Origin of the sequence: Micromonospora globbae (assembly GCF_036184225.1) — a bacterium.
GTDB classification, from domain to species: domain Bacteria; phylum Actinomycetota; class Actinomycetes; order Mycobacteriales; family Micromonosporaceae; genus Micromonospora; species Micromonospora globbae.
In genome coordinates this window covers 3,382,825-3,497,550 of the sequence record NZ_CP108084.1, presented here as the reverse complement: position 1 = coordinate 3,497,550, position 114,726 = coordinate 3,382,825, and the positions used below count along the sequence as shown (strand labels likewise).

Below are 114,726 nucleotides of genomic sequence, written 5' to 3'. Positions count from 1 at the left end.
GAACCTGCCGATCACGCCCGCGTTGCCCTCCGACGAGCACGAGTTCTACTCGCCCGGCAGCATCCTCAGCCAGCGCTTCGACACCTCGGACCCGGTGGCCTGGGGCATGCGGCCGGACACCCCGGTCTGGTTCGGCGAGAACGACCAGGCGTACACGGTCAGCGCCGGAGACGTGGTCTCGTCGTTCCCCGAGTCGGGCGAGCAGTTGCAGAGCGGCTGGCTCATCGGCGGCGAGCACCTGAACGGGAAGGCCAACGTCGTCAAGCACCGGGTCGGTGCGGGCCTCATCGTGACGTTCGGCAGCGAGCCCACGTTCCGCACCTGGTCCCGCGACCCGAGCAAGCTGCTGTTCAACGCGATCTACCACGGCCCGTCGACCAGCGTGCAGCCGTCGGCGGTGCCGGCCGCGCTGCTCGGCGGGTAGCCCTGCCGGTCACCGACGTGGGGGTCACGTCCGCCGGACGTGACCCCCGACGGTCGCCGGTGACCGCGCGCCGTACCGCGGCGAGCCGGCACGGCGCGCGGCGGCGGCGAGCGGGCCGGACGTCAGCGGGCACGGCACCCGGAGTCGCCGGTGGCGCAGCCGGGTTGATCCGCGCCGGACCGGGTAGCTGAACGGCATGCGACCACCGACCCTGGTCACGACCGCCGCGGCGGTCGCCGCGACGGCCGCTGTCGGCGCCGCGGCCACCGACGCGTCGTCACGCTGGTACCGGCGGCTGCGCAAACCGCGCTGGCAACCCCCACCCGCCGCGTTCCCCCTGGTCTGGACCCCGCTGTACGCGCTCATCGCGATGGCCGGCGCCCGCACGCTGGACGCCTCGGGCCGTGCCGAACGCGCCCCGTTCGCCCGCGCCTACGCGCTCAACCTGGCGCTCAACGCGGGCTGGACCGCCCTGTTCTTCCGCGCCCGCAGACCCGCCGCGGCGCTCGCCGACATCGCCGTGCTCAACGCGTCCAACCTCGCGCTGCTCCGCCGCGCCGGCCGGGCCGATCGTCTCGCCGGCGTCGCGCTGGCCCCGTACGTCGCGTGGACGCTGTTCGCCACCGCGCTCAACGCCACCATCGTGCGCCTCAACAGCGGCAGGTGACCTCCCGCCCCGGGCGGAGCGGACGCGAGCGCTGACCCCGGTCGAGTACCCGGCGCGTCAGGAGTCGCCCAGGTCGGTGCAGTGCGCGATGGTCGCGTCGTCCGCCGCGACCGCGTGGCGCGCCTCCGCCTGCCGGACGCGCCCGATGACGGCGGCCGGTCCGCGCTCGCCGAGGGTGGCGAGGACCTGCGGCCAGTCGGCGAGCCCGAACCGGTCCACGATGCGGCTCGCGCCGTTGCTGAGCAGGACGGCGCCGCCCAGCTCGGAGGTCGGGCAGCGGCCGCTGATCGCCTCGTCGGCCGCCCGCGGGTCGTCCTTGGCGACCCAGAAGCCGCCCGGCCGGTTCCGGTGCGCGCGGAGGTCCCGCAGGATCCGGTGGTACTCGTCGCCGCCCTCGACGACGGTGGCGAGGACGGCCTCGTACGACCGGCTGATCAGCACCTCCCGCGGGTCGGAGACGACGAGCGGGGCGTCGTCCGTCCGGCCGAGTACGAGGACCGCGTCGCCGAGCACCAGGTACTCGACGTGACCGCCGGACACGCGCAGCGCGGCCACGGCCGCCGACGGGCTGATCGGGTCGCCGACGTCGCACGTGTCCCGATGGTCGTCGGTCACCTCCGCGATCGCCTCGGCGAGCAACGCCGGAAGGCCGCGGTCCGGCGCGAGTGAGAGGAGGCCGAGGAGCCTTCCTCCCAGGCGGTGGGCGTACCAGGCCACGCCGTGCCGGCAGACGGACCCGGCACCGGCGAAGCCGCCGGCCCCGTCGACCAGGACCGCCGCCGTCGGGGTGGCGCCGGTGAAGTCCTCGTTCGCGCGGCCGGCCCGTCCCGCGGCGCTCGCCATCGTCACCCGCACGTCCCGCCGCCTCCCGTCCGAGGCGTCGACCTTACCCGGGCGCAGGTCGAGCGCGGGAGACGTAAGGAGCCGAACGCAGTCATGCATTTACATATCGATGACCTCCGACTACGGTGATCTGCACTCGAGTACCCGTTGGGTGGCGGCCCCCGCACACAGAGCAACCGCCGTGCCTGCCGGCACGGCCAACGACCGTGACTGGGAGAATTCGCCTTGGGCTCCGACGTTCCACACCACTCGACCGGCCAGCCACACGTCCCTCACCACGACGCCGCCGCTGCCCCGCCGCTGAGTCGAAGGCGCCGCCGGCGTCCGACCGCGGCCTTGGCGGTTCTGGCGGCGGGCGCCCTCGCCGTCGGCACGGCGCCGCTGTGGGGGGCGGGCGGGAAGGGTCCGCTCCACGACGCGGCCCTCTCCGCCACGCCCACCTACACCGTCGGCCTGCAGCCGCCGCAGGATCCCGGCCCGTTCCCCGGCAGCGTCACACCGACCTCGCCCACCATCACCATCGCCGGTCAGCGGGAGGGGGAGAGCACGTTCACGGTCGTCAAGTACGACCAGGTGCAGCCGAAGGTCCCCGGCCGGATGGACTTCGACCACTTCCACACGGGCATCGAGATCCAGTGGTGGCTCAAGAAGTGGGCGCACGAGCGGCCCGACATCGTCGACCTGTACATCGTCGGCGAGAGCTTCAGCGGCCAGCCGATCTACCAGTTGACCATCACGGACAAGTCCACGGGCGCCGACACCGACAAGCCGGCGGCCTACTTCGAGGGCAACCGGCACTCGGGCGAGATCTCGTCGGCGGAGAGTTCGCTGTGGTTGGCGCACCACCTCATCACGCGGGCCGGCAAGGACCGGGCCGTCGACAAGCTGCTCGACGACAAGACGGTGTACATCCGGCCGGTCAACAACCCCGACGGCCACGACATGTACCTGTACACCGCCCAGACGAACCGGTCGACGGTGCGGCCGTACGACAACGACGGCGACGGGAAGCGTGACGAGGACCCGGGTGAGGACCTCAACGGTGACGGATACCTGAGCCAGATGCGCCAGTACGTCGGCGCCGGCAAGGGCACCCACGTCGTCGACGAGCGGGACCCCTCCGGGAACGCCATGCTCAGCGTCGGCGCGGGCAAGGGCGACTACCTCATGTTCTCCGAAGGCACGGACAACGACGGCGACGGCCGCTACAACGAGGACGGCGTCGGTGGCCTCGACCTGCACCGCAACTACCCGTACAACTGGCACGTGATGGCGGAGCACGACGCGACGGGACGCAACCTGACCCAGGGCGGCGCCGGCGAGTACCCGCTGTCGGAGCCGGAGACCCGGCACGTCTACACGTGGCTGATGTCGCACACCAACATCGCCGCCGTGAACAGCATGGACACCCGGGTGCCGATGCACCTCCGGGGCCCGTCGACCTGCGACCCGGTCGAGTGCATGTACCGCAGCGACCGCAAGCTCTACGAGCACTTCGACAAGGCGGGTGTCTCGTTCACCGGCTACCGGAACGCCGGCAGCGTCTACATCGACTACGCCACCCGCAACGGAGGCGAGCCGCAGGCCCTGTTCGGGCACGGCCCGGACTTCGGCTACTTCCAGTACGGCGCGGTCTGGTACGGCGACGAGATCTGGAACGGCGGCGACTTCGTCGACTACGACAAGGACGGCCGGTACGCCGACTGGGAGCGGTCGCGGTGGTGCGCGGAGAACGGCCGCACCAACTGCTTCCTGCCCTGGACGACGGCGCAGCACCCCACGCTCGGCACGGTCGAGATCGGCGGGATCAACCCCAAGTTCTGGTCGCAGAACCCGTCGCCCGACCTGATCGGGAAGTGGGCCGCCAACCAGGCGCGGTTCAACCTGTACCTGACCGAGTCGCTGCCGCAGGTCGACCTCGGCGACGTCAAGGTCAAGAAGCTCAAGGGCACCCAGCGCGACGGGGCCACGCACGAGCTCACGGTGACCGTCCGCAACACCGGCCGCATCCCGACGGCGCTGGAACAGGCCCGGGAGATCAAGATCGTCGCACCGGACACGGTCGAGGTCACCGGCGCCCGGACCGTCGGCGCCGCTCCCGAGTTCCACCTCGACGGCGGCGACGCGGAGAAGGTCCGGCTCCGGCTGGTGAAGACCGGCGGCGACACGGTCACGGTGAAGGCGGTGAGCGTCCGGGGCGGTCTGGACTCCGCGACCGCGCGCCTGAGCTGAACGAGTTCGGTGAGCGCCGCCCGCTGGCGGGCGGCGCTCACCCCCGCCGGGGGACCGCTGGCGGTCGCGCCCTCCAAAGCCCGGCAGGTCCCCGGGTCGGAGTGCGTCTGACCGGGCCTCCCTCGTTACGATCGTTCCCGTGACCAGCGATTCCGCAGAAGCCCAGCGGCTGCGCGACCTCGCCCGGCTGCGCCGGGTGCGCGACCGGATCGACCGGGAGTACGCTCAGCCGCTCGACGTCGAGGCGCTCGCCCGCGGCGTGAATATGTCGGCCGGGCACCTCAGCCGGCAGTTCCGCCTCGCCTACGGTGAGTCACCGTACGGCTACCTCATGACCCGCCGCATCGAGCGCGCGATGGCGCTGCTGCGTCGTGGCGACCTCAGCGTCACCGAGGTCTGTTTCGCGGTGGGCTGCTCCTCGTTGGGCACCTTCAGCACCCGATTCACCGAACTGGTCGGTGTGCCGCCGAGCACCTACCGGCGTGAGGCGGCGCAGGCGACGGCCGGGATGCCGCCGTGCGTCGCGAAGAAGGTCACCAGACCGGTCAGGAATCGAGAAGCAGGGGCCGCGCAGCCGCAACTAGCGTGACCGGCATGGAGATGACCATTCACGCGAGCTTCCTCCCGCACACCGACCCGGACGCCTCCCTGGCCTTCTACCGGGACGTCCTCGGCTTCGAGATCCGTAACGACGTCGGGTACGGCGACATGCGCTGGATCACCGTCGGCCCGGCCGGGCAGCCCGACACGTCGATCGTCCTGCACCCGCCGACCGCCACCCCCGGCCTCACCGACGACGAGCGCCGCACCATCGTCGAGTTGATCGCCAAGGGCACCTACTTTGGCGTCAACCTCGCCACCCCCGACCTCGACGGCGTCTTCGCGAAGTTGGAGTCCAGCGGCGCCGAGGTGGTCCAGGAGCCGATGGAGCAGCCGTACGGCGTCCGCGACTGCGCCTTCCGCGATCCGGCCGGCAACGAGATCCGCATCCAGGAACGGCGCTGACCGTCGGACCACCCGGGTAGATTCCCGCACGCGGCGCCGGGCGCCGGCCACCCGGCGCGGAAGCTCCGACGGCCGGCTCCCGGGGCGACCCGAACCGGGCGCACGACGGCCGCCGACACGGCCTTGGCAACGGATGGAGACACGATGAGCACGGCCACGACGGCCACCCGACCGCCCGCGCCGCACGCCGCCGACAGCCACGACGTGATCCGCGTGCACGGCGCACGCGTGAACAACCTCAAGGACATCAGCGTCGAGATCCCGAAGCGCCGGCTGACGGTGTTCACCGGCGTCTCCGGGTCGGGCAAGAGCTCCCTGGTGTTCGGCACGATCGCCGCGGAGTCACAGCGGCTCATCAACGAGACCTACAGCGCCTTCGTGCAGGGCTTCATGCCGACGTTGGCGCGGCCCGAGGTCGACGTGCTCGACGGGCTGACGACCGCCATCATCGTCGACCAGCAGCGGCTCGGCGCCGACCCCCGCTCCACGGTCGGCACGGCCACCGACGCGAACGCCATGCTGCGGATCCTCTTCAGCCGGCTCGGGCAGCCGCACATCGGCTCGCCCAACGCGTTCTCGTTCAACGTCCCGTCCGTGAAGGCCAGCGGCGCTATCACCGTCGAGCGGGGCAACAAGACCAGGGCCGAGAAGGCGACGTTCACCCGTCTCGGCGGCATGTGCCCGCGCTGCGAGGGCACGGGCTCGGTCACCGACTTCGACCTGTCGGCCCTCTACGACGACAGCAAGTCGCTCAACGAGGGCGCCCTCACCATCCCCGGCTACAGCATGGACGGGTGGTACGGCCGCATCTTCCGCGGCTGCGGGTTCTTCGACCCGGACAAGCCGATCCGCCGGTACACGAAGAAGGAACTGCACGACCTGCTCTACCGGGAGCCCACCAAGATCAAGGTCGAGGGCATCAACCTCACGTACTCGGGGCTGATCCCGACGATCCAGAAGTCGTTCCTGTCCAAGGACGTCGAGGCGATGCAGCCCCACATCCGGGCGTTCGTGGAGCGGGCCGTGACGTTCGCGACCTGTCCCGAGTGCGACGGCACCCGGCTCAGCCCCGAGGCCCGGTCCTCGAAGATCGACGGCAAGAACATCGCGGACGTCTGCGCCATGCAGATCAGCGACCTGGCCGACTGGGTCCGGGGCCTCGACGAGCCGTCCGTCGCGCCGCTGCTGACAGCCCTGCAACGCACCCTCGACTCGTTCGTGGAGATCGGTCTCGGCTACCTCAGCCTCGACCGCCCGTCCGGGACGCTGTCCGGCGGCGAGGCGCAGCGCACCAAGATGATCCGGCACCTCGGCTCGTCGCTGACCGACGTCACGTACGTCTTCGACGAACCGACCGTCGGCCTGCACCCGCACGACATCGCCCGGATGAACGACCTGCTGCTGCGGCTGCGGGACAAGGGCAACACGGTGCTGGTCGTGGAGCACAAGCCGGAGGTCATCGCGATCGCCGACCACGTCGTCGACCTCGGCCCCGGCGCGGGCGTGGCCGGCGGCGAGGTGATGTTCGAGGGCACCGTCGAGGGGCTGCGGGCCAGCGCCACCGTCACCGGCCGCCACCTCGACGACCGTGCCTCCCTCAAGAAGTCCGTCCGCACGCCCACGGGCAAGCTGGAGATCCGCGGCGCGAACGCCCACAACCTGCGCGACGTCGACGTGGACGTCCCGCTCGGTGTGCTGTGCGTGGTCACCGGTGTGGCCGGCTCGGGCAAGAGTTCCCTCATCCACGGCTCGCTGGCCGGCCGGGACGGGGTCGTGTCGATCGACCAGACCCCGATCCGGGGGTCGCGACGCAGCAACCCGGCCACCTACACGGGGCTGCTCGACCCGATCCGCAAGGCGTTCGCGAAGGCCAACGGCGTGAAGCCGGCGCTGTTCAGCGCCAACTCCGAGGGCGCGTGCCCGGCCTGCAACGGCGCCGGGGTCATCTACACCGACCTGGGGATGATGGCCGGCGTCACCACCACCTGCGAGGAGTGCGAGGGGAGGCGCTTCCAGGCGTCGGTGCTCGAGTACACCCTCGGCGGGCGCGACATCAGCGAGGTGCTCGCGATGTCGGTGACCGAGGCCGAGGAGTTCTTCGGCCCCGGTGAGGCGCGTACGCCGGCCGCGCACGCCGTCCTCGAACGGCTCGCCGACGTCGGGCTGGGCTACCTGCGCCTCGGCCAGCCGCTCACCACGCTGTCCGGGGGCGAGCGGCAGCGGCTCAAGCTGGCCACCCACATGGCGGCCAAGGGTGGCGTCTACGTCCTCGACGAGCCGACCACGGGCCTGCACCTCGCCGACGTCGAGCACCTGCTCGGCCTGCTCGACCGGCTCGTGGACTCCGGGAGGTCGGTCATCGTGATCGAGCACCACCAGGCGGTCATGGCGCACGCCGACTGGATCATCGACCTCGGCCCCGGGGCCGGCCACGACGGCGGTCGGATCGTCTTCGAGGGCACCCCCGCCGACCTGGTCGCGGCCCGCTCCACGCTCACCGGCCAGCACCTGGCGGCCTACGTCGGCGCCTGAGCGCCGCGCGGGGCGCCGCGGGCGGCGGACCGGCCGGGACACCGGGCAGGTCACCCGTCCCGGCGCCCCTCAGGTCGCCCGCTCGGCGACGAACACGAACTCCCGGCCCGGACGGTCCGGCGCGTCCCGCACGTCCAGGACCCGGTAGCCGGCGGTGGCCAGGCTCGACTCGATCTCGTCGCGGCTCCGGAACCGGAGGGTCGAGTCCGACGTGACGACCGCGCCGTCGGCCAGGAACCGGTAGGTGTGCCGGAAGGAGACGAACGGGAGGCGGACGTCGCGCACCTCCAGGCACCGTTCCACCTCCCCGCTTCCCGGCACGTGGCGGGTGACCGGCTCGCCGTCGGCGGCCCACTCCTCCCAGGCGCGGCGATCCGGCCGCCGGGTCTCGAAGACGAGACGGCCGTTGGGGCGCAGCGCCCGGTGGACGGCCCGGAGGGCCCGCGCCCAGTCGTCGTCGCCGAGGAAGACCTGCGCCACGTTCCCGGTCATCGTCGCCAGGTCCGCGCCGAGGTCCGGCACCGCGCCGACGTCGCCGTGGACCCACCGGACCCGCCCGGCCGGATCCTTCGCCCTCGCCACGTCCAGTGACGCCGCGGCCGGGTCGACGCCCACGACGGTACGGCCGGTCGCCGCGAGCAGGACCGCCAGCGAACCGGTCCCGCACCCGACGTCGAGCACCACACGGGCGGCCATCTCGTCGGCGAGCGCCACGTACGCGGCGAGGTCGTCGCGCTCGCCGTCGAAGGCGTCGTAGACACGTGCGAGACGGGGGTGGGCGAACATGGCGTCCGGCCCCGGCCTCCACACGAGACTCAAATATTCCTCAATTTCCATTCGCGGGAGTCTTCCAGATCAACTGGCCGGCCTAGGTTCGGTTCACCTCGACGGAACACGGCATCCACCGCATCACGTGAGGAGCACCATGGCCCCCACTCCGCCCACCGACGCCGAGCTGAACACCCTGATCAGGGCCCGGCTTGCCGCCCTCGGCATCGATCTCGACCAGCTCCCGCCCGGAACCGCGCCGGACCCGCAGACCGGTTCGCCGGGTCGGGACGCGGTGCTCGCCTCGCTGCGCTCGTTCGTCCGCGGCACCGTGGCGACGCTGGCCGCGTACCAGTTGCCCACGCCCGGCGTCACCGACCCCGACGTCGCGAGGGCGCTGTCGCAGCAGCGCGTGCCCGTCCTCTACCCCTCGATCAGCGCGCAAGGGCGGACGTCATGACCGGGCAGCCCCTCGACCGTTCCCTCGACCGCCGGGCCTTCCTGGCCCGCGCCGCCGCCCTGGCCACCGCCACGGCGGCAGGCGCCGCCGTCGCCCTGCCCCCGGTCGCCACCGCGGCCGGCCCGACCACGGGGGGACGGCGGAAGAACCCACTGGACCACCCCGACGCCTACGTGCGGCCCCGGCCGGAGGCGCTCGCCGACCCGACCGAACTCACCATCGCGGAGGCAGGCTGGCTCATCCGGGCCGGCAGGCTCACCCCCGAGCAGCTGGTCGAGGCGTACCTGGACCGCATCGGCGCGTACGACGGTGTCTACCAGGCGTTCAACCTCGTGCTCACCGACGCCGCCCGCGCGGCGGCCCGCGACGCGGCCCGCCGGCCGCGGCGGGGCGTCCTGCACGGGATCCCGCTGGCGATCAAGGACAACTACTACACCGAGGGTGTGCGCACCACCGCGAACTCGTTCCTGTTCGCGGACTTCGTGCCGCCGCACGACGCGACCGCCGTGGCCCGGCTGAAGGCCGGCGGGGCGATCGTCCTCGGCAAGACCCAGATGGGGCCGCTGGCCACCACCCGCGCCACCACGCCGGCGGGTGTGGTCACCACGGTGAACGCCTGGGCGCCGACCAACCCCAACACCGACCCGGGCGGCTCGTCCACCGGCACCGCCACGGCCGTGGCCGGGCGGATGGCCACCTCCGGCATCGGCACCCAGACCGGCGGCTCGATCACCGCCCCGTCCAACGCCCAGAACCTGACGGGCCTCAAACCGACCATGGGCCGGGTGTCGGCGGCCGGCGTCATCCCGCTCACGTACACGCGCGACCATCCGGGCCCGCTGGCCCGTGACGCCAAGGACGCCGCCATCATGCTCACGGCGATGGCCGGCGGTGACCCCGCGGACCCGCGCAGCGAGGGCCTGCCCGACGTGCCCGACCTGATCGAGGCGGCCACCCCGGTCCGGCGGGGCGGGCGGGTGAGGCTGCGCTGGAACACCCGCGTCGGCGTGCTGCCCACCTTCGCCTCCGGCACCTCGGCGACCGCGCTGGCCCGCCAGGCGTACCTGGCCCAGCTCGCCGAGATCCCCGGCGTCACGCTGGTGGACGTGCCCCTGCCCGAGGGCTGGAGCCAGCTCACCGGCGGCACCTTCAACAACGTACGCCTCCCGGAGCGCAGCGAGCCGTTCATGCCCTACCTGCGCACCGACCTGCGCGCCTTCGGGGTGTCGGTGACGAGCTGGTTGCAGGGGGCGTTGATGGGCGGCAACGAGTTCATCACCGGCCAGCGCGCCAAGTTGCTGCTCCTGGAGCGGGTGCTGGACGAGCTGTTCGACGCGTGCGACGTCGTGGTGCAGACCGACCCGGTGCCCTTCGACATCCTCGGGCTGCCCGAGATCGCCTTCCCGATCGGCGCGACCGCCGCCGGGTTGCCGATCGGCACGATCCTGGGTGGGCTGCCGTACGCCGAGGACCGGCTGTTGTCCGTGGTGGCCGCGTACCAGGCGGTGACGGACTGGCACCTGCGCCGGCCGGCCGACCCGCCGGCCGCTCTCGCCGGTGCGCGCCGGGCGCCGTCCGAGGCGGCGCCACGGCTGACCGCCGAGCAGGTCGCCGAGCTGACGCAGTGACCGGAGGAGGGCGGGAGCGCTCCCGCCCTCCTCCACATATCGGTGTGCTCAAGATTTGCTCAATTGCCATCGCCGATGTTCCTGGAATCGATCAAGACCTGTTGAATCGAGCCCATCGATCCGGCGCGTGTGGACGGTGGGGACGCTGCCCCCCGGCCGCCGCGCCGGTAGCCAGCCCCCGACCTGAAAGGTGACCCGATGCACCTTCTGCCCACCAGACGCGCGATGTGGCGTCCGGTGCTGGCCGCTGCCGTCGCGACAGTCCTGGTCGCGTCCGGCTCCAGCGGGCCGGCCACCGCCGCACCGGGCGACCGACCGGACGGGCCCGCCCCGTTCCAGGTGCTCGATCCGCAGAACTGGCAGAACCCCGACACGATGACCTGGGACGACTACGTCCCGGTGCCCGGGAAGAACTGGGCCGACCCGACCGTGCGCGGTTCGGTCCGCAACTTCAAGATCGCGCTGGTCACCCTCGACTACCCGGACCAGCCGTTCGTGATCACCCAGCCGCCGGGCTCCACCGTCTTCGGCAACCCGCAGGCCACCGCCTCCAACGTGCCGCGGGAGCAGGTCGCCCAGTTCTACACGGACTTCCTCAACAAGCCGGGCGACCTGAACCGGGGCCACACCCTGCACGAGTACTGGATGCAGGACTCCAACGGCCGGTACGGCGTGGACCTCACCGGCTTCGGCCCGTACAAGATGCCGTCGAAGTCCTACCAGTACGGCATCGACAACGGCTTCAACCCCGGCGCCTGCCCGTCGGGGGAGTCCTGCAACCGCAACATCCGCACCGACGGGCTGGGCGCCTGGCGCGCGGCGGTCGGCGACGAGGTGGCCGACAGCTTCGAGCTGGTCTTCATCCTCTCCGCCGGGCAGGACGAGTCGTCCACCTGGCAGGAGTTCGGCCAGATGATGTTCCAGAACAAGGAGGACGTGCCGGACGCCTGGGGCCCGCCGGATCCCAACCTGCCGAACTGGGCCAGGACCCGGTACGTCGAGTGGACGTCCTGGAAGGCGGCCGCCACCATCTGGCCGAACGCCGGCGGTGGCTCCTCGACGCAGGCGGAGAGCTCGGGCATGGGCACCTACGCCCACGAGCTGAGCCACCTGCTGAGCATCGGGGACAACTACAACAACCCGTACGGGACCCCGCTGCGGCGCGCGTACACCGGCATCTGGAGCATGATGTCGCGCGGCTCCTTCAACGGTCCGGGCGGCCCGCACACCCGCTGGCAGATCCCACCGGTCAACGGCGGTGCCATGGGGTCGCTGCACATGCTGCGGGACAAGATGAAGATCGGCCTCATCGGTGAGGAGCATGTGCTGCGGCTGTCGCGGGAGGCGCTGGCCGACTCCGGCATGGTCGTCGCCGACGTCACCGCCCGCGCGGTGGACGCCGGCCCCGGTGGGCTGACCGGCATCAACATCGCCATGAACGCGGACCGCTCGCCGGCGTGCAACACCAGCACCGACCCGCTCTGCGACGGCGGCGGATTCAACAACTACACCGTCGAGGTCGTCGACCGGAAGGGCGCGGACTCGTTCACGCCGGACAGCGGCGTGCTGCTCAGCAAGACGAAGAACGCCGACCGTGCCCCGTTCGTGTGGGTCGTGGACGCGAACCCGCAGGACATCGACATGGTGGACTTCTACCGGCCGGACGGCACCCCGCAGAAGATCACGATGGGGGACTACCGGCAGCTGTCCGACGCGCTGTTCCACGCGGGCGCCAACTCCGGCAGCGAGTACGAGTACGTGGACGAGGCCAACCGGCTGCACTTCTACGTGCTCAACCTCCGCCGCGACGGTGACGACGTCCTGTCGTACACGGTGGCCGTCCGTTCGCTGGACGGCGCCGGGCCGAGCAGCCACGGCGTCAAGCTGTCGAAGGGCCACCTCGACACCCGCGGCAAGCCGACCGGCAAGGGCGCGAGCTGCACGTTCGACCTCACCAACACCGGTCGGTACGTGGCCGGCGGCCAGCACCCGGAGGACGTCAGCGCGTACCTGAAGTCCGACGTGTACCGGCTCTCGGCGTCCGTCGGTGGGAAGGGCTGGAAGGTGCAGCTGCCCAACGAGCTGGCCACGGCCGAGTTCGGTGCCACCACGTCGGTCGACGTCTCGGTGGGCGCCGCCCGCGACGCGACGGCGACGACCCTGGTGACGCTCACCGCCACCTCGGAGAGCGACCCCAGCAAGACCGTGACCAGCCAGTGCCGGGTCGAACGGCCCCGCGCGCTGCTCGGCTGACCCACGGTACGGTTCCGGGGCGGTGGACCGCGTGCCACCGCCCCGGGCCACGCCCCGATCCATGGGAGGACACATGCGGCGCGTGCTGTCGGCGCTGATGCTGCCGTCGCTGCTCACCGCTGCGCTGGCCGCGTGCGACGACGCCGAGGAGGCCCGGTCGCCGATGACCGTGCGGGTGCTCGTCCGGGACATCAACATCCGGCCGGAGGGCGTCGAGTGCGCCGGTACCGGCCCCTACACGCACTTCCACAACCGGGCGCCGTTCCAGGTGACCGACGACGCGGGCGGGGTCCTCGCCGAGGGCGCCCTGCCCCCGGGCACCTCCGTGGCGACCTTCGAGGAGGACCTGGGGGTGGAGCGCGTGCCGACCTACTGCGAGTTCGCGGTGCCCGTCACGGTGGCCGCCCGGGACACCTACCGGCTGGTGGTCGACGGCCACCCGCCGATCGCCCTCACCCCGAACGACAGCGAGGGACCGGCGCTGGTCGCGGTGGTGCCGTCGTGACCCGGGGGTACGGCGTCCGCGCGGTCGCCGCCGTGCTGGCGCTGTCGGCGGTGCTCGCCTCGACCGCCTGCACCGACGAGGGCGGCGCACCCGCGCCGGCCGCGCCGGTGGCCGGTGGGGCGGCCGCGCTGCCGGGGCCTGCGCCGGCCGGGCTGGCGCTGCGTCCCGCCCCCTCCGGCGCGCCGGCCGCGCCCGCCGTCACCGGTACGCTCACCGACGGCAGCCCGGTCACCCTCGCCGACCTGTGGGCCGACCGCCCGGTCGTGCTGGTCTTCTTCAGCTCGTGGTGCACGGCCTGCGCCCAGCGGCAGGACGCCCTGAGCGAGCTGGCGCGCACCCACCGGGACTCGGTCGTGTTCGTCGGGGTGGTCACCGAGGACGAGGAGCAGGATGTCCAGCGGTTCCTGCGGGAGCACCGGGTGGAGTACCCGGTCGTCGTCGACCCGGACGGCGCCATCTGGCGGTCGTACGCGGTCCGCGAACCTCCGGCCGTGGCGCTGGTCGCCAAGGGTGGCGCGCTGCTGCGGGGCTGGCCGGGAGGGATCGACGCGGGCGCCCTCGACCGGGCGCTGCGCGAGCTGGTGCTGGCCTAGGGGCCGGTTGCGCGAGTGGATGGGTCTGTCAGACCTGCTTGGGATGCTCCGCGCATGGAGATGACCGTGCAGCTGACGATCGACTGCTCCGATCCGCAGCGAATGGTGGCTTTCTGGGCCGAGGCCCTGGGCTACGTGCCCGAGCCCGCGCCGGCCGGGCACGCCACGTGGCGTGCCTACTGGATGGCGGCGGGCGTGCCGGAGGCGGAGTTGCCGGCCGGTGCCGGGGACATCCCGGAATCGATCGTCGATCCGGCGGGACGTGGACCGAGGGTGTGGTTCCAGCAGGTTCCGGAGCCGAAGGTCGCGAAGAACCGGTGGCACTTCGACCTGAAGGTCGGCGGGGGCCGTGACGTCCCTCTGGACGTCCGCACGCAGCGGGTCACGGCTACGGTGGAACGGCTGGTCGAAGCTGGTGCCACCGTGCTGCGGACCAAGGACGAGCCGGACACGGGGCTCTACGCCGTCGCCATGCAGGACCCCGAGGGCAACGAATTCGACGTCGTCTGAGGGCCGTCTTCGCGGCCGGCTCCGGGCGGCCGTCCCGCCGTGGCGGGAGTCAGCGCACCGTGGCGTACGCCAGCGTGAGCGGGGTCTCCTGGCCCTCCCACGAGCCGGTGAGCCGGCTTCCCGACGGGTCGACGTGGTCGTCCAGCCGCCGCACCACCGCCAGTTCGAGCGGGCCGGCGACGATGCGGGTGGGGTCGCCGTCCTCGACCCGGTCGACCGAGTCGACGTGCGGCACCTCGGCCGGCCGGGCACCGTCGACGGTGATGGCCATGCTGAGCTCCCGGTACTCGCGCCGGCCGTCCACCTCGAAGTACTCCCGCGCCTGGTCCGCGCCGGCGAGGACGGCATCCGCCAGCGCCGCCGCGTAGACCGGGTCGCCGCAGCCGTCGTAGACCCAGCGCCGGCCCAGCACGGAGTGCTCGCAGGTGCCCACGAGCCAGGCCTCGGCACCGTCCAGCGGCGCGCCCCGGTAGGTCAGCGGCACCTGGTAGACCGGCCCGGCGCCGGCCCGCACGAGGAAGGTCTCGATCCCGACCTCACCGGCCGGGTCGTCGAAGCGGTACGACGCGACGCGCGCGATGTCGGCCGCCGCGCCCTCGAACCAGGAACGACCGGGCAGCCACGCGGCGACGAGTTCGAGCTTGGAGGGACGCAGTTCCGCGCGGTGCAGCAGGGCCATACGCGGATCATAGGGGCCGCGCCACGGCCCGCCGCGGCCGGCACCGCGGCCCGCCCGGCGGGGAGGAGCCCGCAACGGACGGACCGCCCGGACCACCCCGCCGCCGGCCGGGGTGCGGTCGGCGGCGGGACGTGCGGCTACCGCCCGGTGAGCCCCAGGCTCATCGTCCTGGTCAACGTGGCGTTGTCGTCGTCCCCGTCGAGCGACCAGGCCATCGCCCCGGCCAGGCCGGCCCGCCGGATGTACAGCGTCTTCTGGAGCACCACGGCCGGGTCGTCGTACGTCCAGAACGTCGTGCCGTCGAACAGCCAGGCGTGCCCGCCGCGGAGATCGCGGTGGACGGTGAAGCCGTTGCCGGCCAGGGTCTTGAGCTTCCGGTAGTCCTCGTACCCCGGCTCGAAGGTGGCCGGCGCGGGACCGGCCGCCGGCTGGAACAGCCCGTTCCCGCCGCCGGTGACGCCGGTCCAGCCACGGCCGTAGTAGGGGATGCCGAGCACCAGCTTGTCGCGCGGCGCGCCCCGGGCGATCCAGCCGTCGATCGCCACCTCGACCGAGAAGTCGGGGTCGTCCGGTGCTCCCCTCGGCACGCGCAGCGCCGACTGCTGGTTGGTCACGGCGTCCCAGGAGCCGTGGAAGTCGTATCCCTGCACCGTGGCGAAGTCCAGGTACCGGAAGATCTTGCGACCTTCGTACCCGGCGTCCATGGCCGCCGGGTTGGCCGGCAGGAACGCGGTGAGCGCGTAGTGCCGGTGGGTCTGCCGTCCGTACGCGTCGAGCTGTCGGCGGAACTCGGCGAGCAGCTTGGTGAAGTTCTGCCGGTCCTCGGGGCGGACCACGTTGCCGGGTTCGCCCGGCCAGTTCGGCCACTCCCAGTCCAGGTCGATGCCGTCGAAGACGCCGGCGGCCGCGCCCGGGCCGCCGCTGCCGCCGTCGAGGACCGGCAGGTTGCCCTTGAGGTAGAGGTCGATGCAGGAGGCCACGAACGCCCGGCGGGACGCGTCGGTGCGGGCGGCGTTCGAGAAGTACGTGGACCAGCTCCAGCCGCCCAGCGAGATGAGCACCTTCAGGTGGGGGTGGCGGGCCTTGAGCTTGGCCAGCTGGCCGAGGTTGCCGTTGAGCGGCTCGCCCCAGGTGTCGGCCACACCGTCGACGCTCTCCTCCGCCGGCACGGGGCGCTGGTAGTCGGCCCAGGCGTCGCCCTCACCCGGCCCGCCGTCCACATAGCAGCGACCGTCCTCGCTCACGTTGCCGAACGCGTAGTTCACGTGGGTGAGGCGGCTCGCGGCGCCGGAGGTGTCGAGCTTTTTCACCGGGAAGGCCCGGTCGTAGATGCCCCACTGGGTGAAGTAGCCGACCCGGAGGTGGCCGGCACGGCGGTTCACGCTGTCACCCGCGCTCGCGGCGGTCGCCGGGACGGCGGTGACCAGCACGGTCGCCAGGGCGACGAGGGCGGTGAGGCGGCGGTGGCGGGATGGTCGCATCGGCACTCCCCGGACGGACGGGCCAAATAGTTAGGAGACCTTTCTGATTGATGAAGCTAAGCCGATCACTACCCGGGGTCAAGAGTCGACGGCGGGACCGCGGTCGCGAACGCTCATCCCTGGGCGCCCGCCCGCGAGCGGAACCGGGCCCGGTAGGCCTGGGGCGAGACGCCCAGCTCGCGGCGGAAGGTCTGCCGCAGGTTGGCGGCCGAGCCGAGGCCGGTGCGCCGGGCGATCCGTTCGACCGAGTCGTCGCCGGTCTCCAGCAGCCGCTGCGCGGCGAGCACCCGTTCCCGGGTCAGCCACCGGTGCGGGCTCATCCCGGTGAGCCGGTGGAAGCGGCGGGCCAGCGTACGCGGGCTCATGTGCGCCCGCGCCCCGAGCGCGGTCAGCGACCACGGCTGGTCCAGGTGCCGCCGCATCCAGTCCAGAAGCTCCGGCACCGGGTCACCGGGGTCCGGGTCGAGCGGCACGTCGACGAACTGCGCCTGCCCGCCGCTGCGGTGGCCGGCGAGCACGAGCCGGCGGGCCAGCGCGGCGGCGGCGTCGGCGCCGAAGTCGCCCCGGACGACGTGCAGCGCGAGGTCGATGCCCGCCGACATGCCGGCCGCCGTGAGGACGCCTCGGTCGTCGACGAAGAGCGCACGGGGATCCACGCGGGCGGCCGGGAAGAGCGAGGCCAGCAGCGGGGCCGTCGACCAGTGCGTCGTGACGCGACGGTGGTCGAGGAGACCGGCGTGGCCCAGCAGGAACGCCCCGGTGCAGACCGACATGACGCGCGCTCCCCGGTCGTGCGCGCGCCGCACCGCCGTGAGCAGCGGTCGCGGCGGGACCTCGTGCTCCTTCGTCCAGCCGGGCACGACGAGCAGGTCCGCCGCCTCGGCCGCGTCGAGGCCGTACGGCGCGTGGACGGTGACGCCGCCGTCCAGCTCGACCTGCCCTGGGACCGCCGCGCACGTCCTGGTCCGGTACCACGACCCGAACCGGGCGGAGTAGTCCACCCCGAAGATCTCGTTGACCGTGACGAAGTCGAAGCTACCCGCCCCGGGATAGGCCAGCATGGCCACGGTGGGCCCGTCGAGCGGCATCCCCGAACCTCCTGCACCGCGGCCGGGGCTCCGGGAGCGGAAGCCGGTCCGTCGGCCGCGACACACAGGGTAGAGGGGCCCGACGTGCCCGACGGCGGTGCTGTCCGGTCACGTGTCGACAGGATCCGGTCACGTCCCCGGCGGCACGGTCCGCGTACGCCTGTGGCGCTCCTACCGTGTGGCCGGGCCCGGCGGGACGCCGAGGCCGTCACGGGAGGCACGGATGGAGGCAGCGGCATGGGGGACACGGGTGGCGCGTTCGGACGAAGGGCTCTCCTGCTCGCCGCGGCGGTGGGCGTGACCGGTTCGCTGGGTGTCGGGGGGAGGGCCGGCGCCGCCCCCGCGCGGTGGGCGGCCACGTCCCGCAGGGTCGGCGCGTTCACGGTGACGCCGCTGCTGGACGCCGCGGGACCGTTCTTCCTCGACCGGCAGGCCGCGTTCCCCGCGGCGACGCCCGCCGACTGGGCCCGCGCCCGACGCCTCGACCCGGAGGCGTTCGGCCCGGGGGAGAGCTGGCAGCTCGACTTCCGCTGCTTCGTCGTACGCGGCCCGCGCGGCCGGCTGACCCTCGTCGACACCGGCGTGGGGCCGGACGGCAGTCCCGCCGCGGCGTGGGCGCCGACCCCGGGCCGGTTGCCCACCGAACTCGCGCACGCCGGGATCGACCCGGCGGACGTCGACACGGTGGTGCTGACCCACCTGCACGAGGACCACTTCGGCTGGTCCGTCGACCGGAACGGGGAGCCGATGTTCCCCAACGCCCGCTACGTGGTGCAGCGGCGGGAGACCGAGGCGCTGCCCGCCGGAGACGCGGCCCTGGCGTACGTCGTGGAGCCGTTGCGCGCGGCCGGGCAACTGCACGAGGTGGACGGCGTGACGCGGCTCGCCGCCGCGGGGCGGTCGGGGGTCCGCGTCGTGCCCACGCCCGGTCACACCCCGGGTCACCAGTCCGTCGTCGTCGAGGGCCGCCACGAGCAGGTCATCGTCACCGGGGACGTCCTGGTGCACGCGGTCCAGCTCGTCGACCCGGACGTGGCCTACCGCTTCGAGGCGGACGCCGAGGCCGCGCGCCGGACGCGGCGGCGGCTGCTCGACGAGGCCGGGGTCCGCCGCACGGTCCTGGCCACCGCGCACCTGAACCGGCCCTGGGTGGAACTCGGGTGACCCGGCCCGCGGGTGTCGACCTGACCGGCCCTGCGTGCCGGCGCGTCACCCGCGGCGGCATTGCCGAGCGGGGCCGGCCCGGACGGTGGGGGGGCCGTCCGGGCCGGCAGTCGGACGGGGGTCAGGCGCAGGTCGCCGTACGGCCGTTGGCGACGGAGCGGATCCCCGGGGTGTCGCGGACCGTGCGGAAGTTGGCCCGGAAGGCGTTGAACACCGCCGTGTCCTCGAGTTGCAGCAGGGTCTCGTCGGACTGCCGCAGCGAGTTGTAACTGAGGTTGTGGCTGCCGACCCAGGTGATGGTGCGGTCGGGGCCGCCGTAGTACTTCCCCTCGACCTGCAGGTACTTGCTGTGCGTCCAGACGCTGTCGCCGACGCAGTAGTACCTCACGATCGGCCCGCCGTAGGGGCTGCTCGTGGCGGCCAGGAGGTTCTTCATGGAGGTGACCTCGGAGTTGCTGCCCGGGTCGTACCGCTGCACGACCTCGACGTAGCAGCCCGCGTTGTCCAGCGCCCAGAGCTTCGCGGCGACGTACGTGCGGCTGAAGATGGTCTGGTTGACCCGGATGATGGTGCGGTGGGTGCCGTCCTGCGTGCCCACGACGGAGTTGCCGAAGCAGTCGACGTTGTCGAGCACCGTCATGATCGTGTCTTCGCTCGGGTCGTTGTACGGCTGGCCGTTGCTCTCCCGGCGCGGATAGAAGTGGATCTTCGCGTTGCCGGAGGTCACGGCGGGCCGCCCGGTGTCGTAGTAGTCGTTGTTGACCACGCGTGCCCGCAGGTCGTCGAAGTAGCCGCTGTAGGCGTTGTAGATGCCCGTGTTGCCGACGAGCACGAGCGCGGCGTTCCAGCCGCCCAACCCGTCCCGGCCGGTGTGCAGGTTGGCCGTCGACTGCACCACCACGTTCGAGGCGCCCTGGGTGCTGGAGAACAGCAGGAACTTGTTGTGGTTGATCGACTCGACGTCGTTCAGGGCCCGGCTGCCGATGCACCCGCGACCGGGCGGGCAGAACAGGATCCACGACGCCGCGCTCAGGTTGGTGCCCAGCGCCGCCACCAGGGACGCGTACGGCGCCGTCGTACGGTCCGCGTCGTTGAAGATCACCTGGACGTTCACGCCCCGGTTCTTCGCCGCGATCAGGGCGTTGGGCACCGTGGCGTCGGTCGCGTAGAACATCGCCATCCTGATGCGGGAGCCGGCGGGAGCCCCGTTGACCAGTTCGACGATCCGCGTCTGGATCGCCGCCTTCTCGGCGGCCGTGCCGATGGGGTTGTTGAAGACGGCGGTGGTGGTCGGTGCCGCGACGGCGGGGCGTATGCCGACGGACGATCCGGTGGCCACGAGGCACACGGACACGGCCAACAAGGCCACGGCTCTGCGTAGGGACATGGGCCCTCCCGGGACGGCGACTCGCGGCGCCTGCCGCTAGAAGTACGACGGCCATCAATATATGTCGCGGCACCGTCCCTTGTGGTCCGTCTACAGGTCCGCGCACCCCGTCTCGTCGGGCAGCAGCGGACGTGGCCGCACCTGCCACACCCGGCCCTCGCTGCGCCAGCGGGCTCCCGCGTCGGCGGTCGCCCGCCGGACCGCGTCGAGGTCGGCTCCCCGGAGGACGAGGCAGGTGGATCCGGCGGATTCCGGGAGAGGCTCGCCGGACAGGCGGGGCAACGGCCAGGGCCGGGCGGGTTCCGCCGGGTCGGCCGGCGTGGCGATGACGGCGACGGCCGCCGGCCGGTACTCGGTCGCCGACGCGTTGGCGTACGCGGCGAGGGCCGCCCGCAGCCGGGTGGCCGAGGGGTCGGACCGGGGGAGGGTGACGGTACGCCGCCCGTCGGCCGAGCCGACGACGACGCGGACCACGGGTTCGTCGGGGTTCTCCGTCGGCCGGTCGCGCAGTGCGGCGGCGTCGCCGTACAGGTCGCGTACGCCCTCGTCCGGGACCGTGCTCTCGCGCAGCCGCGGCCAGCCACCGCTGGCGCCGGTGGCGACGCTGACGAGCCGGCCGTCTCCGAACAGGGAGAAGCTCGGGGGAATCGCCGCCGTGCCGCCCGGCGGCACCATGCCGGGCAGCTCGTTCAGCCGCAGCACCAGCGCGCCACCACCGGTCGGCGGCGCCGGGGCGCCGTCGCAGGCCGCGGTCGTGCCCGCGGCGGCCAGCAGGGCCGGCACGGCGAGCAGGGCCAGCGGTCGGTGCATCGGTCGCCTCCGTGTCCTGGTCACGACGGGTCGGACGTCGCGGCGGCGCCGCCGGTTCCGCCCGGGCGGGACGGCCCGTCCCGGGAGCGCGCGGGGCGCCCCCGGGACGGGCCGTCCGGATTCCTCTGGCGGTCAGGCCCGGCTGAGCGTGTAGCTGCCGGAGCCCGCCTTGTTGACGACGACCACGCCGTACCAGGCGCTGACGGTCGGGGTGAAGGTGAGCGTCTCGGTCGCGCCGGCGCCGCCGGCCGTCGCGGAGGCCACCGCGCTCGACCGGGGACGGATCCAGGTGGCCGAGTTGGCGTCGCTGGACATGAGGAACAGTTCGGCGTCCTGGCCGGAGTTGGTGGCCGCCACCGAGATGGTGACCGGCACGCCGGCGGTCAGGTACGTGTCCCGCACCGTGACCACGTTGTTCGTCCCCATGGTGATCGTGCTGCTGCCGGCGTTCAGCACGGTGGTGCCCTGGGCGAGCTCGATGCGGTAGCCGCCACCGCCGGACCAGTTGGTCACCCGGGGGTAGTAGTCGCCCAGCGCCCGGCGGTTGGAGTCCACCGCGACGAAGTCGATGGTGGTGCCGCCCGCGGCGCTGCCACTCAGGTACGTGCCCTGCGCCCGGTCGTCGTAGAGCTGGAGGTCGAGGTCACCGGAGTTCGGCTTGAGCGCGACCACCGACCAGTAGACCGACGAGGTCGAGTAGCCGAAGTTGTGCGGCGGCGTCGGCGTCGGGCGGGTCAGCGGGGCGTAGTTGCCCAGCGGGTCGCGGAACTGGTAGTCGATCGTGTTCTGGTAGACGGAGGCGCGGGCGCCGGAGTCCGCCACGTTGAACCCGTCGGCCGTGCGGTCGGCCCAGAAGCTCGCGAACGTGGTGGAGTTGTGCCACCGGGAGGTGGTCCAGATGTTCCACGGTCCCTCGCCGTACCGGTCCCAGGTCGCCTCGTTGGTGGAGTCGGTGATGTCGATGAGCGCGGCGGCGACGCGGCCCTCGGTGGTGTCGCCCTCGCCCCAGCCGTTGCCCCAGCTCGCGTTCTCCAGGTTGACGGAGGCGCCGCTCGGCCAGCGGAAGAACGGGTCGTTGTAGACGGTCGCGGGGAACCACTCCGCCCACCCCTCCGTCCACGCGCAGCCCGCGGAGCTGGTGCCGGTGACGCTGTGCGGGTTGCAGTTCGGCGCCGAGGGGAAGTTGTCGTTGTAGAGGTCGTCCATCACGGCGTGGCCGATCTCGTGCACCACGGTGATGGGGGAGTTCGGGTCGTCGGCGGCCAGGTGGACCTGGTTGCTGCCCAGGTTGTAGTACGTGCCGTCGGTCGAGTCCGGCGCCCAGTTGACGACGACCTGCCGGCAGCTCGCGTCGTCCTGGTCCCAGCAGAGGTTGTTCGGCTTCGGGATCCACAGCCACGCGTCGTTCGCGGAGTCGAACGCGTGCAGGCCGCGCTGCAGCGCGCCGTCGGCGGCCGTGAGGGAGCCGAGGTTGAGCACGCTGCCGGTGGCCACGTCGTTGGTCGTCCCGGTCTGGAACGACAACGGGTTGCCGCCGCGCTGCACGCGCCAGAGCGAGTTCGAGGTGATGAAGCGGACGTAGATGTCGGCGGTGCCGCTGTCCGGGAAGCCCTCGACCTGGGAGTCGAAGCAGATGTTGTAGTTGCCGGCGCCGTCGGTCACCCCGGTGGCGAGCAGCGAGTCGCCGAAGACGTCGTCGTCCCAGACCTGCACCTGGATGTTCATCTGGTTGTGCCAGTTGCCGTTCTGGTCCTGGAAGCTCCAGTTGCCGACCACCCGGGTGTCGCACGGCGCCTGGGGGCTGATCACGGTCAGGCCCTTGGCCTTCGCCTCGGCCCGTGCCTCGCCGGCGACGCTCGGCACGCCGACGCTCTGCGGCTTCTGTCCGGCGGGCCGCGGCGCGCGGTCGGTGGTGGGTATGGACCTCGTGGCGTTGTCGCCGGCGGGAGCTGCGTGCCCGAGCCGGGACAGCCCCGGCTTCTCGCCGATGGTGAGGAAGACGTCGTCCTGCCCGGCCTGCACGTCCCCGCCGTACGGCGCGGTGGCGCGCGCCTGGATCTGCACGCGGCCGGCCCCGACCGCGCGGACCACGCCGCTGAACGCCGCGCTGTCGCCGGCGCGCAGGGCACGGGTCGTCCGCGCCACGGACACCTCGCCGGCCCGCTCCGGCGCGACGCTCCGGCGCTCCTGGACACCCAGCCCGGCCGGCGCCTCGACCCACTCCAGCTCCGGCGGGAGGGTGACGCTGATGTCGCTCGGCCCGATCTTCCCCGCGGCGCGCACGGTGACCTTCAGGGTCGCCGTCTCGCCCACCGCGGGCGTCCGGTCCAGCTTCGCCTCGACGCCCAGGCAGCTCAGCATCTCGTCCTTGGTGCTCTTGCCGGCCGACGGGCGCAGCCCGCAGGTGTCGCCGGTCGCCGGCTGGTAGGCCGGTGTGGTGCGGGCCTTCGCGCCCTCACCCGGATCCGCGGCGTGCGCCGGCGCGGCGACGCTCGCGACCGCCACCATGACGCCCGGCACGAGCACGGCGAGCGCCGTTCTCGCGGGCCTGGTGGCCTTCGTACCGAACATTGACGTTCCTCCCCACGGAAGATCGGGTCGTCGTCGATCCCGAATCGGTCGGGCCGCTCTCCGGCCCCGGAGTGAGCATCCGTATTCCGCGGCGTTCGACAAAGCCTTTGACCGGTTGGCGACATGCCGATGAACCGTCCCGGTGAGTCGCCGTCGGCGTGGATTTCGCCGGCCCGTTCGTGCCCGGGCCGCCTCGGAAGGGACAGTGCCCTAACCTGCTGCGGGGCGCCGGTGTGTCGATTCCTGGACAGGCCCGCGTCGCCTTTCCGGCTTTCCTGACCGTGCCACCGGATCGTCCGATGTCGAAGGTGGCCGCATGGCCGGTGCGGGTCGGTTTCCCAGCGACGGGAAATGCGGCCGGCATTCGCATTCGACGGTCCGCTCCTCGTGAATACCGCGCTAATTCCCGACACACGGAAATGGATGCTCCGCCGGCTCGGGTCTCGGTGTGGGGTCGTGGGTCCGCGCGGGGCGGAGCCCGGGTCATAAGCGCGCGATACGACCCAGAGGGTATGGGTCGACATCTATTGATCTCAATATGATGACGACATCGTCAACCAGGTGCGCGCGAGGCGTGCCGGTCTTCGAAGCGGAGGAACGCATGGTTCGCTGGCGCACCCTCACCGGCCTGTTGGCCGCCGCGTTGGCCGCGGTGACCGCGGCCAGCGTCACCGTCGCGGCGCCGGCCGCCGCGGACGGCGGCACGATGACCCCGTACGTCGTCGGCGGCACCCGCGCCGCCCAGGGCGAGTTCCCCTTCATGGTGCGGCTCTCCATGGGCTGCGGCGGGGCGCTGTACAGCCCGCGGCTGGTGCTCACCGCCGCGCACTGCGTGGGCGCCACCGGCGCGAACACCAGCATCACGGCCACGCTCGGTGTGGTCGACCTCCAGTCGTCGAGCCGGATCACCGTCCGCTCGAACTACGTCTACCGGGCTCCCGGCTACAACGGCAACGGCAAGGACTGGGCGCTGATCCGGCTGGCCACGCCGGTCACCGGGCTGAGCACGCTGAAGATCGCGAACACGACCGCGTACGACAACGGCACGTTCACGGTCGCGGGATGGGGCGCCGCACGGGAGGGCGGCCCGCAGCAGCGGTACCTGCTCAAGGCGACCGTTCCCTTCGTGGACGACACCACCTGCAACTCCTACTACCGGGGCCAGATCATCCCGGCCGAGGAGATCTGCGCCGGCTACGCCAGCGGTGGGGTGGACACCTGCCAGGGCGACTCGGGCGGACCGATGTTCCGCCGCGACGCCACCAACGCCTGGATCCAGGTCGGCATCGTGAGCTGGGGCAACGGCTGCGCCCGACCCAACTACCCGGGCGTCTACACCCAGGTGAGCTACTTCGCCTCGGCGATCGCGTCGGCCGCCGCGAGTCTCGGCGGCTGACCGTACGGGCGATCGGGCGGCCCGGCCGGCGAACGGCCGGGCCGCCCCGTGCCGTTCATGAAGAGTTCCGACGCATTGCATTGACGCACTGAAATATTCCGACGACGATGCCTGTCCATGACCACGACTCGTGCGCGTGCCGCCGTCCGCCGTACCCTGGTCTGCCTCCTCGCCGCGCTCTGCGCGGTGACGGCGCCGGTCGCGGTGGTGCCCGCCGCGGCGGCCCCCGTCTCCGCCGCGTCGGCCACCCTCGCCGGCCACCCGGTGTGGGCACACTTCACCAACCCGACCGCCGGCCGCGACTACACCATCCTCACCGAGCTGCAACGGCTGATCGACGCGGCGCCCGCCGGTTCCACGGTGCGCGGCGCCATCCACTCCATCAGCGTGGACTCCGTCGCCGACGCCCTGGTGCGCGCCCAGAACCGTGGCGTCACCGTGCGGGTCCTGCTCGACGGGAAGAACGCCACCTCGGCCGACCCCGCGATCGCCACCATCCGGCAGCTCAGCGACCACCAGTTCTGCACGAACAGCAACGGGGGCCGCGGCTGCATCAGCACGAGCGCCGACGGTGACATGCACACCAAGCTGTTCACGTTCACCAGCACCACCGACCCGAACGGCGTGGCCCGCAGCAACGTGGTCTGGTTCGGGTCGAGCAACCTCACGTACGCCACGGGCCCGGACGCGTTCAACAACGCGATCACCGTGTACGGGGACGCGGCGCTCGCCGCCGGGCTCAACGCCAACTTCACCGACATGTGGAACCGCCGGCACTACAGCGGCAACGACTACTACGACTCCGCCTCCGGACGCGGCTACTACCAGGCGGCCGCGGCCGACGCGTACGCCTCACCGGAGGCGGCGGGGCAGACGGACACCATCGTGACCCGCCTCAACGACCTCACTCCCGACGCCGACTGCCGCCTCCGCGTCGGCATGGCGGCGGTGACCACGGGACGGCCGCGGATCGTCGACCTCGTCACGCGCTTCCGCGCCGCCGGCTGCAAGGTGTGGATGGCGGTCGGCACGAACGCCGACGGCGGCATCGCGATGAGCCAGTCCGTCTACGACGAACTGCTCGCCGCCGGCGTGGCCATCCGCCGCAAGGACAAGGTGCACGACAAGTTCTTCCTCGCGTACGGCCGGTACGGCACCGCGTACCAGTACCGCGTCTACACGGGCTCGCAGAACTGGACGCAGGACGCGCTCAGCGAGAACGACGAGATCTTCGTGAAGATGGCGCCGGAGACGGGCGCCACGCACCCGCTCTACGACGCGTACTACGCGCACTTCAACGAGGCGTACAACACCGGGGTCACCTGCACGCGGAGCACGTACCCCTGCCGGTCCTGACGAGGCTCACCCCTCGACGCCCCCGTCGTCGGCCAGGCGGCGGAGCGTCGCGGCGGTCGCCCGGTCGGCGGGGAGGAACGCCTCGACGGCGAGGCCGGCCACGGTCACGTCGAGGGGAGTGCCGAACACGGTGGTGGTGCCCAGGAAGGCCAGGTCCTGGTCGCCGTACCGGTAGCGCAGCGGCACGGCGACCGTCCCCGCCGGGTCGTCGGCCGCCGGCCGGTCCTCCCCGCCGGGGTAGCCGCGCAGCTCGTCGTAGAGGTCCGCGAGCCCGGCGTCGGCGGTGGCCGCCACCTGCTCCCGCAGCCGGTGCAGCAGGTGCGCCCGCCACTGGCCGAGGTTGCGGATGCGGGGAGCCATGCCGTCCGGATGCAGGCTGAGCCGCAACACGTTGACCGGCTCCACCAGCAGGTGCGCGGCGGATCCCGCCGTGAACAGGGCCACGGCCGCGTTGGCCTCCACGAGGTGCCAGTGCTGGTCGACGAGGACGGCGGGGAACGGACCGTGCGCGTGCAGGACCTGCCGGACCGCCTCGCGGACCGGAGCCAGCTCGGGGCCGTCGAGACCGTGCGCGGAGTGCGCCGGGGCGTAGCCACCGGCGAGCAGGAGCGCGTTGCGGTCGGCGAGGGGCACGTCGAGGTGCTCGGCCAGCCGGAGGATCAGATCGGGGCTCGGCCGGGACCGGCCGGTCTCCACGAAGCTGAGGTGCCGGGTCGAGACGCCCGTGCCGACCGACAGGTCGAGCTGGCTGAGACGACGGCGCCGACGCCAGTCGCGGAGAAGCTCACCTACCGGTGCTCTCGGTATCGCCACCTGGGTCACGGTCCCCGACCCTAACGGCCGTGCCCGCCCACCGACCATTACCTCCGACGTAATCGACGCGCCCCCGTCCGAGCCGCGACGATCTCATCTCGAGACGCCGTACGTCGGCGTCGCGAGCAAACGGGAGGCAGATCATGGCGACGAACTTCGACGAGTTGGCCGGACGCTACATCGCGGTGTGGAACGAGACCGATCCGCAGCGGCGCCGGCGGGCCATCGACGACCTGTGGGCGGCCGACGCCCGGTACGTCGACCCCCTCGGTGTGGCCGAGGGTCGGGAGGCGATCGACCGCATGGTCGCCGCGGTGCAGCAGCAGTTCGCCGGGATGCGGTTCCGGGTGGCGGGGCCGGTCGACGGCCACCACGACCAGTTCCGGTTCACCTGGGAACTCGGCCCGGAAGGGAGCGAGGCGCCCGTCGTCGGCTTCGACGTGGCGGTGACCGACGGCGACGGCCGGCTGCGCGAGGTGTACGGCTTCCTCGACCGGGTCCCGACGGCCTGATCCGGCGCGGCCGACCGGGACGGGGTGCGGGCCCGACCCGCACCCCGTCCGGTCAGCTGATGCGCAGGCTCGCGATCCTGCCGTCCCGCAGGTGGAAGGTCATCGGGCCGGTGCCGTTGAAGCCGTTGCCGGACACCTTCAGGGTCACCACGTAGCTGTCCGGCTCGGAGCCGGGCTCGATGCCGAGGAACTCGAAGTGCGACTGCACGCCGATGTTGTCGGTGCGGTCCCAGCTGCGTACGCCGTCGTGGCCGTGGAACTCGCGGCCCCAGTCGTTGAGGTACGCGTCGTCGGTGAACGCGGCGACGAAGGCGTCGGAGTCGCCGCGGTTGGTGGCGTCGATGAACTCGCGGATCGCGGCGGGTACGTCGGTCGTGGTCATGTGCGGTATCTCCACGTCGTGCGCGGCGCGGACGGCGCGCGGGGACAGGCGAATGCGGACGAACGGAACGCCAGACTAACGACTCGCGCCCGTCGACGTTCCCGGCCGGTGGGCCATGACGGTGAGGCTCACCACGTGCGGGCCCGGGGCTGGTCGGTGACCGACCAGGAGCTGGCCGCCGGCATCCGCTCGGAGGTCAACCGGCGACGTTGGCGAGGAAGCCCAGCAGGTTGTTCCGGGTCCGCTCGACCTTCTCGGCCAGGGTCAGCGACTCCTCGATGCGACGCCCGGCGTCCTTGCGCCCCCGCAGGTAGAGCGAGCAGGCGAGGTCGGTGCAGATGTACGCGCCCACCGAGTTGCCCTGCCGCCCCGACGGGCCGGCCTTGCGGGCGGTCATGAGCGAGACCCCGTCGCCGGTGTGCGTCGTGAGACACAGCGAGCACATGCTGCGCCGCGCGTGCCCGGTGTGCGGGGCGACCCGCAGCGCCACGCCCACGAGCCCGGAGGCCGACTCGGCGACGAGGTACGCCCGCTGCGCCGCGGCGGGGTCGTGCCACCCGAAGAAGTCCAGGTCAGTCCAGGGCTGCGCGTCCAGGTCCCGGGGCACGGCCAGGCGCTTGGCCTCGCCCTTGCTGCAGTTGACGAAGGATGCCCGGATGGCGGATTCGGTGAGGGGAACCATAGGCGCTAGCCTAGTGCTACTAGGCAACCGATTAATTCTTCTAGCCGTGGAGGGCGCGTGACGCGTGCGGGGGTGACCGTCGACCGCCTCACCCGGGCAGCCGCCGAGCTGGCCGACGAGGTGGGCTACGAGAACGTGACCGTCTCGGCCCTCGCGCGCCGCTTCGGCGTCCGCGACGCGAGCCTCTACTCGCACATCAGGAGCGCCCACGATCTCCGGGTCCGGGTGGCGGCGCTGGCCCTCACCGAACTCGCCGACCGGGCCGCCGCCGCGCTCGCCGGCCGGGCCGGGAAGGACGCGCTGGTGGCCTTCGCGAACGCCTACCGGGACTACGCGAACCAGCATCCGGGCCGGTACGCGGCCATGCAGATGGACCTCGACGCGGACAGCGTGGCGGCGCCCGCGGCACGCCGGCACGCCGAGATGACGCGGGCGATCCTGCGGGGCTACCGGTTGGCGGAGCCCGACCAGACGGACGCCGTGCGGATGCTGCACAGCACGTTCCACGGATTCGTGAGCCTGGAGCGGACGGGCGGCTTCCGCCACCACCCGCGCGGGTCCGACGCCTCCTGGGCGCGGGCCCTCGACGCGCTCGACGCCCTCCTGCGCGCCTGGCCGCAGTGAGTCCGCCCTGACCGGGTGCCCGTGGCGGTGGCGCGACGGTCGCCGCCGGACGTGTCCGCGCCCGCCGCCTTGCCGGCGTCTGCCATGCTTCTGGCCGATGACCACCGGCCAACCACCCCGCCGCCATGCCCACCGACGTCCGCCGAGGCGGGCCACCCGCCTCGTCCTCGCGCTGGCCGCCGCCGCGGTGGTCGTGGCCGTCGCCGTGGTGGTCGTCCCGCTGCTGCGCCCGCCGGGGCCGCGCCCGCTCTTCCAGCTCCCCGTCGCCTGCGGCGAGACGTGGCAGCTCGGCACCTACCCGGGGCACGACGACTTCGACGTCGACCTGTTCCCCATCGAGGGCGAGGCGTGGGGAAGACCGGTGCTCGCCTCCGCCGCCGGGACGGTCACCGTGGCGGGGATCAACGGCTCCCTGGGCGGGCGTACGCCGGAGAACCCCGACGGGCCGCGCGGACGCGGCGGCGGCTACTGGGTGAAGATCGACCACGGGGGTCGCTGGGAGACCCAGTACCTGCACCTGCTCGAACCGCCGCTGGTGCGGGAGGGGCAGCGGGTCGAGCAGGGCGAGCAGATCGGAAAGGTCGGCAGCACCGGCAACTCCGGGGCCCCGCACCTGCACTACGAGCAGCGCCGCGGCTGGGAGAAGGTCGAGACCTGGTTCGACGGCGAACCGTCGGGCATCACCCACGACGACCGCGAGTACACGGTGCGGCGTACGAGCAACAACTGCGGCGCCTGAGGCGGACACCCCGCGTGGGGGGTCACGCCGCCTCGGCCACCAGCACGTCGACCAGGTCCCGGGGCAGGCCGTAGGTGTCGTGCAACCGGCGGTAGTCCTCGTCGCGCAGCGGCCCCCGCGACAGGTACCGGGAGACGATCGGCCGGCCACGCCGCAGCAGGCCCCGGAAGCGTCGCTCCTCGTCGACGAGCAGGGTACGCACCTCGTCGACCGGCAGGCTCTGCCGGAACCGGTCGAGGGTGTCCCCGATCGGCCCGTCCGGCAGGTCCGCGAGGCTCCGCGACGGGTCGTCCCGCCACAGCGCGGTGAGCGTCCGGCGGATCAGCCGGCGCAGCACGTACCCGCGACCGGTGTTCGAGGGACGGACCCCGTCGCCGAGGACGACCACGGCGGACCGGAGGTGGTCGCCGACCCGGCGCAGCGTCTCCTCGTCGGGGCGCCACAGGCCGGTGACGGTACGGACCCAGGGACGGAACGCCTCGCCCGCGAAGACCGACGAGTTGCCGTTCAGCACCATCTCCAGGCGCTCCAGACCCATCCCGGTGTCGACGTTCCGCTGCCGCAGCGGCACCAACCGGCCGTCGTCCCGCCGGTGGTAGCGCATCTGCACGTGGTTCCAGACCTCCATCCACCGCCCGTCGGTCCCCGGAGTGCCGACCGGCGGGGTGTCGCCGGTCCACAGGAAGATCTCCGAGTCGGGGCCGCACGGACCGGTCGGCCCGTTGGACCACCAGTTCTCCTGGCCGGTCAGCTCCACCGGTACGCCGAGCTCGCGCCACGTCTCCAACGAGGCGGTGTCCGGCTCCACGTGGTCGTCGCCGCCGAACACCGTCGCGTGCAGCCGGTCGTGGTCGATGCCGAAACCGTCGCGGAGCAGTTCGTAGCCCCACCGCAGGCTCCGTGGGCCGTCGTAGTCGCCGAGGGACCACGACCCGAGCATCTGGAAGACGGTGAGGTGGGTGGAGTCGCCGACCTCGTCCAGGTCGGTCGTGCGCAGGCAACGCTGGACGTTCACGAGGCGACGGCCGAGCGGGTGCGGGCGCCCCTCCAGGTAGGGCGTGAGCGGGTGCATCCCGGAGGTCGTGAAGAGCACCGGATCGTCCGGCGGCCGGACCAGCGAACTCTCGGGCAGCAGCAGGTGACCGCGCTCGCGGTAGAAGCCGACGAAGGTGTCGATGATGTCCTGCGGTGTCACGGCGGAACCTTTCGGGTCGGAGCGACCGGAAGGGATCCACGGGCACGGGACGGGCGTCCGGAGACGAGAAGGCCGGCGGACCGATTCCGGTCGCCGGCGGGAAGTCAGGAGGTCAGGCTGCGGCGACCGTCGAGCGGGTAGCTCGCGCGGCCGCGGCGGCGGAAAGCCTGACGATCTCCATGCCCCGCAGTCTATCTCGCCACCGACCCGACGCCCACCGGAAACGGCGCCCGCGCCGTATACCGGGCGGCCGGGGGACGCCCGGTGCCCGGCGCGGGCGGGTGGCACCGGCGCGTCCCGGTGCCGCGCCGGTGCCAGGTCTCCCAGGGGCGCCCCGGCACCCGCCTCAGAGCGCCGAGGCGGGGAACCTGGCGGATCGGTGCCGGTCGAAGCCGGCCCATCGGCTGGTGAGGGACGGTGGCCACCCGTACGGCGACCGGCCGTTTCTTGTCGGACGGCGGGTCTACCGTGGGCGGCACCGGATCTCCCGAGAAGCACCAGGAGCTGCAATGACCACCCTGCCCGACCGTCCGCACACCGCACTGCTCGTGATCGACGTCCAGAACGGGGTGGTCGCCGGCGCCCACAACCGTGACGGCGTCATCGCCAACATCAGGTCGCTCGTCGACCGGGCACGGGCCGAGGACGTGCCGGTCGTCTGGGTGCAGCACTCCGACGACGGGCTCGAGCGCGGCAGCGAGAGCTGGCAGTACGTGCCGGAGCTGGTCCGCGCCGAGGGGGAGCCGCTCGTCCACAAGCACTACGGGGACTCGTTCGAGGGCACCGAGCTGGAGGCGGTGCTCGCCGAGCGCGGCGTGGGGCGGCTCGTCGTGACGGGCGCCCAGACGGACGCCTGCATCCGTTCGACCATGCACGGCGCCTTCGTCCGGGGCTACGACGTGACGTTGGTGGGCGACGCCCACACGACGGAGGACCTGAGCGCCTACGGCGCGCCGCCGCCGGCCCAGGTGATCGCGCACACCAACCTCTACTGGCAGTGGCAGAGCGCACCCGGTCGCCAGGGCGGGACGGTCGACGCGGCGGACGTGACGTTCGCGCCGATTCCGGTGGGCTGAGCGCTTTCCATCCGACCGCCGGCAGCGCGTCGTCGACACGGCGCCACCACGGTGGCGCGACCGTGGCGATCGCCACCGTGGCCAGGGTGCTTGTTCCCGCAAGCAAATTGATGGAGGATCGCAGAGGCGTCCATCGATACCCTGGGAGGTTCCTGTGCGACGAACCGGAGCGAGGATCGGCGCGGCCCTGGCCGCGTCCGCGATGCTGGCCGGCGGACTCGGCGTCGCCGCGTCACCCGCGTCGGCCCAGCCGACGGGGCTCAGCTTCTACACCGCCAACTTCGGCGCCGAGGTGGCGCACGTCGACGCGCCGACCGGCGAGTGCACGCCGCTGCCGGCGACCGCGGCCGGTCACATCGGCTGGAGCGGCTTCACCGACGTCGTCCTCTACCGGACGACGGACTGCACCGGGTACGCGACCCACACCGGCACCCTGCGCACCTACGAGGCGGGGAAGTACCTGAGCTACCGCGCGTACTGAGCCGACGCGCCGCCGGCGGGCGGGACACCTCGCCCGCCGGCGGCCGGCTCGACCACCGCGCGCCGCTGCCGGACGCCCGCCCGCCCCTGTTCACCGGCTGCCCGCGCCGCGTACAGCGGCGATTCATCGCGCTTCCCGATGCTCTCCGTCGACACAGCAACTGCTGAATCGAGGAGCACGTCGTCTTGACGGACAAGGATCTGGAGCAGGTCGAGCAGTCCCGGCTCTCCCGGCGGCAACTGGTCAAGTACGCCGGCGTCGGCGCCACCCTGGCCGCCGCCGGCTCGGTGGTGGCGGCCACCCCCGCCTTCGCCGACGAGGAGGACGAGCGTGGCCGGAAGCCGGGCGACTCGCGCGGGCGGGTGTGGCGGGCCGGCGACCACCACGTCCACTCCGAGTACAGCGGCGAGTTCGACACCTCGTCGAACCCGCCCACCTTCCACAAGGGCGCCGACGCGGTCTACCCGATCGTGACCAACGCCATCATGGCCAAGAACTTCGGCCTGACCTGGGCCATGTGCACCGACCACGGTGGACCGACCCACTCGAAGGTCAACCTCGAGCAGGCGTACCCGGACCTCCTGCTGTCGCGCAAGCTGGTGCCCGAGGTGCTCCAGTTCTGGGGCATGGAGTTCGACGCGCCGTCGCTCGACCACCACACCCTCATGATCCCGCGGCACGCCGACGAGGCGAAGCAGCTGTTCGAGCTGGAGAGCCGGTTCGCCAAGTACGACGCGTTCCCCACCGACCCGGGCCGCGACACCGAGGCCAAGATGATCGAGTTCCTCAAGGTCGCGCGGGACATGCCGCTCAAGCCGCTGGTGATCGCGCACCACGCGTCCCGGTCCGCGCCGGGCCTCGGCGTGTACGGCCAGGACACCCCGCGGGAGTTCCGCAACGGCAACAACGTGGCGCCGGACGTGTACGTCGGTTTCGAGGGCGCGCCGGGGCACCAGGCGGGACCGCTCAACGGCGGCAAGCGCGGCGGCTACGGCAACTACCCGACCCACGGCGGCTTCGACCAGATGACGGCCCGCGTCGGTGGGCTGTGGGACTCCCTGCTCGGTGAGGGCCGGCGCTGGTGGATCACCGCCACCTCCGACTCGCACGTGCACTGGACGCGCGGCGGTTCCGACTTCTGGCCCGGCGAGTACAGCAAGACGTACGTGCTGGCCCGGCAGGACTACGCCGACATCATGGACGGCCTGCGCAACGGGCGCATCTGGGTCACCACCGGTGACCTGATCCGCAGTCTCGACCTCACGGCGACGTGCCAGGGCCGCACGGCCGAGATGGGCGAGACCATCAGCGTGAGCCGCCGCAACCGCACCGACGTGGAGATCGAGATCCGGTTCCGCCCGCTGGACGGCCGGAACGCCAACGGCGACCGTCCCGAGGTCCGGCGCGTCGACCTGATCGTCGGCAACATCACCGGCCCGAGCGCCGACGTCAACGCCGACACGAACCCGACGACCAGGGTGGTCGCCCGGTTCGGCCCGCGCGACTGGAAGCGGCAGGGCGCCGACCTCGTCATCCGGCACACGCTGCGCGACGTGGAGCAGGACATGTACGCCCGCGTCCGGGGCACCAGCACCGACGAGATGGAGCCGCTCGCCGACGGGCTCGAGAGCCCGTGGGACGACCTGTGGTTCTACTCGAACCCGGTCTTCGTCCGCGTGCGCTGACCGCACCGGCGGCGTCGTCGGCCCCGCGCCGGATCCCTCCGGCCGCGGGGCCGCCGGCCCGCCACCTGGGCGCGGAACCCGTCTGTCGGACCCCCCGTCCACAATCGCCGCATGGCCATGGAGCACACGCACACCGACGCCTTCCGCGGTGCCCGTTTCCACGTCGTCGACCTCAGTGGGGCGACGTTCCGCGAGTGTGACCTCTCCGGCGTCCGCGTCGTCGGTTCGCTCGTCACCGACCTGCGGGTCTCCCGGCACGCCGACGACGCCCGGGTCCTCGTCGACGACGTGGACGTCACGGCGTACGTCTCGGCCGAGCTCGACCGGCGGTATCCGGAGCGGGTGCAGGTCCGCGCCGTGCGCACCGCCGACGACCACCGCGCGATGTGGGAGACCGTCGAGCGTCTCTGGTCGGAGACGATCGCCCGGGCCGAGCGGCTGCCCGAGCCGCTGCGCCACGAGCGGGTCGACGACGAGTGGTCGTTCGTCGAGACGCTGCGGCACCTGACCTTCGCCATCGACCTCTGGGTCGGGCGGATGATCCTCGACGAGCCGGCGCCCTGCCACCGGCTCGGGCTGCCGCCGACCGACATCACCGGGCAGGACGCCGCCGACCTGGGCGTCGAGGTGAGTGCCCGCCCGTCGTACGCCGAGGTCCTGGCCGTGTACGACGGCCGCCGCGCGACGATGCGACGGGTCGTGGCGGGCGTGACCGACGCGCAGCTGGAGGAGATCCGCACGGCCGCGCTGACCGCCGCCTGGGGCGTGGAGTCGCACTCGGTGGACGACTGTCTGCGGGTCGTGCTGGACGAGCACATCGCGCACCGCCGGTACGCGCTGCGCGACCTCGCGCTGCTGGAGGCGCGCTGAGCGGCCGGCCCGGAGGCGCGCTGAGCGGTCGGCCCGGAGGCGTGCTGAGCGGTCGCCTCCGTCGGTGCGGCCGCATCACACGTCGACGGCCAGGCGTACCGTCACCGTGGCACCCACGTCGAGCCCCTCGGCCGTGCGGACGGACGTCCGCACCGGCACCACGTAGCCCCCGTCCTTGGGGAACAGGGAGGTCGTCCAGCTCGTCCCGCCGATCCGGGCGGTGACCGGGATCATCCCCCAGCCGTAGCTCACGAGGGAGGCGGCCGACTCCAGCTCGCGGCACCCCTCGGCCGGCACGGTCACGAAGTGCCACGGCGCCGGCCCTCGCCAGAACCACAGCTCGCCGCTGAACTCCAGCTCCACCGGCCCAGCATAGGAGCGGACACGGCGTCGCAGGGGTCCCCCGAGGCGTGGGCGGTGCCCGGGCCACCGGCGACGCCGGTGACCCGGGGTGCGGCTCCTAGACCACGTCGACCTGGACGCCGGGCCGGCCGCTCTCCACCACGAAGCTCGCGCGGGTGGACACCGGGGCGCCCGGCTCCGTGACGTACGGCACGACCCGGTAGTCGGTACGCCACTGCCGGTGGTCGAGTTCGCAGCGGACGTAACCGCGCCGCGCGTTGTAGAACCGCATGTGCGGGTTGCTGGCGAGCCACTCCCGGCCGCGTCCGTCGAGGTCCGCCCCGTCTCCGCCGGAGGTGACGGACGTGCCGAGGAACTCGACGCCGACGGTGCGCGACGCCTGGTCGTCGAAGTTCTGCTTGAGGTCGGCGACCATGCTGCAGTGGGCGTCGCCGGTGACCACCACCATGTTCTCGACGCCGCGCTCGACCACGCCGTCGAAGAGGCGCTGCCGCGCCGCCGGGTAGCCGTTCCAGTTGTCGTTGGGCAGCTCCTTGCCGGGGCCGGGATCCCGGTCGGCCTGCGCGATGACCGTCTGGTTGCCGAGCACGTTCCACCGCGCCGTCGACGCGGCCAGGCCGTCGAGCAGCCACATCTCCTGCGCGGAGCCGAGCATGGTCCGGGACGGGTCGTCCATCCCGGTGGGAACCTGGTCGGACCGGTACTGCCGCCCGTCGAGGATGTTGAACTCGGCCAGGTCGCCGTACCGCAGGCGGCGGTAGAGCCGCATGTCGGGGCCGTGCGGGATGCTGATCCGGCGCAGCGGCATGTGCTCGTAGTACGCCTGGTAGGCCATCGCCCGCCGGGCGCGGAACTCCTCCGGCGACTGCGCCGCGTCCTCGGACGTCCCGTCGGCGTAGTTGTTCTCGACCTCGTGGTCGTCCCAGGTGACCGCCCAGGGGAACCGGGCGTGTGCCAGTTGCAGGTCCGGGTCCGTCTTGTACTGCGCGTGCCGGATCCGGTAGTCGGTGAGCGAGAAGATCTCGGCGGCGGGCAGGTGCGGCCGGCCGATCGTGCCGGCGGCGGCGCCCTCGTAGATGTAGTCGCCGAGGTGCAGCACCAGGTCGAGGTCCTCCTCGGCCAGGTGCCGGTAGGCGGTGAAGTGGCCGGCCGGGAGGTTCTGGCAGGACACGAAGCCGAAGGCGAGCCGCCGCCGGTCCGCGCCGCGCGCGGGCGCCGTGCGGGTACGCCCGACCGGGCTGAGCTGGTTGCCGACGCGGAACCGGTAGTAGTACTCCCGGTCGGGGCGGAGCCCGCCGACCTCGGCGTGCACGGAGTGGCCGAGTTCCGGAACGGCCCGTTCCGCGCCCGCGCGGACGACCCGGCGGAAGCGGTCGTCCTCGGCGACCTGCCAGGAGACGGGGACGACCCGTCGCGGCATCCCGCCGAGGCCGTCGACGGCGAGGGGGTCCGGCGCGAGGCGGGTCCACAGGACGACGCCGTCGGGGAGCGGGTCACCGGAGGCGACCCCCAGCGTGAACGGGTTGTCGGCGAACGCGGGATCGGCCCAGGCCGGCGCCGACGAGAAGCCGGCGATGGCGGCCGCCACGCCGGCGCCGGCCGCGCCCGTCAGCCCGAGGAATGCGCGTCGATGGAGATGGGGCATGCGACGGTCCCTTCAGGATGGTTGAAGATCACCATCGATTCTTGGGGCGGAGATTGCCGCCGGGTGGCCGTACGGGGACCGGGGGCGTACGGGTCCGCGCACATCAGATCCCCGGTCCGGTGGCGGCGAGCGCCCGACCCGGGGCGGGCCTACGAAGCGAGTTAACGATTTCCCGTACATGGCCGGTCGCCGATGGCTCCGCGTCCCCGCCGTTCACCAGCACGAACGCTGCCCTGCCGGCGTCGGCGTGACCGGTGGTTGACGAGAGACGTTCGCGGATCGGTCTTGATTCGGAAATCGATTGCTGGAACAGTGGCGCCATGAGGGTTGCGGCCGTCCTGGGCGTCGACATCGGCACGTCGAGCAGCAAGGGCGTCCTCGTGGACGCCGACGGCCGGGTCCTCCGGTCGGCCACCCGGTCGCACGAGGTGAGCCGCCCCCGGCCCGGCTGGGTGGAGATGGACGCCGACGTCTGGTGGCGGGAGTTCGTCTCGCTGAGCCGCGAACTGCTGGCGGCCGAGGACGCCGAGGTCGTCGCCGTGGGAGTGAGCGGCATGGGGCCGTGCGTGCTGCTCACCGACGCCGCGAACCAGCCGCTGCGACCGGCCATCCTGTACGGCGTCGACGCGCGGTCGACCGCCCAGATCGCCCGCCTCACCGAGCGGTTCGGCGAGGAGGAGATCCTGCGCCGGTGCGGTTCGGCGCTGTCCAGCCAGGCGGCGGGCGCCAAGGTGGCCTGGGTGGCCGACAACGAGCCGGAGCTGTTCCGGCGGGCGCGGCGGCTGTTCATGCCCAGCTCGTGGCTCGTCGTCAACCTCACCGACCGGTACGTGCTCGACCACCACTCGGCGAGCCAGTGCACGCCGCTCTACGACACCGAACGCCAGGACTGGTACGCGCCGTGGGCCAAGGAGATCGCCCCCGACCTCGACCTGCCCCCACTGCGCTGGCCGGGGCAGGTGGCGGGGGAGGTCACCGCGCCGGCGGCGGCCGAGGCCGGCCTCCCGGCCGGCGTCCCGGTCGTCACCGGCACCATCGACGCCTGGTCGGAGGCGATCAGCGTCGGCGCCCAGGGCGTCGGCGACCTGATGCTCATGTACGGCACCACGATGTTCCTCGTCCACACCGTCGCCGGCCGGCTCACGAACCCGTCGCTGTGGGGGACGGTCGGCGCCCTGCCCGGCACCCGCAACCTCGCCGGTGGACTCGCGACGTCCGGAGCGGTCACGGCGTGGCTGCGCGACCTGTTCGGCTCGCCGGACTATCCGGAACTGCTCCGGTTGGCCGAGGCCTCCGGGCCCGGCGCGCGCGGGCTGCTCATGCTCCCGTACTTCGCCGGCGAGCGGACCCCCATCCTCGATCCGGAGGCGCGCGGCGTCCTCGCCGGCCTCACCCTCTCGCACACCCGCGGCGACCTCTACCGCGCCGCGCTCGAGGCCACCGGACTGGGCGTCCGCCACAACATCGAGACCATCGAGGCCAGCGGCGGTGACATCCGGCGCGTCGTCGCCGTCGGTGGCGGCACCCAGGGCGGCCTCTGGACCCAGATCGTCTCGGACATCACCGGACGCGCCCAGGTGATCCCCACGCAGACCATCGGCGCGAGCTACGGCGCCGCGTTCCTCGCCGCGCAGACGGGATGGACCGTCTCGATCGAGACGTGGAATCCCGTCCGCGAGGTCCGGCAGCCCCGCCCCGCGCTCGCCGCCGACTACGACGAGCTCTACGGGCTCTACCGCGAGCTGTACACGAGTTCCAAGCGGGTCGCGCACGCGCTCGCTGCACGTCAGGTCCGTCTGCTGGCCGGCCCGCCGGCCGCCAGCGACAACCGAGGCACCGAAGGAGCCGCCCCATGACCAGTTACCAGCTGCCCGTGTTGGCCGATCCACCCTCGGCGGCACCCGGCACCGTCTACACGGTGGCCAGCGGCGACCTCCGGCTGAGCGCGAACGTCACCTGCTGGCCCACCCAGCAGCAGCTGGAGGCCGACCTCACCGCGGCGGTCAACGCGCTGGGCTGGAAGGTCGAGCGCGGCCACGCGTTCGACCCGGACAAGGGCCACGGCTTCATCGACAGCCAACGGGCCGGCATCGAGGTCTTCAAGCGGATCCCGGTCGACGCGCCGCTGATCGTCGTCGAGGCGGTCTGGCAGTACAGCCACCACGTGCTGGCCGGGTTGCGCAGCCACCGCGGGCCCATCCTCGTCGTGGCCAACTGGAGCGGCGAGTTCCCGGGGCTGGTCGGCCTGCTGAACCTCACGGCGAGCCTCACGAAGGCGGGCGTGCGGCACTCGGCGTTGTGGAGCCAGGACTTCACCGACGACTGGGCGGTCGACGGGCTGCGCACCTGGCTGGAGACGGGGGAGCTGCACCACGACACCAGCCACGTACGCGACCTGCCCGCCCTGCCCGACGACGCCGAGGTCCAGCTCGGCCGCGCCCTGGCCACCCAGCTCGCGCGGGAGAAGGCGATCATCGGCGTCTTCGACGAGGGCTGCATGGGCATGTACAACGCCATCTTCGACGACGAGCTGATCAACCCGCTCGGCATCTACAAGGAGCGGCTGTCGCAGAGCGCGCTGGTCGCCGAGATGGCACGGGTGACGGACGAGGAGGCCCACGCGGTCCGCCGTTGGCTGGACGAGGCGGGAATGACCTTCCACACCGGGACCGACGAGGCCACCGAGCTGACCGACGCCCAGCTGCTGAGCCAGTTCAAGATGTACATCGCCGCCCTGCGCATCGCCGACGACTTCGGCCTGGACGCCGTCGGCATCCAGTACCAGCAGGGCCTCAAGGACGTCGTACCGGCCAGCGACCTCGCCGAGGGTCTGCTGAACAACGTCGAGCGGCCACCGGTGCTCAGCCGCGACGGCACGCGCGAGCTCTACGCGGGGGCGCCGCTGCCGCACTTCAACGAGGTGGACGAGGGGGTGGCCGTCGACTCGCTGGTCACCAACCGGATCTGGACGGCCATGGGCCTCGACCCGGCGACGACGCTGCACGACGTCCGGTGGGGCGAGCGGTACGGCGACGACTTCGTCTGGGTCTTCGAGATCTCGGGCTCGGTGCCCGCGTCCCACAACGGCGGGTACGACAAGTCGTACAGCATGCGCCAGCCGCCGATGTTCTTCCCGCTGGGCGGTGGCACGCTGAGCGGTGTCTCGAAGCCGGGGGAGATCGTCTGGTCGCGGGTGTTCATCATGGACGGCGCGCTGCACGTCGACATCGGCCGGGGGACGGTTGTGGAGCTTCCCCCGGAGGAGACCCGGCGCCGCCTGGAGGCCACGAACCCGCAGTGGCCGATCATGCACGCCGTGCTGCACGGTGTCGGCCGTGACCAGCTGATGGCGCGCCACAAGGCGAACCACGTGAACGTCGCCTACGCGCCGGACCGGGAGACCGCGGACCGGGCGCTGCGGGTCAAGGCCGCCATGTTCGCCGAACTCGGCGTCCAGGTGCACCTCTGCGGTGACGTGAACATCTAGGGCCGGCGGCCCGGCCCTCGCGGGGAGGCGGGGCCGGGCCGCACGGGACCACCGCCATGGGGGACGGTGGGGACGGGCGGGGAGCCTGACGCGAACTGGGGGCAGGCTCCCCGCCCCCGTGCGGTCCGGGTCAGCTCGGGCGGGTGGAGCTCTCGCGTACCTGGAGGACCGTGCTGAGCGTGACGGTCGACGGCGGCCGCGCCGGGTTGGCGATGCGCTCGGTGAGCAGCACGGCGGCCGCCCGACCGAGGTCGTACGTCGGTTGGGAGACGGTGCTCAGCGAGGGCCGGACGAGGTGGGCCCAGGGGATGTCGTCGAAGCCCACCACCCCGAACTCCGCGGGCACCCGCACACCCCGGTCGACGAGGCACTCGACGGCGCCGACGGTCATCAGGTTGTTGGTCGCGAAGACGCTGTCCGGCGGGTCGTCGCTGTCGAGCAGGGACGCCATGGCCCGGTAGCCGCCCTCCTCGCGGAAGTCCGCGTGCCGCACGAGGCTGTCGCTCGCCTCGTGCCCGCGCGACCGCAGCGCGCGCTGGTACCCGCGCAGCCGCTGCGCCGCGGTGGAGATGCGGCGGGGACCGGTGATGCAGGCGACCCGCCGGTAGCCGTTGTCGAGCAGATGGGTGGTGGCCAGCTCCGCGCCCTGCACGTTGTCGACGAGCACCGTGTCGATGGTGACGCCGCGCAGCTGACGGTCGATCGCGACGACGGGGATGCGTGCCTCGACCAACCGGTTGATCACCGTGGACCGGCCGGACGTCGAGATGATGACCCCGGCCATCCGCTCGGCCAGGGCCGCGGCGATGTACCGGGACTCCTTCTCCGGGTCCTCGTCGCTGTTGCACAGCACCACCGAGTAGCCGGCGCCCTGCGCGACGTCCTCGACCCCGCGCACCATCGAGGTGAAGAACGGGTTCCCGATGTCGGAAATGATGACCGCCCAGAGGCTGGTCTGGCTGAGGCGCAGGTTGCGGGCGACCGCGTTGGGGCGGTAGTCGAGGTCCCGCATCGCCTGGTGCACGCGCGCAGCCATGGCTGGATCGACGGTGGTACGGCCGTTCAGCACCCGTGACACCGTCGCGGGCGACACCTGGGCCTGTCGTGCCACGTCATAGATCGTCGCCATTCGCCTCCATCCGGTCGACTCCTACGATGACGAGCCCGTGAACGGGCGCCGGACCCCGCACCCTCGTCGGTGCGGAGAACCCGGCATCCTACGGGCGGTAAACGACGGATTTGTCATGGGCCTTCCGAGGTCGGCGACCCGTCACGGAGAGCGTGTGGCTCGCCGGGCGCCGTCAGCCGTTGACGGTGACCCGGAGGGCCTCACCCCGACCGACCACGACCTCGGCGGCCAAGGTAACGAGAATACGCCCGTCCCGGTACGACCAGTCACGGACCGGCCGCGTGCGGTTGCCGAGGCGTACCGTTACGTTTCGGGGGCGCCGCGCCGAGGCCAGTGCGACGCTGGCCACCCGCAGGCGGCCGTACCGGACGTCGAGCGTGGCGGCGAGGTGCCCGCCGTGCCGCTCCTGCCGGTACAGGCCCCACCCCTCGGCGGCGGTGAACGCCGCCGCGAACCGGTCCGGGCTGATGCGCGGCGCGAAGCCGATGTGGCCGCGCGGACCGTGGTACTCGAAACCGCACGCCGCGAGGTACACCCCGTGACTGGCCATGGCCCGGGCGTAGTGGTCGCCGCACTCGATCTCGTTGTACGGGTTGCGCCGGCCGGCGGCGTACCGCTCGTGCACGGCCCGGGTGAGCGTCAGCCCGGGCTCGACCAGCCCCTCCTGGAGCATGTGCGCGGCGACCTGGTACTCCTGCCCGGTCCACACCTCGTTGAAGTACATGGCGGCCCAGCTCGCCGGGTTTCCGGCCGCGGTGTCGCCGCCGCCGTGCGGCCAGGTGGTCATGAGCATGCCGTACTCGTGGTCCATGGCGAACCACCGGCCGCCGGCGATGGCGCTGCCCTCCCGGTACGCGGCGTGGTCGGGGGTGAAGTTGTACCGGTAGAGGCTTTCGAGGGCGCTGACCGCCTGCTCCGCCGGTACGACGCGCGGCAGCCCGAGCTGGCCGGCGAGGCTCTGCCCGAAGAGCTGGTCGATGTGGCAGCCCCGGTTGCTGTTGATCACGTCGGCGTGCGCCGGGTCGACCTTCTGGATGAAGTACTCGCCGTTGTACAGCTCGGTCGACAGGTACCGGCTGCCCGACTCGGCCAGGGCGCGGCACCGGTCGGCGAACTCGGACTGGCCCATCTCGTCGGCCATCTCCGCGCCGGCCCGCAGCGCCGCCACGTACATGCCGGTGATCCAGGCGATCTCGCCGTACCAGACGGTGTCCAGCGTGTTCGGCTGGGCGCCGTCCAGCGTGCCGTTCGGGCCCGCGTCGTGGTCCATGACCCACTCCAGCGCGCGCCGCAGGCGGGACCAGTTCGCCCGCAGGTAGGTGTCGTCGGGCGCCGTCAGGTGCTCCCGGTAGCAGCGCAGGATCGTGCCGCACTGCCCGTCGGTCGCCCAGGCCATGTCGGCCTCCGCGCGGTTGCCGATCTGGCCCGTGTCCGGGTGGAACCCGATGCCGAGGTCCACCCTGCTGCGTGTGTCGCGTTCCAGCTGGGGGAAGAGCCGGGCGATCGACTGGGCGTAGTTCCACACGTGCTCGCAGGTGCCGGGGCAGCAGTAGACGCCCTCCCACCCGTAGAACCGGCCGTCGTCGAAGAGGTAGCAGGTGTTGGTGGCGAGCGTCGACGCGGGCGCCAGCGTGCGCTCCAGGAACCAGTGCGGCAGGGTGGCGTCGGTGTACCAGGTCTTCACCCAGGCGCGGGTGTCGGCCTCCAGCCGGTCGAGGTCGCCGGCCACGTGCTCCACGACGGCCCGGGCGTCGGCGAACCGGCCGCCGTACTGCCGGCGCAGGGTGTCCGACCCGCGCAGGAACCCGAGCGAGACCCGGTCGGGCACGGGGAAGTGCCAGCCGAGCACGAACCGTACGGTCCGGCTCTGGCCGGGCGCCAGCCGGACCGGAACGGCCACCGACCCGGCCTGCCCGGCCAGCGAGCCGTCCACCTCGGTGGGGCCGTCCTCGGCGGCGAAGACCTCGTCCGGGCCGTCCCAGCGGGCGACCGACGGCCGCGCGACGGCCCGGCCGTCCAGCGCGGCGAGCGCGAGCGTGCCGTGGTCGGGGACCTGCTCCAGCGGCCGGGTGTCCGTCGGTACGTCGCTGAAGACGATGCGGTCGACGTTGACGTGACCCCACCCGCCGGTGTCCGCGTCCACGATCTCGATGACCGCCGTGCGGCCCTGGTAGGCGGAGACGTTCATGGTCGCCACGCTCACCGGCTCCGCGTCGCGGCCGGCCACGCTGGCCACCAGCACCCCGTCGACCAGGAGGTTCACGCAGGTGGTGCCGCGGTGGCTGCCGCCGCCCACGGCCACGTTGACGTAGCGGCGCGCGACGGTGAACGGCCGGCTGGTGAGCTTGCCGGTGGCGGCGTCGGCCCGACCCGCGTCGCCGCCGGCGCCACGGAAGTCGTGCGAGGTCACGAACCGCTGGCCGGACGCCCCGAGGTCGCCGAAGCGCTTCATGTAGTCCGGGATCTCGGAGACCGGCACCGGGCCGGCGCCGAACGCCGTGCCCTCGACGGTCCAGCCATCGTACGTGTCCCGTTCCCAGTCCTCGAACACGATCTCGGGGCGGGGGGCGACGTCGGTGAACACGATCCGGTCGCAGTTGACGTGCCCCCAGGCGCCCGTGTGGTCGTCGACGATCTCGATGACCGCGGACTTCCCCTCGTGCGCCGCCACGTCGAGGAAGACGGTGTGCATCACCTCGGTGTCCCGGCCGGTCGCCGTGGCCACGACCGCACCGTCGACCACCACGTTGACGCAGGTCTGCCCGGGGTGGTTGCCGCCGCCGAGGGACAGCCGGACCGACCTGCGGGTGATGGTGAACGGCCTGCTGGTGAGCCGGCCGGTCGGCGCGTCGGCCCGCCCGATGTCGCCGCCGGCGCCGCGGAAGTCGTGGGACGTGACCAGACGCTGCCCGGTGGCGTTGAGGGGGCCGCTGCGCTTCATGTAGTCCGGGATCTCCGAGACCGGCACCGGGCCGGCGCCGAACGCCGTGCCCTCGACGGTCCAGCCCTCGTACGTGTCGCGCTCCCAGTCCTCGAAGACGATGTCGGGGCGGTCGGCCGTCTCCGTCTGCTCGGCGGCGGAGAACGCGATCCCGCGCAGCGACCGGCCGCCGAACGCGGACGACCGCAGCGTCACGCCCCGTTGCGTCCGCGTGTCGAGGCAGACGGGGTTCTCCACGTACCCGAGGAGGGTGGCGTCGACGGTCCGTCCCGAGGTGTTGCGCAGCGTGTAGGCCAGGACGGTCGCCGGGAGGGTCGAGTCCGCCACCGACAGCGGAACGAACGGCGAGAACGCCTCCAGCGTGACCTCGACGGGGGCGTCGGCGGCGCGGTACCGCACGCGGCCGAGGGGGTACTGCCCGGTGAAGCGCACCTGGTCGAAGCCGGTGGCGTCGAGGGCCCGGGTCTGGACGCGGCCGGCGGACCGGGTTCGCAGCGCGAAACCGTGCCGGATCGGGGAGGAGGGCTGTCGCGGGTTCGCGTAGCCGGCGTCGGTGGTGCCGGCTGCCGGCCGGTTGAAGATGTCCCAGTTCCAGAGCCGCCCGTCGCCGCCGAGGTACAGCTGGCCGGCGGCGCCGCCGCCGATCGGCATCCCGATCCAGCGCAGGTCGGCTCCCTCGTAGCTGGTGGGCTCGCCCCGGCGGTACAGCTCCGCGGACCAGTCGGGGGGCAGCGCCTTGTCGACCGGCACCGCGATCAGCCGGTCCTCGGGTACGCCCAGCGCGGCGGCGGCCTCGGCCCGGGAGCCGGCGAGCACCGTGCCGGCGGCGGCCCCGAGGGTGATGGTGAGGAACTGGCGACGGTTGGGGCTGCAGGCGTTGCCGGGGCAGCACTCGTCGTACGACTGGTCGGCCATTCGTGGCTCCTGACGGGTCATGCCGGTGCGGCGGGAAGGCGGTGCACGGGCCGGGGATAGGACGGGGCGAAGGCGCGCGCCGGGCCGGGCCGGGCGGTGGCGCCGACGGCCAGGTCGGCCGTGTACGCGGCCGCCCGGACCAGCGATTCGAGGTCGGCCGGTGGGCAGGTGGCGCGGACGTTGACGAGCACGGTGGCGCTCGCCACCGGTGGTTCCTCGGGTCCGGCGGGTTCGTGCGTCGGCGGGTCACCGGCGGCCACGACGCTCATGCGGACCAGCCCGGCGGGTGACTGGACGGCGAGTTTGGCGTGACCGATGACGTCACCGCGCCGCGCGCAGGCGGCGGAGAGCGAGTCGAGCGCGACGTGCGCCCAGCGCCGCGCCGGGAACCCGCCGTCGGCCGTGACCTGCCAGACCTGGTTCAGCCAGCTGAGCTGCGCCTCGGCCGCGGCGTACCGGTCGTAGTCGACCTCCAGGTCGACGTCCCGCCGGCGTCCGGCGCCGGTCCATCGCGACACGAGGTCGTCGAGGTTCTCGCCCCGGCCCGCGCTGTACCCGAGCACGTCGGCGTCGGGGTGGGCGCGGCGCATCCGGTGCAGGAGCGCGTCCAGCCCGGCCCGGGGGAGGGTGTCCGACTTGTTGACCGCGATGAGGTCCGCCTCCGCGAGCTGGCGGTCGAAGAGGTAGCCGAGGTCGCCGTCGAGGGCGCCGACGCGTGCCGGGTCGACGACGGTGGTGAGCGGAGCCAGGGCGAGGCGGTCCCCGTAGTGGGCGCGTAGCGGTCGGACGACGGTCGCCTGCAGGTCGGTGCAGCTGCCGACGGCCTCGGCCAGGACGGTGTCCACCCGTCCGGCGTCGACCAGGTCGGTCACGAGGTCGGCGAGTTCGTCGAACCGGCAGCAGAAGCATCCGCCGGTGACCTCGGCGACGTCGGGTACCGCCTCCCGGGCCAGCCGGGTGTCGACGAGGTCGCTGCCCTGGTCGTTCGTGATGACGGCGACCCGGTCGCCGAGCCGGGTGAGCAGCCGCCCGGCGGCCAGCATCGTGGTGGTCTTGCCCGCGCCGAGGAATCCGGTGAGGACGACGAGTCGGGGCACGGGCGCCTCCCAGCCCGCCGCAGCGGTCGCGGCGTCTCTTCGCAAACGGAGAAATCGTTTGCTCGGTTCTGATCGAGGACCATAAGAGTGGCCTGCGAGGCTGTCAACGCCGGGATGTCCGCGACCTCGTAATCGACAGTCGAGGATTGACCGCCGCGCGGCGTCTGCCTACCCTGACGCTACTGCAGCGAGAAATCGATTCCTTGCCCTGCCGCACCTGACCCGCCCCACCCACCGATGTGGAAGGCGATTCATGACACCCACCACCCGCGCACCACGTACCCCCGGCCGCCGGCTGCTCGCCGCCGCGGCCACGGCGACGCTCGTCGCCGGCGGCGCCCTGGTCGGTCTCCCCGGACCAGCCGCGGCCGCCACCGGCTCGACCACGAACGGTCCCGTCGGCTGGGACGTCTACCGCCGGCTCGACCGGCTCCCGGAACTCACCGACGGCTCCCGGGCCTACCAGTTCTCCAGCTTCGACCGCACCGGCGGCAACGACGACGGCTTCTCCGGCCGGTACTCCTGCCTGCGCACCACCGCGGAGGGGTGCGTCCTCGCCGAGGCCACCGGCGCCGGCGAGATCGACTCCATCTGGTTCACCCGCGACGAGGGCAACGTCTCGGCCACCGGCACCATCAAGGTCGTCCTCGACGGCCGGACCGTGCTCGACGCCCGGCTCCAGGACGTCGTGGACGGCAAGCTCGGCGCCCCGTTCGTCTACCCGGTCGTCGCCAACGCGGCCCAGAGCTCCGGCGGCGTCTACATCAAGGCGCCCATGACGTACCGCGGCTCCATGCGGGTCGTGACGGAGAAGAACCCGGTCTTCTACCACGTCACCTACCGGAAGTTCACCAGCGCCGAGGGCGTGCGCACCTTCGACCCGTCGGACAAGGCCCTCGACGTCGTCGAGCGGCTGAAGGCCGCCGGCACCCGGGATCCCAAGCCCGCGCAGCCGGGCGCGACCACCGTCGAACGCCCCTTCTCCGTACCGGCCGGCGGCCGCACGACCCTCGCCAGCGGCGTGGGCCCCGGCGCCATCACGGCCCTCACGCTGCGCATGCCGCAGCTCGTCGGCGCACCCCAGCCGATCGCCGACGACGGGCGCGCCTTCGGCCCCGGCGGCAGCAGCCGGTTCACCGTGACGGTCGACCCGGCCAACACCGGCGTCCGGCTCACCCGCCGGCTCGACCCGCACATCGGTCACCAGCGGGCGCGGATCCTCGTGGACGGCGTACCGGTCGCCGAGTGGCCGGCCAACGACCCGGTGCCGTTCGGCACCTGGCTGGACCAGACCGTCGAACTGCCGGCCAGCGCCACGGCCGGCAAGTCCACGCTGACCGTCACCAACGAGTTCGTCTCCTCCGACCTGGACTTCAACGAGTTCACCTACTGGGTCGACAGCATCGTCTCCGGCACGGCCAGGCGCACCGACACCGTCGACGTCGGCCCCGCGCACGCCGACGCCGAGGCCGCACACGCCTACCGGATCACCGCCCAGAACTGGCAGGGCAGCAACACCCTGTCCTACCCGGCGGACGCCGAGCGCAAGGCGGCCGTCGCCGCGTCCGACGCGGTGCTGCGGCAGACCCGCCTGCGCATCACGTTCGACGGACGGACCACCGTGGACGCCCCGCTCGGCGAGTTCTTCGGCACCGGCCTCGGGCTGCACCCGGTGCGGTCGCTGATGTTCGGCGTCGACCCGGCGACCAGCACGCTGTCGTCCTGGTGGCCGATGCCCTACCGGTCCCGCTGGACGGTCGAGCTGCGCAACGGCTCCGACGTCCCCATCGCGCCGTCGGTGGCCACCGTGACGACCGCCCGGTCCGCCCGCTGGGCTCCGGCGTTGCGCCCCACCGGTGACGCCGGCTACTTCCGCGCCACGGCGACCAGCGCGGACACCGTGCCCGGCGCCGACCACCTCTTCCTCGACGTGGCCGGGCGCGGCAAGTTCGTGGGGGTCACCCACACCATGGAGGGGCACATCCCCTCCGGCAACCAGCGCAACTACCTGGAGGGCGACGAGCGGGTCTACGTCGACGGCGCGCAGAGCCCGAGCATCCACGGCACCGGGACCGAGGACTTCTACGAGAGCGGCTGGTACTTCAACCACGGCACCTTCTCGGCACCCACCAACGGCAACCCGGCCCACGAGGTCGCCGACTACGGCTGCCGGTACGACTGCACGGGCGCGTACCGGCTCATGCTCGCCGACTCGGTGGCGTTCGGCACGGCCCTGCGGTTCGGCATCGAGCACGGCCCGGGCGACCAGGACCCGGCCCGGTACGGCTCCACCGCGTACTGGTACGGGCAGGACACCGTCGCGCAGCGCTGGACGGACACGGTCGACGTGGGCGACGCCGCCAGCGAGGCCGCGCACGCGTACGCCTCCGGCGGCGAGCGGCAGGTGCTCACGGCGACCTTCGAGGGCGACGACGGCGCCCCCCGGCCCGTCACCGACGACACCCGGGCCTCCACCACCCCGATCCGGTTCCGGGTCGCCCTCGACGCGGACAACCACGGTGCGGTCCTGCGCCGGATCGGCGACCAGTCGGCCGGGTACCAGTCGGTGGCCGTCCGGGTCGACGGGCGTGACGCCGGCACCTGGACCCAGCCCCTGGCCAACGGCACCCACCGGTGGCTGGAGGACGAGTACCGGCTCCCGGCCGCGCTCACCGCGGGCCGGTCGGCGGTGACCGTCACCCTGACGCCCACCGACGGCGCGCCGGCCTGGTCCGCCGCCCGGTACGCGGCGCTCAGCCTGGTCACCCCGTTCACCGACCACACCCGACCGAGCCCGGTCACCGGTCTCACCGCCACCAGCGGAACCACCAACGCCGTGACGCTGTCCTGGGAGCCGGCGAGCGACGACGTGTACGCCCCGCACTACGAGGTGTACGCCTCCCGGCAGGCCGGCTTCACGCCGGGCCCGGGCAACCGTGTGGGCACCACGACCCGGACCAGCTTCACGCACTCCGGGCTGGGCCTGCGCGAGACCTGGTACTACCGGGTCCGCGCCGTGGACGCGGCGGGCAACGCCGGCGCGTACTCGGCGGTCGCCTCCGCGAGGACCGGCACCACGCTGCGGATCGAGGCCGAGTCGCTCCTGCCCGCCGTCAGCGCCGACGCGCCGGCCGAGGTGCAGGGGGACTGCTGCGGCATCCACTGGTCCCAGGGCGCGCAACTGTGGTTCCGGCCCGACGCGCCGGGCCGCAGCGTCACGGTGTCGTTCACGGTCCCCACGACCGGCACCTACCGGTTGCGCCTGGTGCAGACGCTCGCCCGGGACTACGGCGTCAACACGGTGGCGATCGACGGCACCCCGATCGGTGACCCCTTCGACGCGTACCACTCGCCGGAGGTGGTCGTCAGCGAGCCGCTGGACTACGGCCAGCGGGACCTGACGGCGGGCGCGCACACGCTCACCCTCACGGTGACCGGCAAGGCCCCGGCGTCCGTCGGGTACCTGGCCGGCCTCGACTACGTCGAGGCGCAGCTCACCTCGTGACCGGCACGGTGTCGCCGGGCCCGCCCCCGGGCCCGGCGACACCGCCCCCGACCGCAGCAGATCCCGCACGAGCCCCACGAGGTGCCGCATGACGAAAGGCCCGCTGGTCCGGATGACCGGCATCGGGAAACGGTTCGGCGGTGTGCACGCCTGCCGCGACATCGACCTCACCGTCACCGCCGGTGAGGTGCACGCGCTGCTCGGCGAGAACGGCGCCGGCAAGTCGACGCTGATCAACATCCTGTCCGGGGTGATCACCGAGTACGACGGCACGATCGAGGTCGACGGGCGGACGGTCGCCTTCGGTGGGCCCGCGGACGCCCAGCGCGCCGGGATCGCCACGATCCACCAGGAGCTGGACCTCGTCGCGGGCCTGTCCATCGCGGAGAACATGTTCCTCGGACGCGAGCCGCGCACCCGCCTGGGCACCGTCGACACGAGGCGGATGCGCCGGCAGGCGGCCGAGCACCTGCGGACGCTCGGCGCCGACCTCGACCCGCGCCGCCTCGTGGGTTCGCTGCGCGTCGGCGAACAGCAACTGGTCGAGATCGGCCGGGCGCTGTCGCTGGACGCGCGGGTGCTCATCATGGACGAACCGACCGCCGCGCTCGCGGACGCCGAGGTGGACCGGCTCTTCGCGACGATCGCCGAACTGCGCCGCGCCGGCGTCGGCATCGTCTACATCTCCCACCGGATGGCCGAGATCGAGGTCGTCGCGGACCGGGTCACCGTGCTGCGCAACGGCGGTGTCGCGGGCACCGTCGACCCGAGGACCGCCTCCCGCGACGAGATCATCCAGCTGATGGTGGGGCGGTCCGTCGACGCCCTGTACGGCGAGGGCCGCAACGAGCCTGGGGACGTGCTGCTCGACGTACGCGGGCTCGCCGTGACCCCCCGGCGGCCGACACCGGGGCGGACCGAGCCCGCCGGGGTGGACCTCACGGTGCGCTCCGGCGAGATCGTGGGGCTCGCCGGTCTGATGGGCGCCGGCCGCACCGAACTCCTCGAGACGCTGTTCGGGGCGGGCGGCGCCGGACGGCGCAGCGGCGCCGTCACGATCGACGGCCGCCCGTACCGGCCCCGGGGACCCCGGTCGGCGCTGGCGCGCGGTGTGGCGTTCGTGCCCGAGGACCGGCGCGGCGCCGGGCTGATGCTGGAGCACTCCGTGGCCGACAACGTGGTGCTCTCCGCGCTGTCGTCACTGACCGCGCTCGGCGTGGTCCGCCGGACCGCGGTGAGGCGTACGGTGGCCGAGCAGCTGCGCGCCCTCGCCGTGAAGGCCGCCTCGCCGGCGGTCGCCGCCGCCACGCTCTCCGGCGGCAACCAGCAGAAGATCGTCTTCGCCAAGCAACTGCTCACGCGGCCGCGCCTGCTCCTGCTCGACGAGCCGACCAGAGGCGTCGACATCGGGGCCAAGGCGGAGATCTACCGGCTGCTGCACCGGCTCGCCGACACCGGCATGGCGATCCTGCTCGCCTCGTCCGAACTGCCGGAGCTGCTCAGCCTCTGCGACCGGGTCGTCGTCCTGCACCGCGGTCGCACCGTGGCCACGCTGCCCCGGGCGTCCGCCACCCAGCAAGCGATCCTCGCCGCGGCCAACGGCGACGATGCCAAGGAGGCCCGATGAACCCGCCCAACCCCACCGCCGTCGCCGAGGCGCCGCCGGAGACGCCACCCCGGCGCCCGCTCCGGCTGCCCCGGGACCGGCACGCGATCGTCGACAGCTTCTTCCGGTTCCAGAGCCTGTTCGGCCTGGTGGCCGTGTTCCTGATCGCCATCGCGGTGTCGCCCGTCCGCAACGGCGAGAACGTCTTCCTCAGCTCCGGCAACCTCGCGAACATCGTCCGCGCGGTCTCGGAGATCGGCATCATCGCGGTCGGCATGACGTTCGTCATCCTGATCGGGGGGATCGACCTCTCGGTCGGCGCGGTGCTCGGGCTGGCCGCCGTGGGGTCGGCCACGCTGATGGTGAACAGCGGCCTGGGCATCCTGCCGACGGTGCTCATCGTGCTGTTCATCGGCACCGCCTTCGGCGCCACCCAGGGGGCGATCGTCGCCCGGCTCGGCATCCAGTCGTTCATCGTGACCCTCGCCGGCCTCCAGGCGGCACGCGGCATCGCCCGGATGTGGTCCGGCGGGCTCGGCATCCCCATCGCGTACGGCGACGGGCCGCAGGAGGCCCCCGAGGCGTTCTCGCTGCTGAGCGGGTCGATCAACGGGGTGCTGCCGGTGCCGGCCGTCCTGTTCCTCGCCATCGGGGTCGGTGCCCTCCTCGTGCTGCGCAGCACGGCCTTCGCCCGGCACGTGTACGCCATCGGCGGCAACGAGAAGGCCGCCCGGCTCTCCGGCGTGCCGGTCCGCCGGGTCCGGATCACCGTCTTCGCCATCTCCGGCCTGCTCGCCGCGCTGGCCGGGATCATCCACGCCGGGCAGCTCAACCAGGGCAGCCCGAACGACGGCGCCGGCTACGAGCTGGACGCGATCGCGGCCGTGGTCATCGGCGGGACGAGCCTCGCCGGCGGCAGCGGGTCGATGGGCGGCACCATCGCCGGCGCGCTGCTGCTCGGGATCCTCAACAACATCCTCGCCCTCAACAACATCGACGCGAACGTGCAGCTGGTCGTCAAGGGACTGGTCATCGTCGCTGCCGCCGCGTTGCAGAAGCTCCGCCCCCGCATCGCCTGACCCCCACCACCAACCGGAGGACACCATGCGTTACGCCCGGAGAGCGGTCGCCATCCTGGCGCTCACCGTGCTCGCCACCACCTCGGCGTGCAGCATCGAGAAGGACGAACCCGGCAGCGGCACCGACGCCTCGGCGAAGTGCGGCAGCGGCAAGGACTTCCTCATCGGCATGTCGCAGGCCAACAACGCCGAACCGTACCGGCAGGTCATGAACGACGACGTCACCAACGCGGCGAAGGACGTGCCCGGGTTCAAGGTGGTCGTCTCGGACGCGGCCCAGGACAACAGCAAGCAGGTCGCCGACGTGGAGAACTTCCTCTCCCAGGGCATCGACCTGCTGATCATCTCGCCGAACGAGGCGAAGCCGCTCACCGCGGTCGTCAAGAAGGCGTACGACCAGGGGATCCCGGTCATCGTGCTGGACCGCAAGGTGGAGGGCGACGCGTACACCGCCTTCATCGGCGGCGACAACGTCGCCATCGGGCGCGCGGCGGGCGAGTACTACGCGAAGACGCTGCTGCCGCAGGGCGGCAAGGTCGTCGAGATCTCCGGCCTGCCCGGCTCCACCCCGGCGGCCGAGCGCGCCCAGGGCTTCCGGGAGGGCATCGCGAGCAACCCGAAGATCGAGATCGTGGCCAGCCAGACCGCCGAGTGGCTGCGGGAGAAGGGCCAGAGCGTCATGGACGCGATGCTCAAGGCGCAGCCCGACATCGACGCCGTGTACGCCCACAACGACCCGATGGCCGAGGGCGCGTACCTCGCGGCGAAGGCCGCCGGCAAGGAGAGCACCATCAAGTTCACCGGCATCGACGCCCTGCCCGTGCCGTCCGGCGGCATCAAGGCCGTCGAGCAGGGGCGGCTCCAGGCGACGTTCCAGTACCCGACGGGCGGGCGTGAGGCCATCGACATGGCCAAGAAGATCCTCGTCGACTGCGCCACCGACGTCCCGAAGACCACCACGCTCGGCACCATGCAGATCACCAAGGAGAACGCGGCCGAGGCGTACACCACGCTCGGCGGAAAGCAGTAGGGCGGGCGGGCCGTGCCCGGCGGGCGCGGCCCCACCCGCACGCCCGGCCCCGGTGCGGGGTCCGCCGCCGGAGGCAGGCGGCGGAACCCGCACCGGCCCACGACCCCCGTCGAGCACTGGAGGAACCCATGCCGCGCCCACCGTCGCGAGCCGGCCGCCTCGGCGCGCTGCTCGCCCTCACCCTCGGGCTGGTCGCCGTGCCGGCGCCGGCCCGCGCCGCCGACGTGGTGGACAACCAGCCGTACGAGAACCGGTCCGTCGAGGTCAGCGCCGGCGAGTTCGTCAACGTCTACGACCCCGGCCAGGGCGAGAACGAACGCTGGTACTACAACGACCACACCCTGGTGCGTGACCGCGCGACGGGCCTGTGGCACGTCTTCGCGATCACCCACGCCGAGCCGGCCCAGCCGCTGGACGAGCGGTTCTTCGGCCACGCCACGGCGCCGTCGCCCCGCGGCCCGTGGACGAAGCAGCCGTTCGCCCTGGAGGCCGACCCGAGCGCGGGGGAGACCCACATCTGGGCGCCGTACGTGCTGTTCCACGGCGGCACCTACTACATGTTCTACGCCGGCGGCACGCCGGACCACGAGGCGTACCGCATGCACCTCGCCACGTCCCGGGACCTCGTGACCTGGACCCGGCACCCGGACAACCCGCTGTTCACCGACGGCTTCGACGGCCGGGACCCGATGGTGACCCGGGTCGGCGACCGGTGGGTCATGTACTACACCGCCACCAGCACGCCCGCCGGCGGCCACCACATCGTCGCGTACCGCACGAGCCGCGACCTCGTGCACTGGAGCGAGCGGCGGACGGCGTTCGAGCACCCGGCCACGGGGACGTTCGGCGGGCCCACCGAGTCCCCGTTCGTGGTGCGCCACGGCGGCTCCTGGTACCTCTTCGTCTGCTGCGAGAGCGGCTACCAGGACACCCGCGTGTACCGCAGCGACGACCCGTTCCACTTCAGCGTCGACCAGGCGGCCGGCCGGATCGAGGCGCACGCCGCCGAGGTGGTCAAGGACGACACCGGCGGCGGCCAGTGGTACGTGACGGGCGCCGGCTGGGGTCAGGGCGGGCTCTGGCTGGCGCCGCTGCACTGGCGTACGCCGGTGGTGACCCGCGGACGTGTCGTCACCACCCCGTACTACCGGGCGGTCGTCCAGACCGCGCCTCAGACGCGGCTGGTCTCCTACGAGGCCGATCCCGCCGGCCGCGGCGCGTACCGGCCGGTGACCGACTCGTCGTTCCGGTCCACGGCGCCCTACCTCGCGGTCGGCACCTTCGGGCCCACCGACGTGGCGGGCGCCGCCGCGGCCGTGAACGTGTCCTCGGACGGGGCGGACCTGAGCCTCACCGGGATCCCGCTCGGTGACGAGCCGGTGTCGGTCGACTGGCGGTTCCGGTTCGCGCCGACCACGATGGACGTCGACTTCCTGTGGCACGTGACCGGCCCGACCACCGCGCCGGTCTGGGAGGCCGCCTGGAACCTGGACTCGACCCTGCCGCGCCTGTCCGATCCCGCGGGCGCCGACCGGGACGGCGACGCGGCCGGCTTCTCACCCTGGACCCTCGCCACCGACGAGACGACCACGTTGGTGGCCGCCTACCGTGCCGGCTCGGCCTGGAGCGAGGACAACCGCTGGTTCAACCGCCCGAGTGGCTCCATCGCCTGGCAGCCCCTCTGGCAGCCGGGCGGCCGAACGCTGCCCGTCGGCGACCTGCCCGGGGGGACCTGGCGGATCGGCGTGAGCGGGGCTCCCGCCGACACGGCGTACGCCGACGCCCTGGCCGCCGCGCTCAACGGCGCGGCGTAGCCGCCGCGTGCCGGCCACCGACGGGGTGGCCGGCACGCGCGCGTCGGTGTCGTCTCGTCGTCCGCGCCGCGTCAGTCGGCGCTGTCGAGCGTGCGCCGCTGCGGGTAGATGGTCTCGCCACGGGCCAGCATGTCGACGAACTGGGCGATCCGGCGCTGCCGCGTCTCCGCGCGTTTGGCGCTCGTCACCCGGTACACGATCGCGTACCGGTTCTGGCCGGTGAGGATGTCGAACATCCGCTGCGCCCGCGGCACGGCGGCGAGCGCGGCGGCCAGGTCGGCCGGCACCGTGGCGGTGGCCTGGCCCGCGTAGGCGGCGTCCCACCGGCCGTCGGCCTTCGCGCGTTCCACCTCCGCGACGCCGGCCGGATGCATGCGGCCCGCCTCCAGGAGCCGGCTGGCGATGCCGACGTTGCGCGCCGACCACGGGCTGCGGGGGCGCCTGGGGGTGAACCGCTGGCGGTAGGTGGCCTCGTCGCCGCCGCGCACCTGGCCGTCGATCCATCCGTGGCACAGCGCCTCTTCGAGGGCCTCGTCGTACGTCAGGGTGGTGGGGGCGTCGGCGTTGCGCTTGGCGAGGACCAACCAGACGCCCCGCGGGTCGCCGTGGTGCTCGGCGAGCCAGTCCCGCCAGGCCGTCACGTCGGGTACGAGCAGCTCCGGCAGGTCGTCAGGCATGCCGTCGACCTCCCGCACGCCGCCGGCCGGGCCGGCGCTCCCCGGCCGGCCTCCCTTCCACGTGGGACATGCCCGGTGACCTCCTGTCCTCCTCGGCACGACGACGCATGTCGTGCCACCCGGTGCTCCGCCGTCCCCAGCATCGCCCGTACCCGGGATTCTCGCGGCCCCGACCCCACCGACCCGCCCCGCCCACGCCACGCGGCGGTGGAAGGATTGCGGCGATGCGGACACTCGACGGGACCAGGACGTGGCGGATCGCCGTGGGCGCGGCCGTTCTCGCCGCCGTGGCGGTCCCGACCCGGGCCGCGGCGGGACCGGCGCCGACGCCGGAGCCCGGCCGGCCGGTCTGCGAGGTGCGGGACGGCCGGCTGCTGGAGATCTCCGGCATGGTGGCGACGGACGACGGGTTCGTCGTCGTCAACGACGGTGCCGACGACGAGGCGCGGCGGCGGATCTTCTTCCTCGACCGGGAGTGTGCGGTCGTGCGGGCCGTGCCGTACCCGTCCCGACCCCGGGACACCGAGGACCTCGCCGTGGGCCCCGACGGGACGCTCTGGGTGGCGGACGTCGGCGACAACGACCGCTCCCGGACGACCGTGGCGGTGTGGAGGCTGGCGCCGGGCGCCGACCGGCCGGAGCTCTACCGGATGTCGTACCCCGACGGCGCGCACGACGCCGAGGCCATGCTCATCACCGGCGACGGCCGTCCGCTGATCGTCACGAAGTTCTCCGCCACCCTCTACGCCCCGACGACCGCCCTGCGGCGGGGCGCCACGGTGCCGCTGGCCAAGGTGGGACAGGTGCGGCTGCCCGGCTCCACGACGAGCAACCCGTTCGGGCTGCTCGGGCGGACGGTGATCACCGGCGCCGCGGCCGCCCCGGACGGGAGCCGGGTCGTGCTGCGCACGTACGCCGACGCCTTCGAGTTCGACGTCACCGGCGGCGACGTGGTGGCCGCGCTGACCCGCGGCACCCCACGGGCCACGCCCCTGCCCGACGAGCCGCAGGGCGAGTCCGTCGCCTACAGCCGGGACGGGCGCTCGCTGCTCACCGTCTCCGAGACCGCCGGGCAGCCGCCCGGCACGAGGCCGCGGATCCTGCGCTACGCGGTGCCGTCCGCCGCGCCGTCCCGCCCGCCCTCGGGGCCGGCCGGTGCCACGCCGGCGGCGGGCGGCGGGACACCGGCGCCGGCCGGGCACGCGGGCGGGGACGGCGGCGGGACGTCCACGGCGGCCCTGGCCGCCGGTGGGATCGGGGTGGTGCTGCTGGTGCTGGCGGGGCTGCTGGCGGCGCTGGTGGTGGCGCGCCGCCGGCCGAGGCGGACCTCGTCGACCCGGTGACGTCACGGCCCGGACGCGGCCACCGGGGAGTACGTGGACCGGCGCCGGACGGGGGATAGCGCGACAAGAGGGCGTTTCCGCGCGTACCGGATGGATAGCCTGCCCAGGTGGAGTCACGCGTCCGCCCGGTCCCGGCGGCCCGTGATCCGGCGGCGGGACGCCGGTCGAGCTGGCTCGAACTCTTCTTCGACCTCGTCTTCGTCGTGGCCGTCTTCCAGCTCGGCGAACTCCTGAACGACGACCCCTCGGCCGGCGGGGTGCTGGTCTTCGCGGGGCTTCTCACCACGATCTGGTGGCTGTGGTTCAGCTTCTCCTACTTCGCGGACCTCTTCGACGACGACCGTCCGCCGAGCCGGTTCGTCCAGCTGGTCGCGATGCTGGGCGTGCTGGCCCTGGCCGCGTCCCTCGACCGGGGGGTGGCGGACGAGTCGGGGCGCTTCGCGGTGCTCTACGGGCTGCTGCTCCTGCTGCTCACCGGCATGTACGGGCTGGTCGGATGGCGTCGGGCGGCGGCACGCGAGTTCTGCTGGTGGAACGCCGCCGGGTTCGTGCTCGGCGCGGCACTCTGGTTCGGGTCCCTGCTGGTCCCCACGCCGGCCCGGTACGCGCTGTGGGCCGTCGGGCTCGCCGTCAACGCCGCCGTGGCCGGGCCCCTGGCGTACGCCCGGGCGGGGCAGGCGCCGGTCCAGCAGTCGCACATGCCGGAGCGGTTCGGGTTGTTCACCATCGTGGTCCTGGGCGAGGCGGTGCTCGCGGTCGCGAACGGGATCGGCGAGACCGGCTGGCGGCCCGCGGCCGTCGTGATCGGCATCGGCGGTTTCGTCATCGCCTGCGGCATCTGGTGGGTCTACTTCGCCTCCACCTTCCCGAGGCGGGCAACCGGGCGGTCCGGGGAGGCCGGGCCGTCGTGGTCCGCAGCTACCTCTACGCGTACGGGCACCTGTTGGTGTACGGCTCGATCGTGGCCGCGGGGGTCGCCGTGGAGGTGGCCGCCCGGGAGGCCGTGCACGGCGGCCACGGCGTGGCGGGGCCGTTGCTCGGCGGCAGCCAGTTGACGCTGATGGTGGGCTGCGTGGTGGTCTACCGCGGCTTCGACGTGCGGGTCAGCCGGCGGGTCGCGCTCGCCCAGCTCGGCCTGGTGATCGCCGCCCTGGTGATCGGCCTGGGCGGGCTCCCGCCGGTGGCGGTGGTGCTGCTCGTCGCGCTGGCGTGGGTCGTCCTGGCCGTGATCGAGTGGACCGCACCGCCGGTCTGGCGGCGGTGATCGCCTCGGCGGTGGTCGACCTAGGCGGGGGCGACGGCCGCGAGCGCGGAGCGGACCGCGTCGACGAGCGGGCGGCCGGGGTGTTCGATCCAGTCCTGCACGGCCACCCGGACGGTGGTCAGGAAGACAGCCGCCAGGACGCGGGACCGCAGCGCCACGTCGGGGCCGGTCATCCGCTTCGCCAGCTCCGCGGCGACCTCCCGCTCGACCGTCGCGTACGCGGCGATCTGGTGCGTGGCGAGGCTGGGGTGGGCGCGCAGCATCCGGCGCTGGGTCAGCCACTCGGCGTCCGCGTCCCGGTACGCCTCCTCGGTCAGCCGCAGCGCCGCCCCGGTGAGCACCGTCCAGGGCTCCTCGTCGGCCGGCTGCTCCCGGATCAGCTCCAGCATCCGGCGCAGGCGGGCGGTGTCGCCGTGGAAGATCGCCTCTTCCTTGCTGGAGAAGTAGTTGGAGAACGTCCGCCGCGAGACGTTGGCGGCGTCGGCGATCGCCTCGACGGTCACCCGGTCGAGTCCCTGGTCGATGGCGAGTCGGAGGGCGGCCTCGTGCAGGGCGAGGCGGGTTGCCGCCTTCTTGCGTTCCCGCAGCCCCGGGGTCTCGTCCATGGCGCCCACCGTACGTGACGCACTTCTCAAGGAGCAAACTTGCCCGCTGGGCAAGATTTGTGAATGATTGCATGAGGCAACCATCTGTCCGTCGGGGGGATCCACGTGAGCAGCGACGTTCGGGAACTCGTGCGCCGGATGCACGATTTCCTGCGCAGCGTCCGGCTCGTGAAGCAGCGGAGGGCCGACGAGCAGCCCAGGGTTCCGCTGGGGGCGGTCGGCATCCTCGCGCAGATCGACCGGCTCGCCGCCGGCTGCCACGCCCGGGAGCTCGCGATGCGGGCCCAGCTCGACCCGTCGACCGTCAGCCGCGCCATCGCCACCCTCGTCTCGCACGGCCTGGTCGAGCGGCGCCCGGACCCCAGTGACAAGCGGGCCCACGTCCTGGCGCTCACCCCCGACGGGCGGACGGCTCTGGCCGACACCTACGACTGGTACGCCGGCGTGCTGGCGCGCGCCCTCGCCGGGTGGACACCCGACGAGGTGGCCGCGTTCAACGCCGCCCTGCACCGCTTCACCCGCGACATCGAGGTCGCGCTCGGGAACAACGACAATCTGGAGGCCGCGCGATGAGCGCACCCACCACAACGGCCGGCGCCGAGCCGATGACGCACCGGAGGACGCTCGAGGCACTGAGCGGCCTGCTGCTGGTGCTCTTCGTCGCGATGCTGAGCAGCACGGTCGTCTCGACCGCGCTGCCCAAGATCATCGGCGCCCTGAACGGGTCGCAGACCCAGTACACCTGGGTCGTCACCGCGACCCTGCTCACCGCCACGGCGACCACCCCGATCTGGGGCAAGCTCGCCGACCTGTTCAACAAGAAGTTCCTCATCCAGATCGCCATCGTGGTCTTCCTGCTGGGCTCGGTGGTGGCCGGATTCGCGCAGAGCGCCGGCCAGCTCATCGCCGCCCGTGCCTTCCAGGGCATCGGCGTCGGCGGTCTCCAGGCCCTCGTCCAGGTGGCGATCGCCGCGATGATCCCGCCCCGCGAGCGGGGCCGCTACAACGGCTACCTGGGCGGCGTGATGGCCCTGGCCACGGTCGGCGGCCCGCTGCTGGGCGGTCTCATCGTCGACACGTCCTGGCTCGGCTGGCGCTGGTGCTTCTTCGTGGGCGTGCCCGTCGCCGCCGTGGCGCTGATCCTGCTCCAGGCCACCCTGCGCCTGCCGACCGTACGCCGCGAGAACGTCAAGATCGACTACCTCGGCGCCTTCCTGATCGCCGCGGGCGTGAGCGTGCTGCTCATCTGGATCTCGTTCGTCGACAGCTCGTTCGCCTGGATCTCGTGGCAGACCGCGGCCATGGTGGGCGCCTCGGTGATCCTGCTCGCCCTGGCCATGGTGGTCGAGGCACGGGCCGCCGAACCGGTGGTCCCGCTCAACATCATCCGCGAGCACACCACGGCGCTGGCCATCCTCGGCAGCCTCGCCGTCGGCATGGCCATGTTCGGCGGCGCCGTCTTCCTCGGCCAGTACTTCCAGATCGGCCGCGGCTACAGCCCGACCGAGGCCGGCCTGCTCACCATCCCGATGATGGCCGGTGTGCTGCTCTCCTCGATCGTCGCGGGGCGGCTCATCACCCGGACCGGCAAGATCAAGCCGTACATCGTGGTCGGCTCGATCGTCCTCGTCGCCGGGTTCGCCCTGCTCGGCACCATCGACCACGAGACGTCGCTGCTCATCGTCGGCGCCGCCATGTTCATCGTGGGCACCGGCGTCGGCATGACGATGCAGAACCTGGTCCTCGCCGTGCAGAACACCGTCTCGCTCAAGGACATCGGCGCGGCCAGCTCCAGCGTCGCGTTCTTCCGGTCGCTCGGCGGCACCATCGGCGTGTCCGTGCTCGGCGCCATCCTGGCCCGCCGGGTCTCCGACCAGATCACCCACGATCTTGCGGCCGCCGGCGTCCCCGCCTCCGCCAGTGGCGGGAGCAGCAACCTGAACATCACCGCGCTGCCCGACGCGATCCAGCACATCGTCCGCGCCGCGTACGGCGACGCGACCGGTCACATCTTCCTGATCTCGGCGGCCATCGCCGTGGTCGGTGTGATCGCCGCGCTGCTGCTCAGGCCGGTGACGCTGCGTACCAGCCTCGACCTGCCGGACGCCGCCCGCTCGACGGCCGTCGCGGCCGACGCCATCGACGGCGCGCCGGCCTTCGACGAGGTCGCCGTCGAGGACGCGCAGGACCGGGCAAGCACCCGCCGCTGACCGTCGACCGAGACACGAGGGCCGTCCGCCGCACCGGCGGGCGGCCCTCGTCCGTCCGGCCCGGCGGCGCCTCGGCGGCGGGGATGGCGTGCGACCGGGCGTACCTGATGGCGACCGCCCGCTCCCGTGGCGCCGTTCAGGACGGCGGAAGCACGCGGGCGACGTGCGTGGGCGCCTCGGGGGCGGCGAACCGGAGCACCCGGTGGGCCTCCGCCTCGACCGCCGCGAGGTCGTCGACACGCAGCCGGGCGAACGGTTGGACCGTCACCACCCCGGCCGTCCGGTCCAGCCCCCACGTGCCCGCCACCATCCCGTCGACCAGCAGGGTCGGCCGCACCACGTCGGGCAGGCACACCCGCCCGCGGACCTCGTCGGACATGAGCCGTGTCCGGTCGGCGAAGGCGAGCAGCATGTTGTCGAAACCGGTCAGCAACCGCACCGGTGCCGGCGTGTCCGGATCCGGCCGGGGCGCGTCCGGCAGGTCGTACACCGGCCGGCCGTCCTCGTCGACGAAGCAGCGCAGCTCGTCCCGCATCGCCGCGACGACCTCGCGCAGGCCGCTGACGCCGGACCAGGACCGCACGTCGGCCACCGTGGCGGGCCCGAACGCGGCCAGGTGGCGCCGGACGAGCTGCCGCGGTTCCGGCGGATCCAGGGGCCCGACCACGCGGGTGGCCAGCGTGACCGGGATCGCCCCGCCAGCGTCCCAGGTGCCGCTGGGAGCGGGGTGCACCACCGGGAGCAGGTACTGCACCGTCCAGGCCAGGGCCGTCGCATCCGACCCGGGGCGGCCCGCGGCGAGACGCCGCCCCAGCTGGGGGCGGGTGAGCACCTCCGCGCCGAGGATCCGCTCCGCGTCGGCGACCAGGTCGGCGAGGTCGACGCCGGCGGTGCGCCGGCCGAAGGCGTTGCGCTGCGCGCGGGCCAGCAGCGGCGCCAGCACCGGTCGCAGGACGCGGAAGTCGGCCGCGGTGAGCAGGTGCTGCGTGGCCCGCATCGTCGCCGAGCGGACCAGCCGCCCGGACTCGATCGCCGTGGTGAGCGCGCCGACCGTGAACGCCGCCAGCCGGGAGTGCAGGGCGAGGTAGGGATCGTTGGCGTTCTGCGCGTTCAACCCGCCCAGCCGCTCGGTGGCCGTGACGACGTCGAGGTCGTCGCGGCGCAGCAGCAGTTGGCGCGCGAGGGTGGCCCGGTTGAGCGAGCGCCGGTCGAGCCGATCCGCCGCCGGGCGGACTGGACCGGACCGCGAACCGGAGACGACCTTCTGCCGCGGCGCACTGGTCATGGCGGGCAGGCTAGGCCACCCGTACGACACCGTCCCCGACCGGCGGGTCCGGTCGGGGACGGCGGTGCTCAGCGCTCGCGTTCGCGCCACCGGGCGCGCCAGGCGGCCTCGGCCGCCTCGTGGGAAGTCTTCTCCTCCAGCACGGCCGCGCGCAGGGCGCGGCGCGAGCTGCCGAAGATGATCGCCTCGGCCGCCACGAGCGCGACGCAGATCGCCGTGAGCAGGGCGAGCGTGGCGAGCGCGGGCAGGTGGCTGCCGATCGGCAGGGCGGCAGCCAGGACGACGAGCACGCCGATCCGGGTCCACGGGAGGTTGCGCAGGGCGCGCAGCTGGAACGCCAGGTCGGCGGCGAGGTAGAGGATCACGCCGCCGAAGAGCAGCGGCGCGGCGGGGCCGTGCGGGCGTTCGCCCACCCCGCCGGTCGGGTCGGTGATCGTCCGCAGCACCTCCTCGGCGCCGATGGCGAACAGGATCACGCCGGCGATCATCGGGAGATAGAGGTACGCGTAGGCGTCCCGGGCGAGCGCGATCCGCGAGCCGCCCTCCGCGGCGTGCAGGGCGATCCGCGCGGCCGGTCCCACGAAGTCGAAGTGCGCCCACCACAGAGCCGCCGTGAACATGATCCCCAGCATGGCCGCCGGGATGGCCTCCCAGGTCACCCGTTGCCCGATGAGGTTGCCGCCGACGCCCACCGAGATGACCGACTCGCCCAGGGCGATGATCAGGATCAGGTCGTACCGCTCCGTCCAGTGCTCCGCGGAGGGAAGCTCCCAGCCCCACGTGCCGGTGGTCAGTCCGCTGCCGTACTGGATGATCACGACGGCGATCCACAGCCCGTCGCGTACGAGCACGGCCGTTCCGGGATCCTCGATGTGCTTGGGGAGCATCGCGGCGACCAGCAGCAGGGCGGTGGTGAGCACGATCTCCGGCACGAACTGGAGCATCTTGCGGCGGGCGTGCGGCTTGTCCTGTACGGCGTGCAGGTAGAGGAGCAGGTGCACGGCGCGGATCGCCACGTAGCTGATCGCGACGAGCAGCGGCCCGGCGACCCCCTCGTGTGGGTCGTCGAACGCCTGGGGCAGGGCGAGCGCGAAGGTGAAGAGCGCCACCATGCCCAGCACCATGGCCACCGGGACGAAGCCCTCACCGAGCCGGACCCGGCTCGCCACGACGCTGTGCACCACCCAGCACCACCAGAGGACGGCGAGCACGAGCATCGCGTGCAGCAGTTCCCGGCCGGTGACGTTGGCGGCGGTGGCGCGCGTGATGATGAAGAACGAGACGACGAAGACCAGGTCGAAGAAGAGTTCGAACTTGTCCACCCGGGTGCCCGGCGCGATGGGCACGGCCGGCCCCAGCGTCCTGCGCAGCCGCTGCCCACCCACCGAATGAGTCTCGCAGCGCCGCGCACCGCGCCGGGCCGATTCCGCGTACCCCCCGCGACCGCGCCGCCCGCTCCGTGCGTCGATCATGAAGTTGTTGCCGCGACACGCCGGCACGGAGGGCGACAACTTCATGATCAACCCCGCCGGCGCGCGGGGCGCGCGGGGGCGGGGGAGGGGCCGGGGTGAGGGACGACGGCGGCGGCACCCCCGCTGGGGTGCCGCCGCCGTCGGGTGGTCACTTCAGGACGGGGAGCCGTCGCACCAGCGGGAGGCGGGCCCAGTAGCGGCCGAGGCCGAGGGTGTCACCGGCCGCCGTGAGGGCGAGGACGGCGAGGACGCCGGCGTAGATGAGGTGGTCGTCCATGAAGGGGTTGTTCTCCGGAGGCAGGACGGCGGTCCACATCATCACCAGGAGCAGCGCGCCCGCCACGGCGGCGATCCGCGTGCCGATGCCGAGGACGAGGGCGGTGCCGATGGCGGCGAGGCCCAGCATGAAGAGCCAGTCGGCCCAGGCGGCGCCCGCGAACGACCGGTAGAGGTCGGCGAACGGCCCGGCGACGGCGTGGCCGAGGAAACCCTTGGTGGGGCTTCCGCCGTTGACCCAGGCCTGCGCTGTCGTCGTCTCGTGGCCCAGGCCGAACATCTTGTCGAGGAAGGCCCAGAGGAACGTCCAGCCCAGCGCGAGCCGCAGCCCGGCGAGGACGAAGCGGGTCGCCTCCTCGCGGGTCGCCTTCTCCCGGGTCGTCTCGGCCGGGGTCGCGATCTCCCCGCGGGCGGTGGTGGTGGCGGTCCGGTCGATGGTCGGACGCTCGGCGATGGTGGTCATCTCGCCGTCTCCTCTCGCTTCTCGTCTACACCTCCATTCCATCCGTCGGGCGCCGCCGCGAGCAGTGCCGACGGACCACACCGCGCGGGACCTTCGGCCCGCGTCGGGCGGGACGTCCGGCGTACGCGGGCGCGACGTGGACGCCGTCCTCCCCGCGCCGAACGGCGAGGACATCCGATCGAGGCGCCCGTCCGCGCCTCGCCGGGGCCCCGGCGACCCCCGGACCGCCGCTTCGCCGCCGTGGTAGAACTGACTGGAGGGCGAATCGGACTAAGGCGGACATCTTGACCAGTGCCGGCGTGCGCCTGTTCGGACACGCCGCGGTCCCTCGCGGCGCGACGGTCCTGGAACTGCTGTTCGACATCGTCTACGTGTTCGCGCTCGCCCGCCTCGCCGGACGCGTGGCGGACGACCTGACCATCGTCCGGGACACGCTGCTGTCGGAGGCCGGCCAGACGCTGCTGTTCTTCGCGGCGATGTGGATGATCTGGTCACTCAACGCGCTCATGACCAGCGTCTACGATCCACGGCGCACCGACATCCAGGTCGTGCTGCTGGCGACGATGCTCGGCACTCTGGTGCTGGCGGTCGCGCTGCCACAGGCGTTCGGGGAACGTGGAGTGATCTTCGCCTGCACGTACGTCCTGCTCCAGGTCGGTCGCCCGCTCTACCTGACGCTCGCGCTGCGGCGGCAGCCGGAGTGGCGTGAGCCGTCCCGGGTGCTGAGCTGGCACGTGGCCTCCGGACTGCTGTGGCTCTGCGGCGCCGCCACCGCTGGCCTCCCCCGGGGCATGTTCTGGACCCTGGCGCTCGCCATCGAGGCGCTGGGCAGCGTCACGAACTGGCCCGTCCCCCGGTTCAGCACCGGCGGGCGGGGCATTCGGAGCGCCCGGCTCCACTCGAACCGGCCCGGGTTCGCCCGGGTCAACTTCGACCACCTCGCCGAGCGGTACAACCAGTTCTTCATGATCGCTCTGGCGGAGGTGGTGCTCGAGGCCGGCGGCGCGATCAGCTTTCCGGGTTTCTCCCCGGTGCGGACCGTCGCCCTCGTCGCCGCGTTCGCGGCCGTCGTCGCCTTCTGGCGGCTCTACTTCTACCACTCGGGGACGCGGGCGGCGCATCCGGAGACCGGCGGGCCCGCCCTGCGCCTGTCGCGGTGGTCGAGCCTCAGCCTGCTGCTCATCGTCGGCGGGGTCATCTGCACGGCCGTCGGCTTCGCACAGGTCGTCGAGCATCCGAACCCGCCCATCGACTGGGCGCTGGTCGTCGTCATCTTCGGCGGGCCGGCGGTGTTCCTGGTCGGAAGGTCCTTCCTCGAGAACCCGTCAACCAGCCTCCGGCACTGCCCGGCGCTGCTGGCCGGTCTGCTCCTGCTGGGCGTGGCGGCGCCGGTCACGCTGCTCCTGCCGCCGATCGCCGCCGCGGTCGCCGTCGGGACGATCATGGCCGGTACGGCCGTCTACGACGCCACCGTCCACCGCGACGGCCGGGAGAGCAACCCCGCCATGTGATGCCGCGGGTGCCGCGGGAGACGTCTCCCGCGGCACCCGCCGAGGTCATCCGCCGCGCGGCCCGGGGCGCCGGCGACCGGTCGCGGCAGCGCCCCGGTGTGCCCGTCGCTCCAGACCGGTCACCACGCTCGGCACTGGCCGGACGCGGCGCCCCGCACCGTGTTCGGGGCGCCGAGGTCGACCGGGGCCGGGCTGTTGCCGGAGCAGTGCAGGGTGCCCACCGTGTTGCCGGCGAGGATCGCCGCCGTCGTGCCGGTGACGTTGCCGGCGAGCAGCAGCGCCCCGTCCACCCGCGTGCCCACGGCCGTCACGTGGCCGGTGGTGCCGGTCACCGAGACCGCGCCGCGCACCGTGCTGTCGAGCAACTCGACGGCGGACGCGCCGGTCGCCGCCACCGCGCCGCTGATCGTGGAACGCTCGACGACGAGGGACGCCCCCGGCCGGACCGTCACGGCGCCCGACACGGTGGCCGCGCGCAGGCAGGTGACGCCGGAGGTGACGACCAGGCCGCCCGTACGCCGGCCCGTGACGACGTCGGTGCAGGCCGGCGGCGGCGGGATCAGGGTGGCCACGAACTCCCCGGCCGCGCCGATGTTGCCGACCGCGTCGATGCCCCGGTACTCCACGGTGTGCCGGCCGTAGCCGGGGGAGCGTGCCGCGAACGGTGACACCGACAGGCCGCCCGATCCGAGGTTGCCGTAGACGAGGCCGTCGACGTCGGTGCCCGTGGCGGTGAACAGGAACGGCGCCTGCGCGTCGGTCGGCCAGCCGTAGTAGTTGTGCCAGCCGTCGCGGTCGACGCGGAACTCGGCGGTGACCTGCCCCGTCCCCTCGTCGGTGCCGGTCAGCCGCATGGTGAACGGGCCGTTGTAGACGTACTCGGTGGGCTTGCCGGGCTTCACGGTGGTGAGCAGGGGCTCCGAGAGGTCGTACCCGACCTGCGGGCGGGCCGCGTCGACCGTCCAGGACCGCGTCACGGACTCGCGCGTCAGCGGGTCGGTGACGGTGGCCGTGAGCCGGTGGGCGGCGCCGGTCAGGCGAAGCGGAGCCAGTTCCAGGTCGCCGTCGTGGCCGGGGTTGGCCACGGGACGCCCGTCGAGGGTCCAGCTGACCGTCGGCACCCGGTCGGTCGGGTGGCTGCTCTCCACGTACACGACGTCCTGCGCGCCCACCGGCCGGTCGGTGGCCGTCGATGCGGTGATCTCCAGGGGCCCGCCGGCCGGGGGAGTGGTGAGCGCGGTGTCGACCGTCCAGGTGCGGCGCTGGGTCAGCGACGGCGACTCGCGGACGGCGGGGTCGCGGACGAACGGCGTCGGGTCGGTCACCGTGGCGGTGACCGTGTGCGTGCCGGGCGCGAGCCGCAGCGACCGCAGGTCGAGGCTGCGGGCGTTGCCCGTGCCGCTCACCGGGGTGCCGTCGACCGTCCAGGACACCGTCAGCTCGTGGCTGACCGGGTGCAGCGTCTCCACCCAGACGACCCGGTCGGCGCCGATCGGCTGGTCGGCGGGGGTGCCGTCGGCGAGGATCGCGACCCGGCTCGCGATCCGCTCGGTCATCCGCTCCCGGGCGACCTGGTCGAAGTAGAAGCCCAGCGACTTCATCATCGAGTGCTGGCTGGGGCGCCAGACCCCCTTCTGGAGGTACAGCCCGCCCTCGTAGCGGCCGATCGTGCCCCCGGACTCGCTCGGCTCGCCCAGCCAGCGCCACCACTTGGCCTGCGTGTCGCGCATCTGCTGCTCGGTGAGGACGGTGTGGTGCACCGAGGCGGGCTCGGGGCCGTCGTACGTGTCGCCCGCGACGCCACGGGCGTAGTAGTCGTACTCGTCCTGGAGCCCGCCGAGCGAGTGCCCCAGCTCGTGCGGGCTGATGAGCGCGGAGAGCGCGTTGCCGCCGGAGGCGGTGGCGTTGACGCCGCCCGCGCCCCCGTACGTGCCGCTGTTGGCCAGCGCGACGAGCTGCCGGTTGCCGCGGTGGGTGCCGGTCGCCAGGTCGGCGTACGCGTTGGCCGCCGTGCCGTTCACCGACAGCAGGCGCTGCACGCTGTTGGGGTTGCAGCCGCCCCAGAAGCCCATGTCCAGCGCGGTGTCCCGCTGCGGGTCGGTGAGGCCGGGGTCGCAGTCCACACCGGACTCGGCGGAGACGATCTCGACGGCGTAGACGTTGAAGTAGCTCCGGTAGGACTTGAACGGCTCGATCGTCCAGAGCGTGTTCAGGTGCTTGTCCACGTGCTCCCGGAAGGTGGGCAGGTCCGCCTCGGTGTAGCCGTCGCCGAGCAGCACCAGGTTGAAACGCTCGGCCGGATCACCGGTCACCTGGATCGGCACCACCGTGGCGTCGCCCACGTCCGCGGCGGCCGCCGGCTGCGCGGCCACCAGCCCCGCCACGACCATCGCCGCCGCGCACAACCCGGCCCTGATTCTCACCCTGCGCCCCTCTCCACGGACCGCCGGACGTCCGGGAGTGCGGCCGCCCCGGCGGTGTGATCGCGTCCAGAGGGGACGGTACCGGTGGTGGGCCCACCGCAGAACCCTCCGGCGGGCGGCTCAGGCGGCGAAGGTCTCGATGTAGCCGATGGCCGCGTCGGTGGCGGCGCGCAGCGGCTCGGTGCGGCGGCGTACCTGGCTGAGCAGCAGGCCGCCCTGGACCGCCGCCAGCAGCGCGGTGGCCAGCCGGTCGACGTCGGCCTCCGGCACGAGGACGCCGCGCTCGCGCATGCGGCGCAGCCCTTCCCGGATGGGTGCCTCCCAGCGGTCGAAGGCCGCCACCAGGTCGGCCCGCATGGCCTCGCAGGACTCGACCAGTTCGCTCGCGAGGGAACCGATCGCGCAGCCGCCCTCGCAGTTGCGCCGCTCCTGTACGTCGATCACGACGGCGCCCCACGCCCGGAGCGCGTCGAGGCTGTCCAGCCGGTCGAGCAGCGGCTGCTGCCCCTGGAGGGTCTGCTCGACCTGGTAGCGGATGACGGCGCGGACCAGGTCGCTCTTGTCGCCGAAGTAGTGGTAGACCTGCGACGCGCTGACCCTCGCCGCCTGCTGCACGTCGGGGATGCTGGTGCCGGCGACGCCCTTGCGGAACATCAGCTCCGCGGCGGTCCGCACGATCCGGTCCCGGGTCCGCCGGCCGGCGGCCGTGATCCGCGGACCGGACGGCGCCGGAGCGGTGGTGGTGGCGTCGGGCGACGTCATCGCCCCAGCTTACCGCCGAGTAGCTTCGGCCGCCCGCCGCCCGCCGCCCGCCGCCCGCCGCCCGTCGCCCGTCGCCCGCCGCCCGTCGCCCGTCGCCCGCCTTGGCGGGCACGCGACCACCGGAAGCCGGGCGGACCGATGATGTCCGGCGCTCCGGGTCGACGGACCACCCACGGGTGGGCCCGTGTCCCGGGCCCACCCGTGCCGCCGGTCACCGCGGGTCGTGCCAGTGGCCGGCCAGGGCCTGCGCCTGCGCCGGGCCCCAGCTTCCCCGGGCGTACGGCGCCACCGGCTCGGGCAGGTCGAGGATCGGCTCGACGATCCGCCACTCCTGAGCGATGGCCTCCTCGCGGGCGAACCGCAGGTGCCGCCCGTCGAGCGCGTCGTCGAGCAGCCGCTCGTACGCCTCCCGCCGGTGGCCCAGCGCGGCGTCGAAGTCGACGGGCAGCTCCACCGTGTGCCCCGCCACGTCGGCGCCGGGCTCCTTCACCTGGATCGACAGGGTGATGCCGTCGCGGCGGCCGAGCCGGAACCGGAGCAGGTTGGGGGTGGCCCCGCCCGGCACGAGGGCGCGTTCCGGGATCTTGAACTCGACCACCACCTCGGTGGCGGTGCCGGGCATGAGCTTGCCGGTGCGGAGGTAGAACGGCACGCCGGCCCACCGCGGTGTGTCGATGCGCAACCGGGTCGCCACGAACGTCTCGGTGTTCGAGTCGGGGGCGACGCCGGGCTCGTCGCGGTAGCCCGCGTACTGGCCGCGGACGGTCGACTCCGGCGCGAGCGGTTCGATCCGGCCCAGCACGCGGATCTCCTCGGCGCGGAAGGCGTCGTCACCGGCCTCCGCCGGGGGCTCCATGGCGAGCAGCGCGACGACCTGGAGCATGTGGTTCTGCAGGACGTCGCGGGTGGCGCCCATGGTGTCGTAGAAGCCGGCGCGGCCCTCGGTGCCGAAGCCCTCGGCGAGCGTGATCTGGATGTTGTCGATGTGCTCGGCGTTCCAGATCGGCTCGAACAGCCGGTTGGCGAAGCGGAACACCCGCAGCCCCTCGACCGCCTCCTTGCCGAGGTAGTGGTCGATCCGGAAGATCCGCTCCTCGTCGAAGGCGGCCCGCAGCGCCTGGTTCAGCGCGTACGAGGAGGCCAGGTCGCGGCCGAACGGCTTCTCGACGACCACCCGGCCGCGGGCGGCCAGACCGCTGGCGGCGAGGCCGTCGACCACGGGGGTGAAGACCGCCGGTGGGATGGCCAGGTAGAACAGGGGCCGCCGCGCGGCCGTGAGCGCCTCGGCGAGCCGCTGGTAGGTGGTGGGGTCGGCGTAGTCGCCGGAGAGCATCGTGAGGTTGGCGGCGAGGGCGTCGAAGACCTCGTCGTCGATCCGGCCGTTCGCCTCCAGCACCGACTTGCGCGCCGCCGTGGTCAACTGCTGGTGGTCCCAGCGGGAGCGGGCGACGCCGATGACCGGCATGTCGAGCCGACCCCGGCGGGTCAGCTCGTACAGCGCCGGGAAGAGCTTCTTCGCGACCAGATCCCCGGTCACGCCGAAGAGCACGACAGCGTCTGAGCGCAGGTCCATGGCACGTTCACCTCATCTTGGAATCAGCTTTCCAAGACTCCTGCGCGGCCGTGCCGGCGTCCACGGCCGGCCACGTGAGCTGCGCGACAGCGACCGGCTGTGCCCCGCCGGGTCGCGGACGGGGACGGGTGGCGACGCGACGGCGGCCCGGCCCGCCCCCGTCCGGGGCTGGTCCGGGCCGCCGCCGGCGACCGTCAGGCCACCAGGGACCGCAGGGGCACCCCCTCCTCGCGCAGCGCGCGGACCAGGTCGCCGAGGAACGGGTGCTCGTCGGCCTGCCGGCCCTCCCGGTTCGGGATCACCAGGTACGCCGAGCCGCCCGCCACCGAAGTACGGGCGTCGGCGGTGAACCGCTCGACCACCGCGCGGGTGCGGGCCAGGTCGGCGCCGGCCACCTCGATGGTGATCGGCCGCCAGCCGCCGCCGAGGTCCTCGGCCACCGGAGCGGCCGCGGCGCGGGCACGGGCCGGGTCGACGGCCGCGGCGGTCGGCGCCGCGGACCGCCCGGCCGGCCCGGCGCTCGCCGGATAGAGCAGGGCGTTGGCCACCAGGTGCAGCCCGTTCTCGTTGTACGCCCGGAACAGCGGGTTGAACGCGAAGAGCACCGCCCGGCCGGCCCCGGTCGGCTCGTCGACCACGGCCGCCGTCCCCCGCAGCGCGTCGACGCCGACCGTGTAGCCGTTCGCCCAGAACGTCTCGCCGCTGGGGTAGCGGAGCACGTTGGTGCCGGTGGTGCTGGGGTTGAGGATGGGGTCGCCGTTGTTGAACTGGAAGTCCTCGGCGGGCCGTCCCGCGGCCACCGGGCTGTCCCCGTCGACGTCGACCCGCAGGTGCGAGCCGATCACCTGGTAGCCGGTCGGCTTCGGCTTCTCCGTGGTGGAGGTGAGCCCGGCGGCGCGGGCCATCCGGGTGCCCTCGTTGCGCAGCCCGATGTACGTGTGCCCCTGGGCGATCCAGTTGCGCAGGTTGGCCTGCCCGGCGGCGGTGAGCCCGCCGGTCGGGTTGCTGCCGTCGGGCACGAGCAGCACGGTGCGGCCGGTGAACGCCTCGGTGTTGTCGTTGATGTCGGCCGTGGTCACCGGCGTGAGGTCGAGCCCCCACCGCTTCCCGAGCACGTACCGGGCCTCGCCGTGCGAGCCGGAGGTGGTGGAGATGCCGGCGCCGGAGAAGAGCCCGACGTCCGGCAGGTCGAGCCGGACGCCGGTGGCGGGGCCGCCGGGCGTGAGGGTCACCCCGAACGACTCGGCCAGGTCGTCGATCTCCCGGGTCAGGCGGGTCGCCGGCAGCCGGACCGCGCTCGTCTCGAGGTCGCGCAGCAGGGGTACGCCCCGGCCGAGCAGCCGGAACGTGAACTCCGCGGCGGCGGCCGAGTCGAGGCGGTAGCCGTACGAGCCGCGGGCCGGTGCCGTCCCGGTCCTGCCACCCGAGATGTCGCGGACGAGCTTCGCCTTCGGCCGCACGTCGTCCCCGGTGTAGATGGTCGGTACGCCCATCAGCAGCGGGTTGCTCCAGGAGGAGACGTCGTAGAAGTAGGGGAACGGCGTGTACGGGTCCTCACCCATGATCGCCTGGATCCAGTGCTTCTGCGGCTGGTCCATGGGGATCCAGTACGCGCCCTTCGGCACGGTCACGTTCCGGGCGGTACGACCACCGAAGACGTGCGCGGTGGCCACCCGCGTCTCCTTCTGGACCTCGTACACCTCGACGTCCATCCGCCGTAGCCGCTCGACCAGCTGCCGTACGTCGGCGAGCTGCCGGTGCGGCAGCAGGAAGTACGACCGGATCCGCAGGTCGGGCACCGGGAACTGGACCTCGTTGGTGGGCTGGACCACCTCGTTCGGCTCCAGCCGGCCCGCCCGTCCCTGCGCGAGCGCGTCCGTCCAGATCCGGTAGTAGTCGTCCAGCACCTCCCGCTTGTTGGCGGCCGCCCAGCCGAGGGTCGACCACTGGGTGTGGAACTGCTGCTGGACGCGGTCGGCGACGGCCGACGCGCTGCCCTTCTCGAAGGTCATGCCGGCGGCGCCGAAGCCGGCGGCCGGCACGGTGTCGCCGTAGCCCATGAAGAAGAGGTCGTACCTCGCGTAGTTGAAGTAGCACTCGGTGGTGACGTCGCCGCCGCAGGCGCCGTTGTAGCCGAAGCCCGCCTTGTTGGCCTCGCCGATCCGGTTGATCCAGTCCACGGCCTCGGCGGAGATCTCGTGGTGGATGGGGTCGGCGTTGGGCGGGAAGAAGTACTGCGAGCCGGTCATCTCGTGCGCGTCGACGAACACCTGCGGCGGGTAGCGCCGCATCAGCTCCAGCTTGCTGTCGGTCTCCGGCTGGGTGCGGGCGAACCAGTCCCGGTTCAGGTCGAAGCCGAACTCGTTCTGGCGGCGGCTCGCGTCCCGGCCGTCGGGGTTCTGCGTCGGCACGATGATCGTGACCAGGTTGTCGTTGCGCCGCACCACGTCGCAGGACAGGCCGGCGGCCAGCTCGTACAGCGTCTTGAGCGCCGCGTCGGCGCCGCTCTTCTCGCCGCCGTGCACGTTGCCGGCCACCCACACGATGGCCGGACTGTCCGCGGCGGTCCGGGCCGCCTCCTTCCGGCTGGTCCGGCGCGGGTCCCGCAGGTCCCGGATGTCGTCGGCGATCCGGCGCAGCGCCGACGGGCGGACGTGCCGCTCGTTCGACACGACGGCGTACGGCAGGGGTTGGCCGAGGGCGCTGGTGCCCAGCACGCCGGTGACGACGCGGTCGGAGGCGCTGTCCACGGCGTGCAGGTAGGTGCGGATCTCGTCGGTGGTCACCGGGCGGTCCTGGCCCGTGCCCAGCGGGAAGCCGAGCACGCTCTCCGGACTGGGCACGCCCGGCAGCCGGGCGCCGGGATCGGTGGTGCACCGGGCGGGGGACGCGGGTCGGGCTCCGGCCGGGGCGCCGCCGAGCAGCGGCGCCGTGGCGACCAGGAGGGCGATGGCGGCGGCACTCGCCAACCGCCGGGAGGGATGCGTACGGAACGGGCGGATCGACCGGGCCATGCAGGCTTCCCCTCTCGGGAAATGGCACATTGACGCGAGCCTATGACCTGCGGATTCGGACGGTCAAGATCCCATCGCGGCGGTCGTCACCGGCGGCGCGCCACCCACCGGCCGCGATGCCAGCTCGTCCAGGTCACGCACCCGCCGCAGGGGTGACAGCAGCAGGGGTACGGGCGCCAGGGTGAGCCCGACGCCGATGACGAGGAGGGTGGTCCGGACGCCGAGGGCGTCACCGAGTACGCCGCCGAGCAGGCCGCCGAGCGGCATCGCGCCCATGACGAGGAAGCGCATGCTGGCGTTGACGCGGCACAGGAGCCGGTCGGGCACGACGGTCTGCCGGTAGGTGACCTGCGCGATCCCGTAGACCACCTGGCCGATCCCGCCGACGACGATCCCGGCGACGAAGGCGACCGCGCCCCAGCCCGGCCGGGTCAGGGGGATGAGCAGGTTCGCGGGGCTGGTCACCACCAGCGACAGCCAGGTGACGCGGGCCGACCCGACGCGGCGGGCCAGCCGGGTGGCCGTCGCGGCGCCCAGCAGCGCGGCGGCCGGGGCGGTGGACAGCAGCATGCCGGCGGTGCCGGGCGCGAACCCGGTGTCGACGAGGAACAGGACGAGCAGGGCCGTGGCGGCGGTGAAGAGGAGGTTCGACCAGGCGCTGGTGGCGGCGATCGCGCGCAGGACGGGATGGGCCAGCACGAAGGCCAGTCCGTCGCGGGCCTCCGACACCACCCCGGAGCGGCCGGTGCGGCGCGGCGCCGGCTCGCGGGTCCGGATCCGGGCCAGGCAGGCGGCGCTGAGCAGGAAGCTCGCCGCGTCGACCAGCAACGTGTTGGTGGCGCCGACGAGTTGGGTGAGCCACCCGCCGAGGCCGGGACCGGCGATCTGGCCGGACGAGCGGACCGTCTCGACGGCCGAGTTGCCCCGCAGGAGGTGACGACGGCCCAGGACCATCGGCAGGTACGACTGGTGGCCGATGTCGTACAGCACCCGCATGACGGCCATGACGCCGGCGACCGCCAGCAGCAGCGGCAGGCTCAGCCGGGACAGCGCCGCCGCCACCGTGACGGTCACGAGCGCGGCGCACCGCACGAGGTCGCTGGCGATCAGCACGGGCCGCAGCCGCCGCCGGTCCAGCCACACTCCGGCCGGGACTCCGACCAGCAGGAACGCGCCGTTCTGCACGGCCACGAGCAGGCCCAGCTGCCACGGCGTGGCGTCCAGCAGCAGGACGGCGACCAGGGGGAACGCGAGCGTGGTGACGTCGGTGCCGAGCTGGGTCACCGTCTGGCCGGCCACGAGGAGCCGGAAGTCGCGGGACCGCCAGGGCCCGTCCTGCGGTCGAGCGGTCATCTGCGCCCTTCGCACACCCGAGGAGAGGTCGTGGCGGCCGGCCTCCGGCGGCGGCCACGGGGGTGTGCGAAAAGGCGACTCGACGGGTCGTCCCCCCGCTTGCGAGGCTAGCCCGGCGGGGGCGGTCGGCGTCGGGATTCCAGGCCGCGGCCCGGCTGCCCGGTGTCGTCGTCCACGGCCGGGTCGACGCCGCGGGAGGGGCCGGCGGCGGGCCGGAGCGCAGAGGCACCGACCCGCCGCCGGCGGGTCAGCGAACCGGGTACTCGGCCACGTAGACGGGCGCGCCGACCCGGGTGGTGTCGGCCGCCTCGCCCACACCGTTGACCACGTGGTCGATCGTGCCGGCGTTGAGGTTGACGGTCATGACGTGGTGCAGCCGGACGCCGGGGGTCTCCGGCACCTCGAACCCGTTCTCGGTGTGGATCGAGGGGTTGTTCTGGTTGAAGACGTAGACGCCACCGCCGTACAGGGTGTGGTGGCGTACCCGGTCGCCGACCTTGTAGCCGGCCCACCCCCGCACGTCGCCGTTCATCCAGTCGGCCTGTGTGGGCGGGTCGTACGGCAGCTCGTTCTGGTAGAGGATCGTCGTGCCGTGGTCGCCGTTCCAGACGGTGTTGTATCGCTGGAAGTGCTCGACGAAGAGCCCCGTCGCCGTCACGTGGTCGCCGTTGATGACAGCGGCGTAGCGGCCGGTGTTGGTCCGCCAGCGGTCGGTGTCGCCGTTGACCCCCTCGGTGAAGCCCTCCACGCCGTGGTCGCCGCGCCACACCCAGGTGTGGTCGATGAGCACGTGGTCGCTGTTGACCTCCAGCGCGATGTTGGTCCGGCCGACGTGCGGGCCGCCGACGCGGAAGTACACGTCGGACAGGGTGGTCGGGTCGGCGGGGTTGGCGCGGTCGCGCCCGTGTCGGTCGCCGACGCGCAGCAGGGCCGGGGACTCCCGCAGGCCGGCGTCGACGGTCACGCCGGCCACGATCACGCCGGGAACGTCGGCGATCTCCAGCGGGACGGCGCCGCCGACGGCCGTGAGGGTGGCGTGGCCCAGCCCGAGCACCACGGTGCCGGGACGCTTGACCCGGATGCTGCGGGCCACGTCGTACACGCCGGGGGTGAGCAGGAGGTGCTTCCCGCGTGCGAGCTGCCTGTTGATGGTGCTCACCGCGTCGCCCGGGCGGGCGACGAAGAAGTCGTCGAGCGGGACCGTGCGGCCCGGGGTGAGGCCGTCGGCCCAGGAGACGCCGCGGCTGTCGTGCCGCGCCGCCGGCACGCGGACCTGGTACCGGCCGCGGCTGTCGACGAAGAGGTACGGCTTCTCCCGGCTCACGGGGGTGGTGTCCAGGGTCGTGTACGGCGGGTCGGGGAAGCCGGCGTCGTCCGGGGCGCCGACGACGCCCGCGAAGACCTGGTTCCACACAGCGTTGGACCAGCCGGCGATCTCGCTGTTGCGGGTCAGCCACTGCTGTTGGGAGCCGTTGGTGACGGCCGGCAGCCGGGAGTCGGCGATGAAGCCGCCGCTCGCGTACTGGGGGCCGGCGGTGCAGTAGTCCATGAGGGACAGCCCGCCGCCGGAGACGTCCAGCCGTCGCAGGGACACCGCCTGGGACACCGCCCAGAAGTTCGCCGAGGCCCGGCAGCCGTCCTGGCCGGCCGCGTCGATGCGCAGCGAGAGGTTCGACAGCGTACGCCAGAAGTTGACCAGCGCGATGCAGTTGCCGGTGCCGCCGTCGGCCAGGCAGCGGTTGTACGCCTCGATCTTGCCGTTGATCCGCACGTCCGTGGGGGACGCGCCGAGGCCGGCGATCTCGGTGTAGTAGCCGACCTTGATCTGCAACGGCTGCTCGGGGGTGCCGTAGGTGCCCGGTTTGAACAGGTACGCGTACCGCTGGGTGCCCATCTCGTCGTCGACCTGCCGGGCGTACGTCGCGTCGAGCGTCGCCTGGATCTCGCTGACGGGCATGCTCGGGTCGAAGACCGTGACCCGCGGGCCGAGGTCCGCGGGGCGGTGCCGGGACGGGGCGGCGCCGGCGGCCGTTCCCGTCGTGCCGGCGGCCGTGCAGAGCACGAGGCCGAGGATGAGCGCGCGGCGGAGCCGCCGCGCGCCGGGGGAGTGTGTCATCCGGTTCGTCCTCTCCGCCGCGCCGGAGGTCCGGGCGGCGACGTGGGTGAGGTGCGGTGAGAGCGCTCTCTCGCACCTGCGGCTCGTATCACGCCGTGATGGAAGGGATCGGCATGTTTCTACCCGGTAAAGCCGCGCGGCGCTACGGGGTGGCGGCGGGGAATCGGGGCGCCGGTGGGCGTCAGCTGCCCGGGCGCGGTGTGGGCGTGACCCCCGCGTAGCGGGTGCGCATGACCTCGCTCGCCGCGGGGCCGGCGGCGAAGACGAAGCTCTCCGGGTCGAGTTCACGTCCGGTGGCGCGGTCCACCACCACGGGCTCGACCTCCTCGCCCGTCTCCCGGTCGACCAGGATCATGCTGCGCTGCTCGGGCCGGAGCCGGGAGTTCCCCCAGGCGGCGAGGGTGACGATCACCGGCCGCAGGCTGCGGCCGAGGTCGGTGAGCACGTACTCGTACCGGTCCGGGTGCGTCTGGTAGCGGCGGCGCTCCAGCAGGCCGTTGGCCGTGAGCGTCCGCAGCCGGCTGGTGAGGATGCTGGAGGAGATCTTGAGGTTCTCCTGGAACTGCTCGAAGCGGGTGTAGCCGTCGAACGCGTCGTGGAGGATCAGCAGCGTCCACCACTCGCCCACGACGCCGAGCGTCGCGGAGAGCGGGCACTCGCGGTCCTCCAGGCGGATCTTGCCGGCCATCCTGCTTCCCCCTCCGAGGGTTGGTGCTAAAGTCGAAGCGACTAACTTCTAGTTCAGAAGTAACTGTACGACGCCGCAGCGCGTCCGTCCCGTCGCCTTCCTCGTGTCCGACCGCGCCGCCGCGATCGTCGGCGCCGAGCACGTCATCGACGGCGGCACCGTCCCGACGGTCTGACCCCACAGGAGAGGAAACCCGCCATGACCACGACACCCGACATCGTCCGTCGCTACTTCGAGCTGGCCGGCCAGCCGGACGGGGACGCCTACCTCGCGCTCTTCGCCGACGACGCGGTGGTGGAGGACGAGGGGAGGACGCACCGCGGGATCGAGGCGATCCGGCGGTGGCGGCGCGAGGTGCCGCTGGTGACGTACGAGATCACCGACGTCGAGGAGGCGCCGGAGGGCACGGTGGTCACGGCGACCATCAGCGGCGACTTCCCGGGCAGCCCCGTCGCCGGCCTGCGGTTCCGCTTCGAGGAGTACGACGGCCAGCGGATCCGCCGGTTGCGCATCGCGCCCTGACCGAAAGTGAGTACGTCTCGGTTCGGCCCGGGCTAGATTCCGGTCAGTGGACCGAACCGGCGCCATCGAAGCCCTGAAGACGGATCCCGCCGCCGTCTCGGTGCGTCGTTCCCTGGAGGTCTACTACGGGGACCCGGCGCGGGACGCGGCCATGGACGCCTTCTACGCGCAGTTCGTCCGGCCGGGCGACCTCGTCTTCGACATCGGCGCCCACGTGGGCGACCGGGTCGGCAGCTTCCGCCGGCTCGGCGCCCGCGTGGTCGCCGTGGAGCCGCAACCGCCCTGCACGCGGGCGCTGCGCGCGATCTACGGCTCGGACGACGGGGTGACCGTGGTCGAGGCCGTCTGCGCGGAGGCCGCCGGCCGGGTGGCCTTCAACGTCAACTCCGCCAACCCCACCATCTCGACCGCCTCCACCGACTTCATCCGCGCGGCCGACGGCGCGGCCGGGTGGGAGGGCGAACGGTGGGACGCGCGGATCGAGGTCGGGTCGGTGACCCTCGACGACCTCGTCGCCCACCATGGTGTGCCGGCCTTCGTGAAGATCGACGTCGAGGGCTTCGAGGACGCCGTCCTGGCCGGCCTGAGCCGGCCGGTGCCCGCCCTCTCCTTCGAGTTCACGACGATCGGACGCGAGGTCGCCCGCCGCTGCCTGCGCCGGGCCACGGCGCTGGGCTTCCACGCCTTCAACCTCGCGCTCGGCGACACCATGGCGCTGGCCTCCCCGCAGTGGATGTCCGAGGCCCGCATGGCGGCCCACCTGCGGTCGCTCCCCTACGAGGTCAACTCCGGCGACGTCTACTGCCGGTCCGCGCGGCGTCCCCGCTGAGACCCGCACCTCTTTTGCATTGCAGTCGCATTGCAAAGCGCGTTACCGTGTTCGCAATGCAGTCGTATTGCGAAGAGGTGCCCGTATGCGTGTGATCGCGTTGACCGAGCTGACCCCCGGGACGACCGACCTGGTGGGCGGCAAGGCGGCCGGGTTGGGCGAGCTGGTCCGGTCCGGGGAACGGGTGCCGGAGGGCTTCTGCGTCACCACCGCCACGCCCGCCTCCGAGGCGCTGCCCGAGGCCGAGATCGTCGCGGCGTACCACCGGCTCGGCGGCGGCCCCGTGGCCGTCCGCTCCAGCGCCACCGCCGAGGATCTCCCGGACGCCAGCTTCGCCGGCGTGCAGGACACCATCCTCGGCGTCGAGGGCGATGCCGACCTGCTGGCCGCCGTCGAGAAGTGCCGGCGGTCGCTGCACGCCGCCCGCGCGGTGGCCTACCGCGACGCCCACGGCATCGACCAGGAGGTGCGGATGGCCGTCGTGGTGCAGCGCATGGTGGACGCGGCCACGGCGGGGGTGCTGTTCACCGCGAACCCGGTCACGGGCTGCCGGACCGAGATGGTGGTGGAGGCGGCCGCCGGCCTGGGCACGGCCGTCGTGGACGGGGCCGGCGACGTCGACCGGTACGTGCTCGACGGGACGCCGGGCCCCGAGCGGGGCGTGCTCACCCGGGCCCAGCTCGACGAGCTGCGCGAGGTGGGCGAGCGGCTCCAGCGCCGGCTCGGCGCCCCGCAGGACGTCGAGTGGGCGTACGACCGGCAGGGCGTCCTGTGGCTGCTGCAGTCGCGGCCGATCACCACGCTGTTCCCCCTCCCACCGGCCACCGACGACCCGGCACCCCGGGTCTACCTGGAGTTCGGCCACGTCCAGGGCATGCTGCGGCCGGCCACCCCGATGGGCATGTCCACCCTAAAGGCGCTCATCGCGGCGATGGTGGCCAGCCTCGGGCTCCGGGTCGAGATCACCGACATCGGCGGTCGGCTCTACGGCGACCTCACCGACCTCGCGCGTGACCCGTTCGCACGCAAGCGCCTGGTCAAGCTCATGGCGGTCGACTTCGGCCCGCGCGCCCAGGCGGTGATGGAGCGGGTGCTCGCCGACCCCCGCTTCGCGCCGCGTCGCCGCGGCCGCACCCGCCGCGCCGGCGGCGGCCAGAGCGCGCGTACGGCCGTCCGGGCCCTGACCGGCGTCACCCGGGCGCTGGCCCGCCCGGACGCCGCCCGCGCCCGCCTGTTCCGCGAACTCGACCGGCTCGCGGCCGAGTCGGTCACCCCACCCGGGCTCCACACCGCCGCCGACCGCCTCCGGTTCGTCCGCGCGCAGGACCCCTCGGCCGGCCCCGACGACATCGTCTGGCCGATCGTCGCCGGCATGCTGGCCGCGGCGCTGCCGGGCCCCCTGCTCGCGGGCGTCGCCGACCGCGACGAGATCAACACGGTGCTCGGCGGGATGCCCCACAACGTCACCATCGAGATGGACCTCGCGCTGTGGCGGGTCACCGAGCGGGCGCGGCCCCACCGGGACCTGCTGCTCACCACCGCGCCGGACGACCTCGCCCGCCGGTACCGGGACGGCACGCTGCCGGACATCGGGCTCGCGGAGTTCCTCGACCGCTACGGCCACCGCGCCGTCGCCGAGGTCGACCTGGGCGTGCCCCGCTGGGACGAGGATCCGGCCCCGGTCTTCGCCATGATCGCCAACTACCTGCGGCTCACGGACCCGGAGCAGGCGCCGGACCGGCGCTTCGCCCGCGCCGCCGCGACCGCCGAGGCCCGCCTGGAGGAGCTGGTGGCGCGGGCCCGCCGCCGGCGGCCGGTCCGCGGCCGGCTCGCCGGGTTCCTGCTGCGCCGGGCCCGGTCCCTCGCCGGCCTGCGCGAGGCCGGCAAGTTCGCGGGCCTGTACCGGCTGCGCGAGATGCGTCGCCAGCTCCTGCTCATCGGGGCCGAGCTGGCGGACACCGGCCTGCTCGACCGGCCGGAGGACGTCATGTTCCTCACCCTGGACGAGGTCGCGACCGCCGTGCACGAGCGCGCCGACCACCGGGAGACGGCCGCCGCCCGGCGTGCCGTGCACCGGCGGGAGCTGCGCCGCCGGCGCGTCCCGGTGGCCCTGCTCTCCGACGGGACGGACCTGGAGGTCGCCCTGGCCCCGGCAACCGCGCCCGACGGCGCGCTGCGGGGCGTGGGCGCCTCGGCCGGAGTGGCGACCGGGCGGGCGCGGGTGGTCCACGACCCGGCCACCGCCCACCTCGAACCCGGCGAGATCCTCGTGGCGCCCACCACCGACCCCGGCTGGACGCCGCTGTTCCTGACCGCCGGCGGGCTCGTCACCGAGACCGGCGCGGTCATGGCGCACGGCCCCACGGTCGCCCGCGAGTACGGCATCCCCGCGGTCATCTGCGTCCCGGACGCGACCCGGGCGATCCGCACCGGCGACCTCGTGACGGTCGACGCGGCGGCCGGCACGGTCACGATCGGCTGACCACGTCGATCACCGAACCGCGCGTCGGGACGGGGCATTCCGCCCCACGGCGAGTCCATGATCGACACGAGCGGACGGACGGGGCGGGGGAGTCCGCACCGTGACAGCATGGGGGCCATGCCCAAGAAGGTCGACCGTCACGAGCGGCGTACGCGCATCGCCGACGCGTTGATGCGGGTCGCCGCCCGACAGGGGATGGAGGCCGTCAGCCTGCGGCACGTCGCCGCCGAGGCGGGCGTCTCACCGGGCATGGTGCAGCACTACTTCCGCACGAAGGACGAGATGATGGCCTTCGCGATGGCCGTCGTGCGGGAGCGCAACCAGGCCCGGGTCACCGAGGCGGTCAGCCGCCTGGGCGACGACCCGCCGCCCCGGCTGCTGCTGCGTACGATGATCGCCACGCTGCTGCCGCTGACCGAGGAGTCCCGCGAGGACGGCCGCGTCGCCCTCGCGTTCCTCGCCTACACGGCGGTGCGGCCCGAGGCCGGCGAGGGGCTGCGGGAGGACACCCGGGAGCTCGTGGCGTTCATGGCGAGCCTGATTCCGGGGCCGTGGCGGGAGGAACGGGCCACCGGTCTGCTCGCCCTCATGGAGGGGCTGGGCATCTACCTGCTCGGCGGCCAGTACACCGCCGAGCAGGCGGTGGCGGCCCTGGACGCCCAGCTCGACATCCTGTTCGCGCCGGCCGGGGCGTGACCCCGGGCCGGGCGTGACCCCGGGCCGGGCGTGACCCCGGGCCGGGCATGACCCCGGGCCCGGGCCAGCGCGCGCCGAGGCTGCGACCCGGGCCGGGTCACCCGGGCCGGGGCCACGCCGCGCCGGTGGCGCCCGGCCCCGATCCCGGGTCACGTCGTCAGCGGCTCAGGCGCTGGTAGCGGCGGACGGCCAGCGGGGCGACGACCACGATCAGCAGCACCGGCCAGGCGACCGCCAGCGCCAGCGCGTGCTCCGCCGCCCACGAGTCGCCGCCGATGCCCGGGTTCCCGAAGAGCTCCCGGGCGGCGGCCACCGTCGCGGAGAGCGGATTCCACGCGGCGACCGCACCGAGCCAGTCCGGCAGCAGGTCGGGGGCGACGAACACGTTGGAGAGCGCCGTGAGCGGGAAGGCGAGCGGAAACACGATCACCGACACCGTGTCCGGGTTCGGCACGAGCAGGCCGAGCAGGATGCCCACCCAGGTGAACGCCAACCGCAGCAGCAGGATGAGACCGACGGCCGCCAGCGCGTCGCCCGTCCCGTTGCGCCACCGCCAGCCGACCAGCAGCCCGCACACCACCAGGACGGTCAGCTCCAGCAGTGCGCGCAGCAGGTCGGCGGCCGCCCGTCCGGTCAGCGGCGCGGACCGGGCCATCGGCAGCGAGCGGAACCGGTCGACCACGCCCCGGCTCGCGTCGAGCGAGATCTGGGAGGCGGTCGCGCCCAGACCGTAGAGCATGGTCATCACGAACACGCCGGGCAGCAGGAACTCCCGGTAGCTGCCGTCGCCGGGCACCGCCATGCCGCTGCCGAACACGTAGCCGAACACGAGCACGAACATGATCGGCAGGCTGAAGTAGAGGACGATCTCCTCGGGCGAGCGGATCACGTGGCGCATGTTCCGGCCGGCCATCACCGCGCCGTCGGCGACCGCCCAGCGGAGCCGGGCCAGCGGGCCGCCGGTCCGGGTCGGTTCCGGCCCGGTGACCGGGGTGCGGGGTGTCGTCACCGTCGCGCTCACGCGCTCACCTCCGTCCGCTCGCGGGGACCGCCGGCGCGGTGCCCGGTGATGTGCAGGAACGCCTCGTCCAGCGTGGGCCGCCGCAGCACGACGTCCTCGACGACGATCGCGGCGTCCTGCAACGCCCGGAGCAGGGCGGCGAGCGTCGTGATCCGGTCGACGACGGGCGCGCCGAGCTGCCGGATCTCCCGGTCCACCGTCACCGGCCCGCCGGTCACCCGCTCGACGACGCCCGCCGCTGCGGCCAACTGCGCCGCGTGGTGGACCACCAGTTCGACCCGGTCCGCGCCGATGCGGGACTTCAGCTCGGCCGAGGTGCCCTCGGCCACCACCCGGCCGGCGTCGACCACGCAGATGCGGTCCGCGAGCTGGTCCGCCTCCTCCAGGTACTGGGTGGTCAGCAGCACCGTGGTGCCGTCGGCGACCAGCGACCGGACGGCGTCCCACAGCGCGTTGCGGCTGCGCGGATCCAGCCCCGTGGTCGGCTCGTCCAGGAACAGCACGCGTGGCGTGGTGATGAGGCTGGCGGCGAGGTCGAGCCGGCGCCGCATCCCGCCGGAGTACGTCCCGGCCGAGCGTCCCGCGGCGTCGGCGAGCCCGAACTGGTCGAGCAGCTCGTCGGCCCGCCGCCGGGCGACCCGCGCCGGCAGGTGCCGCAGCCGGGCGAACAGCACCAGGTTCTGCCGGCCGCTCAGCGTCTCGTCGACGGCCGCGTACTGCCCGGTCAGGCCGATCGCCGTCCGCACCCGGTCGGGGTGCCGGGTCACGTCGTGGCCGGCCACCCGGGCGTGGCCGGCGTCGAAGCGGAGCAGGGTGGTCAGGATCCGCACGGCCGTGGTCTTGCCGGCGCCGTTCGGGCCGAGCAGCCCGCAGACGGATCCCGCCGGCACCGTCAGGTCGAACCCGTCCAGCGCTGAGGTGCGGCCGTACCGTTTGCGCAGCCCGTGCGCCACGACGGCCGATGTCTCGTCGGTCATGCCGGCAGCCTCACCGCCGCCACTGACCGGGCGCGCACCAGATGCTGACGGCCCCGGCGTCCCTCGTCAGGCGGCGGTCAGCAGCGCCAGCGCCTCGTCCCGATCGAGCGCGGCGCCCCGGTGGAACTGCCGGTCGAAGCGGGCGGCGCCGAGCCGTTCCCGGGTCGCCGCGTGGGCGGGCGCCTGCGAGGCGGCGTCGGGCGCGCCGTCCCGCTGCACGGCCGCGACGGCGCCGAGCAGCAGGGCGGCCCGTTCCGCCTCGCCCCGGCGGAGCACCGGTCCGACGAGCCCCTCCACGGCCGCGGCGAGCGTCGGCAGGTCCCAGATGCTCGCGGTCGCGCCGAGCACCTCGACGAACAGGGCGCGGGCCGCCGCCGGTTCGCCGGCCGCGGCGTGGACGTGCCCGAGGGTGACCAGCGCCCCCAGCCGCACCATCTCGGCGCCGAACCAGCCGGTCGGGCACTCGGCGAGGGCCTGCTCGCAGAGCCGCCGGGCGTCCTCCAGGTCGCCGCGCCGCCGGGCGATCTCGCCGAGGCCGAGGTGGGCCGCCGCCACCAGTTCGGGCGCACCCGCCGGCTGGGCAACCTCCACCACCCGCCGGTAGTCGTCCTCCGCGCCGGTCAGGTCACCGGCCCCGAGCCGCCCCTCCGCCCGGGCGCGCAACAGCTCCGCCGTGTCGAGTGCGGACCCCAGCTCACCCGCCAGCCGCAGGGCCTCCGCCATGGGTGCGGTGGCCGCGGACGGATCACCGACCCGGTAGGCGACCTCGACGAGGCTGGACAGCGCGAGGATCATTCCCCACCGCTCGCCGATGGCGCGGAAGCCGTCGAGCCCGGCGCTCAGCTCGACGCGGGCCTCCTCGTACCGGCCGTCGAGCATCGCCAGCGTGCCGGTGCCGACCGACCCGATCGCCCGGCTCCACGGGTCGACGCCGAGCACCGACTCCCGGCTCTCGCCGACGCCGTGCGTCGACAGCCAGTCGCGCGACGGTGGCCCGACGGCCGTTCCGGACAGGTAGAGCAGGAACGGGTACGCGGGCGGCCGCCCGAGTTCCCACAGGATCATTCCGGCCGGCGTGACGTCCGGTGGACGCGCGCCGCCGGCGCCGGTGAGCGCGGTGACCAGCAGGCAGACGGCGTACTCCTCCTGGAGCCCGGCCGGCGGGCCGTTGAGCCGGTCGACCAGCCGGGCGGCCAGCGCCGCCCCCTCGCCGCGCAGGCCGCGCAGCCACCAGTAGAAGGACAGCGCCGCGACGAGCCGCAGGGCCGTGCCGACGTCACCGTCGTCGACCGCCCGGCGCAGCACGGCGTGCAGGTCGGCCCGGTGCGCGTCCAGGCGCCGCAGCCAGTCCAGCTGCGCCGGGCCGCGCAGCCCCCCGTCGCCGGCACGGGCGAGATCGAGGAGGTACGCGGCGTGCGCGCGGCGCACCTCGTCGGCCTCGCCCGCCTCGGCGAGCCGTTCGGCGGCGAACGCGCGCACCGTCTCCAGCATCCGGAACCGTCCGTCGCCCGACTCGACGAGTGACTTCTCCACGAGGCCGGTCAGCACGTCGAGGACGTCGGCGCCGACCGGGGCGCAGATCCGTTCCACGGCCGTCAGGTCGGCGCTGCCGGCGAAGACGCTCAGCCGGCGGGCCAGCCGCCGCTCGGGTTCGGCCAGCAGGTCCCAGCTCCACCGCACCACCGCGCGCAGCGTCTGATGCCGCGGCGCGGCCACCCGGCTGCCCCGGTTCAGCAGCCGGAACCGGTCGTCCAACCGGGCCGCCACCTCCGCGAGGGGCAGCGCCCGCAGGCGCGCCGCGGCGAGTTCGATGGCGAGCGGCAGGCCGTCGAGCGTACGGCAGATGCGCAGCACCTCGGTCACGGTGTCGGCGTCGAGGGTGAAGTCCGGTGCCACGTCGGCGGCGCGCTCGGCGAAGAGCCGCACGGCGGCGTACGCGCGGGCCTGCTCGGGCGGCGCGGTGTCGCCCGGCACCGGCAGGCCGAGGACGGGGCAGAGCGCCTCACCGGTGAGGCCCAGCGGTTCCCGGCTGGTGGCGAGCACGCGGACCCCCGGCGCCGCGCCGAGCAGCCGGGCGGTGAACCGGGCCGCGTCGTCGACGACGTGCTCGCAGTTGTCGAGCACCAGCAGCAGCCGACGGTCGGCGAGCGCCGCCACCAGCCGGTCGGTGACGTCGCGCGGACCACCCGGCACGCGCAGCGGGGTGTCGCGCAGGTCGAGCGCCGCCAGCACGGCGGGGGCCACCGGCGCCCCGGGCGGCAGCGCGGCCAGCTCGACGAGGCGGACCTCGTCCGCGTAGCGCTGCGCGGCCTCCAGGGCCAACCGGGTCTTCCCGGCGCCGCCGGGCCCGTGCAGCGTGACGATCCGGGACTCGCCGAGCAGTTTGGCCAGCCGGCGCAGCTCCTCCTCTCGGCCGACGAAGCTGGTGAGCTGCCCGGGCAGCGGGGACGGTCGGGGCGGCGCGGCCGGCCCTGGTGCGTCCTCGTGCCGCAGCAGCGTGGTGTGCAGCGCCGTCAGCTCGGGGGAGGGGTCGGCGCCCAGCTCGTCGGCGAGCAGGCGGCGCAGGTCGGCGAAGGCCGCGAGCGCCTCGGCCCGGCGCCCGTCGGCGTGCAGGGCGCGCATGAGCTGGCCGTGCAACCGTTCCCGAAACGGGTGGGCGGCGACCAGGCCGCGCAGTTCCGTGACGAGGGACCGGACGTCCCCCACGCCGGTCCCGGCGGCGGCCAGGTCCGCCTCGATCCGGTCCTCGACGGCGCCCAGCCGGTGGTCGCGCAGCCGGCCGGCCTCCGCGGGCGCGAACGGCGCGTCCACGTCGGCGAGGGGCTCACCGCGCCACAGCCCGAGCGCCTCCCGGAGCAGGGCGGCGGCGCGGCGGTGGTCGCCCCCGGTGAGCGCGGCGCGCCCGGCGTCGGCCAGCCGCGTGAACCGGTGCACGTCGACGTCGTCCGGGTCCACGGCGAGCCGGTAGCCGGCCGGGTGGAACTCGACCGGGTCGGCCGCGCCCGCCGACAGCACCTGGCGCAGCCGGGACACCTGGGACTGGAGGGCGTTGGTCACGTTGGCCGGCGGGTCGGCGCCGTAGAGGCCGTCGATCAGGCGTTCCCGGGGCACCACCCGCCCCGCGTCGAGCAGCAGCAGGGCCAGCAGCGCGCGCAGCCGGGGTCCGCCCACCGTGAGCCGGCGACCGTCACCCGTGTGGGCCTCGGTCGCGCCCAGAATCCCGAACCGCACGGCGCCCATTCTCGTCCAGCCGCCACCGCCGGCACGAGGGCGTGCCCTCGCGTCCCGTACGCGCCACCTCCGCGGGGCCGCCGACGATCGCTCGTCGGGCGACGACTGATCCGGCCGGCGCAGGGTAGATGCGGCCGTGGCCGACGCCGACGCGCGCAGGGAGGGTGGCGGAACGCGCGGGCTCGCGTACGTCCGCGCGTCCGCCGTCCTCGCGCGGCTGCGCGACCGGTGGACCGGATCCCTGCGGGACCGGCTGCGGCGGACCCGTGCCGGAGCCGGGCTCGCCGTGCAGGCGGGCCTCGCGGCGGCCCTCGCCTGGTGGGTGGCCGACGGGCTGCTGCGCGTCCCGCAGCCGGTGTTCGCGCCGATCTCCGCGGTGATCGCGCTCGCCGCGTCGGTCGGGCAACGGCTGCGCCGCACGATCGAGCTGATCGTCGGGGTCTCGCTCGGCGTGCTCGTCGGCGACATCCTGATCTATCTCGTCGGGACCGGCTGGTGGCAGCTCGGCCTCATCGTGGTGCTGTCGATCGTCGCGGCCGTGCTGCTTGGCGGCAGCCCGGCGGTGATGGTGCAGTCCGCGGCGACCGCCGTGCTCATCGTCACGCTGAGTCCCGCCGTGGAGAACCTGGAGTTTCCACGCTTCCTGGCGGCCCTCATCGGCGGGGCGGTGTCGGTGGTGGTCACCGCGGTGCTGCTGCCGCTCAACCCGCTCCGCATCATCAACCGGGCGGCCTCGCCGGCGCTGAAGCTGCTGGCCGCGCAGCTCGACGCCACCGTGGACGCGCTGCGCGGGCGCGACGCCGCTGCCGCCCAGGCGGCCCTCGACCGGTTGCGCGCGAACAAGCCGGAGATGGGGGCGTTCGGCGAGGCGGTCCAGGCGGCGCAGGAGGCCAGCACGCTCTCGCCGGTGCGGTGGGGCAACCGGCAGGGTCCGGTGGGGCGGTACGCGCGGGCGGTGGAGCCCGTCGACCGGGCTTCGCGCAACAGCGGGACGTTGATCCGTCGCAGCGTGACGCTCATCGAGGACGGCGAGCCGATCCCGGAGGCGATGATCGCCGCGGTGTCCGTGCTGGCGAAGGCCGTCCGGGTGCTGCACCGGGAGTTCACCACCGCCGACGAACCGGACGAGGCGCGGGAGGTGGCGTTGCGGGCGGTGCGCCACGCGGGCGACGCCTACCGGGCCGGCGTCGGCTTCTCCGGCGCGGTCGTGGTCGCCCAGGTCCGGACCACCGCGAGCGACCTCCTCGTGGCCGCCGGCATGGAGCAGGAGGAGGCGAACCGGCTGATCCGGCGGGCGTTCGGCTCGTTCCGCACGAGGTGAGCCGCGGGCGGCCACGGTGGCGGGGCGGCCCGTGGTCAGGAGCGCGGCGGCGACGGCGGGCGGTCGGACCGCAGCCACGGGGCCAGCCACGGCGCCGCCCCGACCAGGGCGAGCGCGAGCAGCGTGATGATCGCCTGCCCGACCCGTCCGGGCGTGACGCCCGGCGCGGGGTCGAGCGCGTAGTTGGCGTACGCGTTCGCCGCGGCGTCGGTGACCAGCACGGCACAGCCCAGCACGAGCCCGGCCGTCCGCCGCCGCCACAGCAGCACCGCGGCCAGCGGGTCGAGCACCGTCAGCGACGTGAAGTAGAGCGCCAGCCAGGCCGGCAGCGACGGGTAGGGACGCGGGCCCCCGGTGAGCAGGTGGAGGACGTGCACCACCGTGCCGTACGCGAACACCAGCAGGTACGCCGCCACGACGAGCCGGACCCGGCGCGGCGCGGGCATCCGGCGTCCGTCTCCCATCCCGCCAGTATCCGGGTGGCGGCGACCCGGCCCGGTCCCGCCGCAGCCGGGTCAGGCGAAGCGTTCGGTCGTCACCGGTACGAGCCCGCACAGTCGTACGGCGGAGGTCAGCTCGTGCAGGAGCGGCCCCACCGTGCGGTCGTCGGCGGTCGCCAGGTCGGCGGTGACGTCGACCGCCCAGGCGACACCGCCGCCGACGCGGCGCAGAACCCAGGCGAACCGGTCGTCGTGGACGCGCCGCCGCCCGGCGGACGGCACACCGGCCGCCGCCGCGCCGCCCGCCGGTCGCCACCGCTCGGCCAGCTCCGCCACCCGCTGCGCGGGCAGGTCCCCGGCGAACAGCACGCGGTAGACCCGCCGCTCGTGGCATCCCTCGGGGGCGTCCGCGGGGCCGAGCCGCAACGGGGCCGTGGCCGGGAAGACCTCGACCTCCGCGAGACGGGTACGGAGCACCGGCTCGTCCGGCAACGGCCCGCCGCCGAGCCGGCGGTGGACGGCCTCCGCCTCGGTCCGGTCCACGGGGACCACCCGGGCGCGCAGGCCCGGATCGGTGCGCATCGCCCGGCTGTACGGGGCCGAGTTCCACCAGCGGCCGCTGGCCGGGGTCCACCCCGCGCCCCGCAGGCCCACCGTCGTCCCGTCGCCGGCCCGGACGAACTCCTCGGCGACGATCGCCTCGACGGCCGCGCCGGTCCCGCCGCGCCGGTCGAGGACCACGTAGTAGTCCAGGGCCAGCCGGTGCCCGGCCTGCCGGCCCACCGCCACCGACCACCGGTCGGCCGTCGCGGTCACCGCGGGGCGCCCACGCGCCGTGTCCCTGCGCACCCGGCCCTCCTCCGGCTCCCGGCACGGGAGCCCCGACGGGGCACGCTAGCGGAGCCGGCGCTCGGCGGCGGGTCAGCGCGCCGGGGACGGTACGGGAAGAACGGCGCCCTCCGCGGCGGAGCGGTGCGCCAGCTCGATGAGCGCGACGGTGTCCACGGCGTCGGCCGGGTCGACCGGCATCGGGCCGTCGCCGCGCAGCGCCGCGGCCACCTGCTCGTAGAAGCTCTCGTACCGGCCGCGCTCGGTGGGCACGGCGCGCAGGTCGCCGTCGACGCCGAGCCGGCCGTACCGGTCGGGCGTGACCTCGCCCCAGCCGGGCGTGCCCGGGCCGCGGCCCTCGCGCAACGCGGCCTCCTGGGGGTCCAGCCCGTAGCTGGTGTATCCGGCACGGTCGCCGAGGACGCGGAAGCGCGGGCCGAGCTGCGGTGTGACGGCGCCCATCCAGAGGTGGGAGCGGACGCCGCCGGCGTGGGTCAGCGCCACGAACGCGTCGTCGTCGACCTCCGCGCCCGCTCGCCGGCGGTCGACCTCCGCGTAGACGTGGGAGGGCGGCCCGAACAGCTGCACGGCCTGGTCGACGAGGTGGGCGCCCAGGTCGTAGAGGGCGCCGCCGGCCTCGCCCGGTGCGGCGCTCTCCCGCCAGCCCGGCTTGATCGAGGGCCGCCACCGCTCGAACCGCGACTCGAAGCGCGTCACCCGCCCCAGCTCGCCCTGCTCGACGAGCCGGCGCACGGTCAGGAAGTCGCCGTCCCAGCGCCGGTTCTGGAACACGGTCAGCGGTACGCCCCGGCGGGCCGCCTCGTCGACCAGTTCGCGCCCCTCGGCGGCGTTCGCGGCGAGCGGCTTGTCGACGACCACCGCCAGACCGGCGGCCACCGCCGCCCGGGCCATCGCCACGTGCTGGCGGTTCGGCGTCGCGACCACGACCAGGTCGAGCGCGTCCCGGGAACGCCACAGCAGCTCGGCGTCGTCGACCAGGCGCGCGTCCGGGTGGTCGCGCCGCACCTGCTGGCGGCGCTCGGGGTCGCGCGTCACGACGGCGTGCAGTGTGAGCCCGGGGGTGGCGGCGATCAGCGGGGCGTGGAACACCCGGCCCGCGAGCCCGTAACCCAGCAGCGCCACCCGCAACGGCGCCTGCGCCGTACCCGCCATGCCACCCTCCGTCTCCGCGGGCGGCGTCGGCCGGCCCGGTGGCTCCGAATCTACGCCCGCCCCCGGTGGATCATCGCCATGACGACGATCACCCTCCGCAGCCGCCGGGACGGGGAGGCGGTCCGGAGCGACCCGACGGCGCGTGTCAATGTAGCGTTGACACGTGGACGCCGAGCTGGACGAGTTGGGCGCCCTGCGCCACGCGCGGGCGCGTCTCGACGAGCGGGAGCTGGACCTCATCGACCGGGCGCGGCACGCCGGCGCGACCTGGGCGCAGGTCGCCTCGGCGCTGGGCCTGGCGAGCCGGCAGGCGGCCGAGCAGCGGCGCCGGCGTCTCGTGGCGGCACGGCGGGCACGCCGACGGGACCTCGATCGTGGCTGGTCCCCCGAGGTCGTGGCGCTGCGCGGGGTCGTGGCCGACCTGCAACGCTGGATCGACGCGGACCGGCGGTGGGACGGCCGGTTCGCGCGGGCGGCCCTCGTCCGGGACACGGTGGCGGTCGCGCACGACGCGGAGCCGGGTCCGCTGCACACGCTGGCCCGGCACGTCGCCGCCGACCTCGCCGCGGCCGGCACGGCGGGCCTGCCGGGCCCGGTCCGGGCCGTCGCCGCCCGCCTGGAGGCCGCGCTGTCAACAATGCGTTGACAGCCGTGACCAGTATTGAATCGGGTCCGCTCAACTCCAAGGATCTGAGTCGTCCCGACTCGACCCCGTGGAGGATCCGTGCGGCGTAACGCGGCGCTGTTCGTGGCGGTGTCACTGCTGTCCGGGCTCGGCGGCAGCGCCATGAACCTGGTGAGCGGCATCTGGGTCCTCGACCTCACCGGGTCCGCCGGTCTCGCGGCTCTCGCCGGGCTCTTCCTCTACGGGCCGCAACTGGCCGGCCCCTGGCTCGGCGGCGTGCTCGACCGCGTACCCCGGCGACCGCTGCTCGTCGCCACCAACCTGGCCCTCGCCGCGGCCGTGCTGAGCCTGCTGACCGTGCGCGGGCCCGGCCAGAGCTGGCTCGTCTTCGCCGTCTCCGCTGCCTACGGGATCAGCTACCTGCTCATCGACGCGGGGGAGACGGCGCTGCTGCCGTCCGTGCTGGCGGCGGAGGATCTCGCCCACGTCAACGGCTGGCGCTCCAGCGCCCAGGAGGGGATGAAGCTGGTCGCCCCAGCGGTCGGCGCGGGCCTGTACGCGTGGCGGGGCGGCCCGGCCGTCGCCCTGCTCTGCGCGGCGCTGCCCGCGCTGGTGGCCGTCGGCTACCTGGCGCTGCGCCCGACCCGTGCGGCCGCCGCGCCCGCGCCGCGGCGGCCCGGGGGCGTGCGCGCCGGACTGCGGATCCTGGCCGGCCAGCGCGCGACCCGGGTGACCGTCGGGCTCGCCGCCGTGTCGATCGGTATGTCGGGCTTCGCCACCGCGGCGGTCTACGCGGTCGTCACCGGGGACCTGGGCCTGCCGAGCACCTTCCTCGGCGTGCTCGTGACTGCCCAGGGCGCCGGGTCGATCGCCGGAGGGCTGGTCGTCGGCCGGCTCCTGTCCCGGTACGGCGCGGCGCGCGTGGCGGTGGCGGGCACCCTGCTGTTCGCCGCCGCCTGCCTCGGCCGCTGCCTGCCGTGGCCACCGGCGCTCGTCGGGGCGGCGCTGGTCGGCGGCGTGGGCCTGCCCTGGACGCTGGTCGCGGCGATCACCGCCGTCCAGACCCACACACCCCCGGCGATGCTTGGGCGGGTGTCCGCGACGGCCAACACGGCGATGTTCGGGCCCGTGGTGCTGGCCACCCCGCTGGGCTCCGCCGCCGTCGTCCTGGGCGGCCGTCCGTCGCTCGTCGTGGCGGCCGGTGTCTGCCTGGCCGCCGCGGCCGTCGCCGCCGGGCGGCGACCCGCGCGCACGCCCGACCTGCCCAGGGAACGGGAGGCGGTCCGGTGAGGGCCGGGTCCACCCGGCACAGGGAACCCGTGTTCGACCGCACGACGATCAGCGCGCGCCCGTCCGGCGTACGGGCGATGCCGTTCGCGTTGATCCCGGTGCCGACCTGGTGTGATGAGCCGGTGGAGTTGCGCGAGATGCGGGCGTTCGTCGCGGTGGTGGAGGAGGGCAGCCTGTCCGGCGCGGCCCGGCGGCTGCACGTGAGCCAACCGGCGCTGTCGCAGCAGATGAACGGCCTCGAACGGCAGCTCGGCGTGCAGCTGCTGGTGCGGGGCAGCACCGGGGTGCGGGCCACCGACGCCGGCGCGACCCTGCTCGCGGAGGCGCGGGCGGTGCTGGCCCGGTACGACCAGGCGGTGGCGGCGGTCACCCGGCATGCCGGGGCGGGGGAGACGCTGCTCCGGCTCGGGATTCCGCTGGAACTCCCCGCCGGCCTGCTGTCCGGGCCACTCGCCTCGCTGGCCGCGGCCTATCCCGCCACGCGCGTCCAGGCGCTGCACATGTCGACCGCCGCCCAGATCGCCGCTCTGCGCGCCGACGAGCTGGACGTCGGCCTGGTCCGGGAACACCCGATCGGCCCCGACCTGGACGCCGTGCTGGTCGTCGAGGAACGGCTCGGGGTGCTGCTCGCGGCCGACCAGGCGGCGAAGCTGGCCGGCCCGGGCGGGATCCGGCTGGACGCCCTCGCCGGCCTCGACTGGGTCGGGTTCCCCCGCTCCGGCAGCCCCACCTGGTACGACGAGATCGTCGCCATCCTGCGCAGCCACGGGCTGGATCTGGGGCCGGCGGCGCCGGAGGGACAGGAACTGATCGCTCCGGTGAAGCTCGCCGCGGTGACGGCCGGCGGTGCGTTCGCACTGGCGCCGCCGGACTGGCGGGAGCCGATCCCGGAGTCGCTGACCTGGGCGCCCCTGGTCGGCCACCCGATCGTGCGGCGCACGTGGGCGGCCTGGCCGGCCGCCGCACGTCGCCGCGACCTCGGGCACCTGGTCGCCGCGCTCGAGTACCGGGGGCCGGAGTAGCCGTTCCCCGGGGTGGCGCACCACTTATGGCGGCCATAAGCAGCGCCACCAGGCCGGCGGGAAAATCCGCGGCCTCCGCCGCATTGCACCCAGCGGTCGGTCAGACGCCGACCGATTCGTGCGAGACGAGATGTGGTGGAGAAGATCATGGAACTGCAGGAGACGGTTGCGCTCGTGACCGGTGGCACCAGCGGCATCGGCCGGGCCACCGCGGTGGCGCTGGCCGAGCGGGGGGCCCACGTGGTGATCTCCGGTCGGGACGTGAGCCGGGGCGACGAGGTGGTGCGGGAGATCCGGGCGGCCGGTGGCCGGGCGGACTTCCTGGCCGCCGACCTGCGCGACGAGGCGTCCGCGCGGTCGCTCGCCGCGCGTGCCCGCGCCGTGGCCGGCCGGGTGGACATCCTGGTCAACAACGCGGGCGTCTACCCGTTCGGGCCGACGGAGCAGACCGACGAGCAGACCTTCGACGCGGTGTACTCGCTCAACGTGAAGGCACCCTATTTCCTGGTCGCGGAGCTGGCGCCGGAGATGGCCAAGCGCGGCCACGGCGTCGTGGTCAACGTGACGACGATGGTCGCCGAGTTCGGCGCGCCGGGCTTCGCCCTGTACGGGTCGAGCAAGGCCGCGCTGGTGCTGCTCACGAAGGCGTGGGCGGCCGAGTACGGCCCGCAGGGCGTGCGGGTCAACGCGGTGAGCCCCGGCCCGACCCGGACCGGGGGCACCGCGACCATGGGCGACGCGCTCGACCAGCTGGCCGCGCAGGCGCCGGCCGGTCGGCCCGGGTCGGCCGAGGAGATCGCGGAGGCGATCGCGTACCTGGCCAGTGACCGGGCGAGCTTCGTGCACGGCGCGGTGCTGCCGGTGGACGGCGGGCGGGTCGCCGTCTGAGCCGGACGTACGCCGGTCGTGGCGGCCCGCCTCACCGGGCGGGCCGCCACGCGGTCCTGGCTACACGCCCAGGCCGCCGAGGACCGTCATCTCCTGGCTGGCGAACTCGCCGGTGAGCAGGGGCATGGCCCGGGCGATGGCGGCCTTCGTCTCGGGCAGGTCCAGCGACCGGTCGTGGTGCTCCTTCGACTCCCAGATCTCGCTGACCCGGACGAGGTCGGGGTCGTCCTCGACGACGCCGACGGCGTAGAGGCGGCAGCCCGCCGCTCGCAGGCCGTCGACGCCCTCCAGCAGGATCGCCACCACGTCGTCGCGGTGCCCCGGTCGGGTCCTCATGGAGTTGACGAATCCGTACGGCATCACACGTCCTCACGCCGGGCCGAAAGCTGACGGCATCAGCTTGCCCGCCCGGTACGACAGCGGGCGTACGCCCCGGGCGTGTCGCGGGAGGAGCGGCTCTCGCGACGCCCGGCCCGTCGCCGGCGGGGACGGCGACGCGCCGGCGGGGTGCGGACGGATCCGCGCCCCGCCGGTGGCCGGTCCCGCCCGCGGGGGGCAGGACCGGCGGGGCTCACGGGTTGGTGATCCCCATCGTGTAGCTGCCCGAGCCGCTGTAGGCGTGGACCTCGAACCGGTAGTAGCCGGCGGTGCCCGTGTAGGTCAGCGACTCGTCCGGGCCGGAGCTGTACGACCCGGCGACGTCCACCCAGGTCGACCCGTTCCACTTCTGGAGGTACAGGTCGAAGTCGACGCCGGTGGGGCCGTCCAGGCAGCCGCGGTGGGTGCCGGAGACCGACGAGTAGTAGTAGCTGCCGTTGGGCTGGTAGACGCTCTGCCCGGAGGAGACGGAACCGGTGTAGGTCGCCTCGTAGCCGGTGCAGCCGGTCGGCGGCGGCTCACCACCGCCGCTGGTGCGCAGCGTCAGGCCGTACGCGGAGAGGATCTCGTTGACCGGCTGGAAGTAGGTCGTGCCGCCGGAGGTGCAGTTGCCGGAGCCACCGGAGGTGACGCCCTGCGCCTGCTGGCCCGAGAGCCACGATCCGCCGGAGTCGCCGGGCTCGGCGCAGACGTTCGTGCGGGTGAGGCCGGTGACCGTGCCCTGCGGGTAGTTGACCGTCTGGTTCTTGGCCTGGATGGTGCCGCAGTGCCAGCCGGTCGTGGAGCCGGAGCGGCAGATCGAGGCGCCGACGGCGGCCTCGGTGGAGCCGGCCACCGTGACGTTGCCGCCGGCGTAGTTGTTCACCCACGGCTGCGGGGTCCAGTTGGAGTTGGTCTGCACCCACGCGTAGTCGTTGCCGGGGAACGAGGATCCGCGGAAGGTGCCCTGGGCGACCTGGTTGTAGCCCTGGGTCGCCGTGCCGACGGTGCCGCAGTGCCCGGCGGTCACGAACCCGCCGACCACGGAGAAGCCGACCGAGCAGCGCCCACCCATGTAGTAGGCGTCGCCACCGCGCACGTCGTAGTAGGTGCGCGGGGCCTCGGTGGTGGCGACCACGCGGACGGCGGCGGGGTCGACGCGGCTGGCCCGGACGAACGCGGCGGCCGCGCCGGTGTCGCGGGCGAGGACGACCACCGTGTTGGTGGTGACGTCGACGTACCAGCCGGGGATGGCGGTGGCCGACGCCCGGGCGGCGTGGCGGTCCAGCGCCGACTTGATCCGGTCGAGGTCGGCGCCGCTGCGGGTGACGAGGGCGGGCTGCGCGCCGGCGGCCCGGACGCGGTCGGCGGCGGAACGGTCGGTGACCGCGACGACGAGCGTGTCACCGGCGAACCAGCCGCCGGCGTACGTGGCGCCGAGCGACCGGCGCAGGGCGGCGTCGGTGCGGCTGCCCTTCTCGTCGCGGGCGACGCGGGCGCGGGCCTGGCCGGCGGTCAGCCCCAGGTCGCGCTGCATCGCGGCGAGCATCGCCGACGACGCCGCGTCTGCTCCGGCGGCGACGGCGGGGCCGGTCGGTGCCGCGGCGGCGGGTGACGCCACGGCGGTGAGGGCGCCGACGGGCAGCAGGATCGCTGCTGCCGCGGCGGCGAGGCTTCGTCTCATCGTGCCTCCTGGTGGACGGCCGCGGCGCGGTCGGGGGTGCACCGCGGGCAGGTCAGGCACAACCTACGACGTCCCGATCGAGGTGTCTCTATATCACCTGGCTCATACCGTCTCGCAGGCTGTAGGAAAACTTCTTTCAAGCGATTGACTTCGATGGTTTGCGACACAACAATCCTCGCCTATATCAACTCCCATCAATCTCATTCCCCTGGGAGGAGGCACCCATGGCAGCTCTACGAGGCGAGGTGTCCTGGTTCTGCTGCGGCAGCGCCTGGGGCCCGTGCGGCACCGCCGGCGGCGGCGCGTGCGGCACCTGCCGGTCGGGCAACTACCAGCACGCCTGGCCGAACACCTCGGACGCGTGCCTGGCCATCACCCGCCCCGACGCCTGCGGAATCACCGGCATGAGCCGGCGCGGATGCGGGTTCCGGCACTACACCACCAACCTCTGCAACGGCGCCCGGGTCGGCACCACCATCGCCGACTGCGGGCCGCAGACCGACCTGTTCTGCGGTGAGCGCACCTGCTGCGGCTCGGCCTGCGGCAGCAACCGGATCATCGACCTCACACCGGCGGCGTACAGCGCGATCGCCAGCCTCTCCACCGGGCTGCGGCCCTGCTCGGTCGACACCGTCTGAACGGGAAGGTGCCCCATGAACCAGACCCTGGACCGCCGCCGACTGCTCGCCACCGCCGCGCTCGGCGGAGTGGTCGGCGCCACCGCCCTCGGTTCGCTGGCCCCCGAGGCGGCCTTCGCCGCCGAGGCGACGGCCGTCGAGCCCGGGATGCCCGACCCGAACTTCGCCGAGGGTCGGATCAGCAAGATCTCCGGCAACATGCTGCTGGTCACCGGCTCGGACACGGTCCTGCACTCGATCCGGATCACCGGCGGCACCAGCATCTGGAAGCTGCAACCGACCACGTTCGACCAGGTCGCGGTCGGTGACGGCCTCTACGCCCGCGGCGTACGGCTGCCCGACGGCACGCTCGCCGCGGACGCCGTCTGGGTGAACATCGTGAACCTGCACGCCCACATCGCCTCCGTGGGCCGCAACGTGCTGCACCTCGACCACAAGGGACAGCACATCGTCGGGCACGTCGTGCCGCGGCTCTCCGCCGCGGTCTACAACGGCACGCCGGCGGTCAGCGACCTGTCGCTGCTGCGCGTCGGCCGGCACGTCCAGGTGCTCGGCGCCTGGCACCCCGACACGAACGAGATCGACATCGCCACCGTCTACGCCGCCGCCTGACCGGGCGGCGCCCCGGGCGCTGCCCGCGTACGCCCGGGGCGCCGCCACGAGCACCGGAGGGAGAACCATGATCGAGATGATCGCGGCGCTGCAACCGCTGGTCGTCGGCGCCGTGCTGCTCTGGTCCGCCCGCGTCAAACTCCTCAGCCGGCACGCCGCCGCGGTCGCCGGCCGGTCGGCGCTGGTCAACCTGCTCGGCGAGCGCCGGGCGCTACCCGCGTACCGGCTGGTCGGCGGCGTCGAGCTGACGCTCGGCGGGCTCCTCGTCCTGCCGCCCGCGCTGCGTGCGGAGGCGGCCGCCGCCGCCGTGCTCGCCGCCGGCTTCCTCGCGTACCTCGGCTACGCCCGCCGGGCCGCGCCGACGTCGTCCTGCGGCTGCCTGAGCGCCCGGGCGACTCCCGTGTCCCACCGCGGCATCGCCCGCGCCGGGCTGCTCCTCGCCGCGAGCGGCCTCGCCGCGCTGGCCCCCGGTGGCTGGCTCGCCGCCCTCACCGCACGGCCGTTCGCCGGGACGGCCGTCCTTCTCGTCGAGCTGGCCGCGATCGTGGCGCTCTCGCCCGAGCTGGACCGGGCCTGGCTGCTGCCGCTGCGCCAGCTGCGGATGCGGCTCACCCACCCGCTGCGCGGCAACTCCGGGGTGCCGCTGCTCGCCACCGTCCAGCAGCTCCAGCTCAGCGACGCGTACCGGCGGGTCGCTCCACTGCTCCGCTCCGACGTGCGCGAGCACTGGGACGACGGCGACTGGCGCTTCGTGGGGCACGCCGCCCGCTACCAGGGGCGAGCGGCCACGGCCGTGTTCGCCGTGCCACTGGCCGACCCGGAACCCGCCGCGGTGCGCGTCGCCGTGGTCGACGACACCACGGGACACACCCTGCTGAGCCTCGCCGGCACCCCGCCGGCCGCCGGCCCCCATCTGGCCGTCTCTCCGGCCTGACCGTCGGGAACGCCCCCGACCAAGGAAGCGAGGTCACCGACGATGCACAGCCGACGACGGGCCGGTGGAGCGGCCCTTTCCCTGCTGGTCGCCGGGCTGGTCGCGGCGGTGGCCGCGCCGGCCGCGGCGGCCGTCCCCGACGGCGCGGTCCGCGCCGCGGTCCCCGACGCGGCGGCGCTCACCGAGGCGGTGACCGGGAAGCTGCTCGCCACCGCCACGCCGGCGCGGGTGGCGGCGACGTCGCAGACCCGGGTCACGGTGAGCCGCCGTGCCGCCGGGTGGGCCTTCGGCACCGTGGTGGCCCTCGCGCCACGGGAGACCGACGCCCATCCGACCGGTGCGGTCTTCGTCGCCCACGCCGAGCACGGCGCGTGGCGGGTCGCCTTCGACGGCGACGTCGACTTCGGCGCGCTCGCCACCGCGTCCCCGCTGGTGACGAGCCAGGAGAAGGTGGTACTCGGCAGCGAACCGGCACCGCTGTACGCGGGTGGCGACTACCGCACCGGAATGGCCCTGCCCTTCGCCGTCGGGCAGACGTGGACGCTCACCGGCGGCCCGCACGGCTGGGGCGGCGGCGAGTCGCCGTACAGCTCGGTCGACCTCGCCGGCGGCGACCAGGTGGTGCGGGCCGCCCGCGCCGGTACGGCGTACACGATGTGCCAGGGCTGGATCCGGGTGATCCACGACCGGGGCTACGCGACCGACTACTACCACCTGTGGAACAACATCTCCGTCAACGGGGCGAGCGTCGCCCAGGGCGCCTTCCTCGGCTACACCGGCACCGACGTCACCTGTGGCGGGGCCGCCTCCGGCCGGCACGTCCACTTCGGGCTGCGGCAGGACGGCGCGTACGTCCCGATCGCCGGCCACGACATCGGCAAGTGGGTGTTCGCCAACGGCGCGGGCGCGTACCAGGGTGGCGCCCGGCACGGGTCGGCCTGGGTCGGGGCCGGTGGCGCCCTGCACAACTTCGGCGCGCTCGGCCTGAACCAGGGCGTGGTCGACGCCAACGGCGGCGGGACCCTCACCCGGCGGGCGGGCCCGGGCACCGGCTACGCGGCCCTCGGCTCGCTGGCCGACGGTGCGACCGTCACCATCTCCTGCTCGGCGAACGGCACGACCCACACCGGGCGGTACGGCACCACCGCGCTCTGGGACCGGCTCAGCGACGGAAGTTGGGTCTCCGACGCGTACCTCTGGACCGGGGTCAACGGTCCGGTCAACGGCTGGTGCTGACCAGCGCGACCGTCGGTCGGTCCGCCGCACGGGGGGCCGGCCTCGGAAAGGAGTGGCAGTGACCGTAGCAGCAGCACCCGTCTTCCGTCGGGTCCGATTCGTGTTGGGCGGCGCGCTCGCCCTGATCACCGCGCTGGCCGCCCCGGCGGCGGCCGGCCCGGCGGCGCCCGCCGCGCCGGTCCGAGCGCCGTCTCCGCTGGCCGTCGCCTTCGACACCGCCTCCGCGCGGTACGACGTGCCCCGCGACCTGCTCGTGGCGCTCGGGTACGCCGAGACGCGGCTGGACATGCACGCCGGGGCGCCGAGCGCGGCCGGCGGCCACGGGCTCATGCACCTGGTGCACAACCCGCGGCAGCGCACCCTCGACGAGGCGGCCACCCTCACCGGGCTGGACCGGGCCGCGCTGCGCGCCGACCCGGCCGCGAACGTGCTCGGCGCGGCGGCCGTGCTGCGCGCGTACGCCGACGAGGCCGGACTGACCGCGACCGCGCGCGACGACCTCGGCCGGTGGTACGGCGCGGTCGCCCGCTACGGCGGCGCGCGGGAGGCGTCGGCGGCGCGGCTCTACGCCGACACGGTCTACGACCTGCTGCGGAGCGGGTTCTCGTCCGACGCCGGCGAGAGCGTGCCCGGACGGGCCGTCACACTGCGGCGCGGCGAGCTGGAGCGGGCGGCGCCCGGCGGCATCGGCACGCTGAGCGCCGACTACCCGCCGGCGGCGTGGGCGCCGGCCAGCACCAGCAACTACACGGTGGCGAGCCGGCCCGGCAGCCACCCGGTGACGTACGTCGTCATCCACGTGACCCAGGGCTCCTACGCGGGCTCGATCAGCTGGTTCCAGAACCCGGCCGCGCAGGTCAGCGCGCACTACACGTTCCGCTCGTCGGACGGCGCCGTCACCCAGTCGGTGCGGGAGAAGGACATCGCCTGGCACGCCGGCAACTGGACCTACAACACCCGGTCGATCGGCATCGAGCACGAGGGGTACGTCGACAACCCGGCCTGGTTCACCGACGCGATGTACCGCGCCTCCGCGGCCCTGACCCGCAGCCTCACGGCGAAGTACGGCATCCCCCGCGACCGGGCCCACATCATCGGCCACATCGAGGTGCCCGGCGCCACCCACACCGACCCGGGGCCGAACTGGAACTGGACCTACTACATGCAGCTCGTCAACGGCGTGACCGGCATCGGCTCGGGCACCGTGGCCACGTCGGGCAACCTGAACGTGCGCTCCGGCCCCGGCACCGGGTACGCGGTCGTCGACACCCTCGCGCCCGGCGCGACGGTGAGCGTCTACTGCCAGACCGCCGGCACCTCGGTCACCGGCCCGTACGGCACCAGCACCGTCTGGAACCGCATCGGCACCAACCGCTGGGTCTCCGACGCGTACGTCCTGACCGGGCACAGCGGATACATCCCGGGCGTGCCCCGCTGCTGACGACGTCGGGCGGTCGCGGTGCCGGGGACGACCCGGCCCCGCGACCGCCCTGATCGACGGACGGACGCGAGAACGGGCGGTCAGGTGGTGGTCCGGACGATCGCCGAGCACTCCCGGTCGACCTGGTCGGCGCTCGTGCAGGCCCGGAAGCGCACCTCGCTCCCCTCGTACATGTTCTTGTTGCAGTAGCCCCAGTCGCCGTGGTTGTTGACGCACTTGCCCTGCCGGTAGAGCGCGCCGCCGCGGTAGTTCCACCACCAGCCGACGGCCTGGGAGCCGTAGCTGAGCACCCAGACCACGTCGCCGTACGGTTCCCAGCAGGCGAGCGCGCTGTTCGTCCAGTCGAAGTCGCCGCAGACGACGTCGTCCGGCGGCGTTCCGGGGGTGGTGAAGTCGATCTCGTAGTCCACGGCGGCGGCCGCGGCGGCGCCGGGCGCGGAGCCGGGGACCGGAGCCGTCGCGGCGGTGGCCCCGACGGTGGGAACCGGGGCCGCGGCGGCCGGGGCGGTCCCGGCCGCGGTGAACGCCAGCAGGCCCGCCAGCACGGTGGCGAGGGAAGCGGTGATGATCCTTCGGTCGGTCATGGCACGAGGGTGCGGCGGGACTGTTTGGCCCGCGTTCGCGGCGGTGTTTGGCCGGGACGGTCAACCGGCGACGCGGTGGCGGAAACGCGGATGGGCCTCCCGCAGCAGCGCCTCGATCAGCGGGGTCCACGTGTCCTCGCCGGTCGCCGCGCCCAGCACGACGAGGGCGCGAGCCTGCTCCAGACGGCAGCCGAGGCGGTCGAGCAGGTCGGCGGCGCCCCGGGCGAGCCGGGCGGCGGCCGCGCGGTCCCCGAGACGGAGGGCCACCTCCGCGAGCACCGTCACGGCCATCCCCTCGTAGGGCCGGTAGCCGCACGCGCGGGCGAGCGTCGCGGCCTCGGCGGCGCTGCCCCGCGCGCGCTCCGCGTCGCCGGCGGCCAGGTACGCCCGGCCGAGGCCGAGCAGGGCGAGCGCGCGTCCCTGCGCCGCCTCCGCCCGTTCGGACAGGTGCCGCGCACGCCGGAAGTGCAGCACCGCGAGCCGCCGGTGACCGAGTTCGAGGCGTACGGTGCCGAGGCTGTGCAGCACCAGGGCCTGCGCGAACGGATCGGTCACCGTACGCAGGGCGGCCAGACCGGCGACGGCCGTGCGCACGGCGCCGGTCAGGTCGCCCTGGTACAGGCGGACCAGCGCGAGGTGCCCGGCCGCCGCCGCCCGGCCCTCCACGTCACCCAGCTCCTCGTACCGGGCGGCGGCCTGGCTCAACTGCCCGTGCGCCTGCTCCAGGCGACCCCGGTACAGGCTCAGCACGCCGAGGTTGATGCGCGCGGAGGCGGCCCCGCGCCTCGCCCCGGCACGCTCGTGCCGCCGCAACGCCGCCTCCAGGTCGGCCTCCGCGGCCTCCAGCCGCCCGGTGAGCAGCCGGATGACGCCGAGGTTGTTGAACGCCACCGCCACCTGGGCGGTGTCCCGGCCGCCGTACGCGGCGAGCGTCTGCGCCAGCTGGCGTTCCGCGGCGCGGGTCCGGCCCGTACGGGACAGCTGCACGGCGATCAGCGAGCGGGCGGAGAGGTCGCCCTCCGCCCACCCGATGCGGCGGCTGAGCCGCCGGCTCCGGGCCGCGTGCGCGATGGCCTCGCCGGGATGGCCCTGGAGCACGTGTGCGATGGCGAGGCTCAGCCGCAGCGCCGCGACGGCCCTGACCTGCCCCTCCGCCTCGGCGGCCCGCAGCCCGGCCCGGGTCACCGCCAGCCATCCGGCGATGTCCCGCGTGGCCAGGAACTTGACCCGGAGCCCGAGGGCCAGCCGCCAGGCCAGGTCGGGCGCGCCACGGTCGGCCGCCGTGAGGGCCAGCGAGCGCAGGTGGTCGTACTCGCCGTCTAACCATTCGACCGCCTCGGCCGGACCGGCGAACACCGGCGGCGGGTCGTCGGTGTCGACGCGGAGCAACTGGGGTGCCAGGAGCCGGCTGGCGGCCCACACCCGGTCGAGGTACCAGCGGTGGACGCGCCGGACCGCCGCCTCCCGCTCGCAGGCGGGGTCGCGCTCGGCGGTGAGGTTCGCGGCGTACTCGTGCAGCAGGTCGTGCAGCACGAGACGCCCGCCGGGGCCGACGGTGAGCAGGTGCGCGTCGACCAGGCGGAGCAGCAGCGGCTCGACCTCGCCGGCCGGCCGACCGGTCAGCGCGACCGCCAGGGAGCGGTCGAACTCGCTCACCGGGAGCAGCCCGAGGAACCGGAACACGCGCTGGACGGGTGGCGCCAGCCGGCTGTACGAGTGGTGGAACACCGCGGTCACGCCGCTGGCGCTGTCGTCGCTCGTGTGCAGCAGCGGCAACCGCGACTCGCCGGCGAGCTGGTCGGCGCGGGCGGCGACCGGACGCGCGGCGGCGGGCAGGTCGACGGCGGCGATGCGCAGCGCCAGGGGCAGCAGCCCGCAGCGGCGGGCGAGGGCGCGGGCCGCGTCCGGCTCGGCGGCGACCCGCTCGGGGCCCGCGATCCGGCCGATCAGTTCGACGGCGTCGGTCTCGTCGAGGGCGTCGATCTCGACGCGCTCGGCGCCCTCGCGCACGACCAGGCCGAGCAGCCGCTCCCGGCTGGTGACGAGGACGCGCGTGTGCGGCCCGCTCGGGAGCAACGGCCGCACCTGTTCGGCGGTGCGGGCGTCGTCGAGGAGCACGAGCAGGCGCAGGTCCGCGGTGAGGGAGCGGAAGAGCGCGGCGGCCTGCTCCACGTCGGGTGGCACCTGGCGGGCCGGCACGCCGACGCCGGCGAGCAGGTGGCCGAGCGCGTCGCGCGCCGTCAGCTCCGGATCGGCGCCGTAGCCGTGCAGGTGCACGTAGAGCTGCCCGTCGGGGAAGGCGTCCGCGGCCGCGCGGGCCGCCCGTACGGCCAGCGTCGTCTTCCCGGCTCCGGCCATGCCGGAGATCACGGCGATCGCCGGGCCGGACGCCGGGCCGGTCAACAGGCGCGCGATGCGGGCGAGTTCCCGTTCCCGGCCCACGAAGTGCTGACCGACGGCGGGCAGTTGCCGGGGCCGGGGCGCCGGACCCGGCGGGACCGGGGGCGCGGTCACCGGCTCCGGCGCGGCGGCCGGTGGCGCGGCCGCCGTCACGGGCGCCGGCGGGGCGGCCAGCGCGGGATCGCCCGCGAGGATCCGCTGGTGCAGACGCTGCAGTGTCACGCCGGGCTCGATGCCCAACTCGGTACGCAGCAGCCGGCGCCCGCGCGTGAACACGTCGAGCGCGTCGGCGCGCCGGTCCGCCCGGTGCAGGGCGAGCATGAGCTGGGCCTGCAACCGTTCGTCGAGCGGCCGTTCGGCGGCCAGACGGTTGAGCTCGGGGAGCAGGTGGACGTGCCGGCCGAGCGCCAGGTCCGCCTCGATGCGCGCGGCCCGCGCCGCGGCGCGCAACTCCTCCAGGGCCGGGCCCTCGGCCGCGGCCAGCTCCTCGGTGACGTCGGCCAGCGCCGGTCCCCGCCACAGGCCGAGCGCCTCGTCCAGGAGCGCGGCGGCCGCCGCCGCGTCGCCCGCGTCCAGCGCCGCCCGGCCCGCGGACGTGAGCGACCCGAACCGCACCGCGTCGACGGTCTCGCCGGGCACCTGGAGCACGTAGCCGGCCGGCCGGCGGACGATGACACCGGCGGGGAGGGACCGGCGCAGCAGCGACAGGTACTGGTGCAGCACCCGCCGGGCGGTGGGCGCCGGGTGGGTGCCCCAGGTCAGGTCGATCAGACGGGCGGCGGGGACCGGCCTGTTCGCGGCTACCGCCAGGGCGGCGAGCACCGTCCTCGGTTTGGTGCCCGACAGCGGGAGCCGGGTCCGGTCGTTCCACACCTCCACCGGACCGAGGATCCGAAACTCCACGCGCCAATCCTGGCACGGTCGTCGATGCCCAACCAGTTGATCGACGTCGTCGCAGGCAGGGGACCAGCGTGGGAAGATCTAAACAACCGGTCGCACACCACCGCAACAGTCCGCCCGCATCGTCCTTCCGGAAACCCCCTCCAGGAAGGCGACGACATGCACCGAATGCTCCACAGGGGACGGCGCGGCCACCTCCGGCGCCGCGCCGTCCTCGCCGCGCTGCTCGCCCTGACGTCGATCGGCGTGACGGTCACCATGGCCGCGCCGGCCCAGGCGGCCGAGCCGCGCGGCACCCGGATCAGCCGCGCGGAGATCATCGTCCGGGCGTACGACTGGTGGCAGCGCCGGATTCCCTACGACCAGGAAGCCTCGGCCACCGACGTCGAGGGCGTCCGCTACCGCACCGACTGTTCCGGGTTCATCTCGATGGCCTGGCGGCTGTCCAGCAGCCGGACCACCGACGACCTCGACGACATCTCCACCCCCATCTCGAAGGCCAACATGCAAGAGGGCGACATGATGATGTGGGACGGCACCGGCACCCAGGGGCACGCGGTGCTCTTCGAGAAGTGGGCCAACGCCGACAAGACCCGGTTGTGGATCTTCGAACAGGCGAGCACGGCGGAGGACATGAACCACCGTGAGGCGGCGCTGTCGGAGTTCTCCCACATGACCGCCTACAAGTACGGCGACGGCGACGGCGCGGCCGACTCGCGTAACGAGTCGTTCAACCAGGTCGCGGGCACCGAGGTGCCCAACCCGGGAATCTCCGCCCCGGCCTGCAACTCACGGACGCTGCCGCTGTTCCGGCTCACCGGCTACCGCAACGTCGAGATGAGCTACCACAGCTGCATCCGGGCGGAGTCGTCCACCACGTTGACCGGGTGGATCGCCGTCTCCTGGCGACCGTACTCGGGCACCGACGACGACAGCACAGTCACCGTCGGCACCAAGTTCGACGGCTTCGGGATCCATCCGCAGTTGCAGGTGGACGACATCACCAAGAAGGAATGGGAGTGCTGGGTCGGCGGTGACATCAACGCGGCGGCCTCGGGCGTACGCGGCTGCTCGTTCTCCGCGACCCGCCCGACCAGCGGAACCGTCACCGTGGACGGGTTCCTGAACTGGGACGAGAACAACGACGGTCTGTTCGCGTTCGGCCCGCACTACGTCTACGGCAGCCCGGTCCTCTGACCGGCTCCCACGAGTGGCCGGGGTCCCCGTGGACCCCGGCCACGCCGGCTCCACCCGTCGTTCCGGCTCAACCCTTCTGCTTCTGCTGGCACGGCACGCAGAACCGGGCGTGCGGCAGGATCTCCAGCCGCTCGGTCGGGATGTCACCCTGGCAGCGCTCGCAGACGCCGTAGGTGCCCTCGGCGATCCGCCGCAGCGCGCCGGAGATCTGCTCCAGGCTCTGCCGGGTCGCGGCGATGAGGGCCGACTGGGTGTGGGCCTGGTTGGGGTCGCCGGTGTCCGCGGTGAGTTCGGTCAGTCTCGCCGTCTGGACCTCGAACTCCTGGCTGAGGGACGCGTGCAGGTTGTCGAGCCGGTCCTGGTCGGCCCGTCGGTGGGTGCCGGTGCTCATGATGGTTCTCCTTGTCCGGATAACGAAAAAGGGCCGAAGCTGTGAAGCTTCGCCCCTGGCGTCCGTTGCGTGATGTGACGGATTCGCCGGTGGGCCACGACCCGGAACGGGGCTCGGCAGCCCCTGGGTGACCGGGGTGGGCACGATGCGCGCACCGGCGCAGCGGCCCCCCGGCAGCGCGGCGCGGACCGGCCGGTGGGCAGCCGGCATCACCGTCAGCAGCGTGACGGTTGCGGCATCCTCACGGACCGGTGGCATCCGACCACCATAGGTGGCCGCCGCGAGAATGCCAACCGGCTTCGGCGGTATCACCCGGCCAGGGCCGGGATCGGTTCGGCCGGACGCAGCCGGCCCCGGGCCACCAGCTCGACGGTGATCACGACGGCGACGGCCTCCACGGCGAGCAGCCCGACGAGGACGAACAGCTGGGTCACCCCGGCCTCGACGGGGCTCGCACCGCCCAGCAGGACCCCGACGAACGCTCCCGGCAGGGTCACGAGCCCGACCGTACGGGTCTGGTCCAGCGCCGGGATCAGCGCCTGAGCGGCCGCGTCGCGGCACACCAGCAGCACCGCGTCCCGGGGCGACAGTCCGAGCGCGAGGGCCGCCTCCACCTCGCCCCGCCGGCCGGTCACCTCGTCGAGCGCCCGGCGCCCGGCCAGCGAGGTGGCGGTCATCGCCCCGCCGATCAGGATGCCCGCCACCGGGATGATCGCTATCCCGCGCAGGGGGACGAGGCCGGCGGCCAGCAGCGCCGCCACCACGGCGAGACTCCCCGCGACGATCGGGACCGCCGCCCACCAGCCTCTCGTACCGCTCGTGATCCGGCGGGCCGCGGTGCCGGACGCGACCGCGCACATGAGCACGACGAAACCGGCCGTCGCCGGGAGGGAGGCCACGATCGCGGCGATGAGCAGCGACACGGCGGTCAGTTGGGCGGCCGCGCGGACGGCGGCGACCACGATCTGGCGTCCGTGCCCGAGCCGGCCGATCCTCGCCACGGCCGCCGCGGTGGCGGTCAGCGCGGCGAGCGCCACCCAGAGCTTCGGCCCGAGCACCAGCATCGTCGAGGACATGGGCACGAGTCTTCCGGCCGCCGGGCGGCACTGCACGGGTGGGTGCGGCGTGACCCGGCCGGCGTAGGTGGTGGCGCCACCCGCGCGCGGGGCTCAGCCGACGGAGAGGCCGGTGGGCAACGGCAGCGTGGGAAGGGACGGCAGCGGCAGGGACGGCAGGCCGCTCGGATGCAGGGGAAGCGACGGGAGAGGCAGGATGTGCGGCGATCCGGGCGTGGACGACGACGGTGCCGGCGGTGGCCCGGACGGGGCAGGTGGTGCCGGGGCGGTTCCGGTGGGGTCGGGTGCGGGGGCGGTCGGCGCCGGGGAGCCCGGAGCGGGGTCACCGGCCGGAGTGCGCGGGAGAGCGGGTACGGCCGCGACCACGTCGCGTTCCAGCGCGTCGAGTTCGGCGCGCAGCCGGGCGGCGACGGCCGGATCGTCCACGCCGGCGAGGTCCCGACGGGCCTGGGCGAGCAGCGCGCGCGCCTCGTCGAGGCGGCCCTCCGCCACGGCCGTGCGGGCCTGGGCCAGCGTGTTCTCCACGCCGCGCACCTGCGCCTGCTCGGGGTAGAGCACGCGGGTCAACGACCACAGTGGGCTGGAGGGTCCGGCGTTCCGGCTGCCCAGGCCGAGCCCGGTGGCGACCGCGAGGAGTGCGATGACGGCGGCGGCGACGCGCAGCGCTCCCCGACCGACCGGCGCCGCACCGATGGCGGGCAGCGGGGCGGCCGCCTCCGCCGCCGCGCGGATCAGCCGCTTCTCGTCGTCGCTGTCGACGTCCGTGCGCCAGGCGGCCAGCATCGCGGCGACCTGGTCGCCGGCCGGCGGGGGCTCGCCGCGGCCGAGCGCGTCGAGGAGCGCGTCGTCCCGGGCGATCGTCGCCAGGTCCAGCTCCTCACCGCCCTCGCGGTGCTGCCGCTCCGTCATGCCGCCACCTCGCCGAGTGTGTCGCCCGCCAGCGTACGGAGGCGGGCGAGCGCGCGGGACTGGGCCACCCGGACCGCGGCGGCGGACATGCCGACGATCGCGCCGACCTCCTCAGCCGGAAGACCGACCGCCACCCGGAGGACCACGATCTCCCGCTGTGTCTCGGGCAGCTGGTCCAGTAGGTCCGAGAGCCGGCGGGCCAGGTCGGTGGCCACGGCCCGCTGCTCCGGCCCCGGTTCCGAGTCCGCGGTCTCCGGCGGCGGCTCCGTGGTGGTGACCGAGGCCGCGCGGACCGCCGCCCGCTGCGCGTCGGCCACCTTGTGCCCGGCGATGGCGTAGACGAACGCGGAGAACGGCACGCCCTGCTCCCGGTAGCGGGGCAGTGCCCGCAGGACGGCGAGGCAGATCTCCTGGGCCACGTCGTCGGCCGTGGTGTACGCCCCGCCGACGCGGCCCAGCCGTGCCCGGCAGTAGCGCACCAGGCCGGGACGGATGTCGGCGAGCAGCGTCGCGGTGGCCGCCCGGTCACCCTGGGCGGCCCGGTGGACGAGTTGGGGCTCGATGGTGGTCGTCATCGCGTCGGGGGGCACCTTCGTTACCGGCCGGTTAACGGGCACGCTATCGAGCCGCCCGCCGATTTGCCTAGCGCACGGTCGGTGACGTCGCGGTGTCGGAAAGAAGTGTGTTGCGTCCGGACGGTCCGCCGCGATGTCACCAGTAACGACGGGAGGAGGCGACCATGGGCGTCGAGGTGGCCGTGCGGGGGCTCACCAAGTCCTTCAATGGCCAGCCCGTCTGGTCCGACGTCAGCCTCACCCTGCCGGCCGGTGAGATCTCGGTGCTGCTCGGCCCCTCCGGCACCGGCAAGTCGGTGTTCCTCAAGACCCTGGTCGGGCTGCTCCGCCCCGACCGTGGCTCGATCCTCATCGAGGGGCTCGACCTGCCCCGGCTCTCCGAGCGCGCCCTCTACGAGGTCCGCAAACTGTTCGGCGTGCTGTTCCAGGACGGCGCGCTGTTCGGCTCGATGACCATCTACGACAACGTCGCCTTCCCGCTGCGCGAGCACACCCGCAAGACGGAGGCGGAGATCCGCGCCGTGGTCACCGAGAAGCTGGACATGGTCGGTCTGATCGGCGCCGAGCGGAAGCTGCCCGGGGAGATCTCGGGCGGCATGCGGAAGCGGGCCGGCCTGGCCCGGGCGCTCGTCCTCGACCCGCAGATCATCCTCTTCGACGAGCCCGACTCCGGGCTGGACCCGGTGCGTACGGCGTACCTCAACCAGCTGATCATCGATCTCAACCAACGGACCGAGGCGACGTTCCTGATCGTCACCCACGACATCAACACGGCCCGCACCGTGCCCGACAACATCGGTCTGATCTACCACGGTCACCTGGCCATGTTCGGGCCCCGGGAGATGCTGCTCTCCAGCACCGAACCGGTCGTGCGGCAGTTCCTCAACGCACAGCGGATCGGTCCGATCGGCATGGCCGAGGAGAAGGACGCCGAGGAGCTGGCGGCGGAGGCGCAGTCCGGGGCCGAGCTGCCCCCGCTGCCGCCGATCCCGCTCCAGCTACCGCCGTCCGACGGGCGGCCGCGCCGGGCCGAACGACCGCCGGGGCAGTGGTGCCGTGAGCACGGGGTCACGCCGCCACCCGGCTCGTTCGCGGACGGGGCGGGGGCGTCGCCCCGCGCACGCGAGCCCGAGCCCGCGGGTGGGCCGGCCGGTACGGGAGGTGGGGCCCGGTGAGCACCGCGGTCGACGTCGTCCGCCGGTCCGGCGAGTTCTTCGCGTTCTGCCTGGACACCCTGCGTGGGCTCGGCCGCAGGCCCGTGCAGGTACGGGAGTTCGTGCAGCAGGCCTGGTTCATCAGCTCCGTCTCCATCCTGCCCGCCGCGCTGGTGTCGATCCCGTTCGGGGCGGTCATCGCGCTGCAACTCGGCTCCCTGGTGCGTCAGCTCGGCGCGCAGTCCTTCACCGGCGCCGCCTCGGTCCTCGCCGTCGTCCGGGAGGCCGGGCCGATCGTCACCGCGCTGGTCATCGCCGGGGCGGGCGGCTCGGCGATCTGCGCCGACCTGGGCGCTCGGAAGATCCGCGAGGAGCTGGACGCCATGCAGGTCCTCGGCATCGACCCGATCCACCGGCTGGTGGTGCCCCGGGTGCTCGCCTCGATGCTGGTTGCCGTACTGCTCAACGGGCTGGTGAGCGTCGTCGGCGTCAGCGGCGGGTACGCCTTCAACGTGCTGTTGCAGGGCGGCACACCGGGCGCGTACCTGGCGAGCTTCCAGGCGCTCGGCCAGCTGCCGGACCTGGTGGTCGGCGAGGTGAAGGCGCTGCTGTTCGGTGCCGCGGCGGCGCTGGTCGCCTCGTACAAGGGGATGACCGCGAAGGGTGGGCCGAAGGGCGTCGGCGACGCGGTGAACCAGAGCGTGGTCATCACGTTCATGCTGCTGTTCGCGCTGAACTTCCTCGTCACGGCCGTGTACTTCCAGGTCGTACCGCAGAAGGGAAGCTGACGTGGCGCTGCTGCGACTCCTCGACGGGCTGGGCGGGCAGCTCGCCTTCTACCTGCGGGCGTTCGCCTGGAGCCCGCGCACGCTGCGCCGCTACAAGCGCGAGGTGGTACGGCTGCTCGCGGAGATCAGCTTCGGCAGGGGCGCCCTCGCGGTGCTCGGCGGCACCGTCGGGGTGATCTGCTTCCTCACCTTCTTCACCGGCACCGAGGTGGGATTGCAGGGCTACCAGGCGCTCCACCAGCTCGGCAGCAGCGCGTTCACCGGATTCGTCTCCGCGTACTTCAACACCCGGGAGATCTCGCCGCTGGTGGCGGCGCTGGCCCTGTCGGCCACCGTCGGCTGCGGGTTCACCGCACAGCTCGGCGCCATGCGGATCTCCGAGGAGGTGGACGCCCTCGAGGTGATGGGCGTGCCGTCGCTGCCGTTCCTCGTCACCACCCGGATGATCGCCGGCTTCATCGCCGTCATCCCGCTGTACGTGGTGGGCCTGCTCGCCAGCTACCTGGCCACCCGCACCATCGCCGTCTGCTACTTCGGACAGTCCGCCGGCACGTACGACTACTACTTCCACCTCTTCCTGCCGCCCGGTGACGTCCTCTGGTCGTTCGGCAAGGTGCTGGTGTTCAGCGTGATCGTCGTGCTCGTGCACTGCTGGTACGGCTACACCGCGAGTGGCGGCCCGGCCGGCGTCGGCGTCGCCGTCGGGCGGGCGGTCCGGCTGGCCATCGTGGCGGTCAACGTCGTCGACTTCTTCCTGTCCCTGGCCATCTGGGGCGCCACCACCACCGTCCGGATCGCGGGGTGAGCATGAGACATCGTGTCCTCGGCATCGTGTTCATCGCCGTGCTGACCGCGGCGCTGACCGCCTCGGTGCTGCAGTACCGCAAGGCATTCACCCCCGTCGCCTGGGTCACCCTGCACGCCGACCGCGCTGGCCTCCAGCTCACGGAGGGCGCCGACGTGAAGGTACGCGGCGTGCTCGTCGGCGAGGTGCGTTCGGTGCGCGGCACCGGCCAGGGCGCCGTGCTACGGCTGGCGCTCGACCCGGCCCGCACCGGCCGGATCCCGGCCGACGTGACCGCCCGCCTGCTGCCCAAGACTCTCTTCGGCGAGCGCTACGTGGAGCTGGTCCCGCCGGCCGGCACGGACGCCGGACCGATCCGCGACGGCTCGGTCATCGGCCAGGACCGCAGCCGCACCGCGGTGGAGCTGGAGCGGGTGCTGGACGAGGCGCTGCCGCTGCTGCAGTCGATCCGCCCCGACCAGCTCGCCGCCACGCTCGCCGCGCTCGCCACCGCGCTCGAGGGACGCGGCGAGCAGCTCGGCGCGACCGTCGAGCGGCTGGGCGCCTACCTGCGGGAACTCAACCCGGCGATGCCCACGATCACCGAGGACGTACGGAAGCTCGCCACTGTGCTGGACAGCTACGACGCCGCGCTGCCGGACCT

At 73.6% G+C, this 114,726-nt stretch carries 97 protein-coding genes (2 of these 97 cut by a window edge); 54 read left to right on the top strand and 43 right to left on the bottom strand.

All coding sequences use genetic code 11. The annotated features are described in order from the left end of the window. Positions 1-424: the final stretch of a M14 family zinc carboxypeptidase gene (locus OG994_RS15425; RefSeq protein ID WP_328850106.1), read on the top strand. It extends 2,195 nt beyond the left edge of the window; the window shows 424 of its 2,619 coding nt (coding positions 2,196-2,619); its start codon lies beyond the left edge, outside the window; it ends in the stop codon at positions 422-424. Positions 425-620: 196 nt separating this feature from the next. Beyond that, the gene (locus tag OG994_RS15420) at positions 621-1,091 is read left to right on the top strand and encodes a TspO/MBR family protein (protein ID WP_328850105.1); all 471 of its coding nucleotides are present in this window, start codon (positions 621-623) and stop codon (positions 1,089-1,091) included. Positions 1,092-1,148: 57 nt separating this feature from the next. On the opposite strand, the gene OG994_RS15415 is transcribed toward OG994_RS15420, so the two are convergent. After that, the gene (locus OG994_RS15415; RefSeq protein WP_240033260.1) at positions 1,149-2,033 is read right to left on the bottom strand and encodes a hypothetical protein; all 885 of its coding nucleotides are present in this window, start codon (positions 2,031-2,033) and stop codon (positions 1,149-1,151) included. 237 nt (positions 2,034-2,270) lie between these two features. Between OG994_RS15415 and OG994_RS15410 the strand changes: the two genes are divergently transcribed. From OG994_RS15410 to OG994_RS15395, 4 genes are all read left to right on the top strand, one after another. Continuing rightward, entirely contained in the window at positions 2,271-4,166 is a 1,896-nt protein-coding gene (locus OG994_RS15410) for a M14 family metallopeptidase (RefSeq protein WP_328850104.1), read from the top strand. Positions 4,167-4,305: 139 nt separating this feature from the next. Beyond that, a complete protein-coding gene (locus OG994_RS15405) occupies positions 4,306-4,755 on the top strand; it encodes a helix-turn-helix transcriptional regulator (protein WP_120331951.1) in 450 nt (149 codons plus the stop codon). Between the two features lie 5 nt (positions 4,756-4,760). Then, a complete protein-coding gene (locus tag OG994_RS15400) occupies positions 4,761-5,171 on the top strand; it encodes a VOC family protein (protein WP_120331959.1) in 411 nt (136 codons plus the stop codon). A 144-nt stretch (positions 5,172-5,315) separates the two neighbouring features. Continuing rightward, entirely contained in the window at positions 5,316-7,703 is a 2,388-nt protein-coding gene (locus OG994_RS15395; RefSeq protein ID WP_328850103.1) for an excinuclease ABC subunit UvrA, read from the top strand. Positions 7,704-7,772: 69 nt separating this feature from the next. Here the strand turns inward: OG994_RS15395 and OG994_RS15390 are convergent, their stop codons facing one another. Continuing rightward, positions 7,773-8,540, bottom strand: coding sequence for a class I SAM-dependent methyltransferase (locus OG994_RS15390; RefSeq protein WP_120331953.1), 768 nt, complete (start codon positions 8,538-8,540; stop codon positions 7,773-7,775). 88 nt (positions 8,541-8,628) lie between these two features. Here OG994_RS15390 and OG994_RS15385 point away from each other — a divergent pair, with 88 nt between their 5' ends. The 6 genes from OG994_RS15385 to OG994_RS15360 all read left to right on the top strand — a co-directional run bounded on the left by OG994_RS15385 (position 8,629) and on the right by OG994_RS15360 (position 14,420). After that, on the top strand, positions 8,629-8,931 hold the full coding sequence (locus OG994_RS15385) for a hypothetical protein (protein ID WP_120331954.1): 303 nt from the start codon (positions 8,629-8,631) through the stop codon (positions 8,929-8,931). Further along, entirely contained in the window at positions 8,928-10,559 is a 1,632-nt protein-coding gene (locus OG994_RS15380; RefSeq protein ID WP_328850102.1) for an amidase, read from the top strand. The genes OG994_RS15385 and OG994_RS15380 overlap by 4 nt, the downstream gene beginning before the upstream one ends. A gap of 198 nt (positions 10,560-10,757) precedes the next feature. Beyond that, positions 10,758-12,812: a M6 family metalloprotease domain-containing protein gene (locus OG994_RS15375; RefSeq protein WP_328850101.1), complete on the top strand. Its 2,055-nt coding sequence runs from the start codon at positions 10,758-10,760 to the stop codon at positions 12,810-12,812. 73 nt (positions 12,813-12,885) lie between these two features. After that, positions 12,886-13,317: a hypothetical protein gene (locus OG994_RS15370; protein ID WP_328850100.1), complete on the top strand. Its 432-nt coding sequence runs from the start codon at positions 12,886-12,888 to the stop codon at positions 13,315-13,317. After that, positions 13,314-13,910, top strand: a complete 597-nt coding sequence (locus OG994_RS15365) for a TlpA family protein disulfide reductase (protein WP_328850098.1) — start codon at positions 13,314-13,316, stop codon at positions 13,908-13,910. The genes OG994_RS15370 and OG994_RS15365 overlap by 4 nt, the downstream gene beginning before the upstream one ends. A gap of 54 nt (positions 13,911-13,964) precedes the next feature. Then, a complete protein-coding gene (locus OG994_RS15360; RefSeq protein WP_328850097.1) occupies positions 13,965-14,420 on the top strand; it encodes a VOC family protein in 456 nt (151 codons plus the stop codon). Positions 14,421-14,469: 49 nt separating this feature from the next. Here OG994_RS15360 and OG994_RS15355 read toward each other — a convergent pair whose 3' ends face one another. From OG994_RS15355 to OG994_RS15345, 3 genes are all read right to left on the bottom strand, one after another. Next, positions 14,470-15,099: a CG0192-related protein gene (locus OG994_RS15355; protein ID WP_328850096.1), complete on the bottom strand. Its 630-nt coding sequence runs from the start codon at positions 15,097-15,099 to the stop codon at positions 14,470-14,472. Between the two features lie 137 nt (positions 15,100-15,236). Then, on the bottom strand, positions 15,237-16,580 hold the full coding sequence (locus tag OG994_RS15350; protein WP_328850095.1) for a glycoside hydrolase family 18 protein: 1,344 nt from the start codon (positions 16,578-16,580) through the stop codon (positions 15,237-15,239). Positions 16,581-16,693: 113 nt separating this feature from the next. Further along, entirely contained in the window at positions 16,694-17,668 is a 975-nt protein-coding gene (locus OG994_RS15345; protein ID WP_328850094.1) for a helix-turn-helix domain-containing protein, read from the bottom strand. 237 nt (positions 17,669-17,905) lie between these two features. Between OG994_RS15345 and OG994_RS15340 the strand changes: the two genes are divergently transcribed. Beyond that, positions 17,906-18,832, top strand: a complete 927-nt coding sequence (locus OG994_RS15340) for an MBL fold metallo-hydrolase (RefSeq protein WP_328850093.1) — start codon at positions 17,906-17,908, stop codon at positions 18,830-18,832. Positions 18,833-18,953: 121 nt separating this feature from the next. Here the strand turns inward: OG994_RS15340 and OG994_RS15335 are convergent, their stop codons facing one another. The 3 genes from OG994_RS15335 to OG994_RS15325 all read right to left on the bottom strand — a co-directional run bounded on the left by OG994_RS15335 (position 18,954) and on the right by OG994_RS15325 (position 23,600). Next, complete coding sequence (locus OG994_RS15335; protein WP_328850092.1) at positions 18,954-20,219, bottom strand: phospholipase D-like domain-containing protein; 1,266 nt, start codon at positions 20,217-20,219, stop codon at positions 18,954-18,956. A 90-nt stretch (positions 20,220-20,309) separates the two neighbouring features. Next, on the bottom strand, positions 20,310-21,029 hold the full coding sequence (locus OG994_RS15330; RefSeq protein ID WP_328850091.1) for a hypothetical protein: 720 nt from the start codon (positions 21,027-21,029) through the stop codon (positions 20,310-20,312). Positions 21,030-21,161: 132 nt separating this feature from the next. Continuing rightward, positions 21,162-23,600, bottom strand: a complete 2,439-nt coding sequence (locus OG994_RS15325) for a hypothetical protein (protein ID WP_328850090.1) — start codon at positions 23,598-23,600, stop codon at positions 21,162-21,164. Positions 23,601-24,201: 601 nt separating this feature from the next. Here OG994_RS15325 and OG994_RS15320 point away from each other — a divergent pair. Then, entirely contained in the window at positions 24,202-24,996 is a 795-nt protein-coding gene (locus OG994_RS15320; protein ID WP_120331523.1) for a S1 family peptidase, read from the top strand. A gap of 117 nt (positions 24,997-25,113) precedes the next feature. Then, the gene (locus OG994_RS15315) at positions 25,114-26,352 is read left to right on the top strand and encodes a phospholipase D-like domain-containing protein (RefSeq protein ID WP_328850089.1); all 1,239 of its coding nucleotides are present in this window, start codon (positions 25,114-25,116) and stop codon (positions 26,350-26,352) included. 6 nt (positions 26,353-26,358) lie between these two features. On the opposite strand, the gene OG994_RS15310 is transcribed toward OG994_RS15315, so the two are convergent. Then, positions 26,359-27,213: a helix-turn-helix transcriptional regulator gene (locus OG994_RS15310; RefSeq protein WP_396843274.1), complete on the bottom strand. Its 855-nt coding sequence runs from the start codon at positions 27,211-27,213 to the stop codon at positions 26,359-26,361. A gap of 95 nt (positions 27,214-27,308) precedes the next feature. On the opposite strand from OG994_RS15310, the gene OG994_RS15305 reads away from it, so the two are divergent. After that, positions 27,309-27,677 carry a nuclear transport factor 2 family protein gene (locus OG994_RS15305; RefSeq protein WP_120331500.1) on the top strand — a complete coding sequence of 123 codons (369 nt, stop codon included), beginning with the start codon at positions 27,309-27,311 and terminating at the stop codon, positions 27,675-27,677. Between the two features lie 52 nt (positions 27,678-27,729). On the opposite strand, the gene OG994_RS15300 is transcribed toward OG994_RS15305, so the two are convergent. Together OG994_RS15300 and OG994_RS15295 are read right to left on the bottom strand one after the other, a co-directional pair. Further along, a complete protein-coding gene (locus tag OG994_RS15300) occupies positions 27,730-28,059 on the bottom strand; it encodes a nuclear transport factor 2 family protein (RefSeq protein WP_120331499.1) in 330 nt (109 codons plus the stop codon). A gap of 196 nt (positions 28,060-28,255) precedes the next feature. Further along, a complete protein-coding gene (locus tag OG994_RS15295) occupies positions 28,256-28,741 on the bottom strand; it encodes an FBP domain-containing protein (RefSeq protein ID WP_120331498.1) in 486 nt (161 codons plus the stop codon). 57 nt (positions 28,742-28,798) lie between these two features. On the opposite strand from OG994_RS15295, the gene OG994_RS15290 reads away from it, so the two are divergent. After that, a complete protein-coding gene (locus tag OG994_RS15290; RefSeq protein WP_120331497.1) occupies positions 28,799-29,365 on the top strand; it encodes a TetR/AcrR family transcriptional regulator in 567 nt (188 codons plus the stop codon). 97 nt (positions 29,366-29,462) lie between these two features. Then, positions 29,463-30,104: a M23 family metallopeptidase gene (locus OG994_RS15285; protein WP_328850087.1), complete on the top strand. Its 642-nt coding sequence runs from the start codon at positions 29,463-29,465 to the stop codon at positions 30,102-30,104. A gap of 22 nt (positions 30,105-30,126) precedes the next feature. On the opposite strand, the gene OG994_RS15280 is transcribed toward OG994_RS15285, so the two are convergent. Continuing rightward, complete coding sequence (locus tag OG994_RS15280) at positions 30,127-31,299, bottom strand: alanine--tRNA ligase-related protein (RefSeq protein ID WP_328850086.1); 1,173 nt, start codon at positions 31,297-31,299, stop codon at positions 30,127-30,129. A 509-nt stretch (positions 31,300-31,808) separates the two neighbouring features. On the opposite strand from OG994_RS15280, the gene OG994_RS15275 reads away from it, so the two are divergent. From OG994_RS15275 to OG994_RS15260, 4 genes are all read left to right on the top strand, one after another. Then, positions 31,809-32,375, top strand: coding sequence for a cysteine hydrolase family protein (locus OG994_RS15275; RefSeq protein ID WP_120331494.1), 567 nt, complete (start codon positions 31,809-31,811; stop codon positions 32,373-32,375). Between the two features lie 154 nt (positions 32,376-32,529). Then, complete coding sequence (locus OG994_RS15270; protein WP_328850085.1) at positions 32,530-32,856, top strand: hypothetical protein; 327 nt, start codon at positions 32,530-32,532, stop codon at positions 32,854-32,856. 185 nt (positions 32,857-33,041) lie between these two features. Then, on the top strand, positions 33,042-34,541 hold the full coding sequence (locus OG994_RS15265) for a CehA/McbA family metallohydrolase domain-containing protein (RefSeq protein ID WP_120331492.1): 1,500 nt from the start codon (positions 33,042-33,044) through the stop codon (positions 34,539-34,541). 111 nt (positions 34,542-34,652) lie between these two features. Continuing rightward, positions 34,653-35,411 carry a DinB family protein gene (locus OG994_RS15260; RefSeq protein ID WP_328850084.1) on the top strand — a complete coding sequence of 253 codons (759 nt, stop codon included), beginning with the start codon at positions 34,653-34,655 and terminating at the stop codon, positions 35,409-35,411. 75 nt (positions 35,412-35,486) lie between these two features. On the opposite strand, the gene OG994_RS15255 is transcribed toward OG994_RS15260, so the two are convergent. Next, entirely contained in the window at positions 35,487-35,774 is a 288-nt protein-coding gene (locus OG994_RS15255; protein ID WP_120331491.1) for a DUF1905 domain-containing protein, read from the bottom strand. A 97-nt stretch (positions 35,775-35,871) separates the two neighbouring features. Next, complete coding sequence (locus OG994_RS15250; protein WP_328850083.1) at positions 35,872-37,419, bottom strand: alkaline phosphatase D family protein; 1,548 nt, start codon at positions 37,417-37,419, stop codon at positions 35,872-35,874. A gap of 320 nt (positions 37,420-37,739) precedes the next feature. On the opposite strand from OG994_RS15250, the gene OG994_RS15245 reads away from it, so the two are divergent. Further along, entirely contained in the window at positions 37,740-39,275 is a 1,536-nt protein-coding gene (locus OG994_RS15245; protein ID WP_328850082.1) for an FGGY-family carbohydrate kinase, read from the top strand. Next, positions 39,272-40,906 carry a fucose isomerase gene (locus OG994_RS15240; protein WP_328850081.1) on the top strand — a complete coding sequence of 545 codons (1,635 nt, stop codon included), beginning with the start codon at positions 39,272-39,274 and terminating at the stop codon, positions 40,904-40,906. Before OG994_RS15245 ends, OG994_RS15240 begins: the two co-directional genes overlap by 4 nt. Positions 40,907-41,036: 130 nt before the next feature. On the opposite strand, the gene OG994_RS15235 is transcribed toward OG994_RS15240, so the two are convergent. The 3 genes from OG994_RS15235 to OG994_RS15225 form a co-directional block, all read right to left on the bottom strand. After that, positions 41,037-42,035 (bottom strand): LacI family DNA-binding transcriptional regulator, encoded by a 999-nt coding sequence (locus OG994_RS15235; RefSeq protein ID WP_120331487.1) that lies wholly within the window; start codon positions 42,033-42,035, stop codon positions 41,037-41,039. 172 nt (positions 42,036-42,207) lie between these two features. Then, positions 42,208-45,891 carry a GH116 family glycosyl hydrolase gene (locus OG994_RS15230; protein WP_328850080.1) on the bottom strand — a complete coding sequence of 1,228 codons (3,684 nt, stop codon included), beginning with the start codon at positions 45,889-45,891 and terminating at the stop codon, positions 42,208-42,210. A 17-nt stretch (positions 45,892-45,908) separates the two neighbouring features. Then, the gene (locus OG994_RS15225; protein ID WP_328850079.1) at positions 45,909-46,988 is read right to left on the bottom strand and encodes a GTP-binding protein; all 1,080 of its coding nucleotides are present in this window, start codon (positions 46,986-46,988) and stop codon (positions 45,909-45,911) included. Between the two features lie 253 nt (positions 46,989-47,241). Between OG994_RS15225 and OG994_RS15220 the strand changes: the two genes are divergently transcribed. The 5 genes from OG994_RS15220 (at position 47,242) to OG994_RS15200 (ending at position 56,022) form a co-directional block, all read left to right on the top strand. Further along, a complete protein-coding gene (locus OG994_RS15220; RefSeq protein WP_120331485.1) occupies positions 47,242-50,493 on the top strand; it encodes a DUF2961 domain-containing protein in 3,252 nt (1,083 codons plus the stop codon). An 88-nt stretch (positions 50,494-50,581) separates the two neighbouring features. Beyond that, positions 50,582-52,120: a sugar ABC transporter ATP-binding protein gene (locus OG994_RS15215; RefSeq protein WP_328850078.1), complete on the top strand. Its 1,539-nt coding sequence runs from the start codon at positions 50,582-50,584 to the stop codon at positions 52,118-52,120. Next, complete coding sequence (locus tag OG994_RS15210; protein WP_120331483.1) at positions 52,117-53,178, top strand: ABC transporter permease; 1,062 nt, start codon at positions 52,117-52,119, stop codon at positions 53,176-53,178. Before OG994_RS15215 ends, OG994_RS15210 begins: the two co-directional genes overlap by 4 nt. Positions 53,179-53,203: 25 nt before the next feature. Beyond that, on the top strand, positions 53,204-54,208 hold the full coding sequence (locus tag OG994_RS15205) for a substrate-binding domain-containing protein (protein ID WP_120331482.1): 1,005 nt from the start codon (positions 53,204-53,206) through the stop codon (positions 54,206-54,208). A 128-nt stretch (positions 54,209-54,336) separates the two neighbouring features. Beyond that, the gene (locus OG994_RS15200) at positions 54,337-56,022 is read left to right on the top strand and encodes a family 43 glycosylhydrolase (protein ID WP_328850077.1); all 1,686 of its coding nucleotides are present in this window, start codon (positions 54,337-54,339) and stop codon (positions 56,020-56,022) included. A 71-nt stretch (positions 56,023-56,093) separates the two neighbouring features. Here OG994_RS15200 and OG994_RS15195 read toward each other — a convergent pair whose 3' ends face one another. Further along, the gene (locus OG994_RS15195; protein ID WP_328850076.1) at positions 56,094-56,699 is read right to left on the bottom strand and encodes a YdeI/OmpD-associated family protein; all 606 of its coding nucleotides are present in this window, start codon (positions 56,697-56,699) and stop codon (positions 56,094-56,096) included. A gap of 224 nt (positions 56,700-56,923) precedes the next feature. On the opposite strand from OG994_RS15195, the gene OG994_RS15190 reads away from it, so the two are divergent. From OG994_RS15190 to OG994_RS15180, 3 genes are all read left to right on the top strand, one after another. Then, positions 56,924-58,042, top strand: coding sequence for an SdiA-regulated/phytase-like domain-containing protein (locus OG994_RS15190; protein ID WP_328850075.1), 1,119 nt, complete (start codon positions 56,924-56,926; stop codon positions 58,040-58,042). Positions 58,043-58,149: 107 nt separating this feature from the next. Beyond that, positions 58,150-59,097, top strand: a complete 948-nt coding sequence (locus OG994_RS15185; protein ID WP_328850074.1) for a low temperature requirement protein A — start codon at positions 58,150-58,152, stop codon at positions 59,095-59,097. Continuing rightward, complete coding sequence (locus tag OG994_RS15180; RefSeq protein ID WP_328850073.1) at positions 59,064-59,306, top strand: hypothetical protein; 243 nt, start codon at positions 59,064-59,066, stop codon at positions 59,304-59,306. Before OG994_RS15185 ends, OG994_RS15180 begins: the two co-directional genes overlap by 34 nt. A gap of 20 nt (positions 59,307-59,326) precedes the next feature. On the opposite strand, the gene OG994_RS15175 is transcribed toward OG994_RS15180, so the two are convergent. Next, positions 59,327-59,911 (bottom strand): TetR/AcrR family transcriptional regulator, encoded by a 585-nt coding sequence (locus tag OG994_RS15175; RefSeq protein WP_328850072.1) that lies wholly within the window; start codon positions 59,909-59,911, stop codon positions 59,327-59,329. A gap of 105 nt (positions 59,912-60,016) precedes the next feature. On the opposite strand from OG994_RS15175, the gene OG994_RS15170 reads away from it, so the two are divergent. Further along, positions 60,017-60,484 carry a MarR family winged helix-turn-helix transcriptional regulator gene (locus tag OG994_RS15170; protein ID WP_328850071.1) on the top strand — a complete coding sequence of 156 codons (468 nt, stop codon included), beginning with the start codon at positions 60,017-60,019 and terminating at the stop codon, positions 60,482-60,484. Then, entirely contained in the window at positions 60,481-62,121 is a 1,641-nt protein-coding gene (locus OG994_RS15165) for an MDR family MFS transporter (RefSeq protein WP_120331477.1), read from the top strand. Before OG994_RS15170 ends, OG994_RS15165 begins: the two co-directional genes overlap by 4 nt. 136 nt (positions 62,122-62,257) lie before the next feature. On the opposite strand, the gene OG994_RS15160 is transcribed toward OG994_RS15165, so the two are convergent. The 3 genes from OG994_RS15160 to OG994_RS15150 form a co-directional block, all read right to left on the bottom strand. Next, the gene (locus tag OG994_RS15160; protein WP_328850070.1) at positions 62,258-63,406 is read right to left on the bottom strand and encodes a winged helix DNA-binding domain-containing protein; all 1,149 of its coding nucleotides are present in this window, start codon (positions 63,404-63,406) and stop codon (positions 62,258-62,260) included. A gap of 68 nt (positions 63,407-63,474) precedes the next feature. After that, on the bottom strand, positions 63,475-64,791 hold the full coding sequence (locus OG994_RS15155) for a low temperature requirement protein A (protein WP_120331475.1): 1,317 nt from the start codon (positions 64,789-64,791) through the stop codon (positions 63,475-63,477). 235 nt (positions 64,792-65,026) lie between these two features. Beyond that, on the bottom strand, positions 65,027-65,617 hold the full coding sequence (locus tag OG994_RS15150) for a hypothetical protein (RefSeq protein ID WP_328853630.1): 591 nt from the start codon (positions 65,615-65,617) through the stop codon (positions 65,027-65,029). A 284-nt stretch (positions 65,618-65,901) separates the two neighbouring features. Here OG994_RS15150 and OG994_RS15145 point away from each other — a divergent pair, with 284 nt between their 5' ends. After that, complete coding sequence (locus tag OG994_RS15145; protein WP_328853629.1) at positions 65,902-67,128, top strand: low temperature requirement protein A; 1,227 nt, start codon at positions 65,902-65,904, stop codon at positions 67,126-67,128. 119 nt (positions 67,129-67,247) lie between these two features. On the opposite strand, the gene OG994_RS15140 is transcribed toward OG994_RS15145, so the two are convergent. From OG994_RS15140 to OG994_RS15110, 7 genes are all read right to left on the bottom strand, one after another. Further along, the gene (locus OG994_RS15140; protein WP_328853628.1) at positions 67,248-69,551 is read right to left on the bottom strand and encodes a M64 family metallopeptidase; all 2,304 of its coding nucleotides are present in this window, start codon (positions 69,549-69,551) and stop codon (positions 67,248-67,250) included. A gap of 120 nt (positions 69,552-69,671) precedes the next feature. Then, positions 69,672-70,313: a TetR/AcrR family transcriptional regulator gene (locus OG994_RS15135; RefSeq protein WP_120331472.1), complete on the bottom strand. Its 642-nt coding sequence runs from the start codon at positions 70,311-70,313 to the stop codon at positions 69,672-69,674. Between the two features lie 211 nt (positions 70,314-70,524). Beyond that, positions 70,525-71,886, bottom strand: coding sequence for a glucose-6-phosphate dehydrogenase (gene zwf / locus OG994_RS15130; RefSeq protein ID WP_328853627.1), 1,362 nt, complete (start codon positions 71,884-71,886; stop codon positions 70,525-70,527). A gap of 194 nt (positions 71,887-72,080) precedes the next feature. Beyond that, positions 72,081-74,900 carry a M14 family zinc carboxypeptidase gene (locus tag OG994_RS15125; RefSeq protein WP_328853626.1) on the bottom strand — a complete coding sequence of 940 codons (2,820 nt, stop codon included), beginning with the start codon at positions 74,898-74,900 and terminating at the stop codon, positions 72,081-72,083. Positions 74,901-74,963: 63 nt separating this feature from the next. Beyond that, positions 74,964-76,253: an MFS transporter gene (locus OG994_RS15120; RefSeq protein WP_328853625.1), complete on the bottom strand. Its 1,290-nt coding sequence runs from the start codon at positions 76,251-76,253 to the stop codon at positions 74,964-74,966. A gap of 247 nt (positions 76,254-76,500) precedes the next feature. Then, complete coding sequence (locus tag OG994_RS15115) at positions 76,501-78,369, bottom strand: adenylyl cyclase (RefSeq protein WP_328853624.1); 1,869 nt, start codon at positions 78,367-78,369, stop codon at positions 76,501-76,503. A 181-nt stretch (positions 78,370-78,550) separates the two neighbouring features. After that, positions 78,551-79,057, bottom strand: a complete 507-nt coding sequence (locus OG994_RS15110) for a winged helix-turn-helix transcriptional regulator (RefSeq protein ID WP_120331467.1) — start codon at positions 79,055-79,057, stop codon at positions 78,551-78,553. A gap of 198 nt (positions 79,058-79,255) precedes the next feature. Here OG994_RS15110 and OG994_RS15105 point away from each other — a divergent pair, with 198 nt between their 5' ends. From OG994_RS15105 to OG994_RS15090, 4 genes are all read left to right on the top strand, one after another. Beyond that, the gene (locus OG994_RS15105) at positions 79,256-79,579 is read left to right on the top strand and encodes a nuclear transport factor 2 family protein (RefSeq protein ID WP_328853623.1); all 324 of its coding nucleotides are present in this window, start codon (positions 79,256-79,258) and stop codon (positions 79,577-79,579) included. Between the two features lie 46 nt (positions 79,580-79,625). After that, positions 79,626-80,408 (top strand): FkbM family methyltransferase, encoded by a 783-nt coding sequence (locus OG994_RS15100; protein WP_240033191.1) that lies wholly within the window; start codon positions 79,626-79,628, stop codon positions 80,406-80,408. An 85-nt stretch (positions 80,409-80,493) separates the two neighbouring features. After that, positions 80,494-82,890 carry a PEP/pyruvate-binding domain-containing protein gene (locus tag OG994_RS15095; RefSeq protein ID WP_328853622.1) on the top strand — a complete coding sequence of 799 codons (2,397 nt, stop codon included), beginning with the start codon at positions 80,494-80,496 and terminating at the stop codon, positions 82,888-82,890. Between the two features lie 117 nt (positions 82,891-83,007). Next, positions 83,008-83,586 carry a TetR/AcrR family transcriptional regulator gene (locus OG994_RS15090; RefSeq protein WP_328853621.1) on the top strand — a complete coding sequence of 193 codons (579 nt, stop codon included), beginning with the start codon at positions 83,008-83,010 and terminating at the stop codon, positions 83,584-83,586. Between the two features lie 157 nt (positions 83,587-83,743). Here the strand turns inward: OG994_RS15090 and OG994_RS15085 are convergent, their stop codons facing one another. From OG994_RS15085 to OG994_RS15075, 3 genes are all read right to left on the bottom strand, one after another. After that, on the bottom strand, positions 83,744-84,499 hold the full coding sequence (locus OG994_RS15085; RefSeq protein ID WP_120331515.1) for an ABC transporter permease: 756 nt from the start codon (positions 84,497-84,499) through the stop codon (positions 83,744-83,746). A gap of 104 nt (positions 84,500-84,603) precedes the next feature. Further along, positions 84,604-85,584 carry an ATP-binding cassette domain-containing protein gene (locus OG994_RS15080; protein ID WP_328853619.1) on the bottom strand — a complete coding sequence of 327 codons (981 nt, stop codon included), beginning with the start codon at positions 85,582-85,584 and terminating at the stop codon, positions 84,604-84,606. A gap of 66 nt (positions 85,585-85,650) precedes the next feature. Further along, on the bottom strand, positions 85,651-88,824 hold the full coding sequence (locus OG994_RS15075) for a BTAD domain-containing putative transcriptional regulator (protein WP_328853618.1): 3,174 nt from the start codon (positions 88,822-88,824) through the stop codon (positions 85,651-85,653). A gap of 127 nt (positions 88,825-88,951) precedes the next feature. Between OG994_RS15075 and OG994_RS15070 the strand changes: the two genes are divergently transcribed. Then, the gene (locus tag OG994_RS15070; protein WP_328853617.1) at positions 88,952-90,136 is read left to right on the top strand and encodes an FUSC family protein; all 1,185 of its coding nucleotides are present in this window, start codon (positions 88,952-88,954) and stop codon (positions 90,134-90,136) included. Between the two features lie 35 nt (positions 90,137-90,171). On the opposite strand, the gene OG994_RS15065 is transcribed toward OG994_RS15070, so the two are convergent. The 3 genes from OG994_RS15065 to OG994_RS15055 form a co-directional block, all read right to left on the bottom strand. Beyond that, positions 90,172-90,600, bottom strand: a complete 429-nt coding sequence (locus OG994_RS15065; protein ID WP_328853616.1) for a hypothetical protein — start codon at positions 90,598-90,600, stop codon at positions 90,172-90,174. A gap of 51 nt (positions 90,601-90,651) precedes the next feature. After that, positions 90,652-91,425 carry a hypothetical protein gene (locus tag OG994_RS15060; RefSeq protein WP_328853615.1) on the bottom strand — a complete coding sequence of 258 codons (774 nt, stop codon included), beginning with the start codon at positions 91,423-91,425 and terminating at the stop codon, positions 90,652-90,654. A gap of 72 nt (positions 91,426-91,497) precedes the next feature. Then, a complete protein-coding gene (locus OG994_RS15055; protein ID WP_328853614.1) occupies positions 91,498-92,577 on the bottom strand; it encodes a Gfo/Idh/MocA family oxidoreductase in 1,080 nt (359 codons plus the stop codon). Positions 92,578-92,740: 163 nt separating this feature from the next. Here OG994_RS15055 and OG994_RS15050 point away from each other — a divergent pair, with 163 nt between their 5' ends. From OG994_RS15050 to OG994_RS15035, 4 genes are all read left to right on the top strand, one after another. Further along, positions 92,741-93,223 carry a hypothetical protein gene (locus OG994_RS15050; protein WP_328853613.1) on the top strand — a complete coding sequence of 161 codons (483 nt, stop codon included), beginning with the start codon at positions 92,741-92,743 and terminating at the stop codon, positions 93,221-93,223. Positions 93,224-93,301: 78 nt separating this feature from the next. Then, positions 93,302-94,492, top strand: coding sequence for an MFS transporter (locus tag OG994_RS15045; protein WP_328853612.1), 1,191 nt, complete (start codon positions 93,302-93,304; stop codon positions 94,490-94,492). A gap of 29 nt (positions 94,493-94,521) precedes the next feature. Beyond that, the gene (locus OG994_RS15040; RefSeq protein ID WP_328853611.1) at positions 94,522-95,514 is read left to right on the top strand and encodes a LysR family transcriptional regulator; all 993 of its coding nucleotides are present in this window, start codon (positions 94,522-94,524) and stop codon (positions 95,512-95,514) included. A 147-nt stretch (positions 95,515-95,661) separates the two neighbouring features. Next, positions 95,662-96,402, top strand: a complete 741-nt coding sequence (locus tag OG994_RS15035; RefSeq protein ID WP_328853610.1) for an SDR family NAD(P)-dependent oxidoreductase — start codon at positions 95,662-95,664, stop codon at positions 96,400-96,402. A gap of 60 nt (positions 96,403-96,462) precedes the next feature. Here OG994_RS15035 and OG994_RS15030 read toward each other — a convergent pair whose 3' ends face one another. Both OG994_RS15030 and OG994_RS15025 read right to left on the bottom strand, forming a co-directional pair. Beyond that, positions 96,463-96,762 (bottom strand): putative quinol monooxygenase, encoded by a 300-nt coding sequence (locus tag OG994_RS15030; RefSeq protein ID WP_120331458.1) that lies wholly within the window; start codon positions 96,760-96,762, stop codon positions 96,463-96,465. A gap of 211 nt (positions 96,763-96,973) precedes the next feature. After that, on the bottom strand, positions 96,974-98,443 hold the full coding sequence (locus tag OG994_RS15025; protein ID WP_328853609.1) for a S1 family peptidase: 1,470 nt from the start codon (positions 98,441-98,443) through the stop codon (positions 96,974-96,976). Positions 98,444-98,667: 224 nt separating this feature from the next. On the opposite strand from OG994_RS15025, the gene OG994_RS15020 reads away from it, so the two are divergent. The 5 genes from OG994_RS15020 (at position 98,668) to OG994_RS15000 (ending at position 103,304) form a co-directional block, all read left to right on the top strand. Then, positions 98,668-99,081: an RlpA-like double-psi beta-barrel domain-containing protein gene (locus OG994_RS15020; RefSeq protein ID WP_120331457.1), complete on the top strand. Its 414-nt coding sequence runs from the start codon at positions 98,668-98,670 to the stop codon at positions 99,079-99,081. A 15-nt stretch (positions 99,082-99,096) separates the two neighbouring features. Beyond that, positions 99,097-99,693, top strand: a complete 597-nt coding sequence (locus OG994_RS15015) for a cell wall protein (protein WP_328853608.1) — start codon at positions 99,097-99,099, stop codon at positions 99,691-99,693. A gap of 67 nt (positions 99,694-99,760) precedes the next feature. Beyond that, entirely contained in the window at positions 99,761-100,627 is an 867-nt protein-coding gene (locus tag OG994_RS15010; RefSeq protein WP_328853607.1) for a MauE/DoxX family redox-associated membrane protein, read from the top strand. 42 nt (positions 100,628-100,669) lie between these two features. Continuing rightward, on the top strand, positions 100,670-101,863 hold the full coding sequence (locus OG994_RS15005) for a peptidoglycan DD-metalloendopeptidase family protein (RefSeq protein WP_328853606.1): 1,194 nt from the start codon (positions 100,670-100,672) through the stop codon (positions 101,861-101,863). A gap of 58 nt (positions 101,864-101,921) precedes the next feature. Then, positions 101,922-103,304, top strand: a complete 1,383-nt coding sequence (locus OG994_RS15000) for an N-acetylmuramoyl-L-alanine amidase (protein WP_328853605.1) — start codon at positions 101,922-101,924, stop codon at positions 103,302-103,304. Positions 103,305-103,384: 80 nt separating this feature from the next. Here the strand turns inward: OG994_RS15000 and OG994_RS14995 are convergent, their stop codons facing one another. Next, complete coding sequence (locus tag OG994_RS14995; protein WP_120331675.1) at positions 103,385-103,888, bottom strand: hypothetical protein; 504 nt, start codon at positions 103,886-103,888, stop codon at positions 103,385-103,387. A gap of 60 nt (positions 103,889-103,948) precedes the next feature. Beyond that, entirely contained in the window at positions 103,949-107,191 is a 3,243-nt protein-coding gene (locus tag OG994_RS14990) for an AfsR/SARP family transcriptional regulator (protein WP_328853604.1), read from the bottom strand. Positions 107,192-107,347: 156 nt separating this feature from the next. Here OG994_RS14990 and OG994_RS14985 point away from each other — a divergent pair, with 156 nt between their 5' ends. Beyond that, complete coding sequence (locus tag OG994_RS14985) at positions 107,348-108,385, top strand: NlpC/P60 family protein (RefSeq protein ID WP_328853603.1); 1,038 nt, start codon at positions 107,348-107,350, stop codon at positions 108,383-108,385. A gap of 67 nt (positions 108,386-108,452) precedes the next feature. Here OG994_RS14985 and OG994_RS14980 read toward each other — a convergent pair whose 3' ends face one another. From OG994_RS14980 to shbA, 4 genes are all read right to left on the bottom strand, one after another. After that, on the bottom strand, positions 108,453-108,776 hold the full coding sequence (locus OG994_RS14980) for a TraR/DksA family transcriptional regulator (protein ID WP_120331678.1): 324 nt from the start codon (positions 108,774-108,776) through the stop codon (positions 108,453-108,455). Between the two features lie 308 nt (positions 108,777-109,084). After that, on the bottom strand, positions 109,085-109,852 hold the full coding sequence (locus OG994_RS14975; RefSeq protein ID WP_240033208.1) for an ABC transporter permease: 768 nt from the start codon (positions 109,850-109,852) through the stop codon (positions 109,085-109,087). Between the two features lie 93 nt (positions 109,853-109,945). Further along, positions 109,946-110,761, bottom strand: a complete 816-nt coding sequence (locus OG994_RS14970) for an anti-sigma-D factor RsdA (RefSeq protein ID WP_328853602.1) — start codon at positions 110,759-110,761, stop codon at positions 109,946-109,948. Beyond that, a complete protein-coding gene (gene shbA, locus OG994_RS14965) occupies positions 110,758-111,336 on the bottom strand; it encodes an RNA polymerase sigma factor ShbA (protein ID WP_328853601.1) in 579 nt (192 codons plus the stop codon). The genes OG994_RS14970 and shbA overlap by 4 nt, the downstream gene beginning before the upstream one ends. Positions 111,337-111,500: 164 nt before the next feature. On the opposite strand from shbA, the gene OG994_RS14960 reads away from it, so the two are divergent. The 4 genes in view from OG994_RS14960 to OG994_RS14945 are tightly spaced (at most 2 nt apart) and all read left to right on the top strand, a layout consistent with a single transcriptional unit that may run on beyond the window. Next, entirely contained in the window at positions 111,501-112,511 is a 1,011-nt protein-coding gene (locus OG994_RS14960) for an ABC transporter ATP-binding protein (RefSeq protein WP_120331681.1), read from the top strand. After that, positions 112,508-113,278 carry an MlaE family ABC transporter permease gene (locus tag OG994_RS14955; RefSeq protein WP_120331682.1) on the top strand — a complete coding sequence of 257 codons (771 nt, stop codon included), beginning with the start codon at positions 112,508-112,510 and terminating at the stop codon, positions 113,276-113,278. The genes OG994_RS14960 and OG994_RS14955 overlap by 4 nt, the downstream gene beginning before the upstream one ends. A gap of 1 nt (position 113,279) precedes the next feature. Beyond that, positions 113,280-114,083: an MlaE family ABC transporter permease gene (locus OG994_RS14950; protein WP_456238363.1), complete on the top strand. Its 804-nt coding sequence runs from the start codon at positions 113,280-113,282 to the stop codon at positions 114,081-114,083. A gap of 2 nt (positions 114,084-114,085) precedes the next feature. Next, on the top strand, positions 114,086-114,726 hold the start of the coding sequence (locus OG994_RS14945; protein WP_120331684.1) for an MCE family protein. It continues 685 nt past the right edge of the window; the window shows 641 of its 1,326 coding nt (coding positions 1-641); the start codon lies at positions 114,086-114,088; its stop codon lies off the right edge, out of view.

What these genes read in the sequence shown, in the direction of transcription:
- OG994_RS15055 (WP_328853614.1), bottom strand. Translation starts at nt 92,577, where the DNA reads ATGGCGGGTACGGCGCAGGCGCCGTTGCGGGTGGCGCTGCTGGGTTAC.
- OG994_RS15390 (WP_120331953.1), bottom strand. Translation starts at nt 8,540, where the DNA reads ATGGAAATTGAGGAATATTTGAGTCTCGTGTGGAGGCCGGGGCCGGAC.
- shbA (WP_328853601.1), bottom strand. Translation starts at nt 111,336, where the DNA reads ATGACGACCACCATCGAGCCCCAACTCGTCCACCGGGCCGCCCAGGGT.
- OG994_RS15375 (WP_328850101.1), top strand. Translation starts at nt 10,758, where the DNA reads ATGCACCTTCTGCCCACCAGACGCGCGATGTGGCGTCCGGTGCTGGCC.
- OG994_RS15235 (WP_120331487.1), bottom strand. Translation starts at nt 42,035, where the DNA reads ATGGCGACGATCTATGACGTGGCACGACAGGCCCAGGTGTCGCCCGCG.
- OG994_RS15210 (WP_120331483.1), top strand. Translation starts at nt 52,117, where the DNA reads ATGAACCCGCCCAACCCCACCGCCGTCGCCGAGGCGCCGCCGGAGACG.
- OG994_RS15015 (WP_328853608.1), top strand. Translation starts at nt 99,097, where the DNA reads ATGAACCAGACCCTGGACCGCCGCCGACTGCTCGCCACCGCCGCGCTC.
- OG994_RS15335 (WP_328850092.1), bottom strand. Translation starts at nt 20,219, where the DNA reads ATGTCCCTACGCAGAGCCGTGGCCTTGTTGGCCGTGTCCGTGTGCCTC.
- OG994_RS15035 (WP_328853610.1), top strand. Translation starts at nt 95,662, where the DNA reads ATGGAACTGCAGGAGACGGTTGCGCTCGTGACCGGTGGCACCAGCGGC.
- OG994_RS15355 (WP_328850096.1), bottom strand. Translation starts at nt 15,099, where the DNA reads ATGGCCCTGCTGCACCGCGCGGAACTGCGTCCCTCCAAGCTCGAACTC.
- OG994_RS15150 (WP_328853630.1), bottom strand. Translation starts at nt 65,617, where the DNA reads ATGACCACCATCGCCGAGCGTCCGACCATCGACCGGACCGCCACCACC.
- OG994_RS15360 (WP_328850097.1), top strand. Translation starts at nt 13,965, where the DNA reads ATGGAGATGACCGTGCAGCTGACGATCGACTGCTCCGATCCGCAGCGA.
- OG994_RS15020 (WP_120331457.1), top strand. Translation starts at nt 98,668, where the DNA reads ATGGCAGCTCTACGAGGCGAGGTGTCCTGGTTCTGCTGCGGCAGCGCC.
- OG994_RS15400 (WP_120331959.1), top strand. Translation starts at nt 4,761, where the DNA reads ATGGAGATGACCATTCACGCGAGCTTCCTCCCGCACACCGACCCGGAC.
- OG994_RS15395 (WP_328850103.1), top strand. Translation starts at nt 5,316, where the DNA reads ATGAGCACGGCCACGACGGCCACCCGACCGCCCGCGCCGCACGCCGCC.
- OG994_RS15165 (WP_120331477.1), top strand. Translation starts at nt 60,481, where the DNA reads ATGAGCGCACCCACCACAACGGCCGGCGCCGAGCCGATGACGCACCGG.
- OG994_RS15385 (WP_120331954.1), top strand. Translation starts at nt 8,629, where the DNA reads ATGGCCCCCACTCCGCCCACCGACGCCGAGCTGAACACCCTGATCAGG.
- OG994_RS15295 (WP_120331498.1), bottom strand. Translation starts at nt 28,741, where the DNA reads ATGGTTCCCCTCACCGAATCCGCCATCCGGGCATCCTTCGTCAACTGC.
- OG994_RS15195 (WP_328850076.1), bottom strand. Translation starts at nt 56,699, where the DNA reads ATGCCTGACGACCTGCCGGAGCTGCTCGTACCCGACGTGACGGCCTGG.
- OG994_RS14985 (WP_328853603.1), top strand. Translation starts at nt 107,348, where the DNA reads ATGCACCGAATGCTCCACAGGGGACGGCGCGGCCACCTCCGGCGCCGC.
- OG994_RS15380 (WP_328850102.1), top strand. Translation starts at nt 8,928, where the DNA reads ATGACCGGGCAGCCCCTCGACCGTTCCCTCGACCGCCGGGCCTTCCTG.
- OG994_RS15115 (WP_328853624.1), bottom strand. Translation starts at nt 78,369, where the DNA reads ATGACACACTCCCCCGGCGCGCGGCGGCTCCGCCGCGCGCTCATCCTC.
- OG994_RS15025 (WP_328853609.1), bottom strand. Translation starts at nt 98,443, where the DNA reads ATGAGACGAAGCCTCGCCGCCGCGGCAGCAGCGATCCTGCTGCCCGTC.
- OG994_RS15125 (WP_328853626.1), bottom strand. Translation starts at nt 74,900, where the DNA reads ATGGCCCGGTCGATCCGCCCGTTCCGTACGCATCCCTCCCGGCGGTTG.
- OG994_RS14980 (WP_120331678.1), bottom strand. Translation starts at nt 108,776, where the DNA reads ATGAGCACCGGCACCCACCGACGGGCCGACCAGGACCGGCTCGACAAC.
- OG994_RS15415 (WP_240033260.1), bottom strand. Translation starts at nt 2,033, where the DNA reads ATGCATGACTGCGTTCGGCTCCTTACGTCTCCCGCGCTCGACCTGCGC.
- OG994_RS15105 (WP_328853623.1), top strand. Translation starts at nt 79,256, where the DNA reads ATGACCACGACACCCGACATCGTCCGTCGCTACTTCGAGCTGGCCGGC.
- OG994_RS15200 (WP_328850077.1), top strand. Translation starts at nt 54,337, where the DNA reads ATGCCGCGCCCACCGTCGCGAGCCGGCCGCCTCGGCGCGCTGCTCGCC.
- OG994_RS15075 (WP_328853618.1), bottom strand. Translation starts at nt 88,824, where the DNA reads ATGGGCGCCGTGCGGTTCGGGATTCTGGGCGCGACCGAGGCCCACACG.
- OG994_RS15110 (WP_120331467.1), bottom strand. Translation starts at nt 79,057, where the DNA reads ATGGCCGGCAAGATCCGCCTGGAGGACCGCGAGTGCCCGCTCTCCGCG.
- OG994_RS15085 (WP_120331515.1), bottom strand. Translation starts at nt 84,499, where the DNA reads ATGGCCGGCCGGAACATGCGCCACGTGATCCGCTCGCCCGAGGAGATC.
- OG994_RS15345 (WP_328850094.1), bottom strand. Translation starts at nt 17,668, where the DNA reads ATGCCGCTCGACGGGCCCACCGTGGCCATGCTGGCCTATCCCGGGGCG.
- OG994_RS15095 (WP_328853622.1), top strand. Translation starts at nt 80,494, where the DNA reads ATGCGTGTGATCGCGTTGACCGAGCTGACCCCCGGGACGACCGACCTG.
- OG994_RS15245 (WP_328850082.1), top strand. Translation starts at nt 37,740, where the DNA reads ATGAGGGTTGCGGCCGTCCTGGGCGTCGACATCGGCACGTCGAGCAGC.
- OG994_RS15250 (WP_328850083.1), bottom strand. Translation starts at nt 37,419, where the DNA reads ATGCCCCATCTCCATCGACGCGCATTCCTCGGGCTGACGGGCGCGGCC.
- OG994_RS14975 (WP_240033208.1), bottom strand. Translation starts at nt 109,852, where the DNA reads ATGTCCTCGACGATGCTGGTGCTCGGGCCGAAGCTCTGGGTGGCGCTC.
- OG994_RS15370 (WP_328850100.1), top strand. Translation starts at nt 12,886, where the DNA reads ATGCGGCGCGTGCTGTCGGCGCTGATGCTGCCGTCGCTGCTCACCGCT.
- OG994_RS15300 (WP_120331499.1), bottom strand. Translation starts at nt 28,059, where the DNA reads ATGACCACGACCGACGTACCCGCCGCGATCCGCGAGTTCATCGACGCC.
- OG994_RS15420 (WP_328850105.1), top strand. Translation starts at nt 621, where the DNA reads ATGCGACCACCGACCCTGGTCACGACCGCCGCGGCGGTCGCCGCGACG.
- OG994_RS15260 (WP_328850084.1), top strand. Translation starts at nt 34,653, where the DNA reads ATGGCCATGGAGCACACGCACACCGACGCCTTCCGCGGTGCCCGTTTC.
- OG994_RS15320 (WP_120331523.1), top strand. Translation starts at nt 24,202, where the DNA reads ATGGTTCGCTGGCGCACCCTCACCGGCCTGTTGGCCGCCGCGTTGGCC.
- OG994_RS15340 (WP_328850093.1), top strand. Translation starts at nt 17,906, where the DNA reads ATGGGGGACACGGGTGGCGCGTTCGGACGAAGGGCTCTCCTGCTCGCC.
- OG994_RS15010 (WP_328853607.1), top strand. Translation starts at nt 99,761, where the DNA reads ATGATCGAGATGATCGCGGCGCTGCAACCGCTGGTCGTCGGCGCCGTG.
- OG994_RS15285 (WP_328850087.1), top strand. Translation starts at nt 29,463, where the DNA reads ATGACCACCGGCCAACCACCCCGCCGCCATGCCCACCGACGTCCGCCG.
- OG994_RS15240 (WP_328850081.1), top strand. Translation starts at nt 39,272, where the DNA reads ATGACCAGTTACCAGCTGCCCGTGTTGGCCGATCCACCCTCGGCGGCA.
- OG994_RS15220 (WP_120331485.1), top strand. Translation starts at nt 47,242, where the DNA reads ATGACACCCACCACCCGCGCACCACGTACCCCCGGCCGCCGGCTGCTC.
- OG994_RS15215 (WP_328850078.1), top strand. Translation starts at nt 50,582, where the DNA reads ATGACGAAAGGCCCGCTGGTCCGGATGACCGGCATCGGGAAACGGTTC.
- OG994_RS15065 (WP_328853616.1), bottom strand. Translation starts at nt 90,600, where the DNA reads ATGGGAGACGGACGCCGGATGCCCGCGCCGCGCCGGGTCCGGCTCGTC.
- OG994_RS15175 (WP_328850072.1), bottom strand. Translation starts at nt 59,911, where the DNA reads ATGGACGAGACCCCGGGGCTGCGGGAACGCAAGAAGGCGGCAACCCGC.
- OG994_RS15315 (WP_328850089.1), top strand. Translation starts at nt 25,114, where the DNA reads ATGACCACGACTCGTGCGCGTGCCGCCGTCCGCCGTACCCTGGTCTGC.
- OG994_RS15120 (WP_328853625.1), bottom strand. Translation starts at nt 76,253, where the DNA reads ATGACCGCTCGACCGCAGGACGGGCCCTGGCGGTCCCGCGACTTCCGG.
- OG994_RS15230 (WP_328850080.1), bottom strand. Translation starts at nt 45,891, where the DNA reads ATGGCCGACCAGTCGTACGACGAGTGCTGCCCCGGCAACGCCTGCAGC.
- OG994_RS15030 (WP_120331458.1), bottom strand. Translation starts at nt 96,762, where the DNA reads ATGCCGTACGGATTCGTCAACTCCATGAGGACCCGACCGGGGCACCGC.
- OG994_RS15080 (WP_328853619.1), bottom strand. Translation starts at nt 85,584, where the DNA reads ATGACCGACGAGACATCGGCCGTCGTGGCGCACGGGCTGCGCAAACGG.
- zwf (WP_328853627.1), bottom strand. Translation starts at nt 71,886, where the DNA reads ATGGACCTGCGCTCAGACGCTGTCGTGCTCTTCGGCGTGACCGGGGAT.
- OG994_RS14960 (WP_120331681.1), top strand. Translation starts at nt 111,501, where the DNA reads ATGGGCGTCGAGGTGGCCGTGCGGGGGCTCACCAAGTCCTTCAATGGC.
- OG994_RS15325 (WP_328850090.1), bottom strand. Translation starts at nt 23,600, where the DNA reads ATGTTCGGTACGAAGGCCACCAGGCCCGCGAGAACGGCGCTCGCCGTG.
- OG994_RS15005 (WP_328853606.1), top strand. Translation starts at nt 100,670, where the DNA reads ATGCACAGCCGACGACGGGCCGGTGGAGCGGCCCTTTCCCTGCTGGTC.
- OG994_RS15190 (WP_328850075.1), top strand. Translation starts at nt 56,924, where the DNA reads ATGCGGACACTCGACGGGACCAGGACGTGGCGGATCGCCGTGGGCGCG.
- OG994_RS15350 (WP_328850095.1), bottom strand. Translation starts at nt 16,580, where the DNA reads ATGCGACCATCCCGCCACCGCCGCCTCACCGCCCTCGTCGCCCTGGCG.
- OG994_RS15090 (WP_328853621.1), top strand. Translation starts at nt 83,008, where the DNA reads ATGCCCAAGAAGGTCGACCGTCACGAGCGGCGTACGCGCATCGCCGAC.
- OG994_RS15305 (WP_120331500.1), top strand. Translation starts at nt 27,309, where the DNA reads ATGGCGACGAACTTCGACGAGTTGGCCGGACGCTACATCGCGGTGTGG.
- OG994_RS15330 (WP_328850091.1), bottom strand. Translation starts at nt 21,029, where the DNA reads ATGCACCGACCGCTGGCCCTGCTCGCCGTGCCGGCCCTGCTGGCCGCC.
- OG994_RS15275 (WP_120331494.1), top strand. Translation starts at nt 31,809, where the DNA reads ATGACCACCCTGCCCGACCGTCCGCACACCGCACTGCTCGTGATCGAC.
- OG994_RS15310 (WP_396843274.1), bottom strand. Translation starts at nt 27,213, where the DNA reads ATGGTCGGTGGGCGGGCACGGCCGTTAGGGTCGGGGACCGTGACCCAG.
- OG994_RS15205 (WP_120331482.1), top strand. Translation starts at nt 53,204, where the DNA reads ATGCGTTACGCCCGGAGAGCGGTCGCCATCCTGGCGCTCACCGTGCTC.
- OG994_RS15135 (WP_120331472.1), bottom strand. Translation starts at nt 70,313, where the DNA reads ATGACGTCGCCCGACGCCACCACCACCGCTCCGGCGCCGTCCGGTCCG.
- OG994_RS14995 (WP_120331675.1), bottom strand. Translation starts at nt 103,888, where the DNA reads ATGACCGACCGAAGGATCATCACCGCTTCCCTCGCCACCGTGCTGGCG.
- OG994_RS14970 (WP_328853602.1), bottom strand. Translation starts at nt 110,761, where the DNA reads ATGACGGAGCGGCAGCACCGCGAGGGCGGTGAGGAGCTGGACCTGGCG.
- OG994_RS15160 (WP_328850070.1), bottom strand. Translation starts at nt 63,406, where the DNA reads ATGACCAGTGCGCCGCGGCAGAAGGTCGTCTCCGGTTCGCGGTCCGGT.